Genomic DNA, 115343 nt, shown 5'->3' with positions numbered 1-115343 from the left:
ACTCCAGCAGCCTTGGCATCGGATTGGGCGGGCGCTTGCTACCGTCGACACGCCGCTGCGCCATGTACGGAAACTCAAAGCGCAATACGTTGACGCCTTGTGCCACAAGGCGTGCGGTCATGTCGTTCATCCAGTCGCTGTCCATTGGCGCTCCAGCGCCGTGGGCCAGGATCAGGGTTGCCGAGGCCTTGCCCGAAGCCGCATCCCACAACCATCCCTTTTCGCGCACGCACTGCGCCCATTGATCCCCGTCAATACCGGCCATGTGCTGTTTGTCCATGCTTGCCTCGCTTTTAGTCTGCCTATAACTCCAGGCGCAGGGTGCACCGTTTGTGCAGCCAGCGGCTGAACCGTGGATGGGGAACCATGAACACTTCTATCAGTACCGCCTACAACTACAAGGTGGTCCGCCAATTCGCCATTATGACGGTGGTGTGGGGCATCGTCGGCATGGGGCTCGGGGTTTTTCTCGCTGCCCAGTTGGTCTGGCCCGAACTCAACTTCAATTTGCCCTGGACCAGCTTCGGCCGCCTGCGCCCGCTGCACACCAACGCGGTGATCTTCGCGTTCGGTGGCTGCGCCCTGTTCGCCAGTTCGTTCTATTCGGTACAACGCACCTGCCAGACGCAATTATTTGCGCCGAAAATAGCTGCGTTCTGCTTCTGGGGCTGGCAGCTGGTGATTGTCCTGGCGGCCATCAGCCTGCCGTTGGGCTACACCAGTTCCAAGGAATACGCCGAGCTGGAATGGCCGATCGACATCCTGATCACCATCGTCTGGGTCGCCTACGCCGTGGTGTTCTTCGGCACGGTGATGCAGCGCAAGACCAAGCACATCTATGTCGGTAATTGGTTCTTCGGCGGGTTCATCATCACCGTGGCGATCCTGCACATCGTCAACAACATGGAACTGCCCGTCAGCTTCACCAAGTCCTACTCGCTGTACTCCGGCGCCACCGATGCGATGGTGCAATGGTGGTACGGCCACAACGCCGTGGGCTTTTTCCTCACCGCCGGTTTCCTCGGGATGATGTATTACTTCGTGCCGAAACAGGCCGAGCGCCCGGTGTATTCCTATCGCCTGTCGATCGTGCACTTCTGGGCGCTGATCACCCTGTACATCTGGGCCGGCCCCCACCACCTGCACTACACCGCCTTGCCGGACTGGGCGCAGTCGCTGGGCATGGTGATGTCGCTGATCCTGCTGGCGCCAAGCTGGGGCGGCATGATCAACGGCATGATGACGCTCTCCGGTGCCTGGCATAAGTTGCGCAGCGATCCGATCCTGCGCTTCCTCGTGGTATCGCTGGCGTTCTACGGCATGTCGACCTTCGAAGGGCCGATGATGGCGATCAAGACGGTCAACGCCCTCTCCCACTACACCGACTGGACCATCGGCCACGTGCACGCCGGCGCGCTCGGCTGGGTGGCGATGATTTCCATCGGCGCGCTGTACCACATGATCCCCAAAGTCTTCGGACGCGAGCAGATGCACAGCATCGGCCTGATCAACGCGCACTTCTGGCTCGCCACCATCGGCACCGTGCTGTACATCGCCTCGATGTGGGTCAACGGCATCGCCCAGGGCCTGATGTGGCGCGCGGTGAACGAAGACGGCACGCTGACCTACTCCTTCGTCGAAACCCTGGTGGCCAGCCATCCGGGCTTCGTCGTGCGGCTGGTAGGCGGGGCGATCTTCCTGAGTGGCATGTTGCTGATGGCCTACAACACCTGGCGCACCGTGCGGGCCTCGCAGCCTGCCGACGCCGTCGCTGCCACGCAGATGGCCTGAGGAGTCCGCCATGAAACACGAAACAATCGAGAAAAACGTCGGCCTGCTGATGCTGCTGATGGTGTTGGCCGTGAGCATTGGCGGCCTGACCCAGATCGTCCCGTTGTTCTTCCAGGACGTGACCAACAAACCGGTGGAAGGCATGAAGCCCTACACCGCACTGCAACTGGAAGGCCGCGACATCTATATCCGCGAAGGCTGCGTGGGTTGCCACTCACAGATGATCCGCCCGTTTCGCGCCGAGACCGAACGCTACGGGCACTACTCGGTGGCCGGTGAAAGCGTTTGGGATCACCCGTTCCTCTGGGGCTCGAAACGCACGGGCCCGGACCTGGCGAGGGTCGGCGCGCGCTACTCCGATGACTGGCACCGCGCGCACTTGTACAACCCGCGCAACGTGGTACCGGAATCGAAGATGCCGGCGTACCCGTGGCTGGTGGCCAACGCGGTCGACAGCGGCCACACCGAAACCAAGCTCCGTGCCATGCGTACCCTCGGCGTGCCCTACACCGACGAGGACATCGCGGGCAGCGTCGAGTCGCTCAAGGGCAAGTCGGAGATGGATGCGCTGGTCGCCTACCTGCAAGTGCTCGGCACTGCGATCAAGAGCAAGAGGTGAGTCATGGTCGTTGAAATGAGTACTGGAATGATCCGCGGCCTAGGCACCGTCGTGGTGTTCGTGGCCTTCGTCGGCCTGACGCTGTGGGTGTTCAACGCCAAGCGCAGCGCGCAATTCGCCGAAGCGCGCCTGCTGCCGTTCGCCGACGAGCCGCAAGCCCAGCCCCCCGAAGAATCCGCCACAAGGAGCACCCGGCCATGACCACTTTCTGGAGTACGTGGATCTGCGTACTGACCATCGGCAGCCTGATTGGCCTGACCTGGCTGCTGATCGGCACCCGCAAGGGCGAAACCAAGGGCAGCGTCGACCAGACCATGGGCCACAGCTTCGACGGCATCGAGGAGTACGACAACCCGTTACCGCAATGGTGGTTCATGCTGTTCGCCGGCACCCTGGTGTTTGCCGTCGGCTACCTGATCCTCTATCCCGGCCTGGGCAACTGGAAAGGCATCCTGCCCGGCTACGCCAACGGCTGGACCGGCGTGCACGAGTGGGAAAAGGAAATGGACAGGGCCGACGCCCGGTTCGGACCGATCTTCGCCAAATTCGCCGCCATGCCGGTGGAAGAAGTGGCCAAGGACCCGCAAGCGCTGAAAATGGGTGGGCGCCTGTTCGCCTCCAACTGCTCGGTGTGCCACGGCTCGGATGCCAAGGGCGCGTTCGGCTTCCCCAACCTGGCGGACAGTGACTGGCGCTGGGGCGGCGACGCCGACACCATCAAGGCCACCATCCTCGGTGGGCGCATGGCGGCGATGCCCGCCTGGGGTGAAATCCTCGGCGAAGCAGGGGTGAAAAACGTTGCTGCCTATGTACGCCACGAACTGGCCGGGCTGCCATTGCCGGCGGACGACAAGGCCGACCTGCAAGCCGGTCAGCAAGCCTTCAGCACCACCTGTACCGCCTGTCACGGGGCAAACGGCCAGGGCACCGCAGCCATGGGCGCGCCGAATCTGACGCACCCGGCCGGGTTCATTTATGGCACCAGCCTGACCCAGCTCGAACAGACCATCCGCCACGGTCGCCAGGGTCACATGCCGGCGCAGAATGAGTTGCTGGGCAACGATAAAGTGCAACTGCTCGCGGCTTATGTGTTCAGCCTTTCGAAAGGGAATGAGCAATTGAGCGGCAAGCTTCAAGCAACAAGCGAAAAGTAAAAACAAGAAGCTGCAAGCGACGAGATCACTCTTGAAGCTTGCAGCTTTACGCTCCAGGCTGCTTCCTTTTGTCACACCCTTCCTGAGTCCTCCTTTCGAATCCCCGCATTCGGGTCTACGCTTGATCGATGCGGACTGGCCCGTGCCGGTTCCAGGTCATCCTTGCGCGATGTGTTCGCCCCCGTCGACTGACTGACAGGCCGCAAACGCTGGTAGATACCGGCTGTCGAGCCAAATACCGTCGGTCGCCGACCAGGCCTTTTCAACACACCTTGTTACAAGCGACCTGAACCCCCTCGCTTTTTCCGTTCACTGCGACATTTTGTCCGAGGCCATTTTTGTCCTTACGCGGCGCATGGAAAGGCCGCAGAATCAGCATTTGAACGCATTGACCCAGGTCATGGCGCGTTGCAATGACCCCCTGCTTTCTCCATACTTGCGGCCGATTTTTAATCCTAATAAAACACCCAAACCGTGGAACCTTAGAATGAGCACAGCAATCAGTCCGACTGCTTATAACTATAAGGTAGTCCGCCAGTTCGCCATCATGACGGTGGTCTGGGGGATCCTTGGCATGGGGCTCGGTGTCTTCATCGCCTCGCAACTGGTCTGGCCGGAGTTGAACTTCGGCCTGCCGTGGACGAGCTTTGGACGCCTGCGCCCGTTGCACACCAACCTGGTGATTTTCGCCTTCGGTGGTTGTGCACTGTTTGCCACTTCCTACTACGTCGTGCAGCGAACCTGCCAAACGCGACTGATTTCCGACAGCCTCGCGGCCTTCACCTTCTGGGGTTGGCAAGCGGTGATCGTCGGCGCCATCGTTACCTTGCCGCTGGGTTACACCACCACCAAGGAATACGCTGAGCTGGAATGGCCTCTGGCTATTCTGCTGGCCATTGTCTGGGTTACCTACGGCCTGGTGTTCTTCGGCACCATCACCAAGCGCAAGACCAAGCACATCTATGTGGGCAACTGGTTCTACGGTGCTTTCATCGTCGTGACCGCGATGCTGCACATCGTCAACCACATGTCGCTGCCGGTCAGCCTGTTCAAGTCCTACTCGGCCTACTCGGGCGCGACCGACGCGATGATCCAGTGGTGGTACGGCCACAACGCCGTAGGCTTCTTCCTGACCACCGGTTTCCTGGGGATGATGTACTACTTCGTGCCGAAACAGGCCGAGCGTCCGATCTACTCCTATCGCCTGTCCATCGTGCACTTCTGGGCGCTGATCACCCTGTACATCTGGGCCGGTCCGCACCACCTGCACTACACCGCACTGCCGGACTGGGCCCAATCGCTGGGCATGGCCATGTCGATCATCCTGCTGGCGCCAAGCTGGGGCGGCATGATCAACGGCATGATGACCCTGTCGGGCGCCTGGCATAAGCTGCGTACCGACCCGATCCTGCGCTTTTTGGTGGTGTCCCTGGCGTTCTACGGCATGTCGACCTTCGAAGGCCCGATGATGGCCATCAAGACCGTCAACTCGCTGTCGCACTACACCGACTGGACCATCGGCCACGTACACGCCGGCGCACTCGGCTGGGTAGCAATGATCTCGATCGGCGCGATCTACCACATGATCCCGAAACTGTTCGGTCGCGCGCAGATGCACAGCATCGGCCTGATCAACACGCACTTCTGGCTCGCGACCATCGGTACCGTGCTGTACATCGCTTCGATGTGGGTCAACGGCATCACCCAGGGCCTGATGTGGCGTGCAATCAACGACGACGGCACCCTCACCTACTCGTTCGTCGAAGCGCTGCAAGCCAGCCACCCTGGCTTCATCGTTCGCGCCCTGGGCGGTGCGTTCTTCGCCACTGGCATGCTGTTCATGGCCTACAACGTATGGCGTACCGTACGTGCCTCGCACCCGGCAGAGGCTAAAGCTGCCGAACAGATCGTTGTAGTTGGAGCTCACTGATGAAGCATGAAGCAGTCGAGAAGAATATTGGCCTGCTGGCCTTCTTCATGGTTATCGCCGTCAGTGTCGGCGGCCTGACCCAGATCGTTCCGCTGTTTTTCCAGGATGTCACCAACAAGCCGGTCGAGGGCATGAAGCCCCGCCCTGCCCTTGAACTGGAAGGCCGGGATGTCTACATCGCCAACGGTTGTGTCAGCTGCCACTCGCAGATGATCCGCCCGTTCCGTGCTGAAACCGAACGTTACGGCCACTACTCGGTCGCCGGCGAGAGCGTGTGGGACCACCCGTTCCTGTGGGGTTCCAAGCGTACCGGTCCGGACCTGGCCCGTGTCGGCGGTCGTTACTCCGATGACTGGCAGCGTGCGCACTTGTACAACCCGCGCAACGTGGTGCCTGAGTCGAAAATGCCGGCCTACCCGTTCCTCGTGGAAAACAAGCTCGACGGCAAGGACACCGCCAAGAAAATGGAAGTCTTGCGCGCGCTCGGCGTCCCTTACACCGACGAAGACATCGCCGGTGCCAAGGATGCCGTGAAGGGCAAAACCGAAATGGACGCGCTGGTGGCCTATCTGCAAGGCCTGGGCACCATCATCAAAAGCAAACGGTGATCTAAATGGATATCGGGATGATTCGTGGCCTGGGCACCGTTGTCGTGATGGTGGCCTTCATCGGTCTGGCGTTGTGGGTGTTCAGTCCCAAGCGCAAGTCGGAGTTCGAAGACGCGACCTTGCTGCCTTTTGCGGATGATCCCGAAGCCATCAAGCACGTCGAGCAAGCTTCTAGGAGTAACAAAGAATGACTACATTCTGGAGTCTGTATGTCACAGTCCTCAGTCTCGGTACGATCTTTTCCCTGACCTGGCTGCTGCTGTCGACCCGTAAGGGCCAGCGCACCGAGTCGACCGAAGAGACGGTTGGCCACTCCTTCGACGGTATCGAGGAGTACGACAACCCCCTGCCGAAATGGTGGTTCATGCTGTTCGTGGGCACCATCATTTTCGCCCTGGGTTACCTGGTGCTGTACCCGGGCCTGGGCAACTGGAAAGGCCTGCTGCCAGGCTACAACTACCTCGATAACGAAAAGCAGACCGCGTTCGCCAACGGCCAGACCGGCTGGACCGGCGTTCACGAGTGGGAAAAGGAAATGGCTCGCTCGGACGCCAAGTTCGGTCCGATCTTCGCCAAGTTCGCGTCCATGCCGATCGAAGAAGTCGCCAAGGACCCTCAAGCGCTGAAAATGGGCGGCCGCCTGTTTGCCTCCAACTGCTCGGTCTGCCACGGCTCCGACGCCAAGGGTGCCTACGGCTTCCCTAACCTCACCGACGCCGACTGGCGCTGGGGCGGCGAAGCGGAAACCATCAAGACCACCATCATGGGCGGTCGCCACGCGGTGATGCCGGCGTGGGCTGATGTGATCGGCGAGCAAGGCGTAGCGGACGTTGCCGCTTTCGTCCTGACCAACCTCGATGGCCGCAAGCTGCCGGAAGGCGCCAAGGCTGACCCGGTTGCCGGGCAGAAACTGTTCGCGGCCAACTGCGTGGCTTGCCACGGTCCGGAAGGTAAAGGTACCCCAGCGATGGGCGCACCTAACCTGACCCACCCGGGCGCGTTCATCTACGGTTCGAGCTTCGCGCAACTGCAGCAGACCATCCGTTACGGACGCCAGGGCCAGATGCCTGCCCAGGAACAGCTGCAAGGTAACGACAAGGTTCACCTGCTGGCCGCTTACGTCTACAGCCTGTCGCATGGCGAGAAGGCTCCAGTGGCAGACGCCCAGTAAGGCATACGCCTGATGCAGTAACGAACGGCCCCGCCAATGAGAATTGGCGGGGCCGTTTTGTCATGGGCGCTGGTTTCATAATCTGAAACCTATATTCGATGGGATTGCGGGCCGGTCAGGGGTAACGTCGACTGACCTGGCAACCAGCATGAAGCGGGTTGGCCAGGACAAGGAAGTCAATCGTCATTACACAAGGAATGCATACCATGTCTGATCAAGAACACATCGTTGACGACTGTAGGGGTCCGGTAATGCCTGAGCCTGCAAAGGAAGTAATCGTTCCGGCAGTCGAGCGCCTCATCACCGAGTGCGAAATACCCGAAGAACCTGAACCTGAGGAAACTGCGCCGCGTCGTGCCAACTTTTCCGGCAGCGGGCTCGACGGCCTGGGCGGGGGAAATATCCTTTAAGCGGTGATTCATGAGCGCAGCGGACATCCGCTGCGCTCTAAAGCCACGCCCCCCGACAGTTCGGTCGTGCTCTACCGTTGAGCTATAGTCAATTGACCTGCATCATGTTTTGTTACATTCGCTACACCATTCGAGTTTTTTCCCCAACGCGACCAAAGGTCGCACCCTTGAGCTAGAGCGACAGGCGTATCATTGCGCTACTGCAACACCTCTTTTTGACCGCGGTCGGCACGTACTGACCGAGGCATTTTTCCACTGCCGTGGGATGCAATGATGAGCAACCAGATTCCGGTACACGACGTCACCCCGCCCACCAAGAACGCAAACAACAGCGTCGACCTTTACGCCTCCAGGGAAAAAATCTACACCCGCGCCTTCACCGGCCTGTTTCGCAACTTGCGCATGGCGGGTGGCGCTTTCCTGTTCCTGCTGTATTTCGGCACGGTGTGGCTCAACTGGGGCGGGCACCAGGCGGTCTGGTGGAATCTGCCGGAGCGCAAGTTCTTCATCTTCGGTGCCACCTTCTGGCCTCAGGATTTCATCCTGCTGTCCGGCATGCTGATCATTGCCGCCTTCGGCCTGTTCTTCATCACCGTGTACGCCGGTCGGGTCTGGTGCGGTTATACCTGCCCGCAGAGCGTCTGGACCTGGATCTTCATGTGGTGCGAGAAGATCACCGAAGGCGATCGTAACCAGCGCATCAAACTCGACAAGGCGCCGATGAGCGCCAACAAGTTCCTGCGCAAATTCAGCAAGCACAGCCTGTGGCTGTTGATAGGTTTCGTCACCGGCATGACCTTCGTCGGCTACTTCACGCCGATTCGCGAGCTGGTGATCGAGTTCTTCACCGGTGAAGCCGATGGCTGGTCGTATTTCTGGGTCGGTTTCTTCACGCTCGCCACCTATGGCAACGCCGGCTGGCTGCGTGAGCAAGTGTGCATCTACATGTGCCCGTACGCACGCTTCCAGAGCGTGATGTTCGACAAGGACACGCTGATCGTTTCCTACGACCCGCGCCGTGGCGAAAGCCGTGGCCCGCGCAAGAAAGGCATCGACTACAAGGCCCAGGGCCTGGGTGACTGCATCGATTGCACCATGTGCGTCCAGGTCTGTCCGACCGGTATCGACATCCGCGACGGCCTGCAGATCGAGTGCATCGGCTGCGCGGCGTGCATCGATGCCTGCGACGCCATCATGGACAAGATGGAATACCCGCGCGGCCTGATCAGCTACACCACCGAGCACAACCTGTCCGGGCAGAAAACCCATAAACTGCGCCCGCGCCTGATTGGCTATGCCGTGGTGCTGATGGCGATGATCGGGGTGCTGGTGACCGCGTTCTTCATGCGCTCGCTGGTCGGTTTCGACGTCAGCAAGGACCGCGTGCTGTACCGTGAGAACGCCGAAGGCCGGATCGAGAACGTCTACAGCCTGAAGGTGATGAACAAGGACCAGCGCGACCACACCTATCTGCTCGAGGCCGCCGGCCTGCCGGACCTCAAGCTGCAGGGCCGGCGCGAGATCAAGGTTGCGGCAGGCGATATCGTCAGCCAGCCGGTCGAACTGTCCGTGGCCCCGGAACAATTGCCATCGAGCACCAACGAGGTGAAATTCATCCTCAGGGACGCCGATGACGCCAGCATTCACGTTGAAGCCAAGAGCCGATTCATCGGCCCACAAAATCGTTGAGAGAAGTGATCATGCCCGCAGCAACTGCCGCAAGTCCCTGGTACAAGCACCTTTGGCCGTGGATCATCATCGGGATCCTGGCCTGCTCGGTGACCCTGACCTTGTCCATGGTGACCATCGCGGTGAAGAACCCGGACAACCTGGTCAACGACAACTACTACGAGGCCGGCAAGGGCATCAACCGCTCCCTGGACCGTGAACTGTTGGCGCAGACCCTGCTGATGCGCGCCAGCATTCATCTGGATGACGTGACCGGTGAAGTCGACCTGCGCCTGAGCGGCAATAGCCAGCCTGCCACGCTTGAGCTGAACCTGATCTCGCCGACGCAACCGGAGAAGGATCGCAAGATCACCCTCACCCGCAGCGACACCGAACAGGGCCGCTATATCGGCCAACTGAGCGACAAGATCGAAGGCCGCCGCTTTATCGAACTGCTCGGCACCCAGGATGACCACATCTGGCGCATGTTCGAGGAAGAGCTGGTCAACCATGACAAGGAATTGCTGCTCGGTGATGAACCGTTGCAAGGCGCGGAAGACCTGAAAAAATAAGCCTTACCTGATCGCCCCCGCGCTCTGCGTGGGGACGCAGCCAGGAACGCTCCGCGTTCCAGCCGAAGCGGACGCGGAGCGTCCGGGGAGGCATTCCCACGCGGAGCGTGGGAACGATCATCGGACAACACCTCATGACCACCACCCCGACCCCCTGCTACCACTGCGCCCTGCCCGTCCCCAGCGGCAGCCGCTTCACCGCCGTCGTACTCGGGGAGCCGCGGGAATTCTGCTGCCCGGGATGCCAAGCCGTGGCCGAGGCCATTGTCGCAGGTGGCTTGCAAAGCTATTACCAGCATCGTAGCGAAGCCTCGGCCAACCCCGAGGCGCTGCCGGTGCAACTGGTCGATGAATTGGCGCTGTACGACCGCGCCGACGTACAGCAACCCTTCGTTCGCCACGAAGGCGATTTGGCCGAAACCACGCTCCTGATGGAAGGCATCAGTTGCGCCGCCTGCGGCTGGCTGATCGAGAAACACCTGCGCACCTTGCCGGCCGTTGCCGAAGCGCGCCTGAACCTGTCCAACCATCGCTTGCACGTGCGCTGGGCCGACGGGCAATTGCCCCTGAGCCGGGTGCTCGCCGAATTGCGCCACATCGGTTACGCCGCCCACCCTTATCAAGCCGATCGCGCCAGCGAACAACTGGCCAGCGAAAATCGCCTGGCCCTGCGCCAGCTTGGCGTGGCCGGGCTGTTGTGGTTCCAGGCGATGATGGCAACCATGGCGACATGGCCGGAATTCAACATCGACCTCAGCCCCGAGCTGCACGCCATCCTGCGCTGGGTCGCGCTGTTCCTCACCACACCGATCGTGTTCTACAGCTGTGCGCCGTTCTTCAAGGGCGCCATGCGCGACCTGCGCACACGGCACCTGACCATGGACGTATCGGTGTCGCTGGCCATTGGCAGTGCCTACATCGCCGGGATCTGGACCTCGATCACCGGGGTCGGCGAGCTGTATTTCGACGCCGTGGGCATGTTCGCCCTGTTTCTGCTGGCCGGGCGCTACCTGGAGCGGCGAGCCCGGGAGCGCACCGCCGCCGCAACCGCGCAACTGGTCAATTTGCTCCCCGCTTCCTGCCTGCGCCTGAGCGCCGACGGCCAGAGCGAGCGCATCCTGCTCAGTGAACTGCGGGTGGGCGATCACGTGCTGGTGCATCCGGGGGCGATTTTGCCGGCCGATGGCAAGATCCTCGAAGGCCAGTCGAGCATCGACGAATCGCTGCTGACCGGCGAATACCTGCCGCAGCCACGCACCCCGGGCGATGCCGTCACCGCTGGCACCCTGAATGTGGAAGGCCCGTTGACTGTCGAAGTCCTGGCCCTCGGTCATGACACCCGTCTCTCGGCCATCGTGCGCCTGCTCGACCGCGCCCAGGCCGAAAAACCACGGCTGGCGGAAATCGCCGACCGTGCCGCGCAATGGTTCCTGTTGCTGACACTGATCGCCTGCGCCTGTATCGGACTGTTGTGGTGGGAGCTGGACCCGTCTCGCGCCTTCTGGATCGTGCTGGCGATGCTGGTCGCGACCTGCCCGTGCGCCCTGTCCCTGGCCACGCCGACCGCGTTGACCGCCGCCACCGGCACCTTGCACAAGCTGGGTTTGTTGCTGACCCGCGGTCACGTGCTCGAGGGCCTGAACCAGATCGACACGGTGATCTTCGACAAGACCGGCACCCTCACCGAAGGGCGCCTGGCGCTGCGTTCGATCCGCCCCCTCGGCGCGCTTGCCAGCGATCAATGCCTGAGTCTCGCCGCCGCACTGGAGAACCGCTCAGAACACCCGATTGCCCGCGCTTTTGGTCGCGCGCCGGTGGCCGCCGAAGAGGTTCACAGCACGCCGGGGCTGGGCCTCGAAGGACTGGTGGGCGAGCAACGCCTGCGCATCGGTCAACCCGGTTTTGTCTGTGCACTCAGCGGCGCCACGGTGCCCTCCATACCGGAGGAAGCCGGGCAATGGCTGCTGTTAGGCGATAGCCAGGGCCCGCTGGCGTGGCTGGTTCTCGACGACCGTTTGCGCGCCGATGCCCCTGATCTACTGGCGGCCTGCAAGGCCCGTGGCTGGCGCACCCTGTTGCTGTCGGGCGACAGCTCGCCGATGGTCGCCAGTGTCGCGGCTGAATTGGGCATCGATGAAGCCCGTGGAGGCTTGCGTCCGGACGACAAGCTGCAAGTCCTGCAACAACTGCACAAGGAAGGTCGCAAGGTGTTGATGCTCGGAGACGGGGTCAACGATGTGCCGGTACTGGCCGCCGCCGACATCAGCGTGGCCATGGGCTCGGCCACTGACCTGGCGAAAACCAGCGCCGACGCGGTACTCCTGTCCAACCGCCTCGATGCCCTGGTGCAAGCGTTCAACCTGGCGCGCCGCACCCGCCGAGTGATCATCGAGAATTTGCTGTGGGCCGCGCTGTACAATGGACTCATGTTGCCGTTCGCCGCCCTTGGCTGGATCACACCGGTGTGGGCAGCCGTCGGCATGTCGCTCAGTTCGTTGACCGTGGTGCTCAACGCCCTGCGCCTGACTCGCCTGCCGAGCGCGCCGGCTGCACGCACCACGCCAGAAACCCGCCCGCTGCCGGCCTGAGCCGCGCGGGCATGGAGTCCAGATGCCAGCTCTCTACGTGATGATTCCGGCCGCGCTGTTGATCGTGGCCATCGCTGTCTACATCTTCTTCTGGGCCGTCGACAGCGGTCAGTACGACGACCTCGACGGTCCGGCCCACAGCATCCTGTTCGACGACCAGGACCCGAACCACACCGCGGCGGTCGACGAGGCCAGCGGCCATCCGCCCAAACCCGACGACAAGGCGCCGCCCCATGCTTGATTTGGCGCCGCTGCTGGTGTCGGCGGTCATCCTCGGTCTGCTCGGTGGCGGTCATTGCCTGGGCATGTGCGGCGGCTTGATGGGCGCATTGACGCTGGCCATTCCCAAGGAACAACGCAGTCGCCGCTTTCGCCTGCTGCTGGCCTACAACCTGGGGCGCATCCTCAGCTATGCCACCGCCGGCCTGTTGATCGGCCTGGCCGGCTGGGCGGTGGCCAACAGCCCGGCGGCGATGTTCATGCGCGTGCTCGCGGGCCTGCTGCTGATCGCCATGGGCCTGTACCTGGCCGGCTGGTGGAGCGGGCTGACCCGCATCGAAAGCCTCGGTCGCGGCCTGTGGCGGCATATCCAGCCGGTCGCCAACCGACTGCTGCCGGTGTCGAGCCTGCCCCGGGCGTTGTTGTTGGGCGGACTTTGGGGCTGGCTGCCTTGCGGGCTGGTCTACAGCACCCTGCTGTGGTCGGCCAGTCAGGGCAATGCGCTGGACAGCGCATTGTTGATGCTGGCGTTCGGACTGGGCACCTGGCCGGTGCTGCTCGCTACGGGGCTGGCAGCCGAACGGGTGACAGCGTTGTTGCGCAAACGCAGCGTGCGCATGGCGGGCGGATTGCTGGTGATGTTGTTCGGCATCTGGACCTTGCCGGGGCCGCATCAGCATTGGCTCATGGGGCATTAAAAGCAAAAGATCGCAGCCTGCGGCAGCTCCTACAGGTGTTACGCAATTCCCCTGTAGGAGCTGCCGCAGGCTGCGATCTTTTGATCTTGATCCCCTTTGACGCAAATCAAGATCCCCAAACGCCCCACCCCCTAGACTCGCCAACACTGCCAGCCTATCCGGGGAATTGCCCGCATGATGCTCGACGCCATTCGTTGGGACACCGATCTGATCCGCCGTTATGACCTGGCGGGACCGCGCTATACCTCCTACCCGACCGCGGTGCAATTCCACAGCCAGATCAGCCCGTTCGACCTGCTGCATGCCCTGCGCGACAGCCGCAAGGCCGTGCGCCCGTTGTCGCTGTATGTGCACGTGCCGTTTTGCGCGAACATTTGCTACTACTGCGCCTGCAACAAGGTGATCACCAAGGATCGCGGCCGGGCGCTGCCTTACCTGCAGCGCCTGGAACAGGAAATCCAGCTGATCGCCTGCCACCTCGACCCCGCACAGAAAGTCGAGCAACTGCATTTTGGCGGCGGCACGCCGACCTTTCTCAGCCACGACGAACTGCGCCAGCTGATGGCGCACCTGCGCAAGCATTTCAATCTGCTCGATGACGATAGCGGTGACTACGGCATCGAAATCGACCCTCGCGAAGCCGACTGGTCGACCATGGGCCTGCTGCGCGAACTGGGTTTCAATCGGGTCAGCATCGGCCTGCAAGACCTTGACCCGGCCGTACAGCGCGCGGTCAATCGCCTGCAGAGCCTGGAGGAAACCCGTGCGGTCATCGATGCCGCCCGGACACTGCAGTTTCGCTCGATCAACATCGACCTGATCTACGGACTGCCCAAGCAGACCCCGGAAAACTTCGCCCGCACCGTCGACGAAGTCATCAACCTGCAACCCGACCGGCTCTCGGTGTTCAACTATGCGCACCTGCCGGAACGCTTCATGCCGCAACGGCGGATCAACAGTAACGAGTTACCGACGCCAGCACAAAAGCTGGAGATGCTGCAGCGCACCATCGAACAGCTGACCAACGCTGGCTACCGCTACATCGGCATGGACCACTTCGCGCTGCCCGATGACGAGCTGGCGATCGCCCAGGAGGAATCGACCCTGCAGCGCAACTTCCAGGGCTATACCACCCACGGCCATTGTGACTTGATCGGCCTTGGCGTGTCGGCAATCAGCCAGATCGGCGACCTGTACTGCCAGAACAACAGCGACCTCAACCAGTATCAGAACGCCTTGGCGTCGGCGCAGCTGGCCACCAGCCGCGGCCTGCTGTGCAATGCCGATGACCGCGTGCGGCGGGCGGTGATCCAGCAGTTGATCTGCAATTTGAGCCTTGAGTTCGTCCAGATCGAACGAGCCTTCAACATAGATTTTCAAGGTTATTTCGGCGAACTTTGGCCGCAATTGCAGGGCATGGCCAAAGATGGCCTGATTGAGCTGGACAGCGAACGCATCACTGTACTGCCGGCAGGTCGCTTGCTGGTTCGCTCGGTGTGCATGGTGTTTGACGCTTACCTGGAGCAACACAGTCGCCAACGGTTCTCCCGAGTGATCTAGACCCTGCGACAAATCCGCCGTGCGCTGGCTTCAATGTCCTGCAGTGGGTTACCCTTACGTCTTATGTGTGTTTTCCCACAAGGATTGAAGAAATGTCCGAGCCAGTAAAATTGCGCGCTCACACTCAGGCCCACTGCAAGGATTGCAGCCTGGCCCCGTTGTGTTTGCCACTTTCTCTGAATCTGGAAGATATGGATGCGCTGGACGAAATCGTCAAACGAGGCCGCCCGCTGAAAAAGGGTGAGTTTCTGTTTCGCCAGGGCGACCAGTTCGACTCGGTTTACGCCGTACGCTCCGGCGCCCTGAAAACCTTCAACCTGAGCGATGCCGGCGAAGAACAGCTCACTGGCTTCCATTTGCCGAGCGAACTGGTCGGGCTGTCGGGCATGGACACCGAAAAACACCCGGTGTCGGCGCAAGCGCTGGAAACCACCTCGGTGTGTGAAATCCCTTTCGAACGTCTCGACGAACTGGCCCTGCAACTGCCGCAATTGCGCCGTCAGCTGATGCGCGTGATGAGCCGCGAGATCCGTGATGACCAGCAAATGATGTTGCTGCTGTCGAAAAAAACCGCCGACGAGCGCATCGCCACCTTCCTCGTCAATCTGTCGGCACGCTTCCGTGCCCGCGGCTTCTCGGCCAATCAGTTCCGCTTGAGCATGTCGCGCAACGAAATCGGCAATTACCTGGGCCTGGCGGTGGAAACCGTGTCGCGGGTGTTCACGCGCTTCCAGCAGAACGAACTGATCGCCGCCGAGGGCAAGGAAATCCGCATCCTCGACCCGATCCAGCTCTGCGCCCTGGCCGGTGGCTCCCTCGAAGGCTGATTCGGTGGATCGCGGCTGAGCGAAACGGTTCAGCCGCCGTTATACTGTGTCGTTTGCAGCCTGCCAGGACTCCTTCGATGGTCTTCGATTCCTTCGACATCAAATCCCTCATCCGCCCCGTGATCGACTTTCCGAAGCCCGGTGTGATCTTTCGCGACATCACCCCGCTCTTCCAGTCGCCCACGGCCCTGCGCCTGGTGATGGACAGCTTCGCCCACCGTTATGTCGAGGCGGACTTCACCCACATTGGCGCCATGGATGCCCGTGGTTTCCTGATTGGCTCAGTGCTGGCTTATCAGTTGAACAAGCCGCTGGTGCTGTTTCGCAAGCAAGGCAAGTTGCCGGCCGACGTCCTGGCAGAAGGCTACGCGACCGAATACGGCGAAGCGTTTCTTGAAGTGCACGCCGACAGTCTGTGCGAAGGCGATTCTGTGGTGATGTTCGATGACCTGATCGCTACAGGCGGCACCCTGATTGCGGCGGCAAACCTGATTCGCCGCATGGGCGCGCGGGTGCATGAAGCGGCGGCGATCATCGATTTGCCGGAGCTGGGTGGGTCCCAGCGTTTGGAAGACATGGGGATTCCGACGTTTTGCCTGACGCAGTTTGCCCTTTCCGATAAATAAGCGGCGACTTCACCGATGCCTTCGCGAGCAGGCTCGCTCCCACAGTGGTGCACAAAATATGTGTACAGCGAAAATCCCCTGTGGGAGCGAGCCTGCTCGCGAAAGCGTCAATCGCTACACCGCAAGTCTCAAAGCCCCATCTGCTTGCTGATGATCTCGTTCATCACTTCCCGCGTCCCGCCGCCAATCGACAGAATCCGGTTATCCCGGTACAACCGCTCCACCAGGCTCTCGCGCATGTAACCCGAGCCACCCAGTATTTGCACGGCATCGTAGGTAATCCGGTCCGCCGTGTCCGTGGCAAAATTCTTGGCCATGGAAATCTCCTTGATCACGCTCTTGCCCGCCGCCATTTTTGCCGCCTGCCGATAGGTGAACTCCCGTGAGACTTCGAGGGCCGTGGCCATCTCCGCCAGGCGATGCTTGATCACCTGGAACTTGCCGATCGGCTTGCCAAAGGCTTCACGCTCACGCGCCCACTCAAGGCTCTCCTCCAGGGCAAGCTGCGCGGTCATGTTGGCCATCAAGGCCAGGGCCAGGCGTTCGTTCTGGAAATTGCCCATGATGCAGGCGAAACCCATGTTTTCGCCGCCGATCAGATTGCCTACAGGCACTGGGCAATCATCGAAGAACAATTCGGCCGTGTCCGACGCCCACCAGCCCATTTTCTTCAATTGCCGCCCCACGGTGAAACCCGGGGTGCCCTTCTCGATCAACAACAGGCTGATGCCGGCGAAACCCGGCTCACCGGTGCGCACCGCGACGGTGTAGTAATCCGCGCGTACGCCGCTGGTGATGAACGTTTTACTGCCGTTGACCCGGTAGAAGTCGCCTTCACGCACGGCGCGGGTTTGCAGGTTGGCGACGTCGGAACCGCCGCCGGGCTCGGTGACGGCCAGGGCGCTGATTTTCTCGCCGGACAACACCTGCGGCACCACCCGATCACGCACGCAAGGCCTGGCCCATTTGACTATCGGCGGCAAGCCGATGTCCAGGGAGCCCAGCCCCGCCACCAGGCCACCCGAGCCACTGCGCATCAGCTCTTCGCTGGCGGCGATCTTGGCGAATACATCCCCTTCGTGACTGCCGCCCAGGCTTTGCGGGTAGCCAATGCCGAGAATCCCCGCCGCACCGGCCTTGAGGTAGAGCTCGCGGGGAAAGCTTTCGGCTTCTTCCCATTGGTCAATGTCCGGAAGAATCTCGCGCTCGACGAAACGCCTGACGCTGTCGCGGACCATTTGGTGGCTGGGGTCGAAGTATTCCTCAAAGGCAGGCATGGGCGAGCTCCACTGAAGGGTTCAGCGAAGTTAACCGAGCGCTTGCTTGGTTTTCAACAGGATTTTGTCAATCCGGAACACCGAGGCGCCTGCATCGCGGGCAAGCCCGCTCCCACAGTGATCTCTGGTGTGCAAACGATTTTGTGTACGACGCCGATCCTGTGGGAGCGGGCTTGCCCGCGATGGCGTCAGCCCAGACCACGCACAACGTTAGAGAGAAATCGGCTTACGCCCCGCAAACGAATGCGCAAGCGTCCCGCCATCCACCAACTCCAGCTCGCCGCCCAGCGGCACGCCATGGGCGATGCGCGAAGCGATCAGGCCTTTGCTGCTGAGTAACTGGGCGATGTAGTGCGCAGTCGCCTCGCCTTCCACGGTCGGGTTGGTGGCCAGGATGACTTCGGTAAAGGTGCCCGCCTCTTCGATCCGCGCCATCAATTGCGGGATGCCGATTGCCTCCGGCCCCAGCCCGTCAAGCGGCGAAAGATGCCCCTTGAGCACGAAGTAGCGGCCACGGTAACCGGTCTGCTCCACGGCATAGACATCCATCGGCCCTTCCACTACGCACAGCAAGGTGTCGTCGCGGCGGGTATCGGCGCATTGCGGACAGAGGTCGTCTTCGGTCAGCGTGCGGCACTGACGGCAGTGACCGACCCCATCCATGGCCTGGTTCAGGGCCAGTGCCAGGCGCGAGCCGCCACTGCGATCACGCTCGAGCAACTGCAACGCCATGCGCTGGGCGGTTTTCTGACCCACACCTGGCAAAACTCGCAGGGCGTCGATCAGTTGGCGAATCAAAGGGCTGAAGCTCATGGGGAAAAGTCCGACGAAAACAACGAGACGCGGTTTATACCCGCGCCTCTGTTGACCGTCAATTCACAGCGTCATTTAGTCGTTGGGCGCGACCCGCACCACCAGCTTGCCAAAGTTGCGCCCCTCCAGCAGCCCGATGAACGCCTCGGGCGCCTGCTCCAGGCCATCGACCACGTCTTCGCGAAACTTCACTTTGCCATCACGTACCCACGGCGCCATCGCGCTGATGAACTCCGGCTGACGGTCACCGTAATCGTCGAACACGATAAAGCCCTGGATTCGCACACGCTTGGTCAACAGCGTGCGCTGCAATAGCGGCAGGCGATCCGGGCCGCTCGGCGCTTCGCTCGCATTGTAGGAAGCAATCAGGCCACAGAGCGGAATCCGCGCCTTGGGGTTGAGCAACGGCAACACGGCGTCGAACACCTTGCCACCGACATTCTCATAATAGATATCGATACCCTTGGGGCACGCCTTGGCAAGGTCGTCGACGAAATCCGGGCTCTTGTGGTCGATGCAGGCATCGAAGCCCAGCTCTTCAGTGACATAACGACATTTTTCCGCCCCGCCCGCCACGCCGACCACGCGCAGACCCTTGATCTTCGCCACCTGGCCCACCACCGAACCGACGGCGCCAGAGGCCGCCGCGACCACCAGGGTCTCGCCTTCCTTGGGCTGGCCGATGTCCATCAAGCCCATGTAGGCGGTCATGCCCGGCATGCCCAGCACACCCAGGGCCATGGAGGGGCTGGGCAGGCCCGAGGGCACTGGAATGATGCTGCGACCGTCATTGATGCTGTGGCTTTGCCATCCCGTGGCACCGACCACCAGGTCGCCTTCGTGGAACTTGGGATGCAACGAACGCTCAACCCGGCTGACAGCACCACCGGTCATCACTTCGCCGATTTCCACCGGCGCGGCATAAGACGGCGCGTCACTCATGCGCCCGCGCATGTAGGGGTCCAGCGACAGATAGAGGGTCTTGAGCAGCACCTGACCCTCGGCCAGGTCGGGTAGCGCGACCCGCTCCATCCGGAAATTCTCCGGCGTCGGTGCGCCGACAGGGCGCGAGGCCAGGACGATACGTTGGTTGAGGGTCATGGGGTCGGACATGTCAGCGTCTCCTGTGATCGATGAATTCGGGGGTATAGGGAGCAGACCTTGGTGGCGGTACGGCGTTCGATGTTTATTCCTGGCACATGATCGTTCCCACGCTCTGCGTGGGAATGCAGCCCGGGACGCTCCGCGTCCCTTTCTGAAGCTGGAACGCGGAGCGTCCCTTTAGGCATTCCTTTGCTGCGCGTGGGAACGATCAGTGACCAGAAACAAAAATGCCAGGCGCGATGCCTGGCATTTTTTGTAGCTCATCCAACGCCCGAAGGCGAATCAGAATGGCAGTTTCATGCCCGGTGGCAGTTGCATGCCAGCGGTCATGCTGCCCATTTTGTCCTGGCTGTTGGCTTCGATCTTGCGCACGGCGTCGTTGACGGCCGCGGCGAACACCGCTTCGAGCATTTCCTTGTCATCTTCGCTCAGGCCTTCGACCAGGCTTGGGTCGATGGTCACGCGCTTGACGTCGTGACGACCGGTCATCACCACGGTGACCATGTCGCCACCGGCTTTACCGGTGACTTCGGCGTTGGCCAGCTCTTCCTGCATCTTGGCCATTTTTTCCTGCATCTGCTGCGCCTGCTTCATCAGGCCGGCCATGCCACCTTTCATCATGGGAATCACCTCAAAAGTACTTGGATTAAACGACGTCCAACCCGTACGGGCGAGCGCCTTCAGTTATTAGCCCTGACTGGCCAGGGCCTCGACAGGTTCAATAGTATCGTTACGGATCACCGCACCGAACTGCTGCATCATTTGCTGGATGAACGGATCACCGTGGATCGACTCCTCGGCCTCGCGCTGACGGTCGGCACGCCGACGGGACGCCGCCTGGGCCGGGGTTTCCTGCTCGGGCTTGATCAGCTCCATGGCCAGGGTCAGGGTCCGCCCGTGATACTGGTTCAATGCTTCATTGAGACGACGTTGTTGAGTGGCGTTGAACAAGGCGCTGTGGGCCGGGTCCAGGTGCAACAACCAGTTGTCGCCATCGACCGCGATCAGCGTGCAGTTGGCGGCGATGCTGCCAGTCATGCCGGAAATCGGCAGTTTCGGGAACAGCTCCAGCCATTGCAGGGCCAGGCCCGTGGCCGGCGCTGCGGCGGGCTCAGGCTCGGGCGCCGCGGCAGGCTCGGCGGTGTGTTCGCTGGCCAGTTCGTCGAGGTAGCTGTAGGCCGAGTCCATGTCTGGCTCGATATAGTCTTCGTCCAGTGGCGGCTCGTCATCCAGATCCATGCCTGGGGTAGCGGCATCGACTTGCGCCACCGTCGGTTCCGGAATGGGCGCGGCGGCCCACTCCGGCGCGTCCGGTACCACGCTGTCCGGGGTCGGCAACGGCATGGGCGGCAACTCGGGCTGCTCGCTGGCGGTTTCCAGCACCGGCTCGACAGCTGGCTTTTGAACGGCTTCTGGCTCGACCGGGTCGTTCCATGGCAGGTCGACCACTTCCTCGACCACGACCGCCTCGACCACCGGCTCAGGTACAGGTACAGGTACAGGTTCAGCGACAACCGGCGCGGGTGCCGGAGCCACCGCCGCGACAGGTGCAACCGGTGCAGCGACGACCTTTGCAACGACCGGCGTGGCAGCCACTGATTTGGCGGAATCAACCGTGGCCTGGCTGATCCCCACTGGCTTTAGCGGTTGCCTCGGCGCGTCCGCGGTGTCCGCGGGCCGGAATGCCAGCATGCGTAACAGCACCATTTCAAAGCCGCCACGGGGATCCGGCGCCAGCGGCAAGTCGCGGCGGCCGATCAGGCCCATCTGGTAATAGAACTGCACGTCTTCGGCCGGCAACGCCTGGGCCAGGGCCAGCACCCGGTCTCGGTCGCCATGACCGTTGTCGACGCCTTCCGGCAAGGCCTGGGCAATGGCAACCCGGTGCAGCACATTGAGGATCTCCGAGAGCACGCCATTCCAGTCCGGGCCTTGTTCGGCCAGGTGGCGGACCGCTTCGAGCAGGGCCTTGGCATCGCCTTCGATCAGCGCATGCAGGACGTCATAGACCTGGCCGTGATCAAGGGTGCCAAGCATCGCCCGAACGTCCGCGGCCATGACCTTGCCCTCACCGAAGGCAATCGCCTGGTCGGTGAGGCTCATGGCATCGCGCATCGAACCGTCGGCGGCGCGACCGAGCAACCACAGTGCGTCGTCTTCGAACGGCACGTTCTCGACACTCAGCACATGGCTCAAATGCTCGACCACCCGTTCCGGGGTCATGTTCTTCAAGGAGAACTGCAGGCAACGCGAAAGAATCGTTGCAGGAAGTTTCTGCGGATCAGTGGTGGCCAGGATGAACTTGACGTAGGGTGGCGGCTCTTCGAGGGTTTTCAACAGCGCATTGAAAGAATGGCTGGAGAGCATGTGCACTTCGTCGATCAGGTAGACCTTGAAACGCCCGCGGCTGGGGGCGTACTGCACGTTGTCGAGCAACTCGCGGGTGTCTTCGACCTTGGTGCGGCTGGCGGCGTCGATCTCGATCAGGTCGACGAAGCGGCCTTCATCGATCTCGCGGCACACCGAACACTCGCCACAGGGCGTTGAAGTGATACCTGTTTCACAGTTCAGGCATTTGGCTATGATCCGCGCGATAGTGGTCTTGCCGACCCCGCGCGTACCGGTAAACAGGTAGGCGTGGTGCAGCCGCTGGCTGTCCAAGGCATTGATCAGAGCCTTGAGCACATGGGTCTGGCCGACCATTTCGCGGAACGAGCGCGGACGCCATTTACGTGCAAGAACCTGATAACTCATCGAAAACCGTCGCAGCGAAGGAAGCAGAAGCGGCTAATGCTAGCGGAGCAAGGCACAAATTGCATCCGGTGCGCTCGTCTAATCTGGCTAAGCTGCATTTTGCGGGCTTTTTGCGTCAAAGTTAGCGGAGCGTTTATGCGGTTAGCCTGGGGGGCACTGCTGTTGTTAAGCCTGGACGGAACGGCCGCTGATGCGCCGTTGCGCTTCGTGGTGCCTGACAGTTGGGCGATGCCGATGGTGCAACTTGAACGTGGCCGGCCGACCCAGGGCATCCTGTATGACGTGATGCTCAGCCTCGCGACCCAGGTCGGCGTGCCGGCGCAGTTCCACGTATTGCCCCGCGGCCGGGTGCAAAACGCCATGGAACAGGGCGAGGTCGACATACGCTGCTACGCCGCGCAGTCCTGGACGCCGAACCAGTCCGGCGACTATATCTGGAGCATTCCGCTCTGGACTCAACCCGACCTGCTGGTCAGCCGTCCCGATGCAATCGCCTCCGTCACGCCGACACACTTGCCCCATCAATCGATCGGGACGGTCCTGGGCTACAGCTACCCAACCCTGCAACCCCTGTTCGACGCCAACCGGCTGTATCGCGACGATGCCCGCAATCAGGAACAGGTGCTGGAGAAGCTGCATGCCGGGCGCAACCGCTATGCGGTCAGCAACCAATGGACCCTTGACTGGTTCAACCAGCGCTTGTTGCCGCAGCAGCAACTGCAAAGCGTGGCGCTCCTGCAGGAGCAACGCGTCGGCTGCTACGTGCGCAACGACCCCAAGGTGCCGGTGCAGCGCATCCTGCGCACCCTGCTGCGCATGAAGATGTCCGGGGAGATCGACGACATCATTGCCCTTTATGTCGGAGGCAAGACTGAACCCAGGCCATGACCTTGTGCGGTGGCATCTGCCGCCCGCCATTGCGCCGGCACGACAAAACCCGCGACCCAGCCGGGCACATCGTCAGCAGGCATAGGCTGCGCAATGAAATTGCCCTGGGCCACCTCGCACCCCAGGCGCAACAGCAACTCACCGTGCTCGATACTTTCCAGCCCCTCGGCGATCACCTGGCGGCCAAATGCCCGGGCAAGGCCGATCACGGCCGTGGTCAATGCCAAGTCATCGCCATCATGAAGAATGCCGCGCACAAAGGACTTGTCGATCTTGATGGCCTGGGTGCGCAGGCGCTTGAGGTAACTCAGGGATGAGTAGCCGGTGCCGAAATCCCCCAGGGAAAACTGCACCCCCAGCGCCTGGCAAGCCTGCAGACAGGCACTGACATGCTGGATGTTCTCGACCGCGACCGACTCGACGATTTCCAGGTCAAGCCGCTGCGGAGCGACTCGCTCGTGCCGCGCCAACAGGTTTTTGAGGCGCTCGACGAAATCCGCCCGCTGAAAATGCCGCGCCGCGATATTGATGCTCACCGGCCAGTCATGCCCGGCCTGGCGCCATTGATCCAGCTGCGCCAACACCCGGTCCAGCACCCACTCACCGATATCGATGATCAGGTCCGTCTCCTCCACCTGAGGCAAAAAATCCCGGGCAGGCATCAAGCCGATTTGCGGGTGCTCCCAGCGCAGCACCGCCGCAAAGCCAACGACTTGGCCACGGCGCATGTTGACCTTGGGCTGGAACTGCAGGCGCAGCTCTCCGGCATCCAGCGCCTGACGCACCCGTTCGACCGTCTCGTGAGTGGCCTTGACCTCGCGGTCGCGGCTCACGTCGAACAAGTGAAAGCGCTTGCGACCGCTCTGCTTGGCCACGTACATGGCCTGATCGGCATGACGCAGCAAGGTCCCGGCATCTTCGTTGTCGTGAGGAAAGAGCGTGACGCCAATACTGGCAAACACATTGATGTCCTTGCCGTGCAGTGAGTACGGTGCCGATATCGCCCCCAGTACCCGGTTCAGCGCGGCCCGCAATTTCGGCAGGTCATGGACGTAGCGCAACACCAGGACGAACTCGTCGCCGGCCAGCCGCGCGACCACATCCTCGCCACGCACGACGTTGCGCAGGCGCTTGGCCACCTCCACCAGCAACAGATCGCCGGTGGCATGCCCGTAGCCGTCATTGATCGCCTTGAAGCCGTCGAGATCGAGCATGCACACTGCCAGCGGAATGCTCTCCTGCCGGGAGAACTCCAACGCCTGATCGAGCAGATCCGAGAGAAATGCACGATTGGGCAGCCCGGTCAGCACGTCATGACCGACCCGCCATTGCAGGGAATGCAGGAGCTGGCGTTTTTCGCTGATGTCAAAGCGAATCGACAGATACCGCTCTACCCGCCCGGTGGCAGTCTCGATCACCGGCACCATGGTGCTTTCGACCCAATACAGGCTGCCATCCTTGGCACGATTGCAGATCTCACCCTTCCAGATATGACCCCGGGAGATGGTGCGCCACATGTCGACGAAGAAGTCAGTGGCGTGCATGCCGGAATTGAGCATGCGATGGTTTTGCCCAAGCAACTCTTCACGGCTGTACCCGGACACTGCGCAAAACTGTTCATTGACGTGGGTGATCCGGCCGCCCAGGTCGGTCTCGGAAAAAATCGCGGCGGCATCCACCGCCCTGCGGTATTTCTCATCCATGAGTCAGGCTCGTTGTCGCCGGCGGTGGAACCCGTTCAAGGCAGCAACACCGATGCTGGTAATATTCTGCAAGACTGCAAGTGGCTTTCGCCGCCTTGCGTAACTACGCAATAGTGGCTTTTTCATATTATTCCATAATCTGAAACAAGCTCACTCAATGTCGCTTTTGGACGGCAATTCTACGAAATGCATCACATTTTGCAAAGCAAGGTGATGGTTAATGCAGTTGCCTATTACTACATCAATCGTTAAGTTCTTGATTCTAAATGGGAATTAAAGCGATGCACATTTCAAGTTTGGGTCCAGCCATCCGGCGGTACCGCAAGGTCGCGGGGCTTACTCAGGCTGAACTTGGCGAAAGAACCGGTTTTGACCCCAAAACCATCAGCCGCTTCGAAACCGGTACCTATACCCCCAGCGTGGACGCACTGTTCATGTTTGCCAATGTGCTGGGGGTGAAGCTGAAAGCCTTTTTCGCCGACCCTGGCGATGAGGACGAACAACGGGCGTACCTGTTCGATGTCATACATAAAGCCCCCCCAAAGGATCTGGGAAAGCTGATTGCAGCGGTTGACCAGGCCTTGTCCAAGCCTTAGAGCCAGCAAGAACGATGATCGACGTGTCGCGTCCGACAGGTCGAGCTCCTTTTTTATGTCGCCACCAAATCGCAGACGACAAAAAGCCGCGATGGGCAGGCGCCATGGCGGTACAGGAAACCGGTTTGATTGATTACGCGAGAGAGGGTCTCGCGGTTCGTTAAGGTGGTAACCCCACCAGCCACACCCCGGCACACAATGTCACCGCTGCGGCTGCTCCCTTCCAGTCCACCGAGGTGGCATGCAAGCATGCTCGCTGATCGTTGCAGACCTTGTGCAATAAGGGTTTCAGGCTTTTGAGGTTGCAAGATATCTACCGTGCAAAATCACTGCACGGGCAGTTAAAACTCAAGGTGCGGCCAGCATTGTTCCACTCTGCTGTTCCACTTTGGTGTTCCACTCATGGCCTATATCGTCCGCCGCCAATCGGTCTACTACCTGAACCTTCGATTGCCCAAGCATCTGTTTCCAAACCGTCACACCTTGCGTATGTGCCTGAACTTACGAGAACGTCAGGCTGCATTATTCCTCGCCAGCTCACTGGCCCAGCAAGTGCATAGCTACCTGTGTGAGCACCCTCTGGCAGACATCCTGACGCTGCGTAGGCTTTGCACTGAATGGCGAGATAGATGCCCACCCCCACCCTCAACGCATCGCTCACACAAACCCATAGCCAAGCCTGCGAAATCAGTCGCTGAAGGTCCGGCTCTGTCTACCCTGTCGAAGCTTTATATAGATGAGGGAAAACGTGGAGGTACGTGGCGAACCGTCAGCACCTTCGAGGTGGAGCGCGCCCTACGTGATCTGTTCGAGCTGATGGGTGACATGCCAGTCGAAGCCTTCGACGCTCGGCAAGCCCGACTGCTGAAAGAACGATTGAGCCGATGCCCTCAATACTTCGGCCTACGCCCTGAGTTCGAAGGTAAGACTTTACGACAGGTTGTCGAGTCAGCCGGAACGTACAAGACGATCTCTGCGGTAACAGTGAACAACCGGCTGCGTAAACTCTCTGCCTTTCTCAATTGGTGCAAGGCCAACGGCTATATCACGGACAATCCGCTGGCAGGTCTGAAGGTAATGACGGGATCAGCCAAGGACGCACGGCTTTCATTTGAGCAACAAGACTTGACGGCCCTACTCAATCTGGATGAACTCAAAACGGAGTCCCGTAAGCATCCTTGGCGGTACTGGATACCACTACTGGGCCGCTTCACGGGGGCACGATTGGAAGAGTTATGCCAACTGCATGTGGATGACTTCATCCAGCAACAGGGTATTCAATGCATCCGTATCGATGACAGCAGCGAAAGCCAGAAGCTGAAGAACTCCAGTAGCCGACGCTTGCTACCCCTCCACCCCGCCTTGTTCGAATTTGGTCTACTGGGGCATGTTGAGTCAGTCAAAGCCACCGGTGCAGATCGATTGTTCCCAGAACTAGAACCAGTACGAGGCAAGCTGGGCCATGCACCATCGAAGTGGTTCGGACGCTACAAGACCAAGCGGGGCATCACTGATCCGAAGAAGACGTTCCACAGCTTCCGCCATACGCTGATTGATGATTTGCGGGACGCTGGCGTGCAAGATTCACTGATCAAGCGAATCGTTGGACATGAGGACAGCTCGGTGACATTCGGCATCTATGGCAGCAGGACACCGTTGAAAGCGATGGCGGCGGCACTGCAACACATCACCTGACCAGCAGAGACTGGGCGACTGGTCACATCTCAGCGCCCCCTCACGGGACACCATCAGTTTGCCTGCTCAATCGCTTATGGAGGCAAACGCCCGAGCTTTTCGAGCTACTTGAGCACGGCTCCGAAACTTGTCGAAAACCCTGATAAACCTCGGTAAAACTTGCATCACTGTCTTCAGAATCCAATCGCCCACGTCCATTACGCCCAGTGTTTACTAGGCAAACTGACCGTCAGCACTAAGCAGGGCGCTTCCACTTCGCTGGAAACTGGTTTATGCAAAATTGCACGGTGCTATAGGGGCTCAGAATGATTAGCGCCCAGCCCTGAACCCAAGCACATTCTGATTCTATCCGCAACAACTTCTTGACAGGCGACCGAAAATCTGTATAATTCGCCGCCTACCCAGTAGGTAGACAGACAGCTCAGAAGCCTCCGCCGCGACCACCGATTTGGTGCCTTGCAAGGGGGCTTTTTAACGCCTGTGAATTACCAACCCTAACCGGCAGCTACCCGAGAGGAATTGCCTATTGAAATGAACTGACACAGGAGAAAACACGATGACTACGCTCGCCCGCAACAAAGTATTGCCCATCGCCGCACCAGCTACCGACATTCGTTCCACACTGACCAAGCACCGCACCACCACCATTGACAGTTTCGTTGTCGACAAGGTGAGCGGCGAGATATTGGGTAACTACACCTGTTCTGATTACAGCCCAGAGCCAATTGATTACCCAGTCGCCCCCTTCCAAGAAAGTACTGCGTTCGTCATAGATGAACATGGTAGTCCTATCGCAATTCACTCCCCAGTTGTGAATGCCGGGCTCACAGCGCCAGTTCTCAGCTTCCCCATAGCCACCGCTCCTTCACGCCCCGAGGCGAAGACTGGTAAAGGCAGAAAAGCACAGATCATCGAGAATAAACTGTGGGACTTGATGTGGGCCGCTAAGATCGAAGAGGTTCGTCTGCCTTGGCTGGACCACTACGTTCGAGGTGCTATCAACACGGGGCCGGGCGTGATCAACGGTAGGTACAGCGTTTCTCCTACTGATGTCACTAAATTGCTCTATCTGCCAGAGATTTCAGTGGAGAGCGCCTCAAGGTGCTTGCTGAACCACGATCACGAACCGATGAGCGTGAGGCAGATTCAACGGGTCGTTGAAGCTACGAGAGTCGCCCTGAGGGGCATTGCACTGTACTTTGAACGCCACCCAGAGATTCTGCTTCAGCTCGATTTGGCGACTGACTTCAACCAGTTTTGGCGGACCAACATGAGTGAGGAAAAGCAGCCTGCTCGGATGGAACACCCGAAGCGACAGGAAGTACTACGCCTGCTGGAACAAGGTGAGGCTATCAAAGCGATTGCACGACAATCCGGAGTATCCAAGACCACTGTCAAGAAATGGCAAGTAGAATTGCAGACTGCCTAAATCAAGACTGCTCGCCCCCGACGAGAAAACCGTTGGGGGGGGGTCAGTAAAATCAGTTAACGACAGATTTATAAGAGGCTAGAAATACCGCATCGTCCCGATTCTGGATCAGCACACCAATAAATAAAATGAAATCAACACACATCCAAGCTCTTTGCTCTTGATCTGCTCCACCGAAGGTGACGTGCAATACCTGCCAGCATCCGCTGACGGGGGTACTACCCAATGCGTCCGCATTCGTTTCTGCACCAACAAACAAGATCAAGGGCAAAGGCAAGAGCTAGATTTGTGTAGAAATTTTATTGGTGCTTTGTTCGACCGTCAGGTCAGTGGTGATCAACAATCAAAGCGTGAACTACTGAAAGCTGGCCGCTTTCGGTGCAAGCGATCCAATGGAGCTGGAATGGTTTCTGGTCTATGGCTTGCTGCCTGAGATTACGTCCAGCCATCCCGGTGATTTTTCTTCAGGTGCAAGAGATGGCGACTGCGCTTCACTGGGACTAATTCGCTTGGCAGCCATAGCAATGGTCGTGAGCTTGTCGTGCATAGACACCAGCAGAAACCAAATGCCCGAACCGAAGCAGCCAACCATAAAGCCCAGTATTGCACCGATGACTTCGTGGCCTGTTCCAGAACCCACAATGGCACCTCCGATGACACTGAAGAGAATACCTACCCATGCGAAAAAACTTACAACCTTGATTACCAGATGTTTCATTCCAATTCCCCGCACAACTCTTCCAATTTCAATTGCCCCATTCTACAGAAGTCTGGAGGCTGATATTGAGACCGTTGCAATCTCACTCGCACAGAGCAGCATCAGGGCTATCAAGGTGCTTGTTGGGGCTACACTGAAGGGCTTTCCACACTGACAAGGACAGCCCTCATGTACGATCGCACCTCAGTCACTGGCGACACGCTGGAGCTGCTGATACACAACCAACAGGCGCTCAGAGCAGGACTTGAAGAACTATCGCTCTGGATCAAGCGGCAAGGGGCAACGACCGCCCACGAGAATGTGTTGTCGATCCTATCGATCCTAGACATGAATGCGGACGCCATTGCTTCAAGCATCGAGTACCTTCGGAGATAGCTTGTACTCGCTCGATGAGCCGCTGCATACAAACAACGCTGATTTCCCAGTGCAGGGAATACGCGTGCGTGATGGTTACTCAGCGGCGAATGAATGTGAACCTCCCGATCAGCTCGTAGTCAATCGACCATCATGACCTCTGATGCTCCGTGACCTACGGACAGGTGATCAAAGTGGAAACTCAAGAAAGGCTACATCGCATTCTGTTACAGAAGATCGCCGCAGGTACAACACAGATCACAAACGCGAATGAAGTGGCCCTGATGGACGAATTGATCTGCAGCGGTTATGTCACAGGTGCGGAGAGCAGCACCTTTGGTGAGCGTCATTTCTTGGACGTGCAGATCATGCCATTAGGCGAAGCTCGCCTTCACAGCCTTTCCCAGCTCGCAAACCCACTATCAAAGCAGTAGACCTATCCGGTAGTCCGAGAGCCGTCAGGAAACCACTATCAATAGACTATTGCGGAAAGCTATATGATTAATTTATCATTTGTCTATCAAATAGAATGACAAAGGATAGCAAGCCATGAACGCCCACCTCTACCTCCGTGCATCGACCAAAGACCAAGATGCCAATCGTGCAAAAGTGGCTCTGGAGTCGTTCGCTATCGAGAAAGGTTTGAGCATCGTTGGCGTGTACGCCGAGAACATCAGTGGGACCAAGCTCAACCGTCCTGAGCTTCTTTCCTTGCTCGACACTGCCGAGAGTGGAGACGTGCTATTGGTTGAGTCCGTAGACCGCCTGAGTCGCCTCTCGCAAGCTGACTGGGACACTCTCAAGGGCACTATCAAGGCAAAGGGACTGCGTCTGGTTGTAGCTGATCTGCCTACCAGTCATATGCTGGTTGAGGCCAAGGGAATCACTGGGCAAATCATGGATGTGATCAACAACATGCTGATTGATTTGATGGCAACCATGGCACGACTGGATCAAGAGAAGCGTGTGGAGCGCATCAAGCAAGGACTGGAAAACAAGAAAGCTGCTGATCCAGATTGGAGGCCAACAGGCAAAGGCAGGAACAATGCCAAGTGGGCAAAGGTAAGGTCGCTGATGGAGAAGCATCCGACAATGTCTGCCGATATGATCGCCAAGCAGGCTGACTGTGGTGTTGCCACGGTGTACAGAATCAAGCGAGAAACGACCATCGCCTGATGTCGTACCTGCTTCGATTTCTTGGGACTAGCCCTGTAACTCATCTTCGCTGATACCATCTGGGCGATACCAACGGACGGGAACACGCCATGGGCAATTACGCCAACTCGCTATCCGAACGAGACAAGCACACCAGAATCACCAAAGGTCATTGCCTAATTTGCGGCACATATGGAAGTCTTTCTCAAGATCATGTGCCACCCCAAGGCAGCATTACTGTCACAAAGGTTGAGCAGGTGCATCTGACCGAGATGTTTGACCTCCGCTCCCCAAAAGTCAAAGGCATCCGATCCCCTAATGGAAGTAAATTCAAGACGATCTGCCGAACTTGCAACATGACAGCTTTGGGTCAGAACGACGGTGAAGTAGCAGAGGTCTGCAAGGTACTGACTCAGAAAATCCGTCATTTTTTCACTTATGCAAACAGCCCCGTGTCGAGTGCGCACGTCCCAGTCAATGCCTTGAAGTACACGCGAGCCATGGTGGGCCACATTCTATCCGCTACATCAGTGACGGAATGCATTGCACCCAGCCAGCCGACTCCGTACTTCGACCCACTGAAGAAATTTGTGCTGGGTGATGATCACGCGATGAACGATACTCACGACGTGTTTTACTGGTTCTTTCCCCATCGACATCACCAAAGCATCAAACTCTTCAGCGTGTGGAATTCGGGTCATACCTGTTGCATGAGCCTACTTTCGTTCTTTCCTCTTGCGTTCCTCGTCACTGAAAAAGACAAGGGCATATACCCAGCTGGCGCAGTGAAGCTTGATCTGTCTGACAAATCATTGTTCGTAGACCTTTCATCCCGAAACGTCCACTTCTCTAGCTTCCCTGCGGTCGAGTTAAGAGGTAATCAGATGGTCGCATTGAATGGCAGCATGTCTATCGTGAGCTATCCGATTAAGTAGCCAAAGCCAAGGAGCGCGATGCCTAGGCAGGTCGAGTGGAAACCGTAGTACCAAGCCAGTCAAAGCCTTCACTGCCTTTGGCGTGTCATATCGTGCCACCACCAAGGCTCTTGTCGTGAGCCTGAGCACCGCTCAACGTGCCATGAAGGACTGAATCACGTTGTCACTCTGCTCGTGTGTTACGGCGCTTGAGTGGCGAAGGTTATTTTCAAATTACGGGGACTGTCATTTGCCCCCCTCGCACATGGCTAAGCACCCCGGGCAAAACCGACAAATTATTTTTCCAGCGACCGAATCAAATGCATGCCGATGTGCCTTCTTTTCTCAGCGGCGGGAAATGGTTTTGGCTGGGAATCTCAAGTGCTTCCAGTTAGTCTCCGCGCTTCATTACAGGGAGTTACCATGAGTCCTAGATTTTTTTTGATTGTTGCAGGCGTTGCTCTTTCTTTCATAGCTGCAATCGTCGCCTTATACCTTGACATGTTTGGCATCAACCGCGTCCATGATCAAGCGATCTGGGGAGCTTTCGGGGACTACTTCGGCGGCATCTTGAATCCGATATTCGCATTGGCCGCTTTTTTCGGGGTGCTCTGGTCGCTTGATTTGCAAATGAAGCAAGTCAGGCAGATGTCAATAGACAAGCAGAGCGAAGAGATTCTTCTGGTCATAAAGGACATCGATACAAGAATCGGAGAGCTGCTGGGGACTTCAGTTGGGGGCGTGGGCAAGGCAGAGTTGTTCATGCACCATATGGTTGCCGAGTCCGAGCGTAAAGCTGGTGTACTGGACAGCTCGGATGCTTATGCTCAGTTCATTTTCACCGCCAAGCAACACGGCTCTATGCTTGAGGCTCCAACAAGAGAGCTGAAAAATCAAGTCATCACAATGCATCGATTCCTCATCCGGTATCCACAGAAAAAAGACGCTCATTACGCCCCGATAATCGAGTACTACATTGGTAAAACCTCAAGGTTCGTGCCGATGTTCAAGGACTTAGGAAACCTTCCAGATGACACGCTGAGATTTTTCGAGACCGCTGGTAAGAACATGTGAGCTGAAATGTTCCTACATGCAGGGCGACGCGAGTCACACGAACAGAACCAACTGCCAGAAAGGAACGCTACCATGCTCTATATGATGCTGCCGCTCGATAGGCATTTTGATTCTGGATTCGGTGCGGTTGCGGACTCGTTCAGGGATGCCGCTGACGCCCTCGAAAATACCCGAGAGAACACACCGACCCTGAACGACCACCTGCCAATAAGCTATCTGTACCGGCACGCTATAGAGCTTTACCTGAAGTCAGCGATCATCATTTTTCATCGCAAGCTCAACATTCCATATGGAGACACCCCAGCAAGCGGCGAACCCAAAGTCCTCGATGGGGCGAAGTGGAAGCCCATGTTTAACGTCCACGGCCTGCAGCCGCTCTATCGCCACTTCTGCTTCCTTTTTGAAGATCACGCTGAGTACCTGTCAACCCATACAAACACCGACTGGAGCTTCCCCGCTGAGCTAGGTCAATGGATCAGTGACATCGAGGAGACGGATTCATCAAGCACATTCTTCCGCTATCCAGTCACGAAGGACAAAGCGAAGGACAAGGAAAAATCAGCTATCAGGGAAGATGACTATGGTGCAATGCTTTCAAAGGTGAAGCAGAACCAAAGGCCAGTGAAAGCATTCCTTATGGTCGGTCAAGACCAAAACGTCATCGAAGCTTTCTCGCTTGATGACACTCGATCCAAAGAGATCATTGGCACGCTGAAGCAGGTTGCAGAGCTGTTTTCCAACTGCCACGCAGTAATGGTTGGCGAGCTTACCGGCGGAGCTTGAGCCTTATCTGCCCCACCGAACCCAATTACCAGCCAACACACCGAGACAGATTTCCCTTGCCTTGGCGTGAAGCTCTTTTGCTCACACCAACAAAGCCGAACTTTCTGAAAAGCACAAGAAACGTGACAACGATATAAATTTGGAGGGAATGGTGTAGCGGACTAGAATGCAACGCATAGTGCACCACTTGGATGTACTTAAACGCTGTCACACTTCGAGATTTTTTGACTGATAACGCGTTGATTTACAACGGTTTTTTAGATAGGTGGTAACCCCACCAGCCACACCCCGGCACACAATGTCACCGCTGCGGCTGCTCCCTTCCAGGCCTGACCGGGTTCACGGCTGATCGTTGCGGGGGGACCGATGGGGTCACCATAACGACGCTCACCTGACGGCGAGCCGCGCCATTGTACCTATCTGGGACGAAGTTACAACCGTTCGAGTGGATTAAAAAAAATGAGCTGGGTCAAGGACATGCAATTGCCTTGAAAATCTCGTGGTGGGTTGACGGCGTACATATCCATTCCTGCGGTAACAGCCACATAGGGTTTCGCTTTTACAGCGAGTCACCGGAAGAGCCTGTAGGAGCGAGCATGCTCGCGATGGAGGTCAACGATGACGCGGGGAGTCTGGCACCCCGCGGTGCTCTCAGGTTTTTCGTCGGAACGCCGCCCGGAGCATGCTCGCTCCTACAGGGCGCGGTACTCTTGCGTGATTCGCCTATCTACAATTCCCAATCGGCCTTAGCAATGTGCAACCCATGCATCCCCTGGTACGCCGCACGCTCCGGCTGGCTCCAACCCTCAAGCAACGCATCATCCAATCGATAAACCTCCACCCCCAGCGGCCGGCACACGCTCAGCGGGTCCTGCGCATCCGGTCCCCACATGGCCAGCGACAAATCGCCTCCCGGGCAGGTCGACAGTGCGCAGAGCAAATCGATTTCGGCGAAGAACTCCAGGTAATCGCCCTTCTGCGCCGGACAGGCCTTCATGAAGTACATGTCGTCGTGGTTCAGCCCCGTGCACTGGAAAATGTTCAGCACGTCATGCACATCGAATTCGGTCAGGCCGTGAGGCAGTACCGCACGGGTCAGGTTGGAATGACAGTGATGGTGAAAGTCCTCGCCGGTGAGCATCTTGTTCACGTACGGATCGCAGCGGGTACCGAGCAAGTCGTGCAGGCGCCCGCCATGTTCGTCGATACCGTACGCGGCGAGGCTGTCATCGGTGATGGTTACCAGCGGCCGCAAGAATGGCAGGTTCGACCAGAGCCGATCGTGGATGCTGACGTGCGCCCCCTGCAACTGCCGGGTCCGCGCCGCCCACAAGCGTTCGCGCGGATCGTTGGCGTTCCACACGTTGAAATCCCCCACCTGCGGCCCGACCGGCGTGGTCACGCGAAACACGTGCCCGGCCGGCACTTTCCAGGCACGACCAGTACGGATCGGCACTTCGAATGACTCGATCAGGGTACGCCCGTCCTTCGCGTCGCGAACCCGCTCGTAGAAAGCCTTGTCCACCTGCAAGGCCGAACCTTTGCTGACTTGATAAGCCGCCGGATAGTCTTTGTACATGGCACACACCCTCGATCAGTGATGGGAAGCAGTGGCAAACAATTGCGACAGCAGATGTTCGGAATCATCGAGATACAGGCACATGGCGTCTTCGGCGCCGCGCTTGTCGCCCTCGGCAAGCAGCTCATGGATTTGCCGATCGCGAGCCAGCCAGGGCGCCTGGAAACGCGCTTCATCGGGAGCGCTGCAGAACACCAGGCGCAATTGCGCGACGACGTTGGTGAAGAACGCGTCAAACAAAGGACTGCGCAACAACCCGACAATGTGCTGGTGAAAGGCCAGGCCATGGGTGCCAACGGCGCGCCAATCCTCGCGCTCCCGGGCCAGCTCGGCGGCTTCCAGGGCTTCGAGCATGCGGTCGGACTCATACTCGCGCAGGGGCCGACTGGCACTGATGGCCTGCAATTCGAGCGTGCGTCGAACTCGGAACAGGTCCCGCACATCCTCAATCCCCAGCCGGCGCACCATGACTCCCTTGTTGCGCACATAGCGGGTCAAACCCTCCTGCCCCAAGCGGTGCAAGGCCTCCCGAATGGTATTGCGCGACGCGTTATAGGCGGCCACCAAATCGCTTTCCACCAGGGACATGCCCGGCAGCAATCGCCCACCAATGATGTCGCCACGTAACTCCAGTGTGATCTGATCGGCCAATGACAGCCCGCTGTTCATACTCATTACCCCGGATTGTTCAACAATCGTTGGTGAATGAGTAATCACTATTCGTGCCATATTTCATTGGGGTTCGATCAAGTTCGACGCATCTGCATGCTTTTTAGAAATAGAAGTACAGTCACCATCCAATTTTCATTGGTTAATATGGCGCATTGATGTGGAGATATCAGATGCGTTACTCGCAGGACCATAAAGCCCAGACACACCAACGCATCATCAAGGAAGCTTCTGTACGCTTTCGCCGTGACGGCATCGGCGCGACCGGCCTGCAACCGCTGATGAAAGCGCTGGGCTTGACCCACGGGGGCTTTTATTCACACTTCAAGTCCAAGGACGAGTTGGTGGAAAAAGCGCTGCAGGCCGCCGGGGATCAAGTGGACGTCACCTGCGCCGAGCTATTTTCCCAAGACCGCCCGCTGGAGGCATTCATCAACGCCTACCTGTCCGAATGGCACCAGACCTCGCCCCACGAAGGCTGCCCACTGCCGACCATGTCCTCGGAACTCGGCATGCGCGGCCAGCCAAGCCCAACATCAGACGCGGTGCTCCATGCACGACTTCGCCAGATCCAGGGCACCCTCGAGGGCGAAAACACCGAGCGACGCAGCATTGTCATCATGTCCACTCTGATCGGCGCGCTGCTGCTATCGCGCAGCGTCGAGAACCCCGAGCTGGCTGCCGAGATCCTCGAGGTGACACGCACCCACCTTATTCAGCCTGACAACTAGCCAACCCAGCGCTTGAATAGCACGCTGGCATTCACCCCGCCAAACCCGAACCCGTTGGACAGCGCGTACTCGATCGCCATGGGTCGTGCCTGGCCGCGAACAATGTCCACGCCCTCGCTGGCCGGGTCCGGATTATCGAGATTAAGGGTTGCGGGCACGATCTGGTCCCGGATCGCCAGCAGCGTGAAAATGGCTTCGATCCCGCCAGCAGCACCGAGCAAGTGCCCGGTGGCCGACTTGGTCGAGGTCACTGCAATGCCGTTTTGCGAACCGAACAGCGCCTTGATGGCTGCCAACTCCCCCAGGTCGCCCACTGGTGTCGAAGTGGCGTGCGCATTCAGATGCTGGACCTGCTCCGGCAAAATCCCGGCCTGAGCCAATGCCAATGACATGGCCCGGCGTGCGCCGCTGCCATCCTCAGGGCCCGCGGTCAGGTGATAGGCGTCGGCGCTGGTGCCATAACCAACCACCTCTGCCAGGGGTTGAGCACCACGGGCCAAGGCATGCTCCAGGGATTCGACCACCAGCAGGCCAGCCCCTTCACCCATGACAAAGCCATCGCGGTCGCGATCGAACGGACGCGAAGCGCGCTCCGGGGTGTCGTTGAAAGCGCTGGACAAAGCACGCGCCGCCGCAAAGCCGGCAAGACTGACCCGATCGATCGCCGCCTCTGCGCCCCCACACACCGCAACATCCGCCTCGCCGCAACGAATCAATCGCACCGCATCGCCAATCGCCTGGACGCCAGCCGCACAGGCAGTGACCGGTGCGCCCAGCGGGCCCTTGAAGCCATGATCGATCGACACATGCCCCGCGGCCAGATTGACCAGGAAGGAAGGGATGGTAAACGGCGACAACCGTCGCGGCCCACGACTGTCCGTGGTACGCACCGCATCGGCAATCGCCCCGAAACCACCCACGCCGGACCCAATGATGGTTGCCGTACGCTCCTGGGCTTGCGCTGTTTGTGCCTGCCACCCCGCCTGCTCGATCGCCTGGCGCGCCGCCTCCATGGCAAACAGGATGAACCGATCCATCTTCTTCTGTTCTTTGGGCGCCGTTGCCCGATCCGGATCAAAACCTGCCTCCGGGTCCTGCGCAACGGTTTGCACCGCCCCGCCGACCTTGGCCGGCAGATCGGCCACCACCTCATCCGGCAAATTGCGCAACCCGGAACGCCCAGCCAACAAGCGCGCCCAGACCGCCTCCACGCCGCTACCCAGCGGAGACACCAGCCCCATGCCTGTCACTACTACTCGACGATCACTCATACCGCCACCACCTCACACCGGTTCGCCCGCGTCATTTGTAACGCGCAGCCGCCTTGCTTTTGGAAAGATTAGGCGCCATGACCAGACGCGCCGCCACAAATGCATCCCAGTCGCCAGCATCCGGCAATGAAGGAATGGTCACCAACTCACCCTGATCCAGTCCCGCCAGCGCCGCATCGACCATCTCCCCCGCCTCCATCACCATATCCTCCGGAATCTGCGAAGCATCGATACCCGAACGCTCCCAGATCTCCGTGCGTGTTACCCCTGGCAACACAGCCTGGACCTTGACACCGGTGCCGTCGAGTTCGGCGCTCAACGACTGGGTCAAACTCAACACATAAGCCTTGCTCGCGCTGTACGTCGCATTAAACCGCTCGGGAAACAACGCCACCACCGATGCAATATTGATAATCGTGCCCCGACCCGCCTTGCCAAAACTCGCCGCCGCCGCCGACGCCAAACGCGTGACCGCCGTGATATTCAACTGAATCATGCGTTCCATCTGATCCAAGTCGGCATTGGCCAACAACCCATCCGCCGCTATCCCCGCATTGTTCAGCAACAGACTGATACTCGAATCACTGCGAAGACGCTGCTCAAGCTTCAGCACGTCATCTTTCTGCGTCAAATCCGCCTTCAACACCTCAACCTGAACACCATGGGCATCACGCAACGCACTCGCCGCCGCTTCAAGCCGACCTTGATCACGGGCGACCAACAACAAATCAAAACCACGCGCAGCCAAACGCTGTGCGTAGACAGCACCGATGCCGGAGGAAGCGCCGGTGACGAGGGCTGTGCCTTGGGACTGGATGGAAGTCATGATGATTGCTCCTGGGAGATGCCAGAGAAAATGATACGCGCCAAGGTTGTCAGCGCGCCGACATGGAAATCGTATTTATTATAGCCATAATTTAAGCATCATATGATAGTCGTAATTTTTTGCTCGGCGACGAAAGGCAAAACCGCTCACCCTCCGCCAGATAGCAAAAAGGCCGGTCAATGACCGGCCTTCCAAGGCAGATTTACAAGCTTAGTTCACCTGAAGCTTCTCGCGATTCTTATCCAGGAGCGCCTTGCCGAACCCCTTCACCTCGAGCAACTCCTCGGTGGAGGCAAACGGCCCATTAGCTTCACGATACGCAACAATCGCCTTGGCCTTGGCCTCCCCCACACCGGACAACTCACGCTGCAAGGTCGGCGCATCAGCCTTATTGAGATTCACCTTGCCTGATTCCACACCCGCCGAAGCCTCCATAGCCACCGGAGCCTTGGATGCCTCCGGCTTGCCCGTAGGCGCTGCATTGGCGGTGATAGAAGCACTGGTGAGCAGGGCAAAAACCAGGGAGTAGAAATAGCCTATACGCATAAATGACGCTCCATGACATCGGTTGAGGAAGCAGCTTTTCCGCAGCTGCTTCCTCAACGTTAGGTGATGTGGGGAGGGTGTCAAAAATGTGTCTGTTGCGGGATGTGAAACAATCAGGGTTCGAGGCGACGTTGCTGGTAGATCCAGTCGACGATTTCGCCGTCGGGGTTATAGCCACTGACTGTTTCTCGTAACAGTTGGCGAACTTGCGAATAATCATCGCGCTCAACAGCCGAAAGTAGTTCTCCCAGCTTGACTTTAAGCACGTCCCAGCTGAGATAATCCTCGGTGGCAGTCATAATCATTGGATGTGGGGTAGCAGCCACGTTGTCGCCAATCAGCAATTCTTCATACAATTTTTCACCAGGACGCAACCCTGTGAACTGTATGGCAATATCGCCATGCTGGTTTTTTTCGGAACGAACGCTGAAACCGGAAAGATGAATCATTTTTTCGGCAAGATCGACAATTTTGACGGGTTCGCCCATATCCAGAACAAATACATCTCCTCCCTGCCCCATCGATCCAGCCTGAATCACTAACTGCGCAGCTTCCGGAATCGTCATGAAGTAACGAGTGATTTTGGGATGGGTAACGGTCAACGGACCACCCGATTTGATCTGCTTATGAAAAAGAGGAATGACTGAACCGGAAGACCCGAGCACGTTGCCAAAGCGGACCATGGTAAACCGCGTTTTATTCACCCGGGAAACGTTCGTCTTATCACCAAACATTACAGGGGCCACCTCCCGACTCAATGCCTGCAGCGTCAGTTCCGCCAAACGCTTAGTACTACCCATTACGTTTGTAGGTCGAACGGCCTTATCGGTAGAGATTAGTACGAAGTTCGAAACTCCAGCCTGGAGCGCGGCCTGTGCGGTATTCAACGTACCAATGACATTATTCCACACGCCTTCAGCGATATTGTGCTCAACCATCGGCACGTGTTTATAGGCCGCGGCATGGTAAACCGTATCTACATGCCAGGTTTTCATGACATCCAACAGCTTATCCTGGTTACGCACCGAACCGAGGATAGGTATCAAGCGCACGGTTAGTGATTCACGTGCAACGCGATGCTCCAATTCTGACAGGATGCTGTAAAGGTTAAATTCGCTGTGTTCATACAGCAAAAGCGTCGTTGGTTTCAGTATCAAAATCTGGCGACAAAGTTCGGAGCCGATAGAGCCCCCAGCCCCCGTTACCATCACAGATTGATCTTTGATGCAGTGCTCTAGTAGATCACCCTGTGCCGGCACCGCATCCCGACCAAGCAGGTCTGCAATATCGACCTCCTGAATGTCATCAACTTTGACCCGACCGCTAGCCAAATCCATGAACCCGGGCACGCTACGGACGTGCAGTGGAAATCTTTCCAGGAAGCCGAGAATCTCACGTCGACGAGCGCGATTCACAGATGGTACCGCGAGCAGTATCTCTTGCGCGCCCGTAACATCAATCATGCGCTGAATGTGCTTAGGCTTGTAAACCTGTAACCCGGAAATCACACGGTCGGCAATACTTTTATCATCATCGATAAAAGCAACAGGGCGCATGGCGCGCCCCATGCGCAGGGCTGCGACCAGCTGATTACCTGCTGCACCTGCACCATAAATCGCGACGCGCGGCAGCCCATCGTCACGATTGGTGAATGGAACGTGTTGAGCGGCTGCAAACCAGTCGCCCAGAAAAAACTGGCGCATGGCGAGACGCAATCCGCCGACCATGATCAGACTGAGCCACCAGTAGTTAAAAATGATTGAGCGGGGCACAACATTCTGGTGATTGCTATACCAAAACACGACCACCCCGAGAATTAGCGCGGAGAGGCTGACTGCCTTGATAATTGCGATCAGTGCATCGTTACCAAAGTAACGCATCACAGCTCGATACATTCCAAAGCGGATGAACAGAGGAATTGCGACAATCGGAGCGGCCACGAACAGCCAAAAGTGCTGGGTGAACGGATTGATCATCTCGTCAATACCCAAGCGAACGATAAAAGACATCCACAAGGCTGCCCATACAAGCAGGCAGTCAGTGATGACTTGCAAGATGCGTTTGCGTCTACGCGGAAGGCTTAACAAATATGCCCGAACATTATCCATAAAACCCCTTTCGCACTCCTGAAAGCTTCAAGCGCTGGATTCCTGTAACAGAGATCCATTATTTAAACACCGGAACAGCGTCAATAACCTGGCGAATCAGGTGACATACACCTCAATTCGCCTTCTCCAGCTCTCCTGCGCGGTATCTGACAGCGAGTAAAATGAGCGGAACATAAGCTATTAACAAACCGAGCATGCCATCCACGCCCCATACTCCAACACCCAAGGCGATCGGAAGCAGCCAAAGCAGGTTGATAATCAAAACACCTACTGTCACCGGCAAATGGCGGCCAGCGCTCCTCGAAGCGAACTGATAAGCATGACTGCGATGCGCCTCATAAACCTTATCGCCTCGCATTAGACGCCGCAACAAGGTGAATGTAGCATCGACAATAAATACGCCAAGCAGAATCAACCAGACCCACAATAATTGTGGTGCGGTGGAGGATGCCTGAAGGGAAAAAATGCCCAGGATGATACCTAGGAAGCCACTGCCCGCATCCCCCATGAAAATCCGCGCTGGGGGAAAGTTCCAACAAAGGAATCCGAGCACCGCAGCGGCGAGCAGCAAGGGAGCCCAGACCAGAGACTCAAAACCACCAATCCAGTAAATCAGGCAGGCACCGAAGCACGCAGTGACAGCCTCAACCCCTGCGATCCCGTCGATTCCATCCATGAAGTTATACAGGTTGAGCATCCAGACCAGATAGAAAGCGGCAATGACGTGACCTACCCAACCGAGATCGATCGTCACTCCGAACACGCTGACCGGTGCCAAGCCCCCAATCCAGAATAAAGCCCAAATCGCGCCAATGAAATGAGCCAATAGGCGCCAGCGAGCTGCAATGTGACCATGATCGTCAAGAAAGCCGATCACGGCAATCCAGGCACCGGCGCCAATCAACCCCAATGCATTTGACCAACTCACAATTCCAGTCAACGCGAGAACCGGCAGGATGAGTAAAAAACAGACAACAATTGCAACTCCACCACCACGTGGCGTGGGAACTGAGTGTGAGCTCCGCCCATTTGGAACATCAATAAGACTGTTTTTCAACGCGTAAACACGCAGGGCCCCGGTCAAGACGAGCGACAAAGAAATCACTACAGGAAATACCAGCCAGAAATACTCAGTTATCAAATGTGCATTTATCATTATAAGAACACCATACACAAAAAATTTAAGGGATCTTGAAATCCCGACCTGACTCCATCAACGCTTGTTGAGGTGAGACGACCGGGACCCAACCCAATGTTGATTGTGCTTTCGAAGAATCAATTACCAGCGAACCACAAAGCTGTGCATAGATCGCACGTTTTCCCAACAGCGTAGCGCCAGCCAACAAAAGAAACTTGGGCACAGCTACAAGTCGGACCTTTTTATTCATACCCTTGGCGATAAGCTTGACTATCTCACCAGTGGAAAGATCGACACCATCGGAAACAAGAAACAGACTATTGGCGGCTTTCGGATGCGCGACACAAACACGGATGAAATCTACCAGATTATCCAATGCAATCATGCTACGTCGATTGTTGATGGCAGCAAAAGGCAAAGGGAGCCCTAGTGAGACTATTTTCAGCAATCTCCGGAAATTACCAGGTGCTTGAGCTGCATACACCAAAGGTGGTCTTATAATTACCAGTTCCATCGAAGTCCCCCGACACAGCACCTCGAGTTTTCGCTCAGCGGCTAACTTGGACTCAGCATAATCCGCATGAGGGGCAGCCGGCGAAGACTCGTCAAATGCAATTTCGCTCGTCGACGAGCCGTTCACACCGATTGAACTGATAAAAATGAATCTTTTTACATTAGCAGCGAGCGCCTGCTCTGCCAGCCGAAGAGTTCCCTCGACATTTGTCTGCTTGAAACCCTCCAAGGCCACGCTCCTTGGCTCCCCCAAATTGTGAGCCTTACCGGCCAAATGGACCACGACATCAACCCCCGTCAATAACGGGCCCCAATCTGCATTGGCACTTAATGCAGGAGAAGTAATAAATTCAGGGTCTGACCCGGAGTTTCGCGAGCAACAAACCAACTGGTCGTATTCAGAGCGAAGTACGTTAGCCAACCGTCGCCCTACAAATCCATTGGCGCCAGTAATGAGCACTTTCATACCTTGTTCATTCCAATGAGATTAGCGACATTTGCGTAGAACTTATTCAACGCGAGATCCTCGGCGTAATTCTCACGAAAAACAGCTAGCGAACAACCCGTCAAGGCCACAAGATCAGCGTTGCAGATTGTCGCTATCACGTCGGCCAACGCACGAGGATCAGCCGGCTTGCACTGCCAGCCAACTCCGTTTTCGCGAATAACTCGAGATATCTCGGCATCATCGTCCATAACCGCCAAAAGAGGTTTATCTGCAGCAAGAGAAAAATAGGCCTTGCTGGGCACACCCAACCCGAGCATTCCCTTTTCCAGAGTAATAAGTGCTACATCACCTGCAGCGAGCCCCTGATTCTTATCCTTCAATGGAATAGAGCCCGCATAGGCAACATTCTTTTGAGGATTATTTTTAACAAACTCTTTCACCTTGGCAACGAGCGCACCATCTCCTATAAAGATGAACGCTGCGCGATCATCCTCGACGAGAGCGATGGTTTCGAGAATATTTTCGATGCCCTGCAGACGACCGATGTTTCCGAAAAACTGAAATACAACTTTTTCCTGCCACCCCAGCTCCTTGAGAAAAGGTGCGGTGTGACGAGGTACAGGAAAGACCTCTTTTTCATCTGCCCAATTAGGTACGAATACGACTTTGGACGGTTTGCTTACTTTCCCAACGACCAACTCCTGCATATCACGACCAATAACTATCAATAACTCAGCAGAGTTATAAATACTCGAAAACAGCCGATTTATTACAGGATAAACGGGACTGGAAGCCTTTATTATACCTGCAGGAATCAAATTCTCAGGAAATACATCATGAACCAGCACTCCCCATTTGAAGCCTTTGATCAACTTCAAAAGGGGAATAACCATCAAAAGTAATGCCGGATTTGTCCCGCTCAGCACAACATCATTTCTCTTGACATTGCGGAGGATATGCCAACAAAAACCCATCACTTGGCAAAATTGACCGACCACTCTGAGCAAAAGCTTGTTTTTATTAAACTTCAGTGATGTGAATGCAACTTCTTTAACTTTGGGACTCTCAAAAAAACTTGAACGCTCATCCGTGCCTGGATAAATAACTGTCACGCCCCCAAGCTCAGCCCCAATCTTATTTACGATTTTTGACCAAAAAAAACCGGTAGAATTTTGATGTGCACCCACATATTCCGAAACAATAAAAACCTTCGACATTAATACGTCTCGCCCTGATCAGTATTTTTTCCAAACAACACGCATAACATAGTCACGATAACTGTGAATGATCCTGACTACTTTTTCCGAAACGTTAGGCATGCTGTAGTCCTGAACTAGACGGAAGGTTCTCTGCTCGCCACGAGCCTGCGCCTGCAACAAGTGCAGCCCTTGCATTACGCGATCGACTTCCAGACCGACCATCATGACGGCCGCTTCTTCCATACCCTCAGGACGCTCATGGGCCTCCCGGATGTTCAACGCCGGGAAGTTCAGAATGGATGATTCTTCGTTGATAGTGCCGCTATCGGAAAGAACAGCCCTTGATTCAAGTTGCAGCTTATTGTAATCCTTGAAGCCCAACGGCTTAAGCAAGCGTACATTTGCATGGAACTTCACGCCCATGGCATCAACACGCTTCTGTGTCCTGGGGTGAGTGGAAACAATAACAGGAAGCCCGAAAACTTCGGCTGTCTGATTCAGCACATCAACCAGCTTGAGGAAATTCGTATCGGAATCAATATTCTCTTCGCGGTGAGCACTCACCACAAAAAACTTTCCAGGCTCAAGACTCAAACGCTCCAGAACATTCGAAGCCTCTATGCCTGCCCGATAATGATTAAGCACTTCAAACATCGGGCTGCCTGTTTTAATTACCATGTCTGGAGACAGGCCTTCGCGCAGCAAATAATCGCGAGCAATAGTGCTATAAGTCAGATTGATATCAGCCGTGTGATCGACAATACGACGGTTGATCTCTTCGGGTACACGCATGTCGAAGCAGCGGTTACCAGCTTCCATGTGGAATGTCGGGATCTTGCGACGCTTTGCCGGAATTACCGCCATGCAACTGTTGGTGTCCCCAAGCACCAGGAGCGCCTCAGGCTGGACCTCAGCAAGCACTCGATCCACACTAATGATCACATTGCCGATGGTTTCCGCGCCGGTAGAACCTGCAGCGTTAAGAAAGTGATCAGGCTTACGAATGCCGAGATCCTGAAAGAAAATCTCGTTCAGTTCATAATCGTAATTTTGCCCAGTATGCACCAAAACATGATCACAATCCCTGTCCAAGGCAGCCATAACACGGGAAAGACGAATGATTTCGGGACGGGTACCCACTACGGTTACGACTTTCAATTTTTTCATTTTTTAACGTCACATTTAATTAGTGATGAAAACGCCACACTGCTTTTGTTAACACAGGGGCGAAGTCCCAATGCTTACGCCTCAGAGACTATAGTTCGCGCATATGTATCTGGTGCTTCGCGGTCGAAAATCTCATTAGCCCAAAGCATAACGATCATTTCTTCGGTCCCGACATTGGTAATGTCATGCGTCCAACCAGGGACTGTTTCAACGATCTCTGGCTGATCTCCAGTCGTAAACAGCTCATAAAACTCGTCAGAAACCACATTACGGAAACGAAAGCACGCGGAACCTTTGATCACCAAAAATTTTTCAGTTTTTGTGTGATGGTAATGCCCACCACGAGTAATGCCTGGGTGCGCAGTAAAATAAGAAAACTGGCCGCTATCTCCCGTTTTCAGCATTTCGACAAATACACCGCGGGCATCCCCATATTTGGGAACCTGGTAAGTAAAGCGGTCTGGGGTAAGATAACTAACATACGTTGAGTAGAGAGCTCGAATCAGCCCCTTACCTACCGACTCAGTAATCAATGTATCGCGGCTATCGCGAAACGCTTGCACCTGCCGAGCCAACTCTCCGACGGTAATACTATATTGTGGCTCCACCTGCACAAATCGTTCGGCGGATGACTTTCCGTCCATTACAGCAATGAAAGAGCTGATAACATCGTCGATGTAAACGAGATTAATGACTGCGTTCGGGTCGTTAATCTGAATCGGCAAGCCGCGCGAAACATTGTTGCAAAACGTGGCAACGGCAGAGTTATAGTTTGGCTTTGCCCATTTGCCAAATACATTTGGCAACCTGAGTATATACACGGATGAACCGTGCTGCTCAGCCAATTCCTCCAACAACTCTTCCGCACCCCGTTTGCTGTTACCGTAAGGGTTATCCAGTTCGGCCTGGCTGGAGGAGGTGTAAAGAACAGGAACACGCTTCCCACTCGCAATGATTGCATCACAAAGCGCACGAGTCAGATCGGTGTTGCCAGTCTTAAACTCCTCAGGATCTTGCGGACGATTCACGCCCGCCAAGTGAAAAACAAAATCAATGTCTTTCACTAGTCCTGGTAGTTGCTCGATATCGTCCGCCCGAGTAAAGCACTGGACGTCTATGTCTTTACGCTCACCCAGATGAACGATCAGATTTTTGCCTACGAAACCATTTGACCCCGTGATCAAGACTTTCATCACGTCATTCCTCTGGTGTCGCAAATTCGCCACGCTGAATTGCGCGCATGAATTCAAGTTTCAGAAGGAGTTTTTTCATCCCTTCCACATCAAGGCGCTGTGTATTGTGGGAGTTGTAATCTTCCATACGAGAGATTTTTTCCTCACCCACTTCAACGAACTTTGCATAGTTCAAATCACGCAGATCAGGCGGGACGCGGAAGTACTCACCGCGATCCTCTGCACATGCCATTTCCTCTCGGCTCAGCAATGCCTCGTATAGCTTCTCGCCGTGGCGAGTGCCGATAACCTGAATCGGGTGTTCCGGGAGATTGAGCATTTGAGTCAATGCCTTGGCGAGCACTTCCACGGTCGCCGCCGGAGCCTTCTGCACGAACAAATCACCATTATTGCCATGCTCGAAGGCGTACAACACCAGATCAACCGCATCGGCCAGCGTCATCATGAAGCGAGTCATGTTCGGATCGGTCAGCGTCAGAGGCTTTCCGTCACGAATCTGCTGAATAAACAGGGGAATGACCGAACCACGCGACGCCATCACGTTGCCATAACGTGTACCGCAAATGACAGTTTTATCGTCATCTGCTCCACGCGACTTGGCTACCATGACCTTTTCCATCATCGCCTTTGAGATACCCATGGCGTTAATTGGATAAACAGCCTTGTCAGTGCTCAAACAAACAACGCGCTTAACGCCGTTCTGAATGGAAGCTTCGAGCACATTTTCAGTACCCATGACATTGGTCTTGACTGCTTCCATCGGGTGGAATTCGCAAGAAGGAACTTGCTTTAGCGCGGCAGCATGAAAAATATAATCAACACCGCGAGTTGCATTCAACACACTTTGATAATCGCGAACATCGCCAATATAAAACTTAAGCTTGGAGTTTGCGTAATGCTTACGCATATCATCCTGCTTCTTCTCATCCCGACTGAAGATTCGAATCTCGGCAATATCAGTATCCAGGAAGCGCTTGAGTACAGCATTACCGAAAGAGCCAGTGCCGCCGGTGATCAACAGTTTCTTACCGTTAAAAATAGTCAATTACTCTTCTCCATAAAATCTACAATTTTTTGACCGACGGCAAAACTAGACTTGGTCTCTGAAACCCAAATTCTACCACAGGCGGCCTTTTCCAACAAAAATTGTTGATCAGCTGCGAAAAACCGCTTCAGCGCGGTGCTGACACCGCCAGCGGTGCTATCCTCGATAACATTGAGAAACTCGTAATACTCATCGGGAATCCCCTCCAAGCGCGTTGTCAGGATCGGTACACCGCTAGCGAGGTATTCAAGTAACTTGGATGGAAATGAGTATCGAGTATAAGCGTGCTCGGGGCTTCTGCTCAGCACTAGGCAGGATGCTGACGATTGAATGTGTTCAACTTCTGAAGCAGTTAAAAATCCGAGATATTTTACAGAAGGGTGCATTCTGGAAGTCTCAGAAATGTATCCCTCCAACTCCCCCCGCCCACAGAGCCAAAGCTCGGCATCCACCTCAGACTCAATAAAGCCCTCAATCAGTTCAACTATGCCGTACGCCTTATTCAGACCACCCGCATAAAAAATCACTTTTTTACGCTCGAGCGAGTTGTCAACACTCTCGACCGACACAGCAGAGGCGTTTGAAATCCCCTCAACCACCAAATAATTTTTGTCTGACCACACCAGGCTGTCTTTAACCATGTGTTGGCTCGTCACAAAAACACCTGACGAAGCAGCTATCAATCGATCGATAATGTAGGCATCTATCTTCTTTAAACCCCTAAGCACCTTAGACCTCTTCATACCCATATCCATGTAAGAAGGCAAATCAGGAATAAAGACGAAGAAAGGGACACCGCAAAGCTTTTGCATCATGAATGCTGCCAGCAGATTGGGTGTATGAGCCGCGTAGACACAAACTGCATCGAGCCCATTTTTGTGTTTGATCAACCCCGCCAGTGACCCTAGCAATCGAGTGAATACTTTAAATATCGGCAAATTTACGATTGGTGTGACAACCCCGGTTCCCGACACATCTGAAAAGGAACCACCGGGAAAAAACCAGTTTTTATTACGTGGATATGTTGATACCGCGATGCTGGCAATGGTTTGTACGCATGCGCCACCAAAACGAAGCGCATCGAGAAATCGCTTCTCAAGCTTGTATGCAGCTATCTGTGGGAAAGCGTCATCTTTTGAATACCTATCAAAATATGAGTCACCTACGTAAAACCCCAATAGCACTATTTTTTTGCCCATTTTCGCCTTCTCAATAACCAAATCGATAGACCGCACCGAAAATGGATACTCTCCATCTGAAAAGGCAACCCGATCACCTTTTGGTTTTTGAACCAGAGATGCCGGGCTGCGCTCCTTCAACAACTTCGTTTCCGGCAAACCGAAAGGAGAGACCGGCAATGCTCATCTTATTTTATGTCTAGCGATTGATTTCCGAATCCAAATCGCCGCCCCAGGGTACGCCACCCCTTGAATACGACCAGGCCCAGGATCACCCAAAAAACACCATGATCATAAAAAATCGGGCCTTCGCCAGGTATCTGCGAGAAGTGGTAGCCCACAATTGCACCTGTTAATGCCAGTGAGCCAACAGCCGCTCCAGCATTTAACGGAAGCGACGCAAACAACCCGAGAACCACCGAGGCACACAATAATGCAAATATAGCAATTGGCCACCCACCCAAGGAATAACCTGATATATGTACCGCCGCAGGGGCAGTACCGCGGCCATTGAAACTATCATTGAAGATTCGACTATAGATGAAGGTGCTCGGGCGGCAGGCTGGGCCAATTCTAGCCTGAGCAATAATACCGCCACAAACTTGCCCTTCCTTAGTGAAAACCTGGTAATAATATGGGTATATAATTGCCATTCGGTGTACAACATTGAAAAGCAGCATTGGCGCATTGCTTGCTGCTGCTTGTCCAACTATCAACGTTTTATCGATAGCTCCAACTCCGGTTGCACCTTTAGCCTCCTCCGCACCTTTTGAACTTTCCTGCTGCTTCTCAGGAGTCAGAGCAATTTGAGGAATCTGCGGAATACTTTCTTCCGGTGCCTGCGCCGCAGGTATCAGTCGAAAAACAAACGCTGAAATCATGAAATACATAGTGATCAGCAGAACGCCACCCACTACGGCTTTTAGATAGGGGTAGCGTTTGGCATATACAAATACTGCCAATACCAAGCCTGCATAGAATATGAGAATCGGCCATTTCATATTCAGCAGTACCAGAAACACCGACATCAAGATGGCATTCACGATGGTCGCCATCACCCAAAAACGGCTACTCGCCATTATCCATCTGACCAACGAGTAGATGGATAGATAGTGCAAGAGTGACATCAGCACCACCAAAGGTATGAAACCAAGTTGATTCCTGATCTTGAATCTCGCTTCGACAGAGGCCACCGGGTCGGTACCTGCCAAGAACAAAGAAAAGGCATCGGCCTTGAACATCGAGTACAGCACAAACAAATAACTAACAGTTACAATAAATAGATATTCAGACTTTGTAAACTCTGGAAATATCTTACTCCACCGCTCCAAATATCTTCCGGAAACTTTGCGCACCACAGTAATAACAATGGGAGTTACTAAAAACGGAAGAAACAGCAGCAACCAAAAACCCGGACTAAACAAGGTTTCAAACTGCAGGATATCTGCCGTATAGCGATTTTTTTCGAGTTGTTCTCGCCCATAGGGCAGCGAATAAAGGACATTCCCCAAAACCACTGTCACAAAATATGCTGACAAAAATATCAGCGGTGCCAGGTTTTTTGAAATCCACACTCTCAGTTTGTCAAGGAGCATCATTGCCAGAACACCTACCTATAAAATTATCAACGAAATCGATCCATCCAGATACCACAAGATAATCTAACTACGCATCAGCATTCCATTCCGGCTGCAGACAGGCGGTCAAGCCATCAACCTCATCTCTTATCATCACGCACCGATCCATTTACACGGAGGCCTTCATGAATTCGCTCCACTTTACCCCTTTCCATAGAGAAAATAGAGAAATTGCCGTAAATCCGGCTAGCCAGAAAATGGACCTCTTCCACTCAATCATTGCACTGGCAACCGCATCCAAACCAACGCTGAGCGCGTACCCTGCCAGCAATGCCAGTAATGAAACCACAGCTGGCGCGCCAAAGCTTCGATAGAAATCCAGACGCTTGAACAGACTCGCAGTGACGAGGCAAAAATACAGCATTTGGGCCAGCAACACACCAAGAGACGCACCGATCACCCCCCAATACCGGGCGCCGACCCACGCAAAAAAAACAGAAATGAGCGAAGAAACAACCGAAAGATATGCCAGAAGCTTCATCTTGCGATGTACTTCAAGACGCTTTTGAAAGTACACAGAGGCACTGTTCAAGAACACGCCAATAAATGCAAAGAGAATTGCTAACTTTGAAACACCTATTGTTTTTCCGGTGATAATCTCGAAAAACCCAAACCCGACAAAATGCAGCGCCCCCCACAGAAGAGAAAATGCCACTATCAAAAATCCGGAAGAGCTCTCTATCACATTAATCGCAAACACACCCTCCCGAAATCGCTTGATTACAAAAGGATGGACCATCATCAACAAAGGCATGCTTAATAATCCAGCCGCCCCCACAAACAAATCCTTCAGCGACAAATATGCATCACCAGACTCTACATTATAATAACCAATCGCGAACCTATCAGCCCCAACCATCACAAGCATTCCAAGTATCCACGGCGACAGCGCAGCGCCATACTGAAAAATCAACTTCAAATTATCTTTAAAAAGACCGACGTTCGAGAAAGGATTAGAAACACCGAAAATCTTCAGCACCGTATACAGCAAATAAAATGCCGCAACAAAATAGCCAATAGCCAAAGACAGCAACGCAAATCTAAAATCAACCTCAAAGAATTTAAAAAATACAACTATCAGTGCAATCTGCGTAACAGCCTGTAATACCACTGCCACCAACTGCTGCTTTACAAAGAATCCGGCCTGACATGCAGAAGAAAGAAAGAAAAACAAAATCTGGCCAAAACACAACAACCAGACACTGATAAAAACATACGCAGCCGATGAGAAATAAACAGAAGCGACTGCTGCTAAAACTGAAGATACGGGAGCAATAAGAAAAACAACTGAAATGCAATTAGAAACAAATAGTCGCTTATCCTCCAACCCCGAATAATAGTAAATAAAAGAGTTACCAACCCATCCCGCACATAATTGAGCAGTAATCAGCGAACAAAACAAACTCACAGAATAACTGACATATTGCCCTTCCGGAAACAATCTATACAGATAAAATATCAAAAATATGCCAGAAACGGCTGGCACCATTTTCACCGGCACATAAAGCAGGAACTTCCGAAGAAAAACATTCATTTTCATTATTATCGTCAAACTCTTTCTTCGAAAATCACAAAATTAAAAACTGATAGCGAAACAAAATACTTGATAACTCTATAAACAAAAAACGGATAGCGACAAACTGACCGCGTATTCATGCCTGAAAAAAAACTCCATCATGCCTGATTAGGCATAGGACAGCTAAGAAGCAGTTAGGCTATCGATTCGAGCACTCCCCCCCACCCCAACTCAACCCGTCCATAAAATCAGACCGGATGACGCAATGGCCTTCTCACCACATGACGCCATAACCAACCCACGCATGGCCCAATTAGCATTCCACCCAGCAACGCCGTTATCACCAAAAGTGAAACTGGTAGTTGTGGCATTGACCAACCCATAAAAAGCAGGGAAACGCTTTGTTGATTTTCTAGGATAAATGCCAAGATCACAAAAAAAAGCAACAAAAAAAACAATATGAAAGCCACGCGCCTGAGGCTACGCATACGTCACCCTCCCATCCAACTCACTCAAACTCACCCTCATCCTCCTCATTCACCCGATCCCGCAACTCCTTCCCCGGCTTGAAATGCGGTACAAACTTGCCATCCAGGCTAACCGACTGGCCGGTCTTCGGATTACGCCCTACCCGAGGCGCACGATAATGCAGGGAGAAGCTACCAAACCCACGGATCTCGATGCGATCGCCGGTGGCCAGGCATTGGGACATTTGCTCAAGCATGGTCTTGATGGCCAGCTCCACATCCTTTGATGAGAGCAGCCCTTGATGGGTGACAATTCGTTCGATCAACTCCGACTTCGTCATAATTTTCCCTTCTTTTTCAAGCAGCTAGATCAGCGCTTCAAAGGTTTTAGCATGCCCTGACAAATTTGAACAGCCCCATCCTGCACCCTGCTTTTTCTCCCCTGGGACTCTGATGCCCTACCCGCCCACTCACCTGCAGATAACCAGCATCGTCCGAGTGCTAAAGCCCGCGGGGTTGAAACCGAAGAGAAATTCTTGCTCTTCCTTGGCGTCGTCGGACCTGGCCACGACCTTGTAGCCCGCGCCTTTGCATTCTTTACCTGCACGCTTCTGACACCTATCCCATCCCGACCCCAGCCCTGAGCAATCGATCTCGATACCACTGACCCCACGCACGGCATGCGTTCTTGCATTAGTTGTACAACCCACCACCAATGCCAGCACTGCCATCACGACAACGAGCCTCTTCATTTGATTCCTTATGCCAGGCAGAACGCCCGGCTGTCGCTTACCCCACGCTAAGACTAGCTGCAAATAAGCGATTGATCCTGCTAAGGAAAGAGACAGTTTTAGCGACGGAATGTTTCGTGGTTAGCGCGCAGAAGATCGCATCCACGACGGAGAGCCGAATTCCAGGCATCGGCATAGGGGACGGCCTTCACAGGCCGTTCCCCTGCCACACCACCCGGCATGCGGGTCCGCACCGGGCGGTTCGAGAGATTGAGGTTATGAGAGACGCACTAATCCCAGCCTGTCGAACCACGCAATATTAAGCACGCGATTCAGATCAAGACGACTGTTACGCCACCAGCGGCAGGTATTTCCCGCCACCTTCTGTGCCACCTGGATGTTTGCACCAAGTGCTCGTAGCTCACGATACGTCGTCGTTCCACGCCCCCATTGTTTAAGCTGGATAGCTCGCAATCGGTGTCGCATCCATTCGTCCAACTCACGCCAGACGGCTGGGGTTTGCGACAAACCGAAGTAAGCCTTCCAGCCCAAAATGTAAGGTCGCAGCTCATCAGCAATCTGCTGCAAGCTACGGCCACACGAGCGTCGGGTGTACCAGCGTATTCGCTGCTTGAACTGCTTCTGCGCTTTATAGGATGCAGCACGCTTGACTTCGCCGCGGGCTGACCACATCTCATAGCCCAAGAACTTGCGACCAAACGCACTCGCCACTGCACTCTTGCTCGCGTTGACACTCAAGTGCAGCTTGTCATACAGACGCTTCAGCAGAGCCATTACCCGCTCCCCCGCCTTATGACTGCGAACATACACATTCGCATCGTCGGCATAACGCACGAAGCAATGACCTCGACGCTCAAGCTCCCGATCCACTTCGTCCAGCAGCACATTCGCCAGCAACGGCGACAGCGGGCCGCCTTGCGGCGCCCCGCAGCGGCTTTTCTCGACCACGCCATTGATCAGCGTTCCTGCATCCAGATACGCACGAATCAGCCGGATAACCGCCCGATCCGTGATCCGTTTGCGTAAGCGCTCCATCAAAATGTCGTGATCGACCCGGTCGAAGAACTTTTCCAGGTCAACATCCACCACCACTTTGCGTCCCGAGGACACGTGGCGCTGGGCCGCCAAAACGGCGTCCTGCGCACTGCGCCCCGGGCGAAAACCGTAGCTGTGTTCACTGAAAGTCGGATCGAGTAGTGGTTGCAAGACTTGCAGCAACGCCTGTTGGATCAGGCGGTCGGTGACCGTGGGAATGCCCAACTCGCGCTGACCGCCGTCGGGCTTGGGAATGACCACTCGGCGTACCGGACTGGGCCGGTAGACACCAGACATAAGCTGTTCACGAATCACGACCCATTGGGTCAGCAGATGCTCGGCCGTCTGATCTATGTTCAGACCGTCGACTCCCGCTGCACCTTTGTTGGCCTTGACCCGCTTCCACGCCTGCTTCAGGTTTTCTCTCGCAAAGGCCCGCTCCAGCAGCCCTTGCCCTGCGTTATAGGGTTCATCTTGCGGGCGATTGACCTCGTCGCTGATGGGATCTCTCACGGTTTCACCGCTCGTTATCTCCGTCCGCCCCGCGTTTGGCAGGCATCTGACTTCCGGTCTTTCGCATCAACATGGCCTATGACGCTTTCTCTCGTTCGGCCCTTCGTCAAAAAAAAAAGACTACTACGGCCTCTGCTGACTTCTCGCTCCGGCTGGCGCCGTCGCCCTTTCAGGCACAAGGCGAGATCTCCCCAGGTAAGAACGCAATCCTTCACCACACAACCGCCGGATTTACACAGCCTGATCCTTGACCACAAAAGCTTCGCGGTTTTGTGCCCGCTCGCCCTGATCGGCTTTGCCTTTTATCCGGTTCTTGTACATCGGCTCATGGCTTCGATTCACGCTTCCTCCCCACACTCGGTCGCCCTCATGCAGTTGCGCTTCACTTCGTTCGCTGTGGTCAGCTTACGGCGGGACTTTCACCCACAAGATTGCGCCCATGCTGGGCGCACACAAAAAAGGGCGACCTAAGTCGCCCTTTTTTTACAGAAAGTCAGAACTTAGTTCTGTTTTTCCGCTTGTGCAGCACGCAGCAGGTCACCCAGGGTGGTGGCTACTGGAGCGTCACCAGCTACTGGCTTGTCGCGCAGGCTCTGGATAGCTTCTTTCTCGTCTTCAACGTCTTTCGACTTGATCGAGAGCTGGATTACGCGGCTCTTGCGATCAACGCTGATGATCTTGGCTTCTACTTCTTCGCCTTCTTTCAGAACGTTGCGCGCGTCTTCAACGCGGTCACGGCTGATTTCGGAGGCTTTCAGAGTCGCTTCGATATCGTCGGCCAGGGTGATGATGGCGCCTTTAGCGTCAACTTCTTTCACGATGCCCTTAACGATTGCGCCTTTGTCGTTCTCTTGAACGTACTCGGAGAACGGATCGCTTTCCAGTTGCTTGATACCCAGGGAGATGCGCTCGCGCTCTGGGTCAACCGACAGGATAACGGTGTCCAGCTCGTCGCCCTTCTTGAAGCGACGAACAGCTTCTTCGCCAACTTCGTTCCAGGAGATGTCGGACAGGTGAACCAGGCCGTCGATGCCGCCGTCCAGACCAATGAAGATACCGAAATCGGTGATCGACTTGATGGTGCCGGAGATTTTATCGCCCTTGTTGAACTGGCCAGAGAAATCTTCCCATGGGTTAGATTTGCACTGCTTGATGCCCAGGGAGATACGACGACGCTCTTCGTCGATGTCCAGAACCATAACTTCCACTTCGTCGCCGACTTGTACGACTTTCGAAGGGTGGATGTTCTTGTTGGTCCAGTCCATTTCGGAAACGTGTACCAGGCCTTCAACGCCTTCTTCCAGCTCAGCGAAGCAGCCGTAGTCGGTCAGGTTGGTTACACGAGCGGTAACGCGAGTGCCTTCTGGGTAACGGGCTTTGATAGCAACCCATGGATCTTCGCCCAGTTGCTTCAGGCCCAGGGAAACACGGTTGCGTTCGCGATCGTATTTCAGAACCTTAACGTCGATTTCGTCACCAACGTTGACGATTTCGGAAGGATGCTTGATGCGCTTCCAGGCCATGTCGGTGATGTGCAGCAGGCCGTCCACGCCACCCAGATCGACGAATGCGCCGTAATCGGTGAGGTTTTTGACGATACCTTTGACTTGCTGGCCTTCCTGCAGGGATTCCAGCAGAGCTTCGCGCTCGGCGGAGTTCTCGGCTTCCAGGACGCTACGACGGGAAACGACAACGTTGTTGCGCTTCTGGTCCAGCTTGATGACCTTGAATTCCAGCTCTTTGCCTTCCAGGTGCGTGGTGTCGCGCACTGGACGGACGTCAACCAGAGAACCTGGCAGGAACGCACGGATGCCGTTAACGTCGACAGTGAAGCCGCCTTTAACCTTACCGTTGATAACGCCCTTGACCACTTCTTCGGCTGCGAAGGCTGCTTCCAGAACAATCCAGCATTCAGCGCGCTTGGCTTTTTCACGGGACAGCTTGGTTTCGCCAAAGCCGTCTTCAACCGAGTCCAGCGCAACGTGAACTTCGTCACCGACGTTGATAGTCAGGTCGCCAGCGTCGTTGTAGAACTGCTCAAGCGGGATGAGTGCTTCAGACTTCAGGCCAGCGTGAACGGTTACCCAGCGAGCTTGGTAATCGATATCAACGATAACACCGGTGATGATGGAGCCTGCCTGAAGGTTCAGGGTTTTTAGGCTTTCTTCAAAGAGTTCCGCAAAGCTTTCGCTCATTTTAATTCCTGTGAATGAGGGCGAAGGATACGCCCATCTCCACACCCCAGACGGTGTGGGTTAGTTTCATTTAAAAGAAGCGCCACAGGACTATGACTGGTCCCCTGCGGCCTTCTTGGTCACCCGGCGATATCGCGAATGGCGATCTCGCTCATGATGCGTTCCAGCACCTGGTCGATGGACAACTCCGTGGAATCCAGCTGTATGGCGTCAGCCGCCGGTTTAAGCGGGGCTACCGCTCGCTGGGTGTCACGCTCATCGCGTGCACGGATCTCATCTAGCAGACTCGACAGACTAACATCGTCGCCTTTGCCCTTCAACTGCAAATATCGACGACGCGCCCTTTCCTCGGCACTGGCGGTCAGGAAAATCTTCAGCGGCGCATCCGGAAACACCACGGTGCCCATGTCGCGACCATCGGCCACCAGGCCCGGCGCTTCCTGGAAGGCGCGCTGGCGCTGCAGCAGCGCCTCGCGCACCGCGGGCAATGCCGCCACCTGGGAGGCACCCGAGCCGACACTTTCGGTACGGATCACGTCGCTGACCTCGTCCCCTTCCAGGATGATGCGCTGCAGCTGACCTTCGGTCGCCGCGATAAATTGCACATCCAGATGAGCGGCGAGTTTCTTCAGCAGCTCTTCATTGGTCAGGTCGACGCCGTGGTTGTGCGCGGCGAAGGCCAGCAGGCGGTACAGCGCACCGGAATCCAGCAGGTTCCAGCCCAGGCGCCGAGCCAGGATTCCGGCGATGGTGCCTTTGCCCGAGCCGCTTGGCCCATCAATGGTGATGACCGGTGCAATGCGCTTCACGACTGAGCCTCTTGGGCAACGCGGATACCGACCTGCGCGCACAGCGCGAGGAAGTTGGGGAACGAGGTCGCGACGTTGGCGCAGTCATGGATGCGGATCGGTGCAGTGGCGCGCAGCGAGGCGACGCTGAAGGCCATGGCAATCCGGTGGTCGCCGTGGCCGTGCACTTCACCGCCGCCGATCTGGCCGCCGTCGATAATGATGCCGTCCGGCGTCGGCTGGCATTTGACACCCAGTGCCAGCAGGCCATCGGCCATGACCTGGATACGGTCCGACTCCTTGACCCGCAGTTCTTCGGCGCCGGTCAGCACGGTGCGCCCTTCGGCACAAGCGGCAGCCACGAACAGCACCGGGAATTCGTCGATGGCCAGCGGAACCAGCGCTTCGGGAATCTCGATACCTTTAAGTTTAGCTGCCCGCACGCGCAGGTCAGCCACTGGCTCGCCACCCACTTCACGCTGGTTTTCCAGGGTGATGTCAGCGCCCATCAGGCGCAGGATGTCGATGACGCCGGTACGGGTCGGGTTGATGCCGACATGCTCGAGCACCAGCTCCGAACCTTCGGCGATCGATGCGGCCACCAGGAAGAACGCCGACGACGAGATGTCGCCCGGCACTTCGATATGGGTCGCGGTCAGCTTGCCGCCGGACTCGACCGAGGCCGTTGCACCGTCAACGCTCACCGGGTAGCCGAAGCCACGCAGCATGCGCTCGGTGTGGTCACGGGTTGGCGCAGGTTCGGTGACGGTGGTCTTGCCTTCAGCGTACAGACCCGCCAGCAGCAGGCAGGATTTAACCTGGGCACTGGCCATCGGCATGGTGTAGGTCAGGCCCTTGAGCTTGTTGCCGCCACGGATGGTCATCGGCGGACGACCTTCGGCAGCGGTTTCAATGACCGCGCCCATCTCGCGCAGCGGGTTAGCCACGCGATTCATCGGGCGCTTGGACAGCGAAGCGTCGCCGGTCAGGGTGCTGTCGAAGTCTTGCGCGGCCAGCAGGCCGGACAACAGGCGCATCGAGGTGCCGGAGTTACCCAGGTAGATCGGGCCCGGTGCTGGCTTGAGGCCATGCAGGCCGACGCCGTGAATGGTCACACGACCATGGTGCGGGCCTTCGATGACCACGCCCATGTCACGGAACGCCTGCAGGGTCGCCAGGGCGTCTTCGCCCTCGAGGAAACCTTCGACTTCGGTGACGCCTTCGGCCAGGGAGCCCAGCATGATCGAACGGTGGGAAATCGACTTGTCACCTGGTACGCGAATCCGACCGGACAGGCGGCCACCAGGTTGAGCCAGGAAAATCAGATCGTTGGAATTCATAGCGTCCACATAGGCCCGACGGGCCAGGATTTTACTGAAATGCTCGCGGGCAACCCGGGCGCGCGTGAAAACGCCCAACAATTGGTGCCCATCCCCTGCATCGACCGCGTCGCGCAAGGCGTCGAGGTCGCTGCGAAATGTATCGAGTGTGCGCAGGACAGCCTCGCGGTTAGCGAGGAAGATGTCATGCCACATGACCGGGTCGCTCCCGGCGATTCTTGTGAAATCGCGGAAGCCGCCCGCAGCGTAACGGAAGATCTCAAGATTTTCATTGCGCTTGGCCAGCGAGTCGACCAGGCCGAATGCCAGCAAGTGCGGCAGATGACTGGTGGCCGCCAGCACTTCGTCGTGCCGTTCGACCTGCATGTGCTCGACATCGGCGCCCAGTTCGCGCCACAGGCGATCGACCACGGCCAAGGCTTGCGGATCGGTCTGATCCAGCGGCGTGAGGATCACTTTGTGGCGACGGAACAGGTCGGCATTGGAGGCTTCCACCCCACTCTGCTCGGAACCGGCGATCGGATGGCCCGGCACGAAACGCGCCGGCATGCCGCCAAAGGCTTCGCTCGCCGCACGCACGACGTTGCCCTTGGCACTGCCAACGTCAGTCAGGATCGCTTGCCCAAGGTCCATGCCGGCCAATCGGCCGAGCATTTTTTCCATGGCGAGGATCGGCACAGCCAGCTGGATCACGTCGGCACCCTGGCAAGCCACCGCCAGGTCTTCTTCGCAACGATCCACCACGCCCAATTCAACGGCCAGCTTGCGCGACTGCGGGTCGAGGTCGACCCCGACCACTTCGCGGCACAGGCCACTTTCGCGCAAACCCTTGGCAAACGAACCGCCGATCAACCCCAGGCCGACCACCACCAGGCGCCCGATCAAAGGCTCAGTAGATTGCGGCACAGTGACATCAACCACGAGCCATAACCTTGGCCAGCGCCTCAAGGAAGCGGCTGTTTTCCGCCGGCAGACCGATGGTAACGCGCAAGTGGTTCGGCATGCCGTAGTTGGCCACCGGGCGCACGATCACGCCTTCGCGCAGCAAGCCCTGGAACACCGGGGCCGCTTCGCGATTTAGATCAACGCAGATGAAGTTGCCCTTGGAAGGAATCCAGCCCAGGCCCAACTCACGGAAACCCGCTTCCAGTTGCTGCATGCCCGACTCGTTCAAGCGACGACTTTCCGCCAGGTATTCGGCGTCTTGCAGTGCAGCGCACGCAGCGGCCAAGGCCAGGCTGTTGACGTTGAACGGTTGGCGCACGCGGTTCAACACATCGGCGACCACGGCGGTGGACAAGCCATAACCGACTCGCAATGCCGCCAGGCCGTAAGCCTTGGAGAACGTGCGCGACACCAGCAGGTTCGGGTAAGCCGCCAGGAAGTCCAGGCCGTCCGGCAAGTCGCTGCCTTCGGCGTATTCGATGTAGGCTTCGTCCAGCACCACCAACACGTGCTCCGGCACGTCCTGGAGGAATTCGTCCAGCGCCTCGGTATCGAACCAGGTCCCGGTGGGGTTGTTCGGGTTGGCGATGAAGACTACGCGGGTATTGGCGTCGATGGCCGCCAGCATGGCCGGCAGGTCATGCCCCCAGTCCTTGGCCGGAATAACCTTGGCCTGGGCGCCGACGGCCTGGGTCACGATCGGGTAGACCGCAAACGCATGCTCGCTGAACACCGCATTCAGGCCCGGCGCCAGGTAGGCGCGTGCGACCAGCTCAAGGATGTCATTGGAGCCGTTGCCCAATGTCACCTGGTTCAGCTCGACGCGGCACTGTTCGGCCAGCAGGGTCTTGAGCGCAAAACCATTGCCGTCTGGATAACGGGTCAGTTCGACCAGGGCATCACGGATGGCGGCCAGGGCCTTGGGGCTCGCGCCCAACGGGTTTTCGTTGCTGGCCAGCTTGACGATGCTGGCCGGATCGAGATCCAGCTCACGCGCCAGTTCGTCCACGGGTTTGCCCGGAACGTAAGGCGAAAGTTGTTGCACGCCCGGCTGTGCCAGAGCGAGGAAATTGCCACTCATTTGCTACCGCCCCTTAGAGAACTGCTTTCGGGTAGGAACCCAGCACTTTGAGTGCTACTGCTTCCTGACTGATCTTTTCCAGCACACCTTTTACCAGCGGGTCGCGGTGGTGGCCGACGAAGTCGATGAAGAACACGTAGGTCCATTTGCCGCTGCGCGACGGACGGGTCTCGATTCGCGTCAGGTCGATGCCATTGTCGTGGAACGGCACCAGCAATTCGTGCAGCGCGCCCGGCTTGTTGCTCATCGAGACGATGATCGAGGTCTTGTCGTCGCCAGTCGGCGGCACTTCCTGGTTACCGATCATGAGGAAGCGCGTGGAGTTGTCCGGACGGTCCTCGATTTTCTCGGCCAATCGGGTCAGCCCGTAGAGACCGGCCGCCATGTCGCCGGCAATCGCCGCCGAGTTCCACTCGCCCTTGACCCGCTTGGCCGCTTCGGCGTTGCTGGACACCGCCACGCGCTCGACATTCGGGTAGTGGGCGTCCAGCCACTTGCGGCACTGGGCCAGGGACTGGGCGTGGGAGTAGATGCGGCTGATGCTGTCGGTCTTGGTGTTTTCACCGACCAACAGGTGGTGGTGAATCCGCAACTCGACTTCACCACAGATCACCATGTCGTGCTCGAGGAAGCTGTCGAGGGTGTGGTTGACCGCGCCTTCGGTGGAGTTTTCCACCGGGACAACGCCGAAATTCACCGCACCGGCCGCCACTTCGCGGAACACTTCGTCGATGGCCGCCATCGGCTTGCTGATCACCGCGTGGCCGAAGTGTTTCAGGGCCGCCGCCTGGGTGAAGGTACCTTCAGGGCCCAGGTACGCGACTTTCAACGGTTGCTCGAGGGCCAGGCACGAGGACATGATTTCGCGGAACAGCCGCGCCATCTCCTCGTTGCCCAGCGGCCCCTGGTTGCGCTCCATGACACGCTTGAGCACCTGAGCTTCGCGCTCGGGACGATAGAACACCGGCACTTCGCCTTCGGCCAGCGAAGCCATCTTTACTCGCGCAACTTCCTGGGCGCAGCGTGCGCGCTCACTGATCAGCTCCAGGACCTTTTCGTCCAGGGCATCGATGCGCAGGCGCAGTGCCTTGAGTTCTTGCTCAGACATTAGCCGTGTTCCTTCTCGAACTCTGCCATGTACGCCACCAGCGCGTTGATCGCGTTGATGTCGACGGCGTTATAGATGGAGGCGCGCATGCCGCCCACGGAGCGGTGGCCCTTGAGGTTCAGCAGGCCACGCTCGTCGGCGCCAGCCAGGAACGGCTTGTCCAGACGGTCATCGGCCAGGCGGAACGGTACGTTCATCCACGAGCGGTCCGACTTGTTGATCGGGTTGCTGTAGAGGCCGCTGGCGTCGATGAAGTCGTACAGCGTGCGCTGCTTGACGTCATTGAGCTTGCCGATGGCCTCGACACCGCCCTGCTCTTTCAACCACTCGAACACCAGGCCGGACAGGTACCAGGCCAGGGTCGGCGGGGTGTTGTACATCGAGCCGTTGTCGGCCGCGACCTTGTAGTCGAGCATGGTCGGGCAAATGGAACGGGCGCGACCGAGCAGGTCTTCGCGAACGATGTTCACGACGATGCCGCTCGGGCCGATGTTCTTCTGGGCGCCGGCGTAGATCATGCCGAAGCGCGAGACATCAATCGGGCGCGAGAGGATGTCCGAAGACATGTCGGCCACCAACGGCACGTCACCGGTCTCGGGAACCCACTGGAATTCCAGGCCGCCGATGGTTTCGTTCGGCGCGTAGTGAACGTAGGCCGCGTCCTTGGACAGCTGCCATTCGTTCTGGCCGGGAATGGCGAAATAGTCGTAGGGCTTGGCGGTGGCGGCAACATTGACGTGGCCGAAGCGCGACGCTTCCTCGATGGCTTTCTGCGACCAGATACCGGTGTCGATATAGTCGGCGGTGCCGCTTTCAGGCAGCAGGTTCAGCGGAATCTGGGCAAATTGCTGGCTGGCGCCGCCTTGCAGGAACAGCACTTTATAGTTCGAGGGGATATTCAGCAGATCACGCAGATCCTGCTCGGCCTTGGTGGCAATGGACACGAACTCATCGCTGCGATGGCTCATTTCCATGACCGACAGGCCCTTGCCGTGCCAGTCGAGGAGTTCACCCTGGGCGCGCTGCAGGACAGCTTCGGGAAGCGCCGCAGGACCGGCGCAGAAGTTATAGGCTCTCTTGCTCACATCCAATCTCGCTCTGATTTGGTGGTATCACGCAATAAATCACATTATCAATCGACACAGGGGCCCTGCTGAAGCAGGCACCTGTGGGAGCGAGCCTGCTCGCGAATGCATCACCGCGGTGTTTCAGAGATACCGCGGCGCCTGCTTCGCGAGCAGGCTCGCTCCCACAGGGGATATCCATGGGTGTCGACATTTTCCTCTCGGACAAACAACAAGGGGGCGAATTTTCATCCGCCCCCTGTTTACCCGCTTATTCCTGTGGTTCTTCGTCAGCGGCGGCGTCGAGTTGCTGGTCTTCGACGATGTCGTCGATCACTGCAGTGCCTTCGAACACAGCACCTTCTTCACCTTCCAGCTCTTCACCCTCGACTTCCGAAGGCTCCTGGACCCGCTCCAGACCAACCAGCGTTTCATCGTTGGCCAGCTTGATCAGGGTCACGCCCTGGGTATTACGCCCCAGGCTCGACACTTCGTCGACACGGGTACGCACCAGGGTGCCCTGGTCGGAGATCAGCATGATTTCCTCGCCGTCGAGCACCTGGACCGCACCGACCAGACGGCCGTTGCGCTCGTTGCTGACCATGGCGATCACGCCCTGGCCGCCACGCTTGTACTCAGGGAACTCGGTGATCGCCGTACGCTTGCCATAACCACGCGCCGAAGCGGTGAGGATCTGGCTGCCTTCTTCCGGGATCAGCATGGAAATCAGCTTCTGCCCTTCTGGCAGGCGCATGCCGCGCACACCGCGAGCGGTACGGCCCATGGCACGAACGTCGGATTCCTTGAAGCGCGTTACCTTGCCGCCGTCGGAGAACAGCATGACTTCGCGCTCGCCATCGGTAATGGCCGCGGAAATCAGCACGTCGCCTTCGTCCAGCTCCAGCGCGATCAGGCCGACGCTGCGTTGACGGCTGAAGGATTCCAGCGGGGTCTTCTTCACGGTGCCGTTGGCGGTGGCCATGAAGATGAAGTGACCTTCGGTGTATTCCTCGACCGGCAGCATGGTGGTGATGTATTCACCGTCATCCAGCGGCAGCAGGTTGACCAGCGGACGACCACGGGCAGCACGGGAGGCTTCAGGGATTTCGTAGGTTTTCAGCCAGTACACCTTGCCCTTGCTGGAGAACAGCAGCAGCGTGGTGTGGCTGTTGGCAACCAGCAGGTGAGCGATGTAGTCCTCATCCTTGACGCCGGTCGCCGACTTGCCTTTACCGCCACGACGCTGGGCCTGGTACGCCGCCAGTGGCTGGGTCTTGGCATAGCCACCGTGGGAAATGGTCACCACGCGATCTTCTTCCGGGATCATGTCGCCCAGGGTCAGGTCGAGACGCGCATCGAGGATCTCGGTGCGGCGTACGTCGCCGTATTCGGCACGGATCACTTCCAGCTCTTCGCGGATCACTTCCATCAGGCGCGTGGCGCTGTTGAGGATGCGGATCAGCTCGCCGATCTGGTTGAGGATCTCTTGATACTCGGCCAGCAGCTTTTCGTGTTCCAGGCCGGTCAGGCGGTGCAGACGCAGTTCCAGGATGGCTTGCGCCTGCTCTGGCGACAGGAAGTACTTGCCGTCGCGCAGGCCGTATTGCGGGTCGAGGTTTTCCGGACGGCACGAATCAGCGCCGGCACGTTCAACCATCGCCACTACCGCCGAGGACTCCCAAGGGGTGCTGACCAGCGCTTCCTTGGCTTCCGACGGGGTCGGCGAAGCCTTGATCAGGGCGATGACCGGGTCGATGTTCGACAGGGCAACCGCTTGACCTTCGAGGATGTGGCCACGCTCGCGCGCCTTGCGCAGTTCGAACACGGTACGACGAGTGACGACTTCGCGACGGTGACGCACGAAGGCTTCCAGCAGGTCCTTGAGGTTCAGGATGCGTGGACGGCCGTCGATCAGCGCGACGATGTTGATGCCGAATACCGCTTGCAGCTGGGTCTGGGCGTAGAGGTTGTTGAGGATCACCTCAGGCACTTCGCCGCGACGCAGCTCGATCACGACGCGCATACCGTCCTTGTCGGACTCGTCGCGCAGCTCGGTGATGCCTTCGAGCTTCTTCTCCTTGACCAGCTCGGCGATCTTCTCGATCAGACGGGCCTTGTTCAGCTGGTAAGGGAGTTCGGTGATGACGATCTGCTGGCGGCCACCGACCTTGTCGATGTCTTCGATCATCGAGCGGGCGCGCATGTAGATGCGCCCCCGACCGGTACGGTAGGCCTCGATGATGCCGGCGCGACCGTTGATGATCGCGGCGGTCGGGAAGTCCGGACCGGGGATGTACTGCATCAGCTCGTCGACGGTCAGCTCGGGGTTGTCGATGAGCGCCAGGCAACCGTCGATGACTTCACCGAGGTTGTGCGGCGGAATGTTGGTCGCCATGCCCACGGCGATACCGCTGGAGCCGTTGACCAGCAGGTTGGGAATACGGGTCGGCATGACCGCTGGGATCATTTCGGTGCCGTCGTAGTTCGGCACCCAGTCCACGGTTTCTTTGTGCAGGTCAGCCAGCAGCTCGTGCGCCAGCTTGGTCATGCGCACTTCGGTGTATCGCATGGCCGCGGCGTTGTCGCCGTCCACCGAACCGAAGTTGCCCTGGCCGTCTACCAGCAGGTAGCGCAGGGAAAATGGCTGCGCCATCCGAACGATGGTGTCGTACACCGCGGTGTCACCGTGCGGGTGATACTTACCGATCACGTCACCGACAACACGGGCAGATTTCTTGTACGGCTTGTTGAAGTCGTTGCCCAGCTCGCTCATCGCGAACAGCACGCGCCGGTGCACGGGCTTCAAGCCATCGCGCGCATCCGGCAGTGCCCGCCCGACAATTACGCTCATCGCGTAGTCGAGATAGGACTGCTTCAGCTCGTCTTCGATATTGACCGGGAGGATTTCTTTGGCCAGTTCGCCCATGAGAAGCCTGATTCCTTTTTCTGGTGAAACTTCGTCTCATCCATATGGGACGAACGAAGCTCGCCGCTGCAGGCTGAGTGCCATGCACCGACTTACGACAAATCAACGAGTTATGCCATGGATCTGCGCAGTAAAGGTCACCCCGCGGGGCAACCTTGGAAACCGCCGGATGTTATCACAAGAGCCGCCACGCACCTATCCCCCTGATGCGCATGGAGCATAGTTAGTTGACCGATGACAGGCTTGAAGGGGATCAGAGGGGCTTAGAGCAGTGCTGAATGGAGAACCAGGGGCAGATTCACGCTGTTTTAATGCTTTCAGGCCCCCTTCGCGAGCAGGCTCGCTCCCACAATGATTCGTCATTGCGCCGCCCATTGCGGCCACACCGCGAATATTGTGGGAGCGAGCCTGCTCGCGAAGGCAATTTATCAGGCACCAGAGATCATCAATGCAGGCGCTTGCGACACATCAACTGCGCCATCTTCGCCGTATCCGGGCGCTCGACGATGCCTTTTTCGGTGACGATCACGTCGATCAGGTCTGCCGGGGTCACGTCGAACACCGGGTTGAACGCGTCGATATCGGCCCCGAGCCGCTGGCCACCCACCTCCAGCAATTCGCGCTCATCGCGCTCCTCGAGCACAATGTCGTCGCCGCTGGCCAAGTCCATGTCGATGGTCGAGCTCGGCGCCACCACCATGAAGCGCACCCCGTGGTGCATGGCATTGACGGCCAATTGGTAGGTGCCGATCTTGTTGGCCACGTCGCCATTGGCGGTAATGCGGTCTGCCCCGACGATGACCCAGGTGACGCCCTTGGTCTTCATGATGTGCGCAGCGGCGGAATCGGCACTGAGGGTCACCGGGATGCCTTCGTTGGCCAGCTCCCAGGCGGTCAGTCGCGAGCCTTGCAGCCATGGCCGGGTTTCGCCGGCATACACACGCTCGACCATCCCCTCGATGAAGGCGCCGCGAATCACCCCCAGCGCCGTGCCGAAGCCACCGGTGGCCAGTGCGCCGGTGTTGCAGTGGGTCAGGATCGCCTGGGCATTGCCCTGGTGCTTGCGGATCAGGTCGACGCCCAGTTGCGCCATGGTCAGGTTGGCTTCGCGGTCGCTCTCATGGATGGCCAGGGCCTCGGCCTCCAGCACGGACAAAGGGTCGGCGTGCTTTTTCAGCCGAGCCAGGCGTTCGCGCATGCGACCGAGTGCCCAGGACAGGTTGACGGCGGTCGGACGGGTGGCGGCCAACTGCGCGAAATCCTCTTCCAGCGCTTCCTGCCAATGGCCACCCTCGGCAAATCGGGCCCGCGCCGCCAGCACCACGCCATAGGCCGCACTGATGCCGATGGCTGGCGCGCCGCGCACCACCATCGAGCGAATGGCTTCCGCCACGCCCGCCGCACTGGTGCAGGCGATCCAGGTTTGCTCGAACGGCAAAACACGCTGATCCAGCAGGTACAGGGTGCCATCACGCCAATCGATGGCCTTAACCTTCTCAGCAGCCAACAGTCGATCGCGCATCCCACACCCCGCAGTCAGAAACAAAAGCCGCCGATTATAGCGATCCCCCGGCGAAGACGCTCGGGTATACTTCGCCATCCTTTACAAAAGCCCTGGAACCGATCCTCGATGCCGAACACTGCCATTGCGCTCGATCTGTTGTTGCTGCCAACCTGGCTGGTACCCGTCGAACCCGCTGGCGTCGTGCTCAAGGATCATGGCCTGGGCATCCGCGACGGGCGCATCGTTTTCATCGGTCCGCGCCGCAACGCCCTGCAGCTTAACGCAATCGAAGTGCGTGAACTGCCGGACATCCTGCTCAGCCCCGGCCTGATCAATGCCCACGGGCATGCGGCAATGACCCTGTTTCGCGGCCTGGCCGACGATCTGCCGCTGATGACGTGGCTGGAAAACCACATCTGGCCGGCCGAGGCCAAGTGGGTCGACGAGGATTTCGTCCGCGACGGCACGGACCTGGCCATCGCCGAGCAACTCAAGGGCGGCATCACCTGCTTCTCTGACATGTATTTCTTCCCGAAGGTTGCCAGCGAGTGCGCGCACAACAGCGGCATTCGCGCGCAAATTGCGATTCCGATCCTCGATTTCCCGATCCCGGGCGCCAGCACGGCGGACGAGGCGATTCGCCAGGGTGTCGAGCTGTTCGGCGATCTCAAGCATCACGAACGCATTAAAATCACCTTCGCCCCCCATGCCCCCTACACCGTGGGCGATGAAAACCTGGAAAAGATCCGGGTGATCGCCGAAGAGCTGGATGCGTCGATCCACATGCATGTGCATGAAACCGCCTTCGAGGTGCGGCAAGCCGTCGAACAGCAGGGTGAACGGCCGCTGGCCCGCCTGGCGCGCCTGGGCTTGCTGGGGCCGCGCTTCCAGGCGGTGCACATGACCCAGGTCAGCGACGAAGACCTGGCGTTGCTGGTAGAAAGCAACACCCATGTCATTCACTGCCCGGAGTCGAACCTGAAGCTGGCCAGCGGCTTCTGCCCGGTGGAGCGCTTGTGGCAGGCCGGGGTCAACGTGGCCCTCGGCACCGACGGCGCCGCCAGCAACAATGACCTGGACTTGCTGGGTGAAACCCGCACCGCCGCCCTGCTGGCCAAGGCCGTCGCGGGTTCGGCCACCGCACTGGACGCCCACAGCGCCCTGCGCATGGCCACCCTCAACGGCGCACGCGCACTGGGGATCGAAGCCGAGGTGGGCTCGCTGGAAATCGGCAAGGCCGCCGACATTGTGGCGTTCGACCTCTCGGGCCTGGCCCAGCAACCGGTCTATGACCCGGTATCGCAGCTTATATATGCGTCAGGCCGCGATTGCGTGAAACACCTTTGGGTCGCGGGCAAGCAACTGCTCGACGACCGCCGCCTGACATGCATGGATGAACAACAACTCGTCGCCATCGCCAAGGCCTGGGGCCAGCGCATCAGCGGCCGCAAAGAATCGTAAGCCTCCCCGGACTCAACACCGGGGCTACAGGATTTTTCAAGTTTTAGAGGACTTAAACCATGAGCAACGTCGACTACGCCGAAATCGCCAAATTCGAAGCCCTGGCCCATCGCTGGTGGGACCGCGAGAGCGAATTCAAACCTCTTCATGACATCAATCCGTTGCGCGTGAACTGGATTGACGAACGCGTCAACCTGGCCGGCAAGAAGGTCCTCGACGTCGGTTGCGGCGGCGGCATCCTCAGCGAAGCCATGGCCCAGCGCGGCGCGACCGTGACCGGTATCGACATGGGCGAAGCGCCACTGGCGGTGGCACAACTGCATCAGCTGGAATCGGGCGTGAACGTCGAATACCGGCAGATCACCGCCGAGGCCCTGGCCGAGGAAATGCCTGAACAGTTCGACGTGGTGACCTGCCTGGAAATGCTCGAGCACGTACCGGACCCGTCCTCGGTGATTCGCGCCTGTTTCCGCATGGTCAAGCCGGGCGGCCAGGTGTTCTTCTCCACCATCAACCGCAACCCGAAGGCGTACCTGTTCGCCATCGTCGGCGCCGAATACATCATGAAGCTGTTGCCACGCGGCACCCACGACTTCAAGAAATTCATCCGTCCTTCCGAGCTCGGTGCCTGGAGCCGCATGGCCGGCCTGACCGTCAAGGACATCATTGGCCTGACCTACAACCCGCTGACCAAGCATTACAAACTGGCGTCCGACGTGGACGTCAACTACATGATCCAGACCCTGCGCGAGGAGTAAGCCGATGCGTATCAGAGCAGTTCTTTTCGACATGGACGGCACCCTGCTCGACACCGCGCCGGACTTCATTGCGATTTGCCAGGCGATGCGTGCCGACCGCGGCTTGCCGCCGATCAACGACAAGCACATCCGCGATGAAATCTCCGGCGGTGCCAAGGCGATGGTCGCAGTGACCTTCTCCATGGACCCGGAGTCCCCGGGTTTCGAGGCATTGCGCCTGGAGTTCCTCGAGCGTTACCTGGTGGGTTGCGCGGTTCACAGCAAACTGTTTGACGGCATGGGCGAACTGCTGGCCGATATCGAGAAGGCCAACCTGATCTGGGGCGTGGTCACCAACAAGCCGCTGCGTTTCGCCAAGCCGATCATGCAGCAACTGGGGCTGGCCGAGCGTTCGGCCCTGCTGATTTGCCCGGATCACGTGAAGAACAGCAAGCCGGACCCAGAGCCGTTGATCCTCGCCTGCAAGATGCTCGACCTTGATCCGGCCAGCGTGCTGTTCGTGGGCGATGACCTGCGCGATATCGAATCCGGGCGTGATGCCGGCACCCGGACGGCCGCCGTCACGTTCGGCTACATCCACCCGGACGATAATCCGCGGCATTGGGGAGCGGACGTGGTGGTCGATCATCCGCTGGAGTTGCGCAAGGTGCTTGATAGCGCCCTATGTGGCTGCTGATTAACGTCAAAAGATCGTCCGAACGCGGCCCGAGCCTTCGGCAGCTCCTACAGGGGATCGATGTGCATCCTGTAGGAGCTGCCGCAGGCTGCGATCTTTTCAGCTCTATTGATGGATTATGTAGAGGGTTTTTTCATGTTTGATTATTCCGCCCGCCCCGATCTGCTCAAAGGCCGGGTCATCCTGGTCACCGGTGCCGGTCGCGGCATTGGCGCTGCCGCCGCCAAAACCTATGCCGCCCATGGCGCCACCGTCCTGTTGCTGGGCAAGACCGAAGCCAACCTGACCCAGGTCTACGACGAGATCGAAGCCGCCGGCCATCCGCAACCGGCCGTGATCCCGTTCAACCTCGAGACCGCCCTGCCCCATCAATACGATGAGCTGGCCGCGATGATCGAGAGCGAATTCGGCCATCTGGATGGCTTGCTGCACAACGCATCGATCATCGGCCCGCGCACCCCGATCGAACAGCTGTCCGGGGAAAATTTCATGCGCGTCATGCAGGTCAACGTCAACGCCATGTTCATGTTGACCAGTACCCTGTTGCCACTGCTCAAGCTGTCCCAGGACGCCTCGGTGGTGTTCACCTCCAGCAGCGTCGGGCGCAAGGGTCGCGCGTATTGGGGCGCCTACGGTGTCTCGAAATTCGCCACCGAAGGCCTGATGCAAACGCTGGCCGACGAAGTCGACGGCGTGGCGCCGGTCCGCTCCAACAGCATCAACCCAGGGGCCACTCGCACCAGCATGCGCGCCCAGGCGTATCCGGGCGAAAACCCGCTGAACAACCCAACGCCTGAGGAGATCATGCCGGTCTACCTCTACCTCATGGGCCCGGACAGCACCGGTATCAACGGCCAGGCATTCAACGCCCAGTAATACCGTCTGTCGCTTTTGTGCCGCGTCGACTTCCCGACGCGGCATGCCCGTTACAACACGCTTTCAGTCAAACAACCGTCGCGCAAATGCCCCCACCAGCTTTATCGCTGATCAACCTATTGATTGATAAGGGCTTTTACGAAAATCCAGTTAATTGGCACGACTTTCGCTCAGCATTTGCCTGAACAGGCCGTGGGAAAGCAGAGTGCGCAAGACCAAATTGCCGATTACTAATCTGCGATAAAGCAGATTAAGCTTGTACGAAATGTCCTAAGGGACTGACGGACCAGTATGAGGCGTAGCCAAGAAGCGCTCGCACCCAGCTTGTAAGACAGCCTTACTGCTCAAGGGCGAACGCCATATGAAACCACCTTCCCAGACCAACGCAATTGACTTTGACAGCGCCAAATTGCAACGCCTGGGCTTTGGTCAGCAGCCACCGATTCTGGAAAGGCCCGTCAGCCTTGCACAGCTGCGCCAGCAATTGAACCTACAGCTGCAAACCAGCCTTGAGCCGCAACGCATACTCGGGCTGTTCTACCGCGAAATCCAGCGACTGGTTCCCCTTGATGCCTTGATCTACCAGCACAAGAGCAGTGACTTGCGCCTGGAATTCGGCCAGCGGGGCCACCACTCGATCAGCTACAGCCTGAGCCACGAAGGCGAGCACCTGGGCGAACTGATCTTTCGCCGCAACCAGCGCTTCAGCGAACAGGAACAGGCCAACCTCGAGTCTCTGCTGGCCGCGTTGCTCTACCCTATGCGCAATACCCTGCTGTACCGCGCCGCCACCCAAAGTGCATTGCGTGACCCACTGACCGACACCGGCAATCGCATCGCCATGGACCAGACGCTGCAGCGGGAAATCGAGCTGGCGCGACGTCATATGCAGCCCCTGTCGCTGTTGATGCTGGACATCGATCACTTCAAGCGGGTCAACGACACCCATGGCCACAGCGCCGGTGATGACGTGCTCAAGGCGGTGGCCGCCTCGATCAAGAATCAGCTGCGCAACGTCGACATGGTGTTTCGCTACGGTGGCGAAGAGTTCCTGATCTTGTTATCCAACACCAGCCGGGAAGCGGCAGCCCTGGTCGGCGAACGCCTGCGGTGTGCAGCGCAGGCCGAGGATTATCCAGCCGATGGCCACACGGTGGAGCTGACCGTCAGCCTCGGCTGCTCGACCCTGCTGCCCGGCGAATCCGCCGAGAGCCTGTTGCGCAGGGCCGACAGCGCGCTGTACGTCGCCAAGCGCGAGGGGCGTAACCGGCTGACGATGGCGGGGTGAGATCCCGAATTCGATGCAGGATTCAAAGCTGCCTTCGTCGGCAAGTCGGGTCGCCGCACGGCTGGCTTTTGATTTTCTTGCCCCCTCACGCCCTGAGCCTGTCCGGCAACCTGTGACTACCTCCATTGGCGCCTTTACCAACGTTGATCCATGCCGCGTCAAAGCCTGTGGGGCTTGTTGACTGAGTACATATCCATTGCTGCGGTAACGGCCGCTTATGGTTTCGCCCTTACGGCGACTCACTTTTTCAAACGCCAAAAAGTAAGCAAAAGGCTTTGCCCCACCACTCGGTGCCTCGCTTGGGCTCGGCATGCCCTCTCTCCGGCATTGCTCCGTGGGTCGCCGCGATGGGCCGTCCCTGGCCCAGCGCGGCTAAACCGGCGTCCTGCCGGTTTCCCCACTACGCAATGCCTGCGTTCGGCCATCGTGGTTTAACGGGGCGCCCAAAATCTAAAGCCAAAGCGAGGCGGCCTTAAAGACGACCTGATTTCAAGTGAGCACGTACCCCTGTAGGAGCGATGCTTGCTCGCGATGGACGTCAACGATAACGCGCCCTGTCTGGATGAACGCATTGCCTGGAAGTCCATCGCGAGCAGGCTCGCTCCTACAGGGGAATTAGTACATCCGCGAAATCAGGTCGGCTGTCAGGCCGCCTCGCGCGCTTTTGATCTGCTTTGGCTTTTGATTTTCTTGCCCCATCGAGAGGCCGAGTGGAGGTTCTGCGCAGTGGGTAAACCGGCATGGATGCCGGTTTAGCCGCGCTGGGCCAAGGATGGCCCATCGCGGCGGGCCCACGGAGCAGGACCGGAGCGAGGGTATGCCGAGCCACAGCGAGGCACCGAACGCCAGGGGCAAGAGCCCTTGGTTACTTAGGGCCGGGCGGCGTTCCGTTTTTCCAAGTGACTCGCCGTAAGGGCGAAACCCTAGGTGGCCGTTACCGCAGGAATGGATATGTACGCTGTCAGGCCGCTATCGCGAGCAGGCTCACTCCTACAGTAGATCGGGTACAGCTGCGAACGACTGGTCGGCTTTAATGCCGCCATCGTTGCGACGCGGCGACTCGACAAGCCACCTCCCTCAGGATTTTCTCTCGGACCTACCGCACCGCACCCCGCAACTCACCCACCATTGCCTGCAACCGGGCCGGCTGCGCCGCCTCAACAGCCACCATCGGCCCCGCCACCAGCGTCACCCGCGACCACAACCGGCGAAACAGCCCCTTGCCCGGATCGCGGCTGAAGAAACTGCCCCACAACCCCTGCAACGCCAAGGGAATGACCGGCACCGGAGTTTCTTCGAGAATGCGCGTGAGCCCACCCTTGAACTCGTTGATCTCGCCATCGGTGGTCAATTTGCCCTCGGGAAAGATGCACACCAACTCTCCGTCCTTCAGGTATTTCGCGATGCGCGTGAAGGCTTTTTCGTAGATCTGGATGTCTTCGTGACGACCCGCGATCGGAATCGTCCCCGCGGTGCGAAAGATGAAATTGAGCACCGGCAAGTTATAGATCTTGTAGTACATCACGAAGCGGATCGGTCGACGCACCGCACCGCCAATCAGCAAGGCATCGACGAACGACACATGATTGCACACCAGCAACGCCGCCCCCTCATCGGGAATCATGTCGAGGTTGCGATGCTCTACGCGGTACATCGAATGGCTGAGCAGCCAGATCATGAAACGCATGGTGAACTCGGGAACGATCCTGAAGATGTAGGCGTTGACGCCGATGTTGAGCAACGACACCACCAGGAACAACTGCGGTATCGACAGCTTGACCAGGCTCAGCAGGATGATCGAGACGATCGCCGACACCACCATGAACAGCGCGTTGAGAATATTGTTGGCGGCGATCACCCGGGCCCGTTCGTTCTCGGCGGTGCGCGACTGGATCAGGGCATACAGCGGCACGATGTAGAAACCGCCGAACACGCCCAGGCCGAGGATGTCGAGCAATACCAGCCAGGCGTGGCCGAAACCAAGGATCTCGAGCCAGCCATGGCCCACGGCGCTGTCGGGAATCCCGCCGGAATGCCACCACAGCAACAAGCCAAACACCGTCAACCCGAATGAGCCGAACGGCACCAGGCCGATTTCGATTTTGCGCCCGGAGAGTTTTTCGCAAAGCATCGAGCCCACGGCAATGCCGACCGAGAACACCGTCAGGATCAAGGTCACGACGGTTTCGTCACCGTGCATCCATTCCTTGGCATAGGCCGGGATCTGCGTCAGGTAGATCGCCCCGACAAACCAGAACCATGAGTTGCCGACGATCGAACGCGATACCGCCGGCGTCTGCCCCAGGCCCAGCTTCAGGGTGGCCCAGGACTGACTGAAGATGTTCCAGTCCAGGCGCAATTCCGGCGAGGCCGCCGCGGCCCTCGGAATACCGCGACTGGCCAGGTAGCCGAGCACGGCGATAGCGATGATCGCGGTGGAAACCACCGGCGCGTAATGACTGGACGACATCATGATGCCGGCGCCGATGGTCCCGGCCAGAATGGCCAGGAAGGTGCCCATTTCCACCAGGCCGTTGCCACCCACCAGTTCGTCTTCATGCAGGGCCTGGGGCAGGATCGAGTACTTCACCGGCCCGAACAGCGCCGAGTGCGTGCCCATGGCGAACAGGGCCAGCAACATCAACGACAGGTGATCGAACAGGAAGCCCACCGCCCCCACCGCCATGATGACGATTTCCCCCAGCTTGATCAGGCGGATCAGCGCATCCTTGGCGAACTTCTCGCCGAACTGCCCGGCCAGCGCCGAAAACAGGAAAAACGGCAGGATGAACAGCAGCGCACACAGGTTGACCCAGATCGAACGGTCGCCTTCGATCGACAACTTGTACAAGATGGCGAGGATCAACGACTGCTTGAAGATGTTGTCGTTGAACGCCCCGAGGGACTGGGTCACGAAGAACGGCAGGAAACGCCGGGTGCGCAGCAAGGTGAACTGTGAAGGGTGACTCATCTTCCATGTGTCCCTGAAGCTTGTGAGTGGGTAACGAATGGCGTGGATACCGTCATTGGAATGTCGCACGTCGATCCAGGCCACACATTACCTAATCTTTGCCGGTTATTTCTTTAATCCTGCAATGCACGGCGAGACAAACAATTCGCCGCGCCAGGCGCCTTGCACCGTACGCTTGGCGACGATCAGCCACATTACGATCAGCAGGCTCACCAGCACACAACCAAAGACACTGAAAAACACCAGGTGCAGCGTGCTGGCCAGTTTCAACGTTGCCAGAGAATAGACGCCCAACGGAAAGGTGAAACCCCACCAGCCGAGATTGAAAGGAATGCCGGCGCGCAGATAACGCAAGGTAATCAGCACCGCCATCAGCATCCACCACAGGCCAAATCCCCACAGGGTGACCCCGGCGACCAGGCCCAGCCCCGCGGCAATTTCACCGACACCCGATAAACCGTTGGCGGCAAAAATTGCCGGCGCATCGGCGCCCAACAGCAACATGCCCAGTGCACCGGTACCGATCGGCCCAAGCGCCAGCCAACTCGAAGCCGCCATGTTTTCGTGGGGCAGTTTATGCAGCGCCATGCGCAGCAGCAAAATCGTCAGGATGCTGAACGCCACCGGCAGGGAAAATGCCCAGAGCACGTAGCTGGTCACCAGCATCACCAGTTGCCCATGCGCATCGGCCAGGTGTGGCGCCAGCAAGCCACCGCTGGCGGCCGCGACTTCCGCTGCCACGACCGGCAGCAGCCATACAGCGGTCATCTGATCGATGCTGTGCTCCTGGCGAGTGAACATCAGGAAGGGAATCAGCACCCCGCACGCCACGGACATCGCCACGTCCAGCCACCACAAGGCCTCTGCCAGGTGAATCACACCCTCGCCCCAGCGCGGCAAGCCGAAGACTACAAAGCCATTGATGATGGTCGCCAGGCCCATGGGGATCGTGCCGAAAAACATCGAAACCGTGGAGTGGCCGAAAATCCGCCGCGCCTCATCGAAAAACAGCACCCAGCGTGCCGCGTACAGCACCGTGAACAACAGGAATAGAAAGATGTTGAACAACCAAAGGGTTTCGGCAATGGCGTGCAGCACTGGACTGGCAACGGGCAATTGCATCAACGCCAAGGCCAGCACCCCGGTGCCCATGGTGGCGGCGAACCAGTTAGGGGTGAACTGGCGGATGACTTCGCGCGGGTGCTGCAAATGGCTGAACGGTTTGATTCCGGGATTGAGGGTATTGGGGCATGTCATGGCGAACTCCTGTCCTCTCGTGAGGTGGAGTCCATCTTAGATCCAGATAGAATATCTATATAACGGGTAATATCTCTAACTGTTATCTATTTTGCAGATATAAAATCATTCGCCCGCAACACACGCCCGGGCTGTGCGCTGCCGCCACAACATCAGCAAGGCGCCGACAGCGAGAATAATTAGCCCCGCCCCATAGCCATCGGCAGTCGCCACCAGGCCGAACGTATGCGTCAGGTTTCCGGCCAGGAACGACGGCAGGCAGAACGCCAGGTAACTGAGCACGTAATACGCCGACATCAATCCCGCCCGCTCATGGGGCAAGGCCAAGGGCACCAGACTGCGTACAGCACCCAGGAAACCGGCGCCGAAGCCACAGCCGGCCACCAGGGTGCCAAGGAAAAACAGTGGCAGACTCGCGCTGTGCACGCCCAACAGGATCAGCACGATACCCGCTGGCAGCAAACTTGTGCCCAGCTGCAGCGCCTTGCCCGCGGGTTGGTTGCGCAGGGTGAAAATCATCGAGGCACCGGTCAACGTCAAGGCCGCGACGGTTGCTCCGCCAATCAGGTTCGAGGTCGAACCGGTGGCCGTACGCACCAGCGACGGCGCCAATGATGCGTAAAAACCGCCAAGCGCCCAAGTCGCCACATTGAGCGGCAATACCCGCCACAGGGTCGAGCGTGCTTGTACGGGCACATGCAGGGTCGGGCGCAACGATGCCCAGGCCCCGGCCTGTGGCGATACGCTTTCCGGCAAACGCCAGACATACACCGCCTGCAGCGCAAACAGGGCGAGCAGCAGCCAGTAAGTCAATTGCAGGGGCGCGGGGGCGAACTCCGCCAGCAGGCCACAGCCCATGCCGCCCATGGCCATGCCGAGCAAGGGCGCAACGCTATTGATCAGCGGCCCTTGCTGGCGATCGACATCCAGCAAGGTGGCACTGAGCACGGCGGTCGCCATGCCGGTGGCAAAACCTTGCAGCACCCGGGCACCGATCAGCCAGGCAACGCTATCGGCGTAGATAAACAGCAGCATCGCCACGCCATTGAGCACGACAGCAGTGAAAATCACTGGCTTGCGCCCCAGGTAGTCCGAGAGCGAACCCACCGTCAGCAACGCAGCCAACAGGCTGAGGGCATACACGCCGAAAATCAGGGTGAGCATGGCAGCGGAAAACTGCAGCTGCTCCTGATACAAGTGATACAACGGCGTCGGCGCCGTGGAAGCCGCCAGGAAACTGAGCAAGGTGATAGCCAGGAACCACAGGCTGGCACGGTTCGGATGGGAATTGGGCATGGACACGCTCCGCAAAAGCTAATTTTTTGCTTTTGCGGAGTGTGCTACCGGCTGGCGCTTAAAGCAAATTCTTTGTGTTAAGGTCCGGCATGGCCCTACAGAGCCCCGTAAAACAGGACATTTGCAATGACAGCGCCCACTCTACGCCCCGGCGGCCGCAGCGCCCGGGTTCAGGAATCGATCCACACCGCCGTGCGCGAACTGCTTGAAGAGCAAGACCGCGCCAGCGTCACCGTGCCGCAAATTGCCGCGCGCGCGGGGGTCACGCCTTCGACCATTTATCGGCGCTGGGGGGACCTGTCGGCGCTGCTGGCGGACGTCGCCCTGGCCCGCATGCGACCGGAAACCGAGTCGGCCAATACCGGCAGCCTGCTGGGTGATGTGCGAGCCTGGGCGGATCAGTATCTGGATGAAATGAGCTCCGCGCCGGGGCGCAACATGCTGCGCGACGTGCAATCGAGCCTCAAACCGAGCTATTGCGCGACGATCATTGGCGGGCAATTGCAGGTGATTCTGGATCGCTATCCGGATCAACCCAAGCCTGGCGTCGACCGGCTGATCAATATGGTGGCGGCACCCATTGTGTTTCGTATCCTGTTCTCCGAGGCGCCGCTGGAGAGTGAGGAGTTGCATCGGTTGATCGAGATTGCGTTGGGGCAGTGAGGCCGCCTTCGCGAGCAAGCCCGCTCCCACATTGGATCTGCGTCGTACACGGATTAAATGTGGGAGCGGGCTTGCTCGCGAATGAGGACCGCACAGACACCAAAGATCTGACAGCGCACAACCCTGCGACACCCCGCCACGCCACGACCTTGGTCGACACTGACTAACCCCGGCCATCGTGCGAGACTGTCTGTCCGGGCGGGAGGTCCGGGTGTCTTTGGTTGCCTGGAGTTCCCATGTCGCTGTCCAGCGGGCTGATTGCCGTCGTCGCCCTGGCCTATATGGCCATCATGTTCGCCATCGCCTTCTACGGCGACCGCCGCAGCGCGCCCTTGCCGCCGCGGATGCGAGCCTGGGTGTACAGCCTGTCGCTGGCGGTCTACTGCACCAGCTGGACCTTCTTCGGTGCGGTGGGCCAGGCGGCCGAACAACTCTGGTCCTTCCTGCCGATCTACCTCGGGCCGATCCTGTTGTTGCTCGGTGCGCCGTGGGTCCTGCAAAAAATGGTGATGATCAGCAAGCAGGAGAACATCACCTCGATTGCCGACTTCATTGCCGCCCGCTACGGCAAATCGCAGTCCCTGGCGGTGGTGGTGGCGCTGATCTGCCTGGTCGGCGTGCTGCCCTACATCGCACTGCAGCTCAAGGGCATCGTGCTCGGCGTGAACCTGCTGATCGGTGCCGGCGCCGATGCCATGGGGGTTCGCGCGCAAGACACTGCGCTGGTGGTGTCCCTCGTACTGGCGCTGTTCACCATTGTCTTCGGCACGCGCAACCTCGACGCCACGGAACACCACCGCGGCATGGTGTTGGCGATTGCGTTCGAGTCGCTGGTCAAGTTGTTCGCTTTCCTGGCGGTGGGCGCCTACGTGACTTTCGGCCTCTACGACGGTTTCGATGACCTGTTCGACCAGGCCATGCTCGCCCCGCGCCTGGAGGAATACTGGAAGGAGACCATCAACTGGCCATCGATGGTGGTGCAGACCGGCGTGGCGATGATGGCGATCATCTGCCTGCCGCGGCAGTTTCACGTGACCGTGGTCGAGAACATCGACCCGCAGGATCTGCGCCTGGCCAAATGGGTGTTCCCGGCTTACCTCGCCCTGGCGGCCCTGTTTGTCGTGCCGATCGCGCTGGCGGGCCAGATGCTGCTGCCCAGCTCCGTGCTACCGGACTCCTTTGTCATCAGCCTGCCCCTGGCCCAGGCTCATCCTGCCCTGGCGTTGCTGGCCTTTATCGGCGGCGCATCGGCGGCCACGGGCATGGTGATCGTGGCCAGCGTGGCGCTGTCGACCATGGTCTCCAACGACATGCTGCTGCCCTGGCTGCTGCGCCGCAACAATGCCGAGCGCCCGTTCGAGGTGTTTCGCCAGTGGATGCTGTCGGTGCGCCGCGTGACCATCGTGGTCATCCTGCTGCTGGCCTACGTCAGTTATCGCCTGCTGGGATCGACCGCCAGCCTGGCGACCATCGGCCAGATCGCCTTCGCCGCCGTGACGCAACTGGCACCGGCGATGCTCGGCGCGCTGTACTGGAAACAGGCCAACCGCCGCGGCGTATTTGCCGGACTCGCCGCCGGTACATTCCTATGGTTCTACACACTGGTCCTGCCGATTGCCGCCCATAGCCTGGGTTTATCCCTGAACAGTTTTCCGGGTCTGGCCTGGCTGCACAGCAATCCATTGAATCTGCCAATCACCCCGCTGACCCAAGGCGTGGTGCTGTCGCTGGCGGGCAACTTCACGCTGTTCGCCTGGGTCTCGGTGTTGTCGCGCACCCGCGTGTCGGAGCACTGGCAGGCCGGGCGCTTCATCGGCCAGGAAATCAGTGCCCGACCCAGCGCCCGCTCGATGCTCGCGGTACAGATCGACGATCTGCTGCAACTGGCCGCGCGCTTCGTCGGTGAAGAACGCGCGCGGCAGAGCTTCATTCGTTTTGCCTACCGCCAGGGCAAGGGCTTCAATCCGAACCAGAACGCCGATGGTGAGTGGATCGCCCACACCGAACGATTGCTCGCGGGTGTGCTGGGCGCTTCATCGACGCGTGCGGTGGTAAAAGCCGCCATTGAAGGCCGTGAAATGCAACTCGAAGACGTCGTGCGCATCGCCGACGAGGCTTCCGAAGTCCTGCAATTCAACCGCGCGCTGCTGCAAGGCGCGATCGAGAACATCACCCAGGGCATCAGCGTGGTCGACCAGTCGCTGAAGCTGGTGGCCTGGAACCGCCGCTACCTGGAGCTGTTCAACTACCCGGATGGCCTGATCAGCGTCGGCCGGCCGATTGCCGACATCATCCGCTACAACGCCGAGCGCGGCTTGTGTGGCCCCGGTGAAGCGGAAGTGCACGTCGCGCGTCGCCTGCACTGGATGCGCCAAGGTCGGGCGCACACGTCCGAACGGCTGTTCCCCAATGGCCGGGTGATCGAACTGATCGGCAACCCGATGCCCGGCGGCGGCTTCGTCATGAGTTTCACCGACATCACGGCGTTCCGCGAAGCCGAGCAGGCGTTGACCGAGGCCAATGAGGGCCTGGAACAGCGTGTCGCGGAGCGCACGCACGAGCTGTCGCAACTCAACGTAGCCCTGACCGAAGCCAAGGGCACCGCCGAGGCCGCGAACCAGTCGAAGACCCGATTCCTGGCGGCGGTCAGCCATGACCTCATGCAACCGTTGAACGCCGCGCGCCTGTTTTCCGCCGCCCTGACTCACCAGGACGACGGTTTGTCCACCGAGGCGCAAAAACTGGTCCAGCACCTGGACAGCTCGCTGCGATCGGCCGAAGACCTGATCAGCGATTTGCTGGACATTTCCCGCCTGGAAAACGGCAAGATCAACCCGGATGCCAAGCCGTTCGCGCTCAATGAGTTGTTCGACACCCTGGGTGCCGAGTTCAAGGCGCTGGCGCGGGACCAGGGCCTGGAATTTCGCGTCAGGCGCAGTTCGCTGCGCATCAACAGCGACATAAAGCTCTTGCGCCGCATCCTGCAGAATTTCCTCACCAACGCTTTCCGCTATGCCAAGGGGCCGGTGCTGCTGGGCGTGCGCCGTCGCCAGGGTGAGGTGTGCCTTGAAGTGTGGGACCGTGGGCCAGGCATTCCGGAAGACAAGCAACAGGTGATATTCGAAGAATTCAAACGCCTCGACAGCCATCAGACCCGCGCCGAGAAAGGGCTTGGCCTGGGGCTGGCGATCGCCGACGGATTATGTCGCGTGCTGGGACACAAGCTACGCGTACGCTCGTGGCCGGGACGCGGCAGCGTGTTCAGCGTCAGCGTCCCCCTGGCCCGCGCGCAAGCCGCGCTGCCGGCCCAGCCCGCCGAACTCAATGGCAAACTGCCCAGCGGCGCCCAGGTACTGTGCATCGACAATGAAGACAGCATCCTGATCGGCATGAACAGCCTGCTCACCCGCTGGGGCTGCCAAGTCTGGACCGCGCGTAACCGCGAGGAATGCATGGCCCTGCTCAGCGATGGCCTGCGTCCGCAATTGGCACTGGTGGATTACCACCTGGACGATGGCGAAACCGGGACCGAACTGATGGCCTGGCTGCGCACCCGACTGGGCGAGCCGGTACCCGGCGTGGTCATCAGCGCCGACGGGCGCCCCGAGACCGTGGCCCAGGTGCATGCTGCGGGGTTGGATTATTTGGCCAAGCCAGTGAAACCGGCGGCGTTGCGGGCGTTGTTGAGTCGGCATTTGCCGCTATAACGCTTTCGCTTTAGCCCACGGGCCCTGCGCACCGATCGTTCCCATGCTCCGCGTTCCGCTTTCGACGCAAGGCTTGAGTCGGGTGCAAGGGTGACGCCGAGCGTCACGGGATGCATTCCCACGCAGAGCGTGGGAACGATCAATCGGCAGCGTTGCGGGCCCTGCGCACCGATCGTTCCCATGCTCCGCGTGGGAATGCCGCCAGGGACGCTCCGCGTTCCGCTTTTGACGCAAGGCTTTAGTCGGGTGCAAGGGTGACGCCGAGCGTCACGGGATGCATTCCCACGCAGAGCGTGGGAACGATCAATCGGCGGCGTTGCGGTCCCTGCGCACCGATCGTTCCCATGCTCCGCGTGCGAATGCCGCCGGGGACGCTCCGCGTTCCGCTATCGACGCAAGGCTTGAGTCGGGTGCAAGGGTGACGCCGAGCGTCACGGGATGCATTCCCACGCAGAGCGTGGGAACGATCAATCGGCGGCGTTGCGGTCCCTGCGCACCGATCGTTCCCATGCTCCGCGTGCGAATGCCGCCGGGGACGCTCCGCGTTCCGCTATCGACGCAAGGCTTGAGTCGGGTGCAAGGGTGACGCCGAGCGTCACGGGATGCATTCCCACGCAGAGCGTGGGAACGATCAATCGGCGGCGTTGCGGTCCCTGCGCACCGATCGTTCCCATGCTCCGCGTGCGAATGCCGCCGGGGACGCTCCGCGTTCCGCTTTTGACGCAAGGCTTGAGTCGGGTGCAAGAATGACGCGGAGCGTCACGGGATGCATTCCCACGCAGAGCGTGGGAACGATCAATCGGCGGCGTTGCGGTCCCTGCGCACCGATCGCTTCCATGCTCCGCGTGGGAATGCCGCCGGGGACGCTCCGCGTTCCGCTTTCGGCGCAAGGCTGGAGTCAGGTGCAAGTGTGACGCGGAGCGTCACGGGATGCATTCCCACGCAGGAGCGTGGGAACGATCAACCGGCGGCGTTGCGGGCCCTGCGCACCGATCGTTCCCATGCTCCGCGTGGGAATGCCGCCGGGGACGCTCCGCGTTCCGCTTTTGACGCAAGGCTTTAGTCGGGTGCAAGGGTGACGCCGAGCGTCACGGGATGCATTCCCACGCAGAGCGTGGGAACGATCAACAATCGCGGGCAGGCTCGCCTATTCCGGCAATTCGACCAACCCGTCAATATCGGTCATCGCCCGCTCCAGCAAATCCGCTGGCAAGCTCTTGCTCGCCCGCGCGCCCAGCAGCTTGAGCTGCTCACTGCGGCTGACCAGGTTGCCGCGGCCTTCTGTCAGCTTGTTGCGCGCCGAGCTGTAGGCTTTGTCCAGTTGCTGCAAGCGATTGCCGACTTCGTCCAGATCCTGGATGAACAACACGAACTTGTCGTACAGCCATCCTGCCCGCTCGGCGATTTCCCGGGCGTTCTGGCTTTGCCGCTCCTGCTTCCACAGGCTGTCGATGACACGCAGGGTCGCCAGCAGCGTGGTCGGGCTGACGATCACGATGTTGCGGTCGAAGGCTTCCTGGAACAGTGTGGGCTCCGCCTGCAACGCGGCAGAGAACGCCGCTTCGATCGGTACGAACAACAGGACGAAGTCCAGGCTGTGCAAGCCGTCCAGGCGTTTGTAGTCCTTGCCGGCCAAGCCCTTGACGTGGTTGCGCAGCGACAGCACATGTTGCTTGATGGCGATCTGGCCGATGGCTTCGTCTTCGGCCGCCACGTACTGCTGATAGGCCGTCAGGCTGACCTTGGAGTCGACGACCACCTGCTTGTCGCCGGGCAGGTAAATGATCACGTCCGGCTGGAAACGCTCGCCGTCCGGGCCCTTGAGATTGACCTGGGTCTGGTACTCGCGCCCCTTCTCCAGCCCCGCATGCTCAAGCACGCGTTCCAGAATCAACTCGCCCCAGTTGCCCTGGGTTTTCTGTCCTTTCAAGGCGCGGGTCAGATTGGTGGCTTCGTCGCTCAAGCGCAGGTTGAGCTGTTGCAGGCGCTCCAGTTCCTTGGCCAGGGAAAAGCGCTCTCGGGCTTCAGCCTGATAACTTTCCTCAACGCGCTTTTCAAAAGACTGGATGCGCTCTTTCAACGGATCGAGCAATTGCCCCAGGCGCTGCTGGCTGGTTTCGGCAAAACGCTGCTCGCGCTCGTCGAAGATTTTCCCGGCCAGTTCGGCGAACTGCGCACGCAGCTCGTCCCGTGAGCCCTGCAGGTCGTTGAGGCGCTGCTGATGGCTTTCCTGTTGCTCGCGCAGCTCGGCCTTGAGAGAAGCGGCCAGGGCGTCGAGGCGGCGCAGTTCGACTTCTTTGCCAGCGCGTTCGATATTCCAGGCGTGAGCAGCATCGCGGGCATCGTCACGCTCGATTTGCAGCAGCTCGACCTCACGGCGCACCGCGGCGAGGTCCGCTTGCTTGGCTGCGTTGGCTTGACCGAGATCGGCGATTTCATCGCGACAGGCCTCAAGTTGCGCATTCACCCCATCCTGCGCCAGATTCGCCGTGGCCAGGCGCTCTTCCAGCAACGATGCCTGGGCCTGGGCGGTGCTCGCCCGGCGCTGCAGTTGCCAGGCCAACACCAGCAATGGCAACGCCGCGCCCGCAAGCCCCAGCAATGCGCTGGTCAAGTCCATAGCCATAGCCACTCCTGCCATTGAAATAAAGCCTGAAGGTTAACCAAGGCGTCAGGTCTTGGACAGCTCAGTCTTCGATCAGGCCCAGTTCCTGTTGCGCACGCAGGTCCCCTGCCCGCGCGGCCTGACGCAAGAGATCCTGGCCAATCCGGCGATCCCGGGCATTGCCGCACTCACGGCACATCAGTTGCCCCAACCGGCTTTGCGCGGCGACGACGCCTTCACGGGCCGGTTGCTTGAGTAAACGTCCGGCGATGTGTTTGACGTTGGAGTTTTCGCCCAGGCGCGGGCTGTCCAGCAACCACTCGGCCACCCGCATCGAAAAGCGCTTGGGTGAGGCTACCGTGGACGATTTGGCGGAAGAGGAAGGAGGTGGTGTACGAAACTTCATAAAGCACTGTGGGCAGATCGGAAGGCGCGCCACTCTACTCTCTTTTTCTTACAGGTAAAGCCGAAAAAAACCCGGCACGCCCGTCCTAGAGCAAGCGCTCGGGACAATCCACAGAAGCTGTGGATAACTCAGTGGACAACCGCCATTGAACTCGCGCAAAGGCTTATGGAATGGGGCCTGCAGTCAAACTGACGATTTTTTCACCAGTTAAAAAAGACGATATTTTTCATTGACTTAAATTTTGGTTACAGGCACCCACTGCGTTTGAAGGCTGGATGACAGCAGGGTGACAGTCTGCGCAACTAATGTGCACAACTACCTTCTGGATGGTTATATCACCGGTTTTTTTCGGCGCAATTTTCTTGCTCGTTGGGGATAACCCCCCGTAAAACCCGCGCTCCAGGCAGCTCCCAGCGATGACCGCCGGTCGGATTACGCTCGATGATCGAACAATTTCCAAGGCTCGTCGAAGCGTAGGCGAAGGATGACGCCAAGCGAACATCCAGGATTTTTTGCCAGCACACTTCCCTTTGCCTTTTCAATCCGTTACTATCCGCGGCGTTAGTACCAAGCTGAAAGTCAATTCTGGTCGAACAAATCCCCCCGGCGCAGCCTTCCCACAGGAAGCCGCTACCGAAAAAGCGGGATCGACCACCTCGATGGTTTCCAGGTAAATCTTGCGCCAATACAGCCTTTGAATAAACGAAGGGTGTTGCCAAGCTCATTTACGCTGACCGAACCAGCCTGCAAATTGATCAGGATCTTCACCCCGGGCCCAGAACCTTTGCCCTTGATGTGTTGCCTGCCCTCCTAAGTACCTACCTGCCAGCCCAAGCGCGCCAATTTATCAGCGCTTCAAACTGGCTGCTTTGTTCCAATCAGGGTTCTTCGTTCGACCAACGGTGGTCGTCGTTACTGGAACGTTTTAATTTTGCACGGCTCTTATCCGTGTCGCTTGTAGGAACACCCAATGACTATGTCTACTCAAATCCACACCCAGGATGCCATCCGCACCCTAACCAACGCTTTTGCACCAATGAACTGCCTGATCATGGCCGCTCGCAAAGGCTGTTTCAGCTTCACCCTGGTCAACGAACACGGCATCGCCCGTCACAGCGAACGCCTGTACCCCGACCAATATTCCAGCGCCGAACCGCTGCAGGCGGTCATCGAGCGTACGCGTCAGGCCTTGGTCGCCTGATACGCCAGCAAGCCTGAAACACCAGAAGCCCCGCCCGAAAAGCGGGGCTTTTTGTTGCGCAAGGTTTCACGATGACTAAGCACGGATAGATATAACGTTTATAACTCGCCGGCAGAAATATTTTAAAAACAGTCCTTTACGCGGTGAATATGACACTAGACTTCAACTCAAGCGGCTTGATCCGCTTCCGACGAGCCTGAGTCGATTCACCGCTGCCAAAGCCTTTCAGGTTCGTCGCCAATTTGATGTATCGAGGGTTTTATGGGTATCGCTGCCAGCGAACTGTGCCGTTATGTAATCCGTCCGACCTTGATCTACCTTGGACGCCATAGCGCAACCGCCGAATCCCTGCTGCTAGGCATCGCCGCCAGCCAGTCAGCCCTTGGTTCCGCCCTGCATGACCGCCGTGGACACGGCCTGTATCGAATCGCCGAACCCCGCCACCAGGCACTTTGGGACCATTACCTGGCACTCGATCCGGAACGCGCCAGCCTGGTGCGTGGCCTGGCCAGCCAACATGCATTCCTCAGCGGCCCGCACCTGGAATTGACCGTCAACCTGCGTTACGCCACCGCCATCGCCTGGCTGCTGGTCGAAGAACAGAATACCCCCCTCCCCGAACCAGACGACTTGCTGGGCATGGCCCGAATCTGGCGCCAGACCTTCCAGCCCCAGGGACGCCTGAGAGATTTCACCTGCGCCTGGCAAACCTGTGTTGCACCGCTGAATCAGGTCGCCTGCTGACTGCCCCGAATTCAAAGATCGCTCAACTGGCAGCGAATTTGGTCGGATTGTCCTACAAAACCGCTCTAAATCAAGCATTACAGCCTATGGCGCTGGGACGAAAATGTTGGTAATTTTCGCCCCGGTGATCACCAGGAGTTCTAATAATGAAAAAAGTAATGCTCAAAACCACCATTAGCCTCGCCGTTGCCTTGGCATCCACCCAGATCTTCGCGAGTGGTTTCGCCCTCAACGAACAAAGCATCAGCGGGATGGGGACAGGTTTTGCCGGGCGATCTTCCGCTGCCGACGACGCATCCACCGTATTTGGCAACCCTGCTGGCATGTCGCGCCTCAAGCGCGAACAAGTGACTGGCGGTGTTGCATTCATCGACGCGCACGCTGATATCAGCGATGCCAGCTCCCGTCCCAATGGCGGCACCAACAAAGGTGACATGGTCCCTTTCATGGGCGTGCCGATGGGCTACTACGTCAAGCCACTCGATGACCAGTGGGCAGTCGGTTTCGGCGTCTACGCGCCATTCGGCCTGGTGACCGACTACGAGAACGGCTTTGCCGGCCGTTACTTCGGCAGCAAGAGTGAAGTCACCATCGTGACGCTGCAGCCAACCGTCAGCTACGCCTTTAACGACAAGGTGTCGATCGGCTTCGGTCCTACCATTAACCGCATCGACGGCAAGCTGGAATCGAACCTTTCGCTGAACCCGGCGGCTCCGGACGGCGAAGTTAAGATCAAGGGTGACGACACCGCTCTGGGCTACAACATCGGTATCCTGGTGCAAGCCACCGACAGCACTCGCGTCGGCCTGACCTACCACTCGAAAGTGAAGTACAAGCTCGAGGGTGACACCAAGGTCAACTACGGCTTCCTCACGAACCTGCGTCAGAACCCGAACCAGAAGTACGACGCTTCACTGGACATCACCACGCCTGAGTCGGTCGACTTCTCGGTCACCCATCAACTGGACGACCAGTGGACCCTCTACGCAGGCAGCACCTGGACTCGCTGGAGCCGCCTGAAAGAAATCACCGTCGAGAACAGTGGCGTGCCTGCTGCTTTGAACCCAGCGTTTGGCACCATCACCGAAGAGCAGAACTGGCACGACACCTGGGCTCACGCCATCGGTGCCTCCTACCAGTTGAACAAGCAGTGGGTACTGCGTACCGGTCTGTCGGTTGACCAGGCGCCAACCAACAACGAAAACCGCTCTCCACGCATCCCCACCGGCGATCGCAAGATTTTCAGCCTGGGTGCCGGCTGGAGCCCGACCGACGACCTGACCATCGACGTTGCGTATTCGTACCTGCATGAAGAGTCGGTCAAGGTCAACGATAACAACGGCCGCCAAGCCTACAGCTCCAAGTATGAAAACTGGGCGAACGGTTTCGGTGTCGGTGCGACCTACCGCTTCTGATGACCGTCAGGGAGTTTGAAAGGCTCGCCGCCTGAATCAAAAAAAGCCCCGCGCTCTTACACAGAGGCGGGGCTTTTTTGTGGGAGCGAGCCTGCTCGCGATGGACGTCAACGATAACGTGTGAAGCCTGACACCCCGCGGCGCTCTCAAGTCCATCGCGAGCAGGCTCGCTCCCACAGATCAAGGAGTGGAGGCCAATGGTGGCGAAGCCAGGGCTTTTTCCACGGCCTCAATGAACTCGGGATCATCGGGCTTGGTCAGGCTGGAAAAGCTGGCAATCACCTTGCCCTGGCGATCGACCACGTACTTGTAGAAATTCCACTTCGGCGCGCCGCTTTGTTTGGCGAGGACCTGGAACAGGTGCGTGGCATCGTCACCACGAACTTTCTGCGGTTCGGTCATGGTGAAGGTCACCCCGTAGTTCACGTAACAGACCTTGGCGGTCTCGGCGCCGTCCTTGGACTCTTGCTTGAAATCATTGGACGGCACACCGATCACCTCCAGCCCCTGTTCCTTGTAGCGCTGATTGAGCGCCTCGAGGCTTTTGAACTGCGGGGCAAAACCACAGAAGCTGGCGGTATTGACCACCACCAGCGGCTTGCCGGCGAAACGCTGGCACAGATCGATGGATTCCTTGGCGCGCAGCTTGGGCAACGAGCCTTCGAGCAGCGCCGGGCACTCTGCCGCCTGGGCCAATCCGGTAAACGCTACCAGTAACACGGGAACCGCCAGCCAGCGCATCAGCATATCGGTGCTTCCTTGAGAGTTCTTGTGAGATTGAAGTTACTCGCCCTCACTTGCTGCTAGCAAGCGTCCTTGAAGAATGCCGCCCTCTAGCACGCCCCCATTCCCAGTTGCATCAACGCCAGGCCGCCCTGATGCCAGCCCCACCAGGCCACGGCCAGCAGCAAGCCGCACACAGCGGCGATCACGATCCGCGACCAGAGGCTGTTCATGTCGCACTCAGCTGGCTTTGCAGACGCGCCACGGGCCGCTCACGCACGGGCCAGTTAAGCGCGGCCGCCATCAGGCTCAAGAGGATCGCCACCTGCCAGATCAAGTCGTAGCTCCCGGTCCGGTCGTACACCACCCCGCCCAGCCAGCCACCGAGAAATGACCCGAGCTGGTGAAACAGGAAAACAATCCCACCGAGCATGGACAGGTTTCGTACGCCGAACAAGGTGGCCACGGTGCCGTTGGTCAAGGGAACGGTCGACAACCATAGGAACCCCATGGCCATCCCGAACAGGTAGGCGCTGGTCGTCGTCACTGGCGCCCACAGGAACAACCCGATCACCACGGCGCGCAGCAGGTACAGGCCAGTCAACAGACGCGGTTTGGACATGCGCCCGCCGAGCCAGCCGGCGGTATAGGTGCCGAAGATGTTGAACAGGCCGATCAAGGCCAGCACCGTGGTACCCACCGTCGCCGGCAGATGTTGATCCACCAGGTACGCTGGCAGGTGCACGCCAATGAACACCACCTGGAAGCCACAGACAAAAAAGCCGAATGCCAGCAGCCAGAACCCCGAATGGGAGCACGCCTCGCGCAACGCTTCAGAAAGGGTCTGTTCGTGGCCGAGCAGCGGCAGCGGCTTGTCCTTGAGCATGCTCACCAGCGGCACGATCAGTGCCACCAGCACACCCAGCGCCAGCAATGCCGCCGACCAGCCGAGCCAGCCGATCAAACCGAGCGTGCCCGGCAGCATGGCGAACTGGCCGAACGAACCGGCGGCACTGGCGATACCCATGCCCATGCTGCGTTTTTCTGGCGGCACCGCACGCCCGACCACGCCGAGGATCACTGAGAAGGAGGTGCCGGACAGGCCGATCCCGATCAGCAGGCCGGCGCTCAGGGACAAGGTCACCGCCGAGTCGGAAAGCCCCATGCAGACCAACCCCGCCGCGTACAGGACGCCGCCGACCAGCACCACTTTGGCCGCGCCAAAGCGGTCGGCCAGGGCGCCGGTGAAGGGTTGCGCCAGGCCCCAGATCAGGTTCTGCAGGGCGATGGCGAAGGCGAAGACTTCACGCCCCCAGCCGAACTCGGCACTCATCGGCGCCAGGAACAGCCCGAAACCGTGTCGCACCCCGAGGGACAACGCCAGGATCAGCGCACTTCCCAGTAAAACCCAGCCGCACGTACGCCACATCGAGGTCATTCTTGTTCTCCATTTACGGGTATATACCCGCTTAAACTCGAAAAAACTGACCTCAAGCCAGTTCGTCCAGCAACTTCAATAACGTTTCACGCTTTTCCGCGCCCAAGCGATCGACCAAGCGCTGTTGCGCCGCCTCCCAGGCGGGCAAGGCGGCTTTGAGGCGCTCGGCGCCCGCTTCGGTGAGCAGGACGATGCGATTGCGCATGTCCTCGCCCTCGACCAGCGTCACCAGGCCATCACCCTCCAGCACACGCAAGTTGCGCCCCAGGGTACTGCGATCCAGGCCCATGGCTTCGGCGAGGGTGGAGATACTCGGTTGATCCAGGCGCTGCAGGTTGCACAGCAAAGAATACTGCGCAACGTTGATCCCGAAGCCATCGAGAGCGCCGTCGTAATGCCTGCTGACGCCACGGGCGGCGCGACGCAGGTTGATGCATAAACATTGGGATTCGAGCATGGTGCGTGTATATACCCGTGGTTGAATGAAAGCAAATTTATGTTACACCAAACCCCTCTACCTGTAGGAGCGAGCATGCTCGCGATGGACGTCAACGATGACGCTGACTGCCTGACACCCCTCGGTGCTTGTACCTCCATCGCGAGCATGCTCGCTCCTACAGGATTAGCGCCACGCCCACCAGCACTGCTACTTCCAATAGTTCCAGCAACGCCCCTGCCGTGTCACCTGTCGTGCCGCCCAATCGGCGCAGCATCACCTGCCTCAGCCAGGCAAACATCAGCGCCGCCAGCAGCAGCGCCCAAACGCCGTTGAACCCAGCGATCAGCACACACAACAAGGCACTGACCGCCAACACCTGCTTGCCCGCCAACCGCGGAAGATGATCGGCCAGCGCCTGGCCCAATCCACCGGGACGCACGTAGGGCGTGGTGAGGAACAACCCCAGTAACGCGCTGCGGCTAATCAGTGGGACGATGATCAATAGCACACTGTGCTGCTGCTCAATCAACGCTAGCAACGCGGCAAACTTGAGCAGCAACACCAGCACCAGCGTGACCACGGCGATCGGCCCGCTGCGCGGATCCTTCATGATCGTCAGCGTGCGCTCGCGGTCGCCGAATCCGCCCAGCCATGCATCGGCGCTGTCGGCCAGGCCGTCCAGGTGCAGCGCGCCACTGAGCAGCACCCACGCCGTCAATAGCAGTGCGGCATGGAGCAGCAGTGGCGTGCCCAGCAACAGCCCGTTCAGCGCCCACAGAATCACGCCGAACAGCACACCCACCAGCGGATAAAACAGCAGCGAGCGCCCCAGCTCCTCAGGCGTCGGCATGCCCGGCAAACGAACCGGCAGGCTGCTGAGAAATTGCAGGGCGATCCAGAATGGCAACATGTTCAGCGCACTTCCCTCAAGAGACCACCGGGCTCGACCAAGAGCGAGAACAGCGCGCCGTGCGCCACTTCGACATTGAGCAGTTGCTCGCGGGGCAAGCCCCGGGCGTGGGCCAGCAATAAACGCATGACCCCGCCATGACTGACCAGCAGCACACGCTCTCCGGCGTACGCCCCATGCAAGCGTGCGACCGCCGCGAGTACTCGCGCTGAAAACTCCGCGACCGGTTCACCCTCTGGCGGGGTAAACGAATACGGATCAGCCCAGAACAAACCCAGGGCCTGGGCGTCGGTTTCCATCAGTGCCGCGGCACTCTGTCCTTCCCAGGCACCGAAGTGCAGTTCCTGCAGGTCTTTGTTCAGCTCGATCGGCGGCCCTGACTGCATCGCCAGTTCTTCGGCGAAACGCGCACAGCGCTGCAAAGGCGAACTGACCAGGCGATCCCAAGGCCCCTGCCCCGCCACCGCCTGGCGCATCTGCGCCCAGCCCTTGTCGGTCAGCGCATCGTCGAGGCTGCCGCGCAAGCCGCCACCGAGTTCTGTTTCACCGTGACGCAACAAGTCCAGATGCAAGATCATGCCGGACGGTCCGCCACCGCCGCTTCGGCAAACGTCGCCATCTGCCCGTGCAGCTCGCACGCCAGACGCAGCAATGGCACGGCCAGCGCGGCACCACTGCCCTCGCCCAGGCGCAAGCCGAGGTCCAGCAAGGGTTCGGCCTTCAGGGTTTCCAGCACATGACGATGGCCCGGCTCGGCTCCGCGATGACCGAACAACAGCCATTGGCGGCACGACGGATTCAACCGCACCGCGACCAAGGCCGCGACACTGCAGATGAACCCGTCCACCAGCACTGCAATGCCTTGCTGGGCGCACGCCAGGTAGGAGCCCACCAGTGCCGCGATTTCAAAACCGCCCAGATTGAACAAGGTCTGCAGCGCATCGCCACGTTGAGCGCCGTGCAGCACCAGCGCGCGCTCGATCACTTGCGCTTTACGACTGACACCCGCCGCATCCAGCCCCGTACCCGGCCCGGCCAGGTGCACCACCGGGCAATCGAGCAAGGCACAGGCCAGGGCGCTGGCCGCCGTGGTGTTGCCGATGCCCATTTCGCCACCGATGAACAGTTGCGCACCCATCGCAACGGCGCGCTCAACGCTGTCGCGACCGGCCTGCAACGCGCGTTCGCCTTGCGCCGCGGTCATCGCTGGCCCATGCGCAAAATTCGCCGTGCCGGGCCCGATGTTCAGGTGTCGCACACCCGCCAGGTTCAACGACGGTGTGATGGTGCCCAGGTCGACCACTTCCAGGGAGGCGCCCAACTGCCGCGCCAACACACTGATCGCTGCACCGCCGCTGACGAAGTTGAGCAGCATCTGCCCGGTGACTTCCTGGGGATAGGCCGACACTCCCTCGGCCACCACACCATGGTCACCGGCAAAAATCGCGATCCACAACCGCTCCAGACTCGGCTTCACCTGCCCCTGCAGTCCGGCCAGTTGCACCGCCACCGACTCAAGCTGACCGAGTGAGCCGGCCGGCTTGGTCAGTTGCTGTTGACGGGCTTGCGCCTGCTCGACCGCCTGGGCGTCGATCGGTTTGCAGGGGTTCAGCCACCAGGTTGGGCTCATAAAGCAGTTCCTTTCAAAGTCAGGGGCAGGCCGGCAACGGTCAGGACGACACGCTGGCAACGCTCGGCCAGGGCTTGATGCAGCCAACCGGCTTCATCGACATAGCGGCGAGTCAATTCGCCCAGCGGCACGACGCCCATTCCGGTCTCGTTGCTGACAAAAATGATTTCACCCGGCAACGACGCCAGGCATTCGAGCAAGGCTTCGCGCTCGGCCACCAGACGCTCGGTGTCATCGAGCATCAGCAGGTTGGTCATCCACAACGTCAGGCAGTCCACCAGCAGGCAGCGCTCGCTGCTGGCGGTTTCGCGCAGGATGCGGGCCAGTTCCACAGGCTCTTCGATCAACGCCCATTCGGTCGGACGGCGGGCGCGGTGATGGGCGACACGCTCGTTCATTTCACCGTCCAGGGGTTGGCTGGTGGCGATGTAGGTCACTTGAAGGCCGCTTTCGCTGGCGAGTTTTTCCGCCAGGCGACTTTTCCCAGAGCGGGCACCGCCGAGGATCAGTTGGAGCATGGTTTATTCCATAAAATGTGCAGTGTCATGACGGGCCCCTTCGCGGGCAAGCCCGCTCCCACAGTTGTTTGGGTTGGTCACAAAACTTGAGTACACCCGGTAACCCTGTGGGAGCGGGCTTGCCCGCGAAGGGGCCAGCACAGCCACCTCAAAAACCACAGAGCTCGCGCAACAGCCCGGTATCCAGATGCTTTTCAACCAGATCCGCCAAGCGCTCGATATCCCGCTCGCGCAAGCCGTGGTAATCCACCTCCTGCACATTCTGCAAACCCGCCCATCGCAACAGCGCACTGCACGCCGCCGGGGATTCAAACAGGCCATGCAAATAGGTGCCGAAAATTTGCCCATCGACACTCTGCGCGCCATCGCAACGACCATCGTCCAACTGCACGGCGGCATTTTCCAGGGCAGGTCCGGTGGTAACGCCAGCGTGAATCTCATAGCCGCAGACCTCGGCATTCTCCAGTGCAAGACGCCCGCGCACGTTGCGTAGCTGCTTGTGTTCTTCGAGCTGCGTGGTGAATGCCAGCAGGCCCAGGCCATCACTGGACCCCGGCGCGCCTTCAAGTCCCAGCGGGTCATGCACCTGCTCGCCGAGCATCTGCAGGCCACCGCAAATACCCAGGACTTTGCCGCCATAGCGCAGGTGTCGCGAGATCGCGGCGTCCCAGCCATTGGCGCGCAGATAGGCCAGATCGCTACGCACGCTTTTCGAGCCTGGCAGAATGATCAGGTCGGCCGCTGGAATCGCCTGGCCGGGGCCAATGAATTGCAGATCCACTTGCGGGTGCAGGCGCAGTGGATCGAAATCGGTGTGGTTGCTGATGCGCGGCAGCACCGGCACCACCACCTTCAACAGCTGCCCGGCCTTGTCGGCCTGGCGCTGGTCGATGCCGTCCTCGGCCTCCAGGTGCAGGTCCATCACGTAAGGCAGTACGCCGATCACCGGCTTGCCAGTGCGCGCTTCCAGCCAGTCGAGACCGGGTTGCAGCAGGGCGATGTCACCGCGAAAACGGTTGATGACGAAACCTTTGACCCGCGCCTGCTCGGAGGGCGACAGCAGTTCCAGGGTGCCCACCAGGTGAGCGAAAACCCCGCCCCGATTGATGTCGGCGATCAGCACCACCGGGCAATCCACCGCTTCGGCGAAGCCCATGTTGGCGATGTCGCCAGCGCGCAGGTTGATCTCGGCCGGTGAGCCCGCCCCCTCGACCATCACCACTGGATACGCTGAGCTCAAGCGTTCGTGGGACGCCAGCACCGCTTGCATCGCAATGGATTTGTAGTCGTGATAGGCCACGGCATTCATCGTGGTGACTGCACGCCCATGGATGATCACCTGGGCGCCGGTATCGCTGTTGGGCTTGAGCAGCACCGGGTTCATGTCGGTGTGGGGCTCAAGAAAAGCAGCCTGGGCTTGCACGGCTTGCGCGCGACCAATCTCGCCAGCGTCGGCAGTCACCGCGCTATTGAGCGCCATGTTCTGCGGCTTGAACGGCACCACGCTGACACCCTGGCGCGTAACCCAGCGGCACAGTGCCGTCACCAGCGTGCTTTTACCGGCGTCGGATGTGGTGCCCTGCACCATTAGCGTGGTCATTGGCTTTCCCTGGTGAAGGCGTCGAACGCGCAGTCGAGGCGTGCCCAGTCGGCTTCATCGCCAGGCAGGCCGAAACGCAGGCTGCTGTTGTGGGCGAACAGGCGCAATAGAATGCCGCGCCGGGCCATGAACTCGTGCAGTACTTCGGCACGCTCGGTGATTAGCCATTGGAACAAGGCGCACCCGCCTTGGGGTTGGAAGCCATGCCGGGTCAACAGGGTGGCCAGCCGCGCACTGGCCTCATCAGCGCGCTCGCGCTGCCGAACATGCCCTTCGGTGTCGCGCAGGCACGCCTGGCCCAGCACTCGGGTCGGCCCGCTGACCGCCCACGGCCCTACTTGCTCGGCGAGCAACTTGAGCAACTTGCGCTCAGCCAGGACAAAACCCAGGCGCACGCCGGCCAGGCCGAAAAACTTGCCAAAGGAGCGCAGCACGATCAAGCCTACCTGATGGGCAAACGGCGCCACACTCAGGTGCGGCGTGTTGTCCATGAAGGCCTCGTCCACCACCAGCCAGCCACCGCGCGGGGCCAGGCGCGAATGCCAGTCGAGCAGCCGCGCGGGCGTCAGGTTCAGCCCGGTTGGATTATTCGGGTTGACCACCACCAGCACGTCGAGGCTATCGACGAAGAAGTCGACCTCCTGCTCCAGCACTTCGCGCACGATGTAGCCATTGCGCCGCCACGCCTCGGCATGTTCGGCATAACAGGGTGACAGTACGCCGACCTTGCCCGCCCGCCGCAAACGCGGCAGCAACTGGATGGCCATCTGCGAACCGGCGACCGGCAACGCTTGCAAGGTGCCGTAGTAGTCGCAGGCCGCCTGCTCCAGACCGTCATTGGTTTCCGGCAATCGCGCCCAGGCCCGTTGCGGGATGTCCGGCACTGGAAACGGCCAGGGGGCCAGGCCGCTGGACAGGTCAAGCCAATCGGCTTCATCGATGCCGTAATCGTGCGCCGCCTTGCGCAGTCGTCCGCCGTGCTCAAGCATAAAATTCAGACCCCACGCACAGAATCAGCAGCCACAACCATACCCCACGCTGCACCAGTTGCCAGCCGCGGTCGATGGCGTCGGCATCCGCCGGCACGCCCTCGCCCAGCGTCGGGCGCTGATGCAGTTCACCGTGATAAATCGCCGGCCCGCCCAGCTCGACGCCTAACGCACCGGCCCCCGCCGCCATCACCGGACCGGCATTCGGGCTGTCCCAGGTTGGCCCCTGGGTACGCCAGCATTTCAACGCCAGTCGGGTCTTGCCCAGCAGTGCATAGGTCAGCGCCACCAGGCGCGCCGGAATGTAATTGAGCACGTCGTCGATCTTGGCCGCCGCCCAGCCGAAACGCTCGAAGCGTTCGTTGCGATAGCCCCACATCGCGTCCAGGGTGTTGCTCAAACGGTAGAGCACCACGCCGGGCGCACCGGCCACGGCAAACCAGAACAGCGCGGCGAACACCGCGTCGCTGCCGTTTTCCAGCACCGATTCGGTGGCGGCACGGGCCACGGCGGTTTCATCCAGATCACTGGTTTTGCGGCTGACCAGATAACTCACGCGTTGGCGCGCTTCTTCAAGGTCACCGCTGCGCAAGGCCTTGGCCACCGGCGTGACGTGCTCGCCGAGGCTGCGCATGCCCAGGGCGCAATAGAGCGCGAGAATCTCGACGATCCAGCCGACGTACGGCGCCCATGAGAGCGCCGTGGCCAACAGGGTCAGCGGCACTACGGCGATCACCCACGCGGTGACCCCATGGCTGCGCCAGCCGCGACCGCCACCATTGAAACGTTGCTCGATGCGCTCGGCGAAACGGCCAAACGCCACCAGCGGATGCCAGCGCTTGGGCTCACCCAGCAGCGCATCCAGCGCTACCGCGGCGACACTCAACAACGCCACACTCATTGACTCACTCCCCAATAATTTTCGTACAGCAGCTCACTCAACGGACGCGCCTGCGCCCAGCCTTCGAGCACCAGCATTGGCGCCGGATAGAAGGCCTTGACCGGTCCCAGGCAGAGAATGGCCAGGGGCTTGGCACCAGGCGGCAGGCCCAGCAGGTCCGCCAAGGCTTGCGGTTCGAACAGCGAGACCCAGCCCATGCCCAGCCCTTCGGCGCGGGACGCCAGCCAGAGGTTCTGGATGGCGCAAGACAACGAGGCCAGGTCCATTTCCGGCAGGGTGCGACGACCGAAGATGTGCCGTTCGCGATCGTCCATCAACGCGGCGACCAGCACTTCGGCGCAATCGTTGATGCCCTCGACCTTGAGGTGCATGAATTCGTCGGTGCGCTCACCCAGGGCCTCGGCGGTGCGGATACGTTCTTGCTCCACCAGCTGTTGGATCTGGCCACGCAAGGCTCGATCGCTGATGCGGATGAACCGCCAGGGCTGCATCAGGCCGACACTTGGGGCCTGATGCGCGGCTTCGAGCAGGCGTCGCAGCAGCTCGGGCTCGACCGTGCCGCCGGCGAAGTGACGCATGTCGCGGCGTTCACCGATGGCGCGGTAGACCGCGTCGCGTTCGGCCTGGCTGAAGGCGTTGTCAGTCATGGCTCTTCGCGAGCAGGCTCGCTCCCACATTTGATATGCGTTCCCCTGTGGGAGCGAGCCTGCTCGCGAAGGCGTCCGTCCAGTCAGGCGCAAACAAAGCGGCAATCGCTGATGGATTGGACGGGAAATAAAAGTGCACGTAAGAGGCCGTCATCCGCCCCTCACGATAAACCGCTTCGGCCCCACGCCCGCCGTTAGGACTCAGGCCACGGGCAATCGGAACAAGCTCGGTCGTGGTCAACGAATGGTGATAGGTATGCCCGCGCAAAGAACCTTCCGGCAGCTCAACCGCTTGCAGAGCCAATGCAGCAAGGCGCTTTTGCATCACCGCGTCGCCCTTCAACAAGCCGACCAGCTCGGCACGAGTGCCCTCGACATCGGTCAGCGAATCGAGCAAATAAAGCATGCCGCCGCATTCGGCCAGCAAGGGTTTGCCTGCCGCGTGGTGGGCGCGGATGGCGCTGAGCATGGCAGTGTTCTGCGCCAATGCCACGTGGTGCAATTCCGGATAGCCACCCGGCAGGTACAGGCTGTCGGCCTCTGGCAAACCTGCATCACGGATCGGCGAGAAAAACCGCAGCTCGGCGCCCATCGCCCGCAGCACATCGAGACTGGCGCCATAGGTAAAGGCAAACGCTTCGTCACGGGCCACGGCGATGCGCACGCCAGCCAGCAAGGGCTCGACTGTCACCACATCGGGCGCGGCGAATTCCACCGCCGGCGGCAGTTCGACTTCGCAACTGCCGGCCAGGGCCTCGGCCGCCGCATCGAGGCGCACATCCAGGTCATTCAACTCGCTGGCCTGCACCAGGCCAAGGTGTCGACTCGGCAATTCGATCCCGGTCTCCCGTGACAAGGCGCCATACCAGCGCAGGCCTTCGGTCAGGCTGCCTTCGAGCAGTTGCGCGTGGCGCAGGGTGCCCACGCGGTTGGCCAGCACGCCGGCAAACGGCAAGTCCGGCTGATAACGCGCCAGGCCCAGGGCCAGTGCGCCGAAGGTCTGGGCCATGGCGGTGCCGTCGATCACAGCGAGCACCGGCACGCCGAAATGCCGCGCCAGGTCAGCGCTGGACGGCGTACCGTCGAACAGCCCCATGACGCCTTCGATCAGGATCAGGTCAGCGTCGCCAGCGGCCTCCCACAACAGGCGGCGACTGTCCTGCTCGCCGACCATCCACATGTCCAGTTGATACACCGGCGCACCGCTGGCGCGTTCGAGGATCATCGGATCGAGAAAGTCCGGGCCGCACTTGAACACGCGAACCTTACGGCCCTGGTTACGATGCAACCGGGCCAGCGCAGCGGTCACGGTGGTCTTGCCCTGGCCGGACGCCGGCGCAGCAATCAGCACCGCCGGGCAACGTCGAGGCTGGTTCACAGCTCCACGCCTTTTTGCGCCTTGATACCGGCCTGGAAGGCGTGCTTGATCATGCCCATTTCAGTGACGGTATCCGCCAGTTCAACCATCTCCGGCTTGGCGCCGCGACCAGTAACCACCACGTGCTGCATAGGCGGACGCGCCTGCAAATCGCTGAGCACCTGATCGAGATCGAGGTAGCCGTGCTTGAGGGCGATGTTCAGTTCGTCCAGCACCACCAGGCCGATGGACGGGTCGCGCAGCAGTTGCTGCGACACCGCCCAGGCCGCTTCGGCAGCCGCGATGTCGCGCTGGCGATCCTGTGTTTCCCAGGTGAAGCCCTCGCCCATCACATGAAAACGCACCTGCTCGGGAAAGCGCCGGAAGAACAGCTCTTCACCGGTGCTGTTACGTCCCTTGATGAACTGCACCACGCCGCACTGCATGCCATGCCCCATGGCACGCGCCAGCATGCCGAACGCCGAACTGCTCTTGCCTTTGCCATTGCCGGTCAGCACCAGCAGCAGGCCACATTCGTTTGGGGAATTGGCGATGCGTTCGTCGATCACGGCCTTTTTGCGCAGCATGCGCGCCAGGTGACGTTCGTCACGATCAGGATTGTCAGACATGGGGGAGCTCTCCGTTGAGGCAGGATTAACGGCGGGCAGGCACAAGAATAGACGGCAAGAAGCCTGGCATCGCCCACCGTGATGCCGCTTGGATGGATCAGGCCGGTCTCCGGGCTCATGAGCGGCGTGAAGCCTCGCTGCGCGCCTTCCCGCATCGATGGATCGACGCAGTGGCTTCAAGCGCAGTGTTCACTCATTTACCGTTGCGGGGGCAGCGCCGGGATCGCAGGGCTTCATCGACTGAAGCGCTCACTCACCGGCTTCCCTGTTTCACTCTGTCGACCCAAGCCACAGAGCACCTGAAACAAGCGGCGAAGGTTAGAGGGTTGGGGGTGGAGCGTCAATTGAAGACAGGGTGCCGGAACGAATAACTGCCAACCATTCATAAAATGACGTCAATCTTGTGTCACACTCACTTCAGTGATATCAATTTGCCACAATCTCACAACACAATAATAAGGTGAGCCCCATGCAAGGCATGATCATCAGTAATCCGAAGCTGGAATTCCTGCGTCCGGTGCTGGAGCGCTGGTTCGACTGTATCGATCGTTATAACGCCGTTCGCGGCGACAACGAGACACCCTACTGGCTCGATGAAAAAGCCAACCTCGGCCTGCTTTCTGCCGCGGCATGGATGGCTGAGATGGTCACGCTGCAACAATCGCCCACGCGCAAACAGACCGAAGAAGGCGAACGCAACGGCCGCGCCGACCTGTTTATCGCCACCACCGAAGATCGCGCCTGGCTGCAGGCCACGCAGCGCTGGCCACGCGTTAACAGCCTGAACCTGACCCAGGCCTTGCTGGACATCACCAGTGACGCGAAAAAAATCAGCTACGCCAGCGACCTGAGAATCGGCTGCCTGTTCGTCGCTCCCCACAAGAGCCAGCAAGGCGCCACCCCGGAGGAACTCCAGGACATGGTCGATGACCTGCAAAAGGAGCATTGCTGCGCCGTGGCCTGGTATTTCCCCTATGCCTATCGCAAATTGCGCAATGAAGCCGGTCACTATCACCCAGGCATTGCCGTGTTGCTCAAGGAAGCTCGCGGCTAAAGGTTGAACCATCGGGCTTTGCCGCTTCTCTATGATTTAAGTCACTGCATTCATAGGGAAGGTCAGCAATGCGCACATCCGAACTGGTTTTCGTCATCGCATTAGCGGGAGGGCTCGTCGCCTGTGGCGAAACCGCCCGCTTGCAAGTCACCGACGGCATCGGGCCGTCCCCCAAGCTACCGGAACCGAACAAGACGCTGTTCCCGACAATGAACATCGCCCCGGCCATTGGCTGGGCGGACGGCGCAAAACCCGTCGCGGCCAGCGGTACTCATGTCGGCGCATTTGCCGAGAACCTCGATCATCCACGCTGGCTTTATGTGCTGCCCAATGGCGACGTGCTGGTTGCCGAAACCAATGCCCCGCCCAAACCCGATGACAACAAAGGCATCAAGGGCTGGATCACCAAGAAAGTCATGGGGCGCGCCGGTGCCGGCGTGCCGAGCCCGAACCGCATCACCCTGCTGCGAGATGGCAACCACGATGGCGTTGCCGAAACCCGCACGGTATTCCTGGAAAACCTCAACTCGCCCTTCGGCATGACCCTGGTCGGCAATGACCTGTACGTGGCCGACACCGACCGGCTGTTGCGCTTCCATTATGAGAACGGCGACACGGCAATCCAGAACAAACCGATCAAGGTCGTCGACTTGCCAGGGGGCACCCTGAACCACCACTGGACCAAAAACGTCATCGCCAGCAAGGACGGCAGCAAGCTGTATGTCACGGTGGGCTCCAACAGCAACGTCGGCGAAAACGGCATGGACCAGGAGCAAGGGCGCGCGGCGATCTGGGAAGTGGATCGCGCCACCGGCAACCACCGGATCTTCGCTTCAGGCCTGCGCAACCCCAACGGCATGGCCTGGGAGCCGCAAAGCGGTGCGCTGTGGACGGCCGTGAATGAGCGGGACGAAATCGGCAGCGACCTGGTGCCGGACTACATCACCTCGGTGAAAGACGGCGCCTTCTATGGCTGGCCATTCAGTTATTACGGCCAGCATGTCGACGAGCGTGTCGACCCGCAAAACCCGGACCTGGTGGCCAAGGCGATCGCCCCGGACTATGCGGTGGGGCCTCACACCGCTTCACTTGGCCTGACCTTTGCCGAAGGCAACCGATTGCCGGCGCAGTTCAAGGAAGGTGCGTTCATCGGCCAGCATGGCTCCTGGAACCGCAAGCCGCACAGCGGTTACAAAGTGATTTTCGTGCCCTTCAGCGGTGGCAAGCCAAGCGGGCAACCGGTGGATGTGCTCACCGGGTTCCTCAATGACGAGGAAAAAGCCATGGGTCGGCCGGTGGGCGTGGTGATCGATCAGCAAGGCGCCTTGCTGGTGGCCGATGATGTGGGGAATAAGGTGTGGCGGGTGTCGGCCGCTCATTAACCTGCACTTGAAAAACAGGCCGACCGGTCGGCTTTTGCTTTGGCTTTGGCTTTTGCTTGGCTTTAGATCTTGATTTTCTTGCCCCCTCACACCCTGAGCCTGTCCGTCAACCTGTGACGACGTCCATCGGGGCCTCTACCAACGTTGATCCATGCCGCATCGAAGCTTGTTGTGGGAGATTGTTTTCTGAGTACATATCCGTTGCTGCGGTAACGGCTACTTATGGTTTCGCCCTTACGGCGACTCACTTTTTCAAACGCCGGAGTGCCGGCCCAGCAAAAAGTAAGCAAAAGGCTTTGCCCCACCACTTGGTGCCTCGCTAGGGCTCGGCATGCCCTCTCTCCGGCATTGCTCCGTGGGTCGCCGCGATGGGCCATCCCTGGCCCAGCGCGGCTAAACCGGCGTCCTGCCGGTTTCCCCACTGCGCAATGCCTGCGTTCGGCCATCGTGGTTAACGGGGCACCCAGATCAAAAACCAAAGCGAGGCGGCCTGACAGCCGACCTCACTTTTGCAGGAACCCCAATCCCCTGTAGGAGCCAGCGGTGCGGCGATCCGACTTGCCGGCGAAGAACGATAACACGGTACAACAGACACACCGCAGCGCCTGGTTCGCCGGCAAGCCTGGCTCCTACAAGGGAATGCGTACGGCTCCCGATCAGGTCGGCTGTCAGGCCGCCTCGCCTTGGCTTTGGCTTTGGCTCTTGAACTGGCTTTTGATTTTCTTGCCCCCTCGAGAGGCCGAGTGGAGGTTCTGCGCAGTGGGTAAACCGGCATGGATGCCGGTTTAGCCGCGCTGGGCCAAGGATGGCCCATCGCGGCGACCCCTGTAGGAGCGAGCATGCTCGCGAAAAACGCCAGAACAACACGGGCATTCAGATAGCCCTCGTCATCGTTGACGACCATCGTCGGAACGCCGCCCGGAGCATGCTCGCTCCTACAGGCTCTTCCAAGTGACTCGTCGTAAGGGCGAAACCCTAGGTGGCCGTTACCGCAGGAATGGATATGTACACAGTCAACAAAACATAGGCCGGCTGTCAGACCGCCATCGCCGGCAAGCCAGCTCCTACAGTTTGAATCGGGTACAAACGCGAGAGATCAGCGCTTACGGCAAAGGGTAAGTCCATCCCCCAACGGCAACAGCGACAGATCCACCCGCGCGTCATCCTTCAGGGCGCGATTCAGCGCCTGGATGGCGCGGGTATCGGCGCTCTCGGGGTTGTCCTCAAGCACCCGGCCACTCCACAGGGTGTTATCGAACACTGCCAGTCCACCGTTGCGCAACAGACGAAGCGCCTGCTCCAGGTACGCCGGATAGTTGGCCTTGTCGGCATCGATGAAAATCAAATCAAACTGGCCTGGCTGATCCAGCGCGCCCAGGGTTTCCAGCGCAGGCGCCAGCCGCAGATCGATTCGCCCGGACAGGCCGGCCTCCTGCCAATAGCGGTGCGCGATGGCGTTGTAATCCCCGGGAATGTCACAGCAAATCAGCGAACCGTCAGTCGGCAATGCCGCTGCCATGCACAGGGCGCTGTAACCGGTGAACGTGCCGACTTCCAGCACACGCCTCGCACCGGTGAGCTTCACCAGCAACGCAAGAAACTGCCCCTGTTCCGGCGCCACCTGCCAGCGCGCCATGGGCAGCGCCTGGGTTTCATCGCGCAAGCGCTTGAGCAGCGGGGTTTCGCGCAGGGAGACGTCGAGCAGGTACTGATAGAGCGAATCGTCGAGATTGAGCGTGCGGGCAGTCATGACAACACCCTCTGGCGGTTACGGGTTGCGCGCCAAATGCTCGGGTTGCAGGACGCGCTTGGCACTCAGGTAGGCTCTTTGCCAATAAGCCTTGGACAAGCTGTCGAGCTTGACCGTGCCACCGGTAGCCGGCGCATGCACGAAACGGCCCTCGCCAACGTAGATGCCGGCATGGCTGACCTGGGAACCACCGTTGGTGGCGAAGAAAATCAGGTCACCGGTTTGCAGGCCTTCCTTGCCGACATTGGCCGCTTGCATGGAGATCATTTCGCGGGTGGTACGGGGCAGGGAAATACCGGCCATGTCACGGTAGACGTAGCCAATCAGGCCACTGCAATCAAATCCGGAGTCCGGCGTGTTACCGCCCCAGCGATAAGGCGTGCCGACCAGCCCCAACGCGCGAAACAGCACGTCTTGCGCTTCAGGCGAAAAGTCCTGGGAGGAATTGAACACGATGGGCGCGCGAACCACCGGCGCAGGCGGCGGTGTACGGCTTGCACAGGCACTGAGCAGCGCTGCGAACAACATGATTGCGAGGCGGGCCGACATCGTCATAAGCAGAGCATCCTGATCAGGCTGCGGCTAATTTCTGCGGGAGCGCAGAAAAGAAAACCGCCTGCGGATCACGCAGGCGGTTTGCCATCATTCATGAATCAGAATTTTAGCGCTTATCAGGCAAACTTCAAGTAAGACTTTAAGTTCGCCTTACGAAATGTGCGCTTACTTGCGGGCAGTGACGATTGGCGCCGCTGCAGGAGCCATGGCGAGTGCTCGCTTGGCTTCGATGAAGGTCTTGCTCCAGTAGCTATCACCGAGGTTGTCGATGCGCACACCACCGCTTTTGCGGCTGCTGGAGTGAATGAACTGATTGTCACCCAGGTAGATCCCGGCATGACTGACGCGACCGCGACGACCGTTGGTGGCGAAGAACAGCAGGTCACCTGGCTCAAGTTTACTGCGCGATACCAGCGGCGCGTCAACGTTGATCATTTCGCGAGTGGAGCGTGGCAGGTTCATGCCCGCTTCTTCACGGAACAGATAACCGATAAAACCGCTGCAATCGAAACCGGCTTCGGAGGTACCGCCGAAACGGTAACGGGTACCGATCAGGGACATGCCGCGTTCGAGGATGCTGTCGGCCAGAACCGGAAGCTGGTACGACTTACCATCGGCGAAGCTGGCCAGTTCTTTTTCAGTAGCCGCTTCTTCGAGTTCAAACGCTTGCTTATAGAGAGCGGAAGACTGGGCGGAACCGGAATGTTGAACCTGCTGTTGTTGCGCTTGCTCGGACACTGGCGTGTGGGCAGCGCAACCGAACAACAGGGTAACGAGTGCGAGGGGCACGAGGGGTGCAAAGCGATTTAGCATGGGCACGACCGTGGCTGAATGGTTTTCAAGAGCCGAGACTATGCCTTCTATCATCCTCATTTGCAAATTCAATCGAACTTTTTGTGACTTCTTGGTTTCCCGATTACATCTAAGCGCTAAAGCCCATTCCAGACACTTGCGCAGCCTGCCCCCATCAGGAAAGCGGATTTTCTGACGCCTTGAATCTGTCGAAATTCGCTGCAAGCCTTGAATTTACGGGACCTGGCTACCAGCCCAGGGTTTCTTTCAGGAACGGGATGGTCAGCTTGCGCTGCGCTTGAAGAGAGGCCTGGTCGAGCTGCTCAAGCAGTTCGAACAGCGCACTCATGCTACGAGTACCGCGAGTCAGGATAAAATGCCCGACTTCGTCGGTCAGGTGCAGGCCGCGACGCGACGCACGCAGTTGCAGGGCGCGCAACTTGTCTTCGTCGGAGAGTGGGCGCATCTGGAATATCAGCGCCAGGGTCAGGCGCGACTTGAGGTCCGCCAGCTTTACCGGCAGCTCGCGTGGCGAAGTCGACGCGGCAATCAACAGGCGCCGACCACTGTCACGCAGGCGGTTGAACAGGTGGAACAACGCTTCTTCCCAGTCAGCCTTGCCCGCCACCGCCTGCAAGTCATCCAGGCAGACCAGCTCGTATTGCTCGAGGTTGTCGAGAATCTCGATGCCGCGATCCATCAACTCGGCCAGCGGCAGGTACACCGCTGGCTCACCCATCTGTTCGAAGCGCAGGCACGCGGCCTGCAACAGATGCGTACGCCCTACCCCATGCTTGCCCCACAGGTAGATCAGGCTTTCGGTCCAGCCGGCGTCGGCTTCGCACAGCCGCTCGACATAGCCGAGTGCAGCGGCATTGGCGCCTGGGTAGTAGTTGATGAAGGTGGCGTCGTCACGCAGACGCACACCTAGGGGCAGCTGAATCGGTTTCATGCTGACTGAACAGTTCCAAAGGAACCGTTAGTGGCCTCTGTGTAAAGTTTGCGAAGTTTATACCCGTGAAGCCGACCGCACAATGCGACAGACCACAAGCAAAATCAAAGGTTTGCGTTAGCGCACCGGTTTTATGACAGATTCTCTGGCGCCATGGGCAGCCACCGGGCGTCAATCCGGGCTGCCCGCGCCCCCCCTCTACAGCTCTGGCTCGTCCACACCACTGTACATACCAGAATCCTTATATAAATCATGCACATGGCGCAACAGCACCATGATCACCGCCGCCACGGGCAGCGCCAGCAACACACCGGTGAAACCAAACAGTTCGCCCCCGGCCAGAATGGCGAAGATCACTGCCACCGGGTGCAGGCCGATGCGGTCCCCCACCAACAAGGGCGTGAGCACCATGCCCTCGAGCGCCTGACCGACCATGAACACCGCGACAATACCCATCATGGGGTACAGATCGCCGCCAAACTGGAACAGCCCGGCAATCAGCGCCGCACCAATGCCAATGATAAAGCCCATGTACGGCACAATCGCCGCCAGACCGGCAATCATCCCGATCAACAGACCCAGCTCCAGGCCCACCAGCATTAGACCCGCGGCGTAGATCACGCCCAACGCGACCATCACCAGCAATTGCCCGCGGACGAAGGCACCAAGCACTTCATGGCACTCCGCAGCCAGCGCCACTGCGCGCTCTTCGCGATCGCGCGGCAGCAGGCTGCGGATCTTGGCCATCATCAGGTCCCAGTCCCGCAGCAAGTAGAAACTCACCACCGGAATCAACACCAGGTTCGCCAGCCAGCCGATCAACGCCAAACCAGATGCCGTCGCCTGGCTCAACACCACGCCCACGATGTCGGTCGTCTGCCCCATGTGCTCGCTGATCGCAGCCTTGAGCTTGTCGAACTTCCAGAAGCCCTCCGACAGGCCGAACTTCGATTGCGCCCAGGGCAATGCAGTGTGCTGCAGCCAATCGAGCATCTGCGGCGCCAGTTCATACAAGCGAAACAACTGCTTGGCGAGCATCGGCACCAACACCAGCAACAGCGTGGTGAAGATCAGGGTGAACAACGCAAATACCGCAATCACGCCCCAGGTCCGGGACAGTCCGGCGTTTTCCAGCCGATCCACCAGGGGATCAAACAGATAGGCCAACAACAACGCCACCAGGAACGGCGTGAGGATCGGGTGCAACAGCCAGACAAACGCGCAGAGCAAGAGCACTCCACCCAACCAGAACCAACGCCGCGTATCGGCCATGAACCACTCCATTGCTTCTATATAAAGAAAGAAAATCCTACCAGCGGAAACGCAATTGCGGCGTCGGTGCCGGTGCGGGCGCTACCGCGGGAACCGAACCACCGGCGACAGGCTGGACCGGCACCGCGGGCACCGGCGCCGGCTCCCCCGCAACCTCCTGCAACCTGGCCAGCGATAATTGCGCTCGCAGTTGATCGGTACTGCCATTGACCCGATAAAGAATCCGGTCGCCGTCGACACTTTGCGGACGACCGCCGAAAGGCTCCAACAGGCGCCCCAGGGTCGCATACCGCTCCAGATTCATGCCTTGGACCTCCAGCAACTGCGCGGCCGAGGCCCCAGGCTTTACGACAAATCGAGGCGCCAGCCGCTGGTTGACCGCCAGCATCACCGCGTCCGCCAATGCGGCTTGATCGGCGCCTTGGGCGCTGCCGGCCTCTTTCTGGTCGCCCAGCCACAATTGCCACTTGGCTTGCCATTGGCCGCCCTCTTCACGGGCATGGACCGCCAGCAAGGCGTCGGCATTGTAACGCTGTGACGCGCTGCGCAGTGCCGACGGATCGGCACTTTCCAGATTCGGCCCGGTGCCGACGATTTGTTCGTTCAAGTCCGCCAGCGGCAGACGCAGGGGTAAACCACGGTGCTGCGCGGCGCGACGCAGGGGTGTCGCACCAGCCTGACCATCGCCCACCAGGCTCGAACCCTCGGTGTAATCGTTCAACCACCAGCCCAGTATCGACGGCCGATTGGCGCCCCACATCGCCAACCCGGCCCGACGCAGGGCCTGATCGGTGGTGCCCGGGTCGAAATCGACTTTCAACACTTCCGGCGGGCCTGCCTCAAAGCCGTATTGGCTGATGATTTGCTGCGGGTCTTTGCGAATCGCCGCCAACCCAGGATTCTGCGGCGCCTTGGGATCGCCGGTCAGGCGCAAGACCAGTGTATCGAGCGCTCGCTGCGTGGCTTGCTCACGCTCCTCTGGCGACTGGCCGTTGACCGGTTCGCGCACTTGATAGAGGCCTTTGACGGTTTCAGCATGGCCTACCAGGCTGGTCAGGCTAACCAGTGACAAACAGCCCACAAACAAGAATTTACAAAAACCCATGGAATATTCCTGAAGACAAAGGCGGCTGGAACAGACCGCATGAAGGCGGCCGGGCAAGGCTGTGACCATTGCCGAACGCAAAACATTCACACGCCCTGGGTAAGTTTTCGCACTGTGCTAACGATAGACGGTTAATGACGACACCCCGTACTGGCGAGCAGGATGTCATCCACACCAACTAATGGCAGTTTTTTTCGGCCGATATGCCCCCTGCCGTCGGCGTGAGGATGGCCGCTGCCCTTCAAGCCTGATAAAATCGCGCGCCTTCGCAGACCGGCAACAGCCGGGCACCCTCGAATATCGCGTGAGGCAATCACCTTCGTCGATGTCGGCGGTCCCGCTGGACTCGGTCGTTACCCAGAAATCCCCCCTAAAGGCCTGGATCATGAGCAAGCAACCCTCCCTGAGCTACAAGGACGCCGGTGTAGACATCGACGCCGGTGAAGCATTGGTCGAACGCATCAAGAGCGTCGCCAAGCGCACTGCGCGCCCGGAAGTCATGGGCGGCCTGGGCGGTTTTGGCGCCCTCTGCGAAATCCCGGCCGGCTACAAGCAGCCCGTGCTGGTTTCCGGTACTGACGGCGTCGGCACCAAGCTGCGCCTGGCCTTGAACCTGAACAAGCACGACAGCATCGGCATCGACCTGGTTGCCATGTGCGTCAACGACCTGGTGGTGTGCGGCGCAGAGCCGCTGTTCTTCCTCGACTACTACGCCACCGGCAAGCTCAACGTCGAAACCGCGACCCAGGTCGTGACTGGCATCGGCGCTGGTTGCGAACTGTCCGGTTGCTCCCTGGTGGGCGGCGAAACCGCAGAAATGCCTGGCATGTACGAAGGCGAAGACTACGACCTGGCCGGCTTCTGCGTTGGCGTCGTGGAAAAAGCCGAGATCATCGACGGTTCCAAGGTCGCTGCTGGCGATGCCCTGCTCGCCCTGCCGTCTTCCGGCCCGCACTCCAACGGCTACTCGCTGATCCGCAAGATCATCGAAGTATCCGGTGCCGACATCGAGAACACCCAACTCGACGGCAAGCCGCTGACCGACCTGCTGATGGCCCCGACCCGTATCTACGTGAAGCCGCTGCTCAAGCTGATCAAGGAAACAGGCGCGGTCAAGGCCATGGCCCACATCACCGGTGGCGGCCTGCTTGACAACATCCCGCGCGTCCTGCCAAAAGGCGCACAAGCGGTGGTTGACGTGGCAAGCTGGACTCGCCCTGCGGTGTTCGACTGGCTGCAGGAAAAAGGCAACGTCGACGAAAACGAAATGCACCGCGTGCTGAACTGCGGCGTGGGCATGGTTATCTGCGTGGCTCAAGAGCACGTGGAAACCGCGCTGAACGTACTGCGTGAAGCGGGCGAGCAGCCTTGGGTCATCGGTCAGATCGCCACCGCTGCCGAAGGCGCGGCCCAGGTTGAACTGAAGAACCTCAAGGCTCACTGATGTCCCAGACCTGTGATGTCGTGGTGCTGCTCTCCGGCACCGGCAGTAACTTGCAGGCCTTGATCGACAGCACGCAGACCGGCGACAGCCCGGTCCGCGTCGCTGCGGTGATCTCCAACCGCGCCGACGCCTACGGCCTGCAACGTGCCAGGGACGCGGGTATCGAAACCCGCACCCTGGATCACAAGGCTTTCGAAGGCCGCGAGGCCTTCGACGCCGCGCTGATCGAACTGATCGACGCCTTCAATCCCAAACTCGTGGTGCTGGCCGGATTCATGCGCATTCTCAGCGCTGATTTCGTACGCCATTACGCCGGTCGCCTGCTCAATATCCATCCCTCGCTGTTGCCCAAATACAAAGGGTTACACACTCATCAGCGCGCGCTGGAGGCCGGGGACGCCGAACACGGCTGCTCCGTGCACTTCGTCACCGAGGAACTCGATGGCGGACCACTGGTCGTACAAGCAGTAATACCGGTAGAGTTGCACGACTCGCCGCAGAGCCTGGCGCAGCGAGTCCATGTACAGGAACACCTGATCTACCCCATGGCCGTACGCTGGTTTGCCGAAGGCCGGCTATCGCTCAGTGAACAAGGTGCTTTACTGGATGGACAGTTGCTTGCGCCCAGCGGCCACTTGATTCGAACCTAGGAGATTTTATGCGTCGCGCCCTGCTCTTCGCTTGTGCTCTGCTCGCCTTGCCCTTCGCACAGGCCGCAGACCTTCAACCCTTCTCCGCCAGCTACACCGCCGACTGGAAACAGTTGCCCATGAGCGGCACGGCTGAACGCAGCCTGACCAAGCAAGCCAACGGCGTCTGGAAGCTCAACTTCAAGGCGTCGATGATGATCGCCAGCCTGTCCGAAGAAAGCACCCTGACCGTCGACAAGGACACCTTGCTGCCACAGTCCTACCATTTCGAACGCGGAGGCCTGGGCAAAGCCAAGAAGGCCGACCTGGACTTCGACTGGACCGCCAAGAAGGTTACCGGTACCGATCGTGGTGACGCGGTCAATATCCCGCTGAACCGCGGCATGCTCGACAAATCCACCTACCAGCTGGCGCTGCAGCATGACGTGGCCGCCGGCAAGAAAAGCATGAGCTATCAGGTGGTCGATGATGGCGAAGTCGATACCTATGACTTCCGCGTGCTGGGTGCGGAAAAAGTCGACACCAAGGCTGGCCAGATCGATGCGATCAAGGTCGAGCGCGTGCGCGACCCGACACAAAGCAAGCGCATCACCGTCCTGTGGTTCGCCAAGGATTGGGATTACCTGCTGGTCCGCCTGCAACAGGTCGAGACCGACGGCAAGGAGTACAACATCATGCTCCTGGACGGCACGGTCAACGGCAAGCCGGTTAAAGGCAGCTGAGCCCACCGACATGAAAAAGCCTCGCGATTGCGGGGCTTTTTCTTGGAACGCACCATCGGAGCAAGGCTCTATACCTTCAACGCCTTTTTTGATCGAATGACCTTTCCCGTCGCTTGCGAGGTTCCCATGACTGTCACCGTCAACACCGTCTCCGCCGAAGGTTTGCGCCATACCGTACAGATCGATGACCACGAACTCTTTGCCGATGCCCCGCTATCCGCCGGCGGCGAAGGCTCGGCCCCGGAGCCACACGATTACTTCGATGCCGCACTGGGCGCCTGCAAGGCCCTGACCTTGAAGATGTATGCGAAGAAAAAGGACATTCCGCTGACGGGGGTTGGCGTGGAGGTCAAACGCGACAACAGTGAAGAGCAGAAAGGCAAATATGCCCTGCATGTGAAACTGACCCTCAAGGGCGTACTCACCGACGCCCAGCGCGAAGAGCTGCACCGCGTGGCTGACCGCTGCCCGGTACACAAGCTGATGACCAGCAGTGAAGTCAGCATCGAAACCCATCTGTCCGAAGGCGCGTTCAGCCAATAGCGGCAACGGCTGCGCAAGCGGGTTATGCTCGACCGCATCACCCGCTCAGCCTGGAACGCACCATGAACACTCCGCTCGTGATCCGCCCCCGCGCCGAAGATGTCGAAGGCCAACCGATTCTTCGCCCTTTGCCGTCAGCCAAATGCCGCAATGTCGGGCCCTTCGTGTTTTTCGACCACATGCTGCAAACCCGCTACGCCGCGGGAGAAGGCATGAACATCCGCCAGCATCCGCACATCGGCCTGTCCACCCTCACCTACCTCTTTGAAGGCCAGCTGCAGCACAAGGACAGCCTTGGCTCGGATCAGGTGGTGAGCGCCGGCGATGTCAGCTGGATGACCGCCGGCAGCGCGATCGCCCATGTCGAGCGCACACCCCAGGCACTGAAAGAAAGCGGCTTTACGATGCACGGCCTGCAGATCTGGCTGGCGTCGCCAAAAGACCGGGAGCAGGGCCCGGGACACTACAGTCATCACCCGGCTAGCACCTTGCCAGTCAGCGAGAACCTTGGGGTGAAGATCCGCATGATCGCAGGCTCGGGCTTTTGCCTGGAATCGCCAGTGCCGGTGCTTTCCCCTACGCTGTATGCCGAACTGCACCTGCAAACGGCGACGACCTTCTTGATTCCCACCGAGCATGAAGAGCGCGCGCTGTATGTGTTGAGCGGTGAAGTGCAATTGGATGGCGAATCGATAGAGCCGCATTCGCTGGTGGTGTTGCCGCCCGGGGAAGAGATGACATTGTTCGCCGAGAGCGACTGTCATGCGGTGGTGTTCGGTGGCGCGCCGCTGGACGGGCCACGGCGGATCAACTGGAATTTCGTGGCGAGCGACCCGGCGGCTATCGATGAAGCGCGGCGGCGCTGGGCGGCCGGGGATTGGCCAACGGTGCCGGGGGAAGTTGAGAGGATTGAACTGCCTTAAATTCTTTTTAGCAGTTACACCGCCTTCGCGAGCAAGCCCGCTCCCACAGTTGACCGCATTCTAATGTGGGAGCGGGCTTGCTCGCGAAGAGGCCGGCACTAACACCAACCAGGTGAAGCAAAACTACCGCAATCAGCCCTTGAACACTTCATCCAGCAAGTTGTGCATCGAAGTGAACGCGCGTGCGGCGACCTTCGCGTCGTACATCATCATGCCCGGCACGTTCGCATGCGGATCGGTGAACGAATGGAACGCACCGCCGTAACTCAGCAGTTGCCAATCCACGCCAGCCGCGTTCATTTCATCTTCAAACGCGGGCAGCTGTTCTTTAGGCACCAATGGATCGGAAGCGCCATGCAGTACCAGCACCTTGCCCTTGATGTTTTTCGCATCGGCCGGATTCGGTGTATCCAGCGTGCCGTGGAACGAGACAGCCGCTTTCACCGGCGCACCCGTACGGGCAAACTCCAGCGCGCAGCAGCCACCGAAACAGAAACCGAACGTGGCCAGTTTCGACGTATCGACAGCGGCCTCACCCTGGCTTTGCAACTGTTCGAACGCCACTTGCATGCGCTTGCGCAGCAGCGGCCGGTCATTCTTGAGCGGCATCATTGCCGCGCCTGCCTCATCATTGTTCTGCGGGCGCACCGATTGGCCGTAGAGGTCCGCGATCAGCACCACATAGCCCTTGGCCGCCACCGATTTGGCGATTTCCTCGGCACCGGCACCCACGCCCATCCAGTTCGGCGCCATCAACAAACCCGGACGCGGGCCCTTGTGATCAGCGTCGAAGGCCAGGCGGCTTTCGTACGGCTGGCCGTCAATCTGATAAGCAACAGAACGTACAGTGATTTGGCTCATATCTGACTCCTGATTATTTAAACACCAGAATGAAAAAACCCGCCGAAGCGGGT

The 115343-nt window shown here is 58.8% G+C and carries 107 protein-coding genes, 1 other RNA gene and 1 riboswitch (1 of these 109 cut by a window edge); of the genes, 45 read left to right on the top strand and 63 right to left on the bottom strand.

The window, feature by feature from the left end; genetic code table 11:
* On the bottom strand, positions 1-280 hold the 5' portion of the coding sequence (locus PSUM_RS15740) for an alpha/beta family hydrolase (RefSeq protein WP_083348516.1). Its footprint begins 407 nt before the window's first position; only the first 280 of its 687 coding nucleotides appear in the window; the start codon lies at positions 278-280; its stop codon lies beyond the left edge, outside the window.
* An 86-nt stretch (positions 281-366) separates the two neighbouring features.
* Between PSUM_RS15740 and ccoN (PSUM_RS15735) the strand changes: the two genes are divergently transcribed.
* The 17 genes from ccoN (PSUM_RS15735) to PSUM_RS15650 all read left to right on the top strand — a co-directional run bounded on the left by ccoN (PSUM_RS15735) (position 367) and on the right by PSUM_RS15650 (position 16441).
* On the top strand, positions 367-1791 hold the full coding sequence (ccoN, locus tag PSUM_RS15735) for a cytochrome-c oxidase, cbb3-type subunit I (RefSeq protein WP_083348515.1): 1425 nt from the start codon (positions 367-369) through the stop codon (positions 1789-1791).
* A gap of 10 nt (positions 1792-1801) precedes the next feature.
* Complete coding sequence (gene ccoO / locus PSUM_RS15730) at positions 1802-2410, top strand: cytochrome-c oxidase, cbb3-type subunit II (protein WP_033042279.1); 609 nt, start codon at positions 1802-1804, stop codon at positions 2408-2410.
* A 3-nt stretch (positions 2411-2413) separates the two neighbouring features.
* Positions 2414-2611 (top strand): cbb3-type cytochrome oxidase subunit 3, encoded by a 198-nt coding sequence (locus PSUM_RS15725; protein ID WP_083348514.1) that lies wholly within the window; start codon positions 2414-2416, stop codon positions 2609-2611.
* Positions 2608-3564, top strand: coding sequence for a cytochrome-c oxidase, cbb3-type subunit III (gene ccoP, locus PSUM_RS15720; protein ID WP_020800670.1), 957 nt, complete (start codon positions 2608-2610; stop codon positions 3562-3564). The genes PSUM_RS15725 and ccoP (PSUM_RS15720) overlap by 4 nt, the downstream gene beginning before the upstream one ends.
* Before the next feature lie 487 nt (positions 3565-4051).
* Positions 4052-5494: a cytochrome-c oxidase, cbb3-type subunit I gene (gene ccoN / locus PSUM_RS15715; RefSeq protein WP_020800668.1), complete on the top strand. Its 1443-nt coding sequence runs from the start codon at positions 4052-4054 to the stop codon at positions 5492-5494.
* Positions 5494-6102, top strand: coding sequence for a cytochrome-c oxidase, cbb3-type subunit II (ccoO, locus tag PSUM_RS15710; RefSeq protein ID WP_008057891.1), 609 nt, complete (start codon positions 5494-5496; stop codon positions 6100-6102). Before ccoN (PSUM_RS15715) ends, ccoO (PSUM_RS15710) begins: the two co-directional genes overlap by 1 nt.
* A gap of 5 nt (positions 6103-6107) precedes the next feature.
* Complete coding sequence (locus PSUM_RS15705) at positions 6108-6293, top strand: CcoQ/FixQ family Cbb3-type cytochrome c oxidase assembly chaperone (RefSeq protein WP_003175465.1); 186 nt, start codon at positions 6108-6110, stop codon at positions 6291-6293.
* Positions 6290-7273 carry a cytochrome-c oxidase, cbb3-type subunit III gene (gene ccoP, locus PSUM_RS15700; RefSeq protein WP_083348513.1) on the top strand — a complete coding sequence of 328 codons (984 nt, stop codon included), beginning with the start codon at positions 6290-6292 and terminating at the stop codon, positions 7271-7273. Before PSUM_RS15705 ends, ccoP (PSUM_RS15700) begins: the two co-directional genes overlap by 4 nt.
* A gap of 206 nt (positions 7274-7479) precedes the next feature.
* Positions 7480-7683: a hypothetical protein gene (locus tag PSUM_RS15695; protein WP_083348512.1), complete on the top strand. Its 204-nt coding sequence runs from the start codon at positions 7480-7482 to the stop codon at positions 7681-7683.
* Positions 7684-7956: 273 nt separating this feature from the next.
* A complete protein-coding gene (gene ccoG, locus PSUM_RS15690) occupies positions 7957-9372 on the top strand; it encodes a cytochrome c oxidase accessory protein CcoG (protein ID WP_083348511.1) in 1416 nt (471 codons plus the stop codon).
* A gap of 11 nt (positions 9373-9383) precedes the next feature.
* Entirely contained in the window at positions 9384-9923 is a 540-nt protein-coding gene (locus PSUM_RS15685) for a FixH family protein (RefSeq protein ID WP_033041221.1), read from the top strand.
* 134 nt (positions 9924-10057) lie between these two features.
* Positions 10058-12511, top strand: coding sequence for a heavy metal translocating P-type ATPase (locus PSUM_RS15675; RefSeq protein WP_083348509.1), 2454 nt, complete (start codon positions 10058-10060; stop codon positions 12509-12511).
* A 22-nt stretch (positions 12512-12533) separates the two neighbouring features.
* Positions 12534-12752, top strand: coding sequence for a cbb3-type cytochrome oxidase assembly protein CcoS (ccoS, locus tag PSUM_RS15670; RefSeq protein WP_008057874.1), 219 nt, complete (start codon positions 12534-12536; stop codon positions 12750-12752).
* Positions 12745-13428: a sulfite exporter TauE/SafE family protein gene (locus tag PSUM_RS15665; protein ID WP_020800662.1), complete on the top strand. Its 684-nt coding sequence runs from the start codon at positions 12745-12747 to the stop codon at positions 13426-13428. Before ccoS ends, PSUM_RS15665 begins: the two co-directional genes overlap by 8 nt.
* A gap of 177 nt (positions 13429-13605) precedes the next feature.
* A complete protein-coding gene (gene hemN, locus PSUM_RS15660) occupies positions 13606-14988 on the top strand; it encodes an oxygen-independent coproporphyrinogen III oxidase (RefSeq protein ID WP_033041230.1) in 1383 nt (460 codons plus the stop codon).
* Between the two features lie 92 nt (positions 14989-15080).
* On the top strand, positions 15081-15815 hold the full coding sequence (gene fnr / locus PSUM_RS15655; protein WP_020800660.1) for a fumarate/nitrate reduction transcriptional regulator Fnr: 735 nt from the start codon (positions 15081-15083) through the stop codon (positions 15813-15815).
* Positions 15816-15892: 77 nt separating this feature from the next.
* On the top strand, positions 15893-16441 hold the full coding sequence (locus tag PSUM_RS15650) for an adenine phosphoribosyltransferase (protein ID WP_008057870.1): 549 nt from the start codon (positions 15893-15895) through the stop codon (positions 16439-16441).
* Positions 16442-16569: 128 nt separating this feature from the next.
* Here the strand turns inward: PSUM_RS15650 and PSUM_RS15645 are convergent, their stop codons facing one another.
* From PSUM_RS15645 to dnaX, 5 genes are all read right to left on the bottom strand, one after another.
* The gene (locus PSUM_RS15645) at positions 16570-17718 is read right to left on the bottom strand and encodes an acyl-CoA dehydrogenase family protein (protein ID WP_083348508.1); all 1149 of its coding nucleotides are present in this window, start codon (positions 17716-17718) and stop codon (positions 16570-16572) included.
* A 210-nt stretch (positions 17719-17928) separates the two neighbouring features.
* Positions 17929-18531, bottom strand: a complete 603-nt coding sequence (gene recR / locus PSUM_RS15640) for a recombination mediator RecR (RefSeq protein WP_020800658.1) — start codon at positions 18529-18531, stop codon at positions 17929-17931.
* 75 nt (positions 18532-18606) lie between these two features.
* Positions 18607-19644 carry an NADP-dependent oxidoreductase gene (locus PSUM_RS15635; protein WP_083348507.1) on the bottom strand — a complete coding sequence of 346 codons (1038 nt, stop codon included), beginning with the start codon at positions 19642-19644 and terminating at the stop codon, positions 18607-18609.
* 273 nt (positions 19645-19917) lie between these two features.
* Positions 19918-20256: a YbaB/EbfC family nucleoid-associated protein gene (locus PSUM_RS15630; RefSeq protein WP_007933349.1), complete on the bottom strand. Its 339-nt coding sequence runs from the start codon at positions 20254-20256 to the stop codon at positions 19918-19920.
* Positions 20257-20322: 66 nt separating this feature from the next.
* Positions 20323-22389 carry a DNA polymerase III subunit gamma/tau gene (gene dnaX / locus PSUM_RS15625; protein ID WP_083348506.1) on the bottom strand — a complete coding sequence of 689 codons (2067 nt, stop codon included), beginning with the start codon at positions 22387-22389 and terminating at the stop codon, positions 20323-20325.
* Between the two features lie 135 nt (positions 22390-22524).
* Here dnaX and PSUM_RS15620 point away from each other — a divergent pair, with 135 nt between their 5' ends.
* Positions 22525-23277: a substrate-binding periplasmic protein gene (locus PSUM_RS15620; RefSeq protein ID WP_083348505.1), complete on the top strand. Its 753-nt coding sequence runs from the start codon at positions 22525-22527 to the stop codon at positions 23275-23277.
* Here PSUM_RS15620 and PSUM_RS15615 read toward each other — a convergent pair.
* Positions 23244-24980, bottom strand: coding sequence for a putative bifunctional diguanylate cyclase/phosphodiesterase (locus PSUM_RS15615; protein WP_033043481.1), 1737 nt, complete (start codon positions 24978-24980; stop codon positions 23244-23246). The two genes, PSUM_RS15620 and PSUM_RS15615, sit on opposite strands and share 34 nt — an antisense overlap.
* A 281-nt stretch (positions 24981-25261) precedes the next feature.
* Here PSUM_RS15615 and PSUM_RS15610 point away from each other — a divergent pair, with 281 nt between their 5' ends.
* From PSUM_RS15610 to PSUM_RS15600, 3 genes are all read left to right on the top strand, one after another.
* Positions 25262-25576, top strand: a complete 315-nt coding sequence (locus PSUM_RS15610) for a helix-turn-helix domain-containing protein (RefSeq protein ID WP_020800653.1) — start codon at positions 25262-25264, stop codon at positions 25574-25576.
* Positions 25577-25978: 402 nt separating this feature from the next.
* A complete protein-coding gene (locus tag PSUM_RS15605) occupies positions 25979-27271 on the top strand; it encodes a site-specific integrase (protein WP_083348504.1) in 1293 nt (430 codons plus the stop codon).
* A 556-nt stretch (positions 27272-27827) separates the two neighbouring features.
* Positions 27828-28700, top strand: a complete 873-nt coding sequence (locus tag PSUM_RS15600) for a helix-turn-helix domain-containing protein (protein ID WP_083348503.1) — start codon at positions 27828-27830, stop codon at positions 28698-28700.
* 415 nt (positions 28701-29115) lie between these two features.
* Here PSUM_RS15600 and PSUM_RS15595 read toward each other — a convergent pair whose 3' ends face one another.
* Positions 29116-29418, bottom strand: coding sequence for a hypothetical protein (locus PSUM_RS15595; protein WP_083348502.1), 303 nt, complete (start codon positions 29416-29418; stop codon positions 29116-29118).
* A 168-nt stretch (positions 29419-29586) separates the two neighbouring features.
* Between PSUM_RS15595 and PSUM_RS15590 the strand changes: the two genes are divergently transcribed.
* From PSUM_RS15590 to PSUM_RS15565, 6 genes are all read left to right on the top strand, one after another.
* On the top strand, positions 29587-29793 hold the full coding sequence (locus tag PSUM_RS15590; protein ID WP_083348501.1) for a hypothetical protein: 207 nt from the start codon (positions 29587-29589) through the stop codon (positions 29791-29793).
* Positions 29794-29966: 173 nt separating this feature from the next.
* Positions 29967-30206: a hypothetical protein gene (locus PSUM_RS15585; RefSeq protein ID WP_083348500.1), complete on the top strand. Its 240-nt coding sequence runs from the start codon at positions 29967-29969 to the stop codon at positions 30204-30206.
* 115 nt (positions 30207-30321) lie between these two features.
* Positions 30322-30948, top strand: a complete 627-nt coding sequence (locus PSUM_RS15580) for a recombinase family protein (RefSeq protein WP_083348499.1) — start codon at positions 30322-30324, stop codon at positions 30946-30948.
* Positions 30949-31037: 89 nt separating this feature from the next.
* Positions 31038-31862, top strand: a complete 825-nt coding sequence (locus PSUM_RS15575) for a metal-binding protein (RefSeq protein ID WP_083348498.1) — start codon at positions 31038-31040, stop codon at positions 31860-31862.
* 402 nt (positions 31863-32264) lie between these two features.
* Positions 32265-32915: a hypothetical protein gene (locus PSUM_RS15570; protein ID WP_083348497.1), complete on the top strand. Its 651-nt coding sequence runs from the start codon at positions 32265-32267 to the stop codon at positions 32913-32915.
* Positions 32916-32987: 72 nt separating this feature from the next.
* Entirely contained in the window at positions 32988-33698 is a 711-nt protein-coding gene (locus PSUM_RS15565) for a hypothetical protein (RefSeq protein WP_083348496.1), read from the top strand.
* A gap of 272 nt (positions 33699-33970) precedes the next feature.
* Here PSUM_RS15565 and ffs read toward each other — a convergent pair.
* From ffs to PSUM_RS15550, 3 genes are all read right to left on the bottom strand, one after another.
* Positions 33971-34067, bottom strand: an RNA gene (ffs, locus tag PSUM_RS15560) — signal recognition particle sRNA small type.
* Between the two features lie 358 nt (positions 34068-34425).
* Entirely contained in the window at positions 34426-35277 is an 852-nt protein-coding gene (locus PSUM_RS15555; protein ID WP_083348495.1) for an urea carboxylase-associated family protein, read from the bottom strand.
* A gap of 15 nt (positions 35278-35292) precedes the next feature.
* The gene (locus PSUM_RS15550) at positions 35293-35946 is read right to left on the bottom strand and encodes a GntR family transcriptional regulator (RefSeq protein ID WP_083348494.1); all 654 of its coding nucleotides are present in this window, start codon (positions 35944-35946) and stop codon (positions 35293-35295) included.
* Between the two features lie 173 nt (positions 35947-36119).
* Between PSUM_RS15550 and PSUM_RS15545 the strand changes: the two genes are divergently transcribed.
* Positions 36120-36677 (top strand): TetR/AcrR family transcriptional regulator, encoded by a 558-nt coding sequence (locus PSUM_RS15545; protein ID WP_083348493.1) that lies wholly within the window; start codon positions 36120-36122, stop codon positions 36675-36677.
* Here PSUM_RS15545 and fabF read toward each other — a convergent pair.
* The 25 genes from fabF to mtnA form a co-directional block, all read right to left on the bottom strand.
* Positions 36674-37948, bottom strand: coding sequence for a beta-ketoacyl-ACP synthase II (gene fabF / locus PSUM_RS15540; RefSeq protein ID WP_083348492.1), 1275 nt, complete (start codon positions 37946-37948; stop codon positions 36674-36676). The genes PSUM_RS15545 and fabF overlap by 4 nt on opposite strands.
* A gap of 31 nt (positions 37949-37979) precedes the next feature.
* Positions 37980-38774, bottom strand: coding sequence for an SDR family NAD(P)-dependent oxidoreductase (locus PSUM_RS15535; protein WP_083348491.1), 795 nt, complete (start codon positions 38772-38774; stop codon positions 37980-37982).
* A gap of 210 nt (positions 38775-38984) precedes the next feature.
* Complete coding sequence (locus PSUM_RS15530; protein WP_083348490.1) at positions 38985-39320, bottom strand: ComEA family DNA-binding protein; 336 nt, start codon at positions 39318-39320, stop codon at positions 38985-38987.
* A 113-nt stretch (positions 39321-39433) separates the two neighbouring features.
* Positions 39434-41428 (bottom strand): polysaccharide biosynthesis protein, encoded by a 1995-nt coding sequence (locus tag PSUM_RS15525; RefSeq protein WP_083348489.1) that lies wholly within the window; start codon positions 41426-41428, stop codon positions 39434-39436.
* A gap of 112 nt (positions 41429-41540) precedes the next feature.
* Positions 41541-42584: an MraY family glycosyltransferase gene (locus tag PSUM_RS15520; RefSeq protein ID WP_083348488.1), complete on the bottom strand. Its 1044-nt coding sequence runs from the start codon at positions 42582-42584 to the stop codon at positions 41541-41543.
* Between the two features lie 25 nt (positions 42585-42609).
* Positions 42610-43545, bottom strand: a complete 936-nt coding sequence (locus tag PSUM_RS15515; protein ID WP_083348487.1) for an NAD-dependent epimerase/dehydratase family protein — start codon at positions 43543-43545, stop codon at positions 42610-42612.
* Positions 43542-44744: a glycosyltransferase family 4 protein gene (locus tag PSUM_RS15510; protein ID WP_083348486.1), complete on the bottom strand. Its 1203-nt coding sequence runs from the start codon at positions 44742-44744 to the stop codon at positions 43542-43544. The genes PSUM_RS15515 and PSUM_RS15510 overlap by 4 nt, the downstream gene beginning before the upstream one ends.
* Positions 44745-44762: 18 nt before the next feature.
* Entirely contained in the window at positions 44763-45893 is a 1131-nt protein-coding gene (gene wecB / locus PSUM_RS15505) for a non-hydrolyzing UDP-N-acetylglucosamine 2-epimerase (RefSeq protein WP_083348485.1), read from the bottom strand.
* Between the two features lie 74 nt (positions 45894-45967).
* Positions 45968-47086 carry a UDP-2-acetamido-2,6-beta-L-arabino-hexul-4-ose reductase gene (gene wbjC / locus PSUM_RS15500; RefSeq protein ID WP_083348484.1) on the bottom strand — a complete coding sequence of 373 codons (1119 nt, stop codon included), beginning with the start codon at positions 47084-47086 and terminating at the stop codon, positions 45968-45970.
* 4 nt (positions 47087-47090) lie between these two features.
* Positions 47091-48125: a polysaccharide biosynthesis protein gene (locus PSUM_RS15495; RefSeq protein WP_083350127.1), complete on the bottom strand. Its 1035-nt coding sequence runs from the start codon at positions 48123-48125 to the stop codon at positions 47091-47093.
* A 2-nt stretch (positions 48126-48127) separates the two neighbouring features.
* Positions 48128-49453, bottom strand: a complete 1326-nt coding sequence (locus PSUM_RS15490) for a glycosyltransferase (RefSeq protein ID WP_141195503.1) — start codon at positions 49451-49453, stop codon at positions 48128-48130.
* Between the two features lie 44 nt (positions 49454-49497).
* Positions 49498-50907 (bottom strand): hypothetical protein, encoded by a 1410-nt coding sequence (locus PSUM_RS15485; protein ID WP_083348482.1) that lies wholly within the window; start codon positions 50905-50907, stop codon positions 49498-49500.
* 148 nt (positions 50908-51055) lie between these two features.
* Positions 51056-52486: a polysaccharide biosynthesis protein gene (locus PSUM_RS15480; RefSeq protein WP_083348481.1), complete on the bottom strand. Its 1431-nt coding sequence runs from the start codon at positions 52484-52486 to the stop codon at positions 51056-51058.
* Positions 52487-52710: 224 nt separating this feature from the next.
* Entirely contained in the window at positions 52711-52950 is a 240-nt protein-coding gene (locus PSUM_RS15475; protein WP_083348480.1) for a LapA family protein, read from the bottom strand.
* 20 nt (positions 52951-52970) lie between these two features.
* A complete protein-coding gene (gene ihfB, locus PSUM_RS15470) occupies positions 52971-53270 on the bottom strand; it encodes an integration host factor subunit beta (protein WP_083348479.1) in 300 nt (99 codons plus the stop codon).
* A gap of 129 nt (positions 53271-53399) precedes the next feature.
* Positions 53400-53681 (bottom strand): hypothetical protein, encoded by a 282-nt coding sequence (locus PSUM_RS32170; protein WP_083348478.1) that lies wholly within the window; start codon positions 53679-53681, stop codon positions 53400-53402.
* 255 nt (positions 53682-53936) lie between these two features.
* The gene (gene ltrA, locus PSUM_RS15460) at positions 53937-55229 is read right to left on the bottom strand and encodes a group II intron reverse transcriptase/maturase (protein ID WP_083348477.1); all 1293 of its coding nucleotides are present in this window, start codon (positions 55227-55229) and stop codon (positions 53937-53939) included.
* 500 nt (positions 55230-55729) lie between these two features.
* Positions 55730-57424 (bottom strand): 30S ribosomal protein S1, encoded by a 1695-nt coding sequence (gene rpsA, locus PSUM_RS15450; RefSeq protein WP_020800122.1) that lies wholly within the window; start codon positions 57422-57424, stop codon positions 55730-55732.
* Positions 57425-57543: 119 nt separating this feature from the next.
* Positions 57544-58233 (bottom strand): (d)CMP kinase, encoded by a 690-nt coding sequence (gene cmk / locus PSUM_RS15445; RefSeq protein ID WP_020800123.1) that lies wholly within the window; start codon positions 58231-58233, stop codon positions 57544-57546.
* Positions 58230-60437 (bottom strand): bifunctional prephenate dehydrogenase/3-phosphoshikimate 1-carboxyvinyltransferase, encoded by a 2208-nt coding sequence (locus PSUM_RS15440; RefSeq protein ID WP_033041276.1) that lies wholly within the window; start codon positions 60435-60437, stop codon positions 58230-58232. The genes cmk and PSUM_RS15440 overlap by 4 nt, the downstream gene beginning before the upstream one ends.
* Positions 60438-60465: 28 nt before the next feature.
* Positions 60466-61578, bottom strand: coding sequence for a histidinol-phosphate transaminase (gene hisC, locus PSUM_RS15435; RefSeq protein WP_020800125.1), 1113 nt, complete (start codon positions 61576-61578; stop codon positions 60466-60468).
* A 13-nt stretch (positions 61579-61591) separates the two neighbouring features.
* On the bottom strand, positions 61592-62686 hold the full coding sequence (pheA, locus tag PSUM_RS15430; protein WP_020800126.1) for a prephenate dehydratase: 1095 nt from the start codon (positions 62684-62686) through the stop codon (positions 61592-61594).
* Positions 62686-63771 (bottom strand): 3-phosphoserine/phosphohydroxythreonine transaminase, encoded by a 1086-nt coding sequence (gene serC / locus PSUM_RS15425; protein WP_083348475.1) that lies wholly within the window; start codon positions 63769-63771, stop codon positions 62686-62688. The genes pheA and serC overlap by 1 nt, the downstream gene beginning before the upstream one ends.
* Positions 63772-64021: 250 nt before the next feature.
* Entirely contained in the window at positions 64022-66676 is a 2655-nt protein-coding gene (gene gyrA / locus PSUM_RS15420; RefSeq protein WP_020800128.1) for a DNA gyrase subunit A, read from the bottom strand.
* Positions 66677-67121: 445 nt separating this feature from the next.
* Positions 67122-68198, bottom strand: a complete 1077-nt coding sequence (mtnA, locus tag PSUM_RS15415) for an S-methyl-5-thioribose-1-phosphate isomerase (protein ID WP_033043842.1) — start codon at positions 68196-68198, stop codon at positions 67122-67124.
* Between the two features lie 108 nt (positions 68199-68306).
* Here mtnA and PSUM_RS15410 point away from each other — a divergent pair, with 108 nt between their 5' ends.
* The 5 genes from PSUM_RS15410 (at position 68307) to PSUM_RS15390 (ending at position 73239) form a co-directional block, all read left to right on the top strand.
* The gene (locus PSUM_RS15410) at positions 68307-69641 is read left to right on the top strand and encodes a TRZ/ATZ family hydrolase (RefSeq protein WP_083348474.1); all 1335 of its coding nucleotides are present in this window, start codon (positions 68307-68309) and stop codon (positions 69639-69641) included.
* 59 nt (positions 69642-69700) lie between these two features.
* Positions 69701-70399, top strand: a complete 699-nt coding sequence (ubiG, locus tag PSUM_RS15405) for a bifunctional 2-polyprenyl-6-hydroxyphenol methylase/3-demethylubiquinol 3-O-methyltransferase UbiG (RefSeq protein ID WP_008065228.1) — start codon at positions 69701-69703, stop codon at positions 70397-70399.
* Between the two features lie 4 nt (positions 70400-70403).
* Positions 70404-71075: an N-acetylmuramic acid 6-phosphate phosphatase MupP gene (gene mupP, locus PSUM_RS15400; RefSeq protein ID WP_083348473.1), complete on the top strand. Its 672-nt coding sequence runs from the start codon at positions 70404-70406 to the stop codon at positions 71073-71075.
* A 135-nt stretch (positions 71076-71210) separates the two neighbouring features.
* On the top strand, positions 71211-71951 hold the full coding sequence (locus PSUM_RS15395; protein WP_020800132.1) for a YciK family oxidoreductase: 741 nt from the start codon (positions 71211-71213) through the stop codon (positions 71949-71951).
* A 361-nt stretch (positions 71952-72312) separates the two neighbouring features.
* The gene (locus PSUM_RS15390; RefSeq protein ID WP_083348472.1) at positions 72313-73239 is read left to right on the top strand and encodes a GGDEF domain-containing protein; all 927 of its coding nucleotides are present in this window, start codon (positions 72313-72315) and stop codon (positions 73237-73239) included.
* 1096 nt (positions 73240-74335) lie between these two features.
* On the opposite strand, the gene PSUM_RS15380 is transcribed toward PSUM_RS15390, so the two are convergent.
* The 3 genes from PSUM_RS15380 to PSUM_RS15370 form a co-directional block, all read right to left on the bottom strand.
* Positions 74336-76210, bottom strand: coding sequence for an MFS transporter (locus PSUM_RS15380; protein WP_033043634.1), 1875 nt, complete (start codon positions 76208-76210; stop codon positions 74336-74338).
* A gap of 105 nt (positions 76211-76315) precedes the next feature.
* Positions 76316-77467 carry a TDT family transporter gene (locus PSUM_RS15375; RefSeq protein ID WP_083348470.1) on the bottom strand — a complete coding sequence of 384 codons (1152 nt, stop codon included), beginning with the start codon at positions 77465-77467 and terminating at the stop codon, positions 76316-76318.
* A gap of 105 nt (positions 77468-77572) precedes the next feature.
* Positions 77573-78763, bottom strand: coding sequence for an MFS transporter (locus PSUM_RS15370; RefSeq protein WP_033043635.1), 1191 nt, complete (start codon positions 78761-78763; stop codon positions 77573-77575).
* A gap of 126 nt (positions 78764-78889) precedes the next feature.
* On the opposite strand from PSUM_RS15370, the gene PSUM_RS15365 reads away from it, so the two are divergent.
* Both PSUM_RS15365 and PSUM_RS15360 read left to right on the top strand, forming a co-directional pair.
* On the top strand, positions 78890-79426 hold the full coding sequence (locus tag PSUM_RS15365; protein WP_020800335.1) for a TetR/AcrR family transcriptional regulator: 537 nt from the start codon (positions 78890-78892) through the stop codon (positions 79424-79426).
* 236 nt (positions 79427-79662) lie between these two features.
* A complete protein-coding gene (locus PSUM_RS15360; protein WP_083348469.1) occupies positions 79663-83133 on the top strand; it encodes a hybrid sensor histidine kinase/response regulator in 3471 nt (1156 codons plus the stop codon).
* A gap of 1147 nt (positions 83134-84280) precedes the next feature.
* On the opposite strand, the gene PSUM_RS15355 is transcribed toward PSUM_RS15360, so the two are convergent.
* From PSUM_RS15355 to PSUM_RS31720, 3 genes are all read right to left on the bottom strand, one after another.
* A complete protein-coding gene (locus tag PSUM_RS15355; RefSeq protein WP_169840440.1) occupies positions 84281-85645 on the bottom strand; it encodes a DNA recombination protein RmuC in 1365 nt (454 codons plus the stop codon).
* Between the two features lie 175 nt (positions 85646-85820).
* Positions 85821-86144, bottom strand: a complete 324-nt coding sequence (locus tag PSUM_RS15350) for an SEL1-like repeat protein (RefSeq protein ID WP_080725343.1) — start codon at positions 86142-86144, stop codon at positions 85821-85823.
* Between the two features lie 335 nt (positions 86145-86479).
* Positions 86480-86869, bottom strand: a complete 390-nt coding sequence (locus PSUM_RS31720) for a hypothetical protein (protein ID WP_155943754.1) — start codon at positions 86867-86869, stop codon at positions 86480-86482.
* Positions 86870-87120: 251 nt separating this feature from the next.
* On the opposite strand from PSUM_RS31720, the gene PSUM_RS15340 reads away from it, so the two are divergent.
* The 3 genes from PSUM_RS15340 to PSUM_RS15330 all read left to right on the top strand — a co-directional run bounded on the left by PSUM_RS15340 (position 87121) and on the right by PSUM_RS15330 (position 89504).
* On the top strand, positions 87121-87345 hold the full coding sequence (locus PSUM_RS15340) for a hypothetical protein (protein ID WP_007898912.1): 225 nt from the start codon (positions 87121-87123) through the stop codon (positions 87343-87345).
* Between the two features lie 261 nt (positions 87346-87606).
* Complete coding sequence (locus PSUM_RS15335; RefSeq protein ID WP_020800340.1) at positions 87607-88089, top strand: hypothetical protein; 483 nt, start codon at positions 87607-87609, stop codon at positions 88087-88089.
* 146 nt (positions 88090-88235) lie between these two features.
* Entirely contained in the window at positions 88236-89504 is a 1269-nt protein-coding gene (locus PSUM_RS15330; RefSeq protein WP_033038448.1) for an OmpP1/FadL family transporter, read from the top strand.
* Positions 89505-89684: 180 nt separating this feature from the next.
* Here the strand turns inward: PSUM_RS15330 and PSUM_RS15325 are convergent, their stop codons facing one another.
* The 14 genes from PSUM_RS15325 to cobO form a co-directional block, all read right to left on the bottom strand.
* Positions 89685-90251, bottom strand: coding sequence for a glutathione peroxidase (locus PSUM_RS15325; protein WP_020800342.1), 567 nt, complete (start codon positions 90249-90251; stop codon positions 89685-89687).
* Positions 90252-90337: 86 nt separating this feature from the next.
* Positions 90338-90460 carry a hypothetical protein gene (locus PSUM_RS32380; RefSeq protein WP_020800343.1) on the bottom strand — a complete coding sequence of 41 codons (123 nt, stop codon included), beginning with the start codon at positions 90458-90460 and terminating at the stop codon, positions 90338-90340.
* Positions 90457-91665 carry an MFS transporter gene (locus PSUM_RS15320; RefSeq protein ID WP_020800344.1) on the bottom strand — a complete coding sequence of 403 codons (1209 nt, stop codon included), beginning with the start codon at positions 91663-91665 and terminating at the stop codon, positions 90457-90459. Before PSUM_RS15320 ends, PSUM_RS32380 begins: the two co-directional genes overlap by 4 nt.
* Before the next feature lie 52 nt (positions 91666-91717).
* The gene (locus PSUM_RS15315) at positions 91718-92122 is read right to left on the bottom strand and encodes a MarR family winged helix-turn-helix transcriptional regulator (protein WP_020800345.1); all 405 of its coding nucleotides are present in this window, start codon (positions 92120-92122) and stop codon (positions 91718-91720) included.
* 157 nt (positions 92123-92279) lie between these two features.
* Complete coding sequence (locus tag PSUM_RS15310) at positions 92280-93014, bottom strand: adenosylcobinamide-GDP ribazoletransferase (protein ID WP_020800346.1); 735 nt, start codon at positions 93012-93014, stop codon at positions 92280-92282.
* 2 nt (positions 93015-93016) lie between these two features.
* Complete coding sequence (gene cobC, locus PSUM_RS15305) at positions 93017-93592, bottom strand: alpha-ribazole phosphatase family protein (protein WP_083348468.1); 576 nt, start codon at positions 93590-93592, stop codon at positions 93017-93019.
* Positions 93589-94644 carry a nicotinate-nucleotide--dimethylbenzimidazole phosphoribosyltransferase gene (cobT, locus tag PSUM_RS15300; protein ID WP_020800348.1) on the bottom strand — a complete coding sequence of 352 codons (1056 nt, stop codon included), beginning with the start codon at positions 94642-94644 and terminating at the stop codon, positions 93589-93591. The genes cobC and cobT overlap by 4 nt, the downstream gene beginning before the upstream one ends.
* Positions 94641-95162, bottom strand: coding sequence for a bifunctional adenosylcobinamide kinase/adenosylcobinamide-phosphate guanylyltransferase (gene cobU / locus PSUM_RS15295; RefSeq protein ID WP_083348467.1), 522 nt, complete (start codon positions 95160-95162; stop codon positions 94641-94643). Before cobU ends, cobT begins: the two co-directional genes overlap by 4 nt.
* 148 nt (positions 95163-95310) lie before the next feature.
* Positions 95311-96762, bottom strand: coding sequence for a cobyric acid synthase (locus tag PSUM_RS15290; RefSeq protein WP_083348466.1), 1452 nt, complete (start codon positions 96760-96762; stop codon positions 95311-95313).
* Positions 96759-97751: a threonine-phosphate decarboxylase CobD gene (gene cobD / locus PSUM_RS15285; RefSeq protein WP_083348465.1), complete on the bottom strand. Its 993-nt coding sequence runs from the start codon at positions 97749-97751 to the stop codon at positions 96759-96761. Before cobD ends, PSUM_RS15290 begins: the two co-directional genes overlap by 4 nt.
* Complete coding sequence (cbiB, locus tag PSUM_RS15280; RefSeq protein ID WP_033043975.1) at positions 97744-98652, bottom strand: adenosylcobinamide-phosphate synthase CbiB; 909 nt, start codon at positions 98650-98652, stop codon at positions 97744-97746. Before cbiB ends, cobD begins: the two co-directional genes overlap by 8 nt.
* Positions 98649-99299, bottom strand: coding sequence for a 5,6-dimethylbenzimidazole synthase (gene bluB, locus PSUM_RS15275; RefSeq protein ID WP_033043976.1), 651 nt, complete (start codon positions 99297-99299; stop codon positions 98649-98651). The genes cbiB and bluB overlap by 4 nt, the downstream gene beginning before the upstream one ends.
* The gene (locus PSUM_RS15270) at positions 99292-100677 is read right to left on the bottom strand and encodes a cobyrinic acid a,c-diamide synthase CobB (RefSeq protein WP_020800354.1); all 1386 of its coding nucleotides are present in this window, start codon (positions 100675-100677) and stop codon (positions 99292-99294) included. The genes bluB and PSUM_RS15270 overlap by 8 nt, the downstream gene beginning before the upstream one ends.
* Positions 100674-101285, bottom strand: a complete 612-nt coding sequence (gene cobO / locus PSUM_RS15265) for a cob(I)yrinic acid a,c-diamide adenosyltransferase (protein ID WP_020800355.1) — start codon at positions 101283-101285, stop codon at positions 100674-100676. Before cobO ends, PSUM_RS15270 begins: the two co-directional genes overlap by 4 nt.
* An 83-nt stretch (positions 101286-101368) precedes the next feature.
* A riboswitch (cobalamin riboswitch) is annotated at positions 101369-101603 on the bottom strand.
* A gap of 151 nt (positions 101604-101754) precedes the next feature.
* Between cobO and PSUM_RS15260 the strand changes: the two genes are divergently transcribed.
* Together PSUM_RS15260 and PSUM_RS15255 are read left to right on the top strand one after the other, a co-directional pair.
* Positions 101755-102339 carry a hypothetical protein gene (locus tag PSUM_RS15260; protein ID WP_020800356.1) on the top strand — a complete coding sequence of 195 codons (585 nt, stop codon included), beginning with the start codon at positions 101755-101757 and terminating at the stop codon, positions 102337-102339.
* 68 nt (positions 102340-102407) lie between these two features.
* On the top strand, positions 102408-103721 hold the full coding sequence (locus PSUM_RS15255; RefSeq protein WP_083348464.1) for a PQQ-dependent sugar dehydrogenase: 1314 nt from the start codon (positions 102408-102410) through the stop codon (positions 103719-103721).
* A 1096-nt stretch (positions 103722-104817) separates the two neighbouring features.
* Here PSUM_RS15255 and PSUM_RS15245 read toward each other — a convergent pair.
* From PSUM_RS15245 to PSUM_RS15220, 6 genes are all read right to left on the bottom strand, one after another.
* Positions 104818-105471 carry an O-methyltransferase gene (locus PSUM_RS15245; protein WP_020799784.1) on the bottom strand — a complete coding sequence of 218 codons (654 nt, stop codon included), beginning with the start codon at positions 105469-105471 and terminating at the stop codon, positions 104818-104820.
* Between the two features lie 18 nt (positions 105472-105489).
* Positions 105490-106026 carry a C40 family peptidase gene (locus tag PSUM_RS15240; RefSeq protein WP_020799785.1) on the bottom strand — a complete coding sequence of 179 codons (537 nt, stop codon included), beginning with the start codon at positions 106024-106026 and terminating at the stop codon, positions 105490-105492.
* 165 nt (positions 106027-106191) lie between these two features.
* Positions 106192-106839 carry a C40 family peptidase gene (locus PSUM_RS15235; protein ID WP_042955704.1) on the bottom strand — a complete coding sequence of 216 codons (648 nt, stop codon included), beginning with the start codon at positions 106837-106839 and terminating at the stop codon, positions 106192-106194.
* A gap of 226 nt (positions 106840-107065) precedes the next feature.
* Positions 107066-107770, bottom strand: coding sequence for a DnaA regulatory inactivator Hda (hda, locus tag PSUM_RS15230; RefSeq protein ID WP_008063324.1), 705 nt, complete (start codon positions 107768-107770; stop codon positions 107066-107068).
* Between the two features lie 198 nt (positions 107771-107968).
* The gene (locus tag PSUM_RS15225) at positions 107969-109042 is read right to left on the bottom strand and encodes an AI-2E family transporter (protein WP_020799787.1); all 1074 of its coding nucleotides are present in this window, start codon (positions 109040-109042) and stop codon (positions 107969-107971) included.
* A gap of 37 nt (positions 109043-109079) precedes the next feature.
* Positions 109080-110147, bottom strand: coding sequence for a DUF2066 domain-containing protein (locus tag PSUM_RS15220; protein ID WP_083348463.1), 1068 nt, complete (start codon positions 110145-110147; stop codon positions 109080-109082).
* Between the two features lie 385 nt (positions 110148-110532).
* Here PSUM_RS15220 and purM point away from each other — a divergent pair, with 385 nt between their 5' ends.
* The 5 genes from purM to PSUM_RS15195 all read left to right on the top strand — a co-directional run bounded on the left by purM (position 110533) and on the right by PSUM_RS15195 (position 114429).
* Positions 110533-111591 (top strand): phosphoribosylformylglycinamidine cyclo-ligase, encoded by a 1059-nt coding sequence (gene purM, locus PSUM_RS15215; RefSeq protein WP_033044269.1) that lies wholly within the window; start codon positions 110533-110535, stop codon positions 111589-111591.
* Entirely contained in the window at positions 111591-112241 is a 651-nt protein-coding gene (gene purN, locus PSUM_RS15210) for a phosphoribosylglycinamide formyltransferase (protein WP_020799790.1), read from the top strand. Before purM ends, purN begins: the two co-directional genes overlap by 1 nt.
* Positions 112242-112249: 8 nt before the next feature.
* Positions 112250-112963 (top strand): DUF3108 domain-containing protein, encoded by a 714-nt coding sequence (locus PSUM_RS15205; protein WP_020799791.1) that lies wholly within the window; start codon positions 112250-112252, stop codon positions 112961-112963.
* A gap of 126 nt (positions 112964-113089) precedes the next feature.
* The gene (locus PSUM_RS15200; protein WP_020799792.1) at positions 113090-113506 is read left to right on the top strand and encodes an OsmC family protein; all 417 of its coding nucleotides are present in this window, start codon (positions 113090-113092) and stop codon (positions 113504-113506) included.
* A gap of 62 nt (positions 113507-113568) precedes the next feature.
* On the top strand, positions 113569-114429 hold the full coding sequence (locus PSUM_RS15195; RefSeq protein WP_083348462.1) for a pirin family protein: 861 nt from the start codon (positions 113569-113571) through the stop codon (positions 114427-114429).
* Positions 114430-114561: 132 nt separating this feature from the next.
* Here PSUM_RS15195 and PSUM_RS15190 read toward each other — a convergent pair whose 3' ends face one another.
* A complete protein-coding gene (locus PSUM_RS15190) occupies positions 114562-115290 on the bottom strand; it encodes a dienelactone hydrolase family protein (RefSeq protein ID WP_020799794.1) in 729 nt (242 codons plus the stop codon).
* Between the last annotated feature and the right edge of the window lie 53 nt (positions 115291-115343).

This window comes from Pseudomonas umsongensis (genome assembly GCF_002236105.1).
In the GTDB taxonomy this organism is placed as follows: Bacteria; Pseudomonadota; Gammaproteobacteria; order Pseudomonadales; family Pseudomonadaceae; genus Aquipseudomonas; species Aquipseudomonas umsongensis.
Note: the sequence above shows the minus strand (reverse complement) of the source record. Positions and strands in the feature narration are given on the sequence as shown.

Coding starts and splice junctions, on each gene's coding strand:
- PSUM_RS15515 (WP_083348487.1), bottom strand. CDS start 43,545: ATGAAAGTGCTCATTACTGGCGCCAATGGATTTGTAGGGCGACGGTTG.
- PSUM_RS32170 (WP_083348478.1), bottom strand. CDS start 53,681: ATGAAGAGGCTCGTTGTCGTGATGGCAGTGCTGGCATTGGTGGTGGGT.
- recR (WP_020800658.1), bottom strand. CDS start 18,531: ATGAGCTTCAGCCCTTTGATTCGCCAACTGATCGACGCCCTGCGAGTT.
- PSUM_RS15350 (WP_080725343.1), bottom strand. CDS start 86,144: ATGAAGTTTCGTACACCACCTCCTTCCTCTTCCGCCAAATCGTCCACG.
- bluB (WP_033043976.1), bottom strand. CDS start 99,299: ATGACTGACAACGCCTTCAGCCAGGCCGAACGCGACGCGGTCTACCGC.
- PSUM_RS15330 (WP_033038448.1), top strand. CDS start 88,236: ATGAAAAAAGTAATGCTCAAAACCACCATTAGCCTCGCCGTTGCCTTG.
- purN (WP_020799790.1), top strand. CDS start 111,591: ATGTCCCAGACCTGTGATGTCGTGGTGCTGCTCTCCGGCACCGGCAGT.
- PSUM_RS15225 (WP_020799787.1), bottom strand. CDS start 109,042: ATGGCCGATACGCGGCGTTGGTTCTGGTTGGGTGGAGTGCTCTTGCTC.
- PSUM_RS15615 (WP_033043481.1), bottom strand. CDS start 24,980: ATGGATGAGAAATACCGCAGGGCGGTGGATGCCGCCGCGATTTTTTCC.
- PSUM_RS15705 (WP_003175465.1), top strand. CDS start 6,108: ATGGATATCGGGATGATTCGTGGCCTGGGCACCGTTGTCGTGATGGTG.
- ihfB (WP_083348479.1), bottom strand. CDS start 53,270: ATGACGAAGTCGGAGTTGATCGAACGAATTGTCACCCATCAAGGGCTG.
- hisC (WP_020800125.1), bottom strand. CDS start 61,578: ATGAGTGGCAATTTCCTCGCTCTGGCACAGCCGGGCGTGCAACAACTT.
- PSUM_RS15370 (WP_033043635.1), bottom strand. CDS start 78,763: ATGCCCAATTCCCATCCGAACCGTGCCAGCCTGTGGTTCCTGGCTATC.
- PSUM_RS15630 (WP_007933349.1), bottom strand. CDS start 20,256: ATGATGAAAGGTGGCATGGCCGGCCTGATGAAGCAGGCGCAGCAGATG.
- cobU (WP_083348467.1), bottom strand. CDS start 95,162: ATGCTCCAACTGATCCTCGGCGGTGCCCGCTCTGGGAAAAGTCGCCTG.
- cobD (WP_083348465.1), bottom strand. CDS start 97,751: ATGCTTGAGCACGGCGGACGACTGCGCAAGGCGGCGCACGATTACGGC.
- PSUM_RS15360 (WP_083348469.1), top strand. CDS start 79,663: ATGTCGCTGTCCAGCGGGCTGATTGCCGTCGTCGCCCTGGCCTATATG.
- PSUM_RS15580 (WP_083348499.1), top strand. CDS start 30,322: ATGAACGCCCACCTCTACCTCCGTGCATCGACCAAAGACCAAGATGCC.
- cobO (WP_020800355.1), bottom strand. CDS start 101,285: ATGTCTGACAATCCTGATCGTGACGAACGTCACCTGGCGCGCATGCTG.
- PSUM_RS15335 (WP_020800340.1), top strand. CDS start 87,607: ATGGGTATCGCTGCCAGCGAACTGTGCCGTTATGTAATCCGTCCGACC.
- pheA (WP_020800126.1), bottom strand. CDS start 62,686: ATGTCTGAGCAAGAACTCAAGGCACTGCGCCTGCGCATCGATGCCCTG.
- ccoO (WP_033042279.1), top strand. CDS start 1,802: ATGAAACACGAAACAATCGAGAAAAACGTCGGCCTGCTGATGCTGCTG.
- PSUM_RS15320 (WP_020800344.1), bottom strand. CDS start 91,665: ATGACCTCGATGTGGCGTACGTGCGGCTGGGTTTTACTGGGAAGTGCG.
- PSUM_RS15535 (WP_083348491.1), bottom strand. CDS start 38,774: ATGACTTCCATCCAGTCCCAAGGCACAGCCCTCGTCACCGGCGCTTCC.
- ccoS (WP_008057874.1), top strand. CDS start 12,534: ATGCCAGCTCTCTACGTGATGATTCCGGCCGCGCTGTTGATCGTGGCC.
- PSUM_RS15390 (WP_083348472.1), top strand. CDS start 72,313: ATGAAACCACCTTCCCAGACCAACGCAATTGACTTTGACAGCGCCAAA.
- purM (WP_033044269.1), top strand. CDS start 110,533: ATGAGCAAGCAACCCTCCCTGAGCTACAAGGACGCCGGTGTAGACATC.
- hda (WP_008063324.1), bottom strand. CDS start 107,770: ATGAAACCGATTCAGCTGCCCCTAGGTGTGCGTCTGCGTGACGACGCC.
- ccoP (WP_083348513.1), top strand. CDS start 6,290: ATGACTACATTCTGGAGTCTGTATGTCACAGTCCTCAGTCTCGGTACG.
- PSUM_RS15365 (WP_020800335.1), top strand. CDS start 78,890: ATGACAGCGCCCACTCTACGCCCCGGCGGCCGCAGCGCCCGGGTTCAG.
- PSUM_RS15600 (WP_083348503.1), top strand. CDS start 27,828: ATGACTACGCTCGCCCGCAACAAAGTATTGCCCATCGCCGCACCAGCT.
- PSUM_RS15530 (WP_083348490.1), bottom strand. CDS start 39,320: ATGCGTATAGGCTATTTCTACTCCCTGGTTTTTGCCCTGCTCACCAGT.
- PSUM_RS15220 (WP_083348463.1), bottom strand. CDS start 110,147: ATGGGTTTTTGTAAATTCTTGTTTGTGGGCTGTTTGTCACTGGTTAGC.
- PSUM_RS15205 (WP_020799791.1), top strand. CDS start 112,250: ATGCGTCGCGCCCTGCTCTTCGCTTGTGCTCTGCTCGCCTTGCCCTTC.
- PSUM_RS15195 (WP_083348462.1), top strand. CDS start 113,569: ATGAACACTCCGCTCGTGATCCGCCCCCGCGCCGAAGATGTCGAAGGC.
- PSUM_RS15375 (WP_083348470.1), bottom strand. CDS start 77,467: ATGACATGCCCCAATACCCTCAATCCCGGAATCAAACCGTTCAGCCAT.
- PSUM_RS15610 (WP_020800653.1), top strand. CDS start 25,262: ATGCACATTTCAAGTTTGGGTCCAGCCATCCGGCGGTACCGCAAGGTC.
- PSUM_RS15650 (WP_008057870.1), top strand. CDS start 15,893: ATGGTCTTCGATTCCTTCGACATCAAATCCCTCATCCGCCCCGTGATC.
- PSUM_RS15645 (WP_083348508.1), bottom strand. CDS start 17,718: ATGCCTGCCTTTGAGGAATACTTCGACCCCAGCCACCAAATGGTCCGC.
- PSUM_RS15380 (WP_033043634.1), bottom strand. CDS start 76,210: ATGAGTCACCCTTCACAGTTCACCTTGCTGCGCACCCGGCGTTTCCTG.
- PSUM_RS15245 (WP_020799784.1), bottom strand. CDS start 105,471: ATGACTGCCCGCACGCTCAATCTCGACGATTCGCTCTATCAGTACCTG.
- PSUM_RS15410 (WP_083348474.1), top strand. CDS start 68,307: ATGCCGAACACTGCCATTGCGCTCGATCTGTTGTTGCTGCCAACCTGG.
- PSUM_RS32380 (WP_020800343.1), bottom strand. CDS start 90,460: ATGAACAGCCTCTGGTCGCGGATCGTGATCGCCGCTGTGTGCGGCTTG.
- PSUM_RS15325 (WP_020800342.1), bottom strand. CDS start 90,251: ATGCTGATGCGCTGGCTGGCGGTTCCCGTGTTACTGGTAGCGTTTACC.
- PSUM_RS15725 (WP_083348514.1), top strand. CDS start 2,414: ATGGTCGTTGAAATGAGTACTGGAATGATCCGCGGCCTAGGCACCGTC.
- PSUM_RS15290 (WP_083348466.1), bottom strand. CDS start 96,762: ATGACCACGCTAATGGTGCAGGGCACCACATCCGACGCCGGTAAAAGC.
- wecB (WP_083348485.1), bottom strand. CDS start 45,893: ATGAAAAAATTGAAAGTCGTAACCGTAGTGGGTACCCGTCCCGAAATC.
- cobC (WP_083348468.1), bottom strand. CDS start 93,592: ATGATCTTGCATCTGGACTTGTTGCGTCACGGTGAAACAGAACTCGGT.
- PSUM_RS15310 (WP_020800346.1), bottom strand. CDS start 93,014: ATGTTGCCATTCTGGATCGCCCTGCAATTTCTCAGCAGCCTGCCGGTT.
- cbiB (WP_033043975.1), bottom strand. CDS start 98,652: ATGAGTGTGGCGTTGTTGAGTGTCGCCGCGGTAGCGCTGGATGCGCTG.
- PSUM_RS15240 (WP_020799785.1), bottom strand. CDS start 106,026: ATGACGATGTCGGCCCGCCTCGCAATCATGTTGTTCGCAGCGCTGCTC.
- PSUM_RS15235 (WP_042955704.1), bottom strand. CDS start 106,839: ATGCTAAATCGCTTTGCACCCCTCGTGCCCCTCGCACTCGTTACCCTG.
- PSUM_RS15200 (WP_020799792.1), top strand. CDS start 113,090: ATGACTGTCACCGTCAACACCGTCTCCGCCGAAGGTTTGCGCCATACC.
- rpsA (WP_020800122.1), bottom strand. CDS start 57,424: ATGAGCGAAAGCTTTGCGGAACTCTTTGAAGAAAGCCTAAAAACCCTG.
- PSUM_RS15550 (WP_083348494.1), bottom strand. CDS start 35,946: ATGAACAGCGGGCTGTCATTGGCCGATCAGATCACACTGGAGTTACGT.
- PSUM_RS15675 (WP_083348509.1), top strand. CDS start 10,058: ATGACCACCACCCCGACCCCCTGCTACCACTGCGCCCTGCCCGTCCCC.
- PSUM_RS15340 (WP_007898912.1), top strand. CDS start 87,121: ATGTCTACTCAAATCCACACCCAGGATGCCATCCGCACCCTAACCAAC.
- ccoN (WP_020800668.1), top strand. CDS start 4,052: ATGAGCACAGCAATCAGTCCGACTGCTTATAACTATAAGGTAGTCCGC.
- PSUM_RS31720 (WP_155943754.1), bottom strand. CDS start 86,869: ATGAGCTTGGCAACACCCTTCGTTTATTCAAAGGCTGTATTGGCGCAA.
- cobT (WP_020800348.1), bottom strand. CDS start 94,644: ATGAGCCCAACCTGGTGGCTGAACCCCTGCAAACCGATCGACGCCCAG.
- fnr (WP_020800660.1), top strand. CDS start 15,081: ATGTCCGAGCCAGTAAAATTGCGCGCTCACACTCAGGCCCACTGCAAG.
- ccoN (WP_083348515.1), top strand. CDS start 367: ATGAACACTTCTATCAGTACCGCCTACAACTACAAGGTGGTCCGCCAA.
- hemN (WP_033041230.1), top strand. CDS start 13,606: ATGCTCGACGCCATTCGTTGGGACACCGATCTGATCCGCCGTTATGAC.
- PSUM_RS15315 (WP_020800345.1), bottom strand. CDS start 92,122: ATGCTCGAATCCCAATGTTTATGCATCAACCTGCGTCGCGCCGCCCGT.
- PSUM_RS15570 (WP_083348497.1), top strand. CDS start 32,265: ATGAGTCCTAGATTTTTTTTGATTGTTGCAGGCGTTGCTCTTTCTTTC.
- PSUM_RS15480 (WP_083348481.1), bottom strand. CDS start 52,486: ATGAAAATGAATGTTTTTCTTCGGAAGTTCCTGCTTTATGTGCCGGTG.
- PSUM_RS15260 (WP_020800356.1), top strand. CDS start 101,755: ATGCAAGGCATGATCATCAGTAATCCGAAGCTGGAATTCCTGCGTCCG.
- PSUM_RS15685 (WP_033041221.1), top strand. CDS start 9,384: ATGCCCGCAGCAACTGCCGCAAGTCCCTGGTACAAGCACCTTTGGCCG.
- PSUM_RS15575 (WP_083348498.1), top strand. CDS start 31,038: ATGGGCAATTACGCCAACTCGCTATCCGAACGAGACAAGCACACCAGA.
- PSUM_RS15555 (WP_083348495.1), bottom strand. CDS start 35,277: ATGTACAAAGACTATCCGGCGGCTTATCAAGTCAGCAAAGGTTCGGCC.
- fabF (WP_083348492.1), bottom strand. CDS start 37,948: ATGAGTGATCGTCGAGTAGTAGTGACAGGCATGGGGCTGGTGTCTCCG.
- PSUM_RS15255 (WP_083348464.1), top strand. CDS start 102,408: ATGCGCACATCCGAACTGGTTTTCGTCATCGCATTAGCGGGAGGGCTC.
- ccoG (WP_083348511.1), top strand. CDS start 7,957: ATGAGCAACCAGATTCCGGTACACGACGTCACCCCGCCCACCAAGAAC.
- mupP (WP_083348473.1), top strand. CDS start 70,404: ATGCGTATCAGAGCAGTTCTTTTCGACATGGACGGCACCCTGCTCGAC.
- PSUM_RS15635 (WP_083348507.1), bottom strand. CDS start 19,644: ATGTCCGACCCCATGACCCTCAACCAACGTATCGTCCTGGCCTCGCGC.
- PSUM_RS15595 (WP_083348502.1), bottom strand. CDS start 29,418: ATGAAACATCTGGTAATCAAGGTTGTAAGTTTTTTCGCATGGGTAGGT.
- ccoP (WP_020800670.1), top strand. CDS start 2,608: ATGACCACTTTCTGGAGTACGTGGATCTGCGTACTGACCATCGGCAGC.
- PSUM_RS15510 (WP_083348486.1), bottom strand. CDS start 44,744: ATGTCGAAGGTTTTTATTGTTTCGGAATATGTGGGTGCACATCAAAAT.
- PSUM_RS15190 (WP_020799794.1), bottom strand. CDS start 115,290: ATGAGCCAAATCACTGTACGTTCTGTTGCTTATCAGATTGACGGCCAG.
- dnaX (WP_083348506.1), bottom strand. CDS start 22,389: ATGAGTTATCAGGTTCTTGCACGTAAATGGCGTCCGCGCTCGTTCCGC.
- wbjC (WP_083348484.1), bottom strand. CDS start 47,086: ATGAAAGTCTTGATCACGGGGTCAAATGGTTTCGTAGGCAAAAATCTG.
- gyrA (WP_020800128.1), bottom strand. CDS start 66,676: ATGGGCGAACTGGCCAAAGAAATCCTCCCGGTCAATATCGAAGACGAG.
- mtnA (WP_033043842.1), bottom strand. CDS start 68,198: ATGCGCGATCGACTGTTGGCTGCTGAGAAGGTTAAGGCCATCGATTGG.
- PSUM_RS15525 (WP_083348489.1), bottom strand. CDS start 41,428: ATGGATAATGTTCGGGCATATTTGTTAAGCCTTCCGCGTAGACGCAAA.
- PSUM_RS15565 (WP_083348496.1), top strand. CDS start 32,988: ATGCTCTATATGATGCTGCCGCTCGATAGGCATTTTGATTCTGGATTC.
- PSUM_RS15545 (WP_083348493.1), top strand. CDS start 36,120: ATGCGTTACTCGCAGGACCATAAAGCCCAGACACACCAACGCATCATC.
- PSUM_RS15665 (WP_020800662.1), top strand. CDS start 12,745: ATGCTTGATTTGGCGCCGCTGCTGGTGTCGGCGGTCATCCTCGGTCTG.
- PSUM_RS15485 (WP_083348482.1), bottom strand. CDS start 50,907: ATGATGCTCCTTGACAAACTGAGAGTGTGGATTTCAAAAAACCTGGCA.
- PSUM_RS15590 (WP_083348501.1), top strand. CDS start 29,587: ATGTACGATCGCACCTCAGTCACTGGCGACACGCTGGAGCTGCTGATA.
- PSUM_RS15695 (WP_083348512.1), top strand. CDS start 7,480: ATGTCTGATCAAGAACACATCGTTGACGACTGTAGGGGTCCGGTAATG.
- ccoO (WP_008057891.1), top strand. CDS start 5,494: ATGAAGCATGAAGCAGTCGAGAAGAATATTGGCCTGCTGGCCTTCTTC.
- PSUM_RS15605 (WP_083348504.1), top strand. CDS start 25,979: ATGGCCTATATCGTCCGCCGCCAATCGGTCTACTACCTGAACCTTCGA.
- PSUM_RS15395 (WP_020800132.1), top strand. CDS start 71,211: ATGTTTGATTATTCCGCCCGCCCCGATCTGCTCAAAGGCCGGGTCATC.
- PSUM_RS15620 (WP_083348505.1), top strand. CDS start 22,525: ATGCGGTTAGCCTGGGGGGCACTGCTGTTGTTAAGCCTGGACGGAACG.
- PSUM_RS15520 (WP_083348488.1), bottom strand. CDS start 42,584: ATGATAAATGCACATTTGATAACTGAGTATTTCTGGCTGGTATTTCCT.
- ubiG (WP_008065228.1), top strand. CDS start 69,701: ATGAGCAACGTCGACTACGCCGAAATCGCCAAATTCGAAGCCCTGGCC.
- PSUM_RS15475 (WP_083348480.1), bottom strand. CDS start 52,950: ATGCGTAGCCTCAGGCGCGTGGCTTTCATATTGTTTTTTTTGTTGCTT.